We start from the raw sequence: 115,343 nt of genomic DNA on the forward strand, positions 1-115,343 counted from the left end.
TCGAACTTCGCGCCCTTGAGAGCCTTGAGTTCGTTGAGGTCTTCTTCCTGATCGCGGCTGAGCGTGGCATCCGGCGTGATCTGCGGCTGGGAGGCGCCGGCCGCTTCCTTGATCCTGGCGGTCGACTGCGTATGCGCCTCGATCATCTTTTGGGCGAACTCCTTGACCTCGGCGGATTGGGCGTTTGTGGCCGCGAGCTTTGCCGCCGCGATCTCGAAAGCGTCGCTGCGAGCGGCGGTGTTGGCGAATTCCTGTCCCGAGGGGGTGGGCGTCAGGCTTTGGGTCACGTTGTCGATGGTGTTGGTGGCGGCGTTCTCGGCCCTGTCCACCGTACCTTCGACATCCTGCTCGACATTGGAGTTGCACGCCGCGACGGCGAGAAGGGGCAATGCGAGAAGGGCTGTCCTCATAGCGATCATGATGATCTCTCCCAGGCTGCTTGTGGCGAATGAAACGTGGCGGGCTTTGCGAGGTTCCCCCGCCGCGCTTCGCCGTCACGCCGTGGCCTCGCCGGCGATCGCCCGCGGACCCGCCCGCAGAAGGGTGGGGCGAAACCAATGTTCGCCAGCGCCGTTCCCAAGAAGCCGGCCCTTTGCCGGCGGGACAACGGAGGTTGCTCATGGGACTGATTCTTTGGTTGATCGTCGGCGGCATCATCGGCTGGCTGGCGAGCATCGTCATGCGGACGGACGCTCAGCAGGGCATTTTCCTCAACATCATCGTCGGTATCGTCGGTGCATTTCTTGGCGGACTGATCTTCTCCGGCGGATCGATCAACAATGCGCCGCTCACGCTCACCAGCTTCCTGGTGTCGCTGGTCGGTGCGATCGTGCTGCTCGCGATCGTCAATCTGGTTCGGCGTGGCCGGGTTCGCTGAGCGAACGATAAATGATGGAGAAGAGCGTGCGGGGGATCGCCGCTGGCGGGAGACCGAAGGTGCTAACCCGCGTTAATATCACGCCTCTCGCGCTTTGCGGCAGAACGCCCTATGCTAACTGCCCGTACCGGGCGGAAAACAGGCCAGGGCGCCTGTCGTGAGGTGAATTGATGGGAACAAGGCAGGAGACGGTGCAGTCGCACCGGACGGCAGAAGGACTGCCGCAGGACGCTGGCGTCCTGAGCCTGCTCTACCGCTATACGGACCAGCTCTACCGGGCGAAGACGCTGGACGCGATCTATGACGCCGCCCTCTCCGCCATCTGCGACGGGCTGGAGACGGACCGCGCATCCATTCTCCGGTTCAACGACGAGGGCGTCATGCGCTTCGTCGCCAGCCGGGGGCTTTCGCAAGGCTATCGGCAGGCCGTGGATGGCCATTCCCCGTGGGAAGCGGGGGCGCGCAATGCCGAGATCATCAGCATCGAAGATATCGCGCAGTCCGGGGAATCGCCCGAGATCATTGCCGCCATCCGCAAGGAAGACATCCGGGCCCTGTGCTTCATCCCGCTGGCGCCCGACAACCGGGTGATCGGCAAGTTCATGGTCTATTACCGGGATGCGCGGACGCTCGGCCGGGACAAGTGCGAACTGGCGCTCACCATTGCCCGCCAGCTCGGGTTCGCGTTACAGAAACACGAGGCGGATCATGCCGCACGCCACCTCGCGGCGCTCGTCGACGGCTCGAACGACGCCATCATCTCCAAGACGCTCGACGGCATCATCACCAGCTGGAACGCCGGCGCGACGGGCCTCTTCGGCTACACCGCGCGCGAAGCGATCGGCAAGCCGATCCTCATGCTCATCCCGGAGGACCGCAGGACCGAGGAAGACGAGATCCTCGCGGCGATACGCGCGGGAAAGCGAGTCAGCTCCTATGAAACCGTGCGGCGCCGCAAGGACGGGCAGCTCCTCGATCTTTCCCTGACCATCTCGCCGGTGAAGGACAATGACGGGCGGATCGTGGGTGCGTCCAAGATCGCGCGCGACATTTCCGAGCGGCGACGCCATGCCGAGGCGCAGGCGCTGCTGCTCGCGGAGATGAACCATCGGGTCAAGAATGCCTATGCGCTCACCAGCAGCCTTCTCCTGCTGAGCGCACGCACGACCAAGGATGCCGATACGCTGGCGAAAATGGTCGCGGATCGCCTCGCCGCCCTCGCTCGCGCCCATAGCCTCACGCTTCCGTCCGCGGCATCCGGGGAAGGGGATAAACGCCCTGATTCGCTTCGGTCCGTCCTTGCCGCCACGCTCGCGCCGTTCGAGGGAAGCACCGATGCGGGCGCCCCGCGCCTCGTGATCTCAGGCGATGACGCGCCGGTCCCGGACAGGCTGGTGACGTCGCTTGCCCTGCTGTTCCATGAGCTGGCGACGAACGCCACGAAATATGGAAGCCTGTCCGTTCCGGGTGGCCGGGTGGAGCTTTCCGTCCGGGGCAGCGAACAGGAGACGGAGATCAGCTGGCTGGAACTGGGCGGTCCGGCCACTTCGATGCCAGCGGAAAAGGGGTTCGGCAGCCGACTCCTCGACCTTGCGGCGCGTGAACTCGGCGCGATCGAACGGCGCTGGGAAGCGGACGGACTGCACGTGATCCTGCGGATGGCCCGAACAGCAGACCCGAACCCGGGCGCTGTCGTCACCGATTCTCCAGTCGCTCCCTGACAAAGCGGCGGGCCTGCGCCACGCCTCGACCCGGAAATGCAGACAATCTAACATATGTGAATTCAACGGCAGTCGAATCAGCTAATCTCATGTTTCGGGGCGAAACAGGAATTTGTTGATGGGCAATCTTGCCATTATCGCCGACGATCATATTCAGTTCAGACCCCACCAATATCTTGCTCGCGAGGCCGACCGGCCGGAGTTCGTCTACAGGATTGAGGAGGGATGGGCGTGCCGTTTCCGTCTGTTGAATGACGGCCGACGGCAGATTACTGCGCTCTTCCTGCCGGGTGACTATTGCGAGCCGCAATGGGTCCTGGGGCATCGCCCTGCCCAGCCGATCGTGGCGCTCACCAATGTGCGCGCCTCGTGCATCCCCTGCGCGTCGATCGGCAATCGTCCGTTCGATCAGCAGCGTCGTCTCTGGAGCGCGCTGGCGCATGCGCTCGACCGGCAGTCCGACTGGCTGGTGACGCTGGGGCGCCGCACGGCGCTGGAGCGCATCGCGCATCTTCTGTGCGAGATATTCGAGCGGCTCAGTCGCAGCGGTCTCACTTATGGCCAGCAATGCGCCATGCCGCTGACGCAGATGGACATGGCCGATCTCACGGGCCTGACCCCGGTTCATGTCAATCGCACCCTTCAGTCCATGCGGTCGGCCGCGCTGATCGAATTGCAGTCCCGCTGGCTGCGCATCCCGGATCTCTCGGCGCTGCGCCAGGCTGCGTGCCTCGCACCGGCCTAGCGCCGGAAGCCGATCAGCCCGGCCTCCTTGCTGTGCTTAGCGGGGCCGCCGTTCGGGATGGAGATAGGCCGGATCGAACTCGGCGAGTGCGCGGAGCGCACCAAGGTCGCGGATCGTCACTTCCCGCTTGCGGAATTCGACGGCGCCGCTGTCCCGCAATTCCTGCAGGACCCGATTGACGTGCACGCTGGTGAGCCCGAGGCAATCGGCAAGATCGGCCTGGGTCAGCGGCAGGGGGAAGGGCGTTTCCGGCGGGGCGTGGCCGACCAGAGTCAGCCGGAAATGCAGCTCGCAGAACAGATGGGCGAGGCGCTCGATTGCCGGACGCCGTCCGAGCGAGAGAACCCATTCCCGATGGATGGCCGCGTCCAGATTGGTCGTGAACCAGAGCAGGCGCGTGAGATGGGGATGGGTTTCGGTAATCCGGAGCAGTCGCTCATGGGGGACGATGCCGATCCGGCAAGGCGTCAGAGTCGTGACGCTGTCCGACAGCTTCTTGAGCGTGAACCCATGCAGGTCCACGAAATCGCCGGGGATGTGAATTTCCGTAATCTGCCTGCGGCCTTCGCTCAGATCCTTGTGACGGCACATGAAGCCCTGGAGCAGGACGATCGCGTGACTGAGCTCCTCTCCTTCCCGGATGGTGGCATGTCCGGCGCGGACGGAGCGGATGTCGCTGATCGCCCAGCGCAGCATCGCTTCCTCGTCCGCACTCATATCGTCGTGCGTCCGCAGGCGCTCCAGAAGAGGGGCGATGGCAGCAGTCACGGCACCCAGTCCAATGCTGACGCCAGAATATCTCAAGACAGGCCTTTCGCAAGGCAATGGTGCGGACCGTCAGCCGTGCCGGTCCGCGCCCGGGCCGAACAGCATGCCATGGCCCGGCTCGCCAGCCATATCAGGGGCGGCCGGGAACAGGAGGAAAGAAGCGTCATGCGTCGGGTTCGCCGATCTCGTCTTCCTCGTCGGTGGCCAGAGCGTCTGCCTCGTCGTGATCGAGATGCCGCTCGATTTCCTCGGAGATCAGCTCGAGCTGATCGTAGCTCATGGCGAATTCGTGCGTGTCGCCGTCCTCGTCGTCAAACTGGAGCAGATAACCTTCCGTGGATCGGGCAATGGTGAAGGTGTCGAGCAACTTGGCCATATCGCATCTCCCTTGGTCTCCGCCCCAAACGCCAGATGACGCGAAATGTTTCTTCCAAATGATGCTGCGCGGCCAATGACAGAGGCGCCGCGCCGCGCCGGGCCGAGGCCCGCTCAGGCGATGATCGGGGCGATCCTCGCGCGGAGCAGGGCTGCCGCATCGCCCGGCGCCAGCCGCACCTGCAGGCCCCGCTGGCCGCCGTTGATGTAGACGAGGGGCTCGGCCATCGCGCTTTCCTCGATCACCGTGGGCACCACGCGCATCTGGCCGAACGGACTGATCCCGCCCACCTTGTATCCGGCGATGCGCTCGGCGTCGGCCGGGCTCATCATCTGCGCGGACTTGGCGCCCAGCGCGGCTGCCAGCTTCTTCATCGACGCCTCGCGATCGGAAGGCAGGATGAGGCAGGCCGGTTTTCCATCAGCCATCGCCATCAATGTCTTGAGAACGCGGCAGGGATCCTCACCCAGCGCCTGCGCGGCCTGGATACCGATGCGATCGGCCGACGGATCATAATCATAACTGTGGATCGTGAAGGGGATACCCGCCTTCTCCAGCGCCCGTGTGGCGCGCGTGGCTTTCGACATGGCTGCGCTCCGGATGCTCGACGTCCCGCCGCATAGCCCGGCGATCGCGCCAAGTGAAGGCGCTGCCCCGGCCTCCTGCGCTATGAGCAACATATTGGCAACCATTGCCCTTATCCTTTCAGTATAGAGTGGACTGGCACAATCACCGCCGGACGGGGGCAAGGGGCGGTTGATGTTGAAGCGAATAGACGTGACTGAAGTTCAGCTCGGCATGTTCATCCACAAGCTGGAAGGAAGTTGGCTCAAGCACCCGTTCTGGCGGACGAAATTTCTCCTCGATGATGAGCAGGTCCTGGCCGATCTTCGTGCCAGCGAGGTCGAGGGCGTGCTCATCGATATCGAGAAGGGCGCGGACGTCGGTGGCGCCCCGCCGCCAGCCGCCGGGCGCCGACGCCCGCTGGTCCCTGCATCCTCGTCGGCGGACCATGTGGCGGAGCGGGTGAGGCTGGAGCGGATGCAGGCGAGCCAGCAGGCCTTTCGCGCGGCATCGAACGTCATTCCCTTCGACCTGCGCTCGGCCACCGCGCTCAGCGTGGCGCGCGAGGTCGGCCATGCCCGCGCCGTGGTGGCGAAGGCCAGCCGCATCCTCTCCGGCGTGTTCGAGCAGGCGCGGCTCGGCAAGGCCCTGTCCAAAGCGCAGGTGGAACCGGTGATCGAGGATCTGTTCGCCTCGATCCAGCGCAATCCGCATGCCTTCAATGGCCTCATGCGCATCCGCCGCGAGAACAGCACGCTCTATTCCCACGGCCTTGCCGTCAGCGCGCTGATGATCGCGCTGGGCCGGCAGATGGGGCTCGACGAGCAGCGCGTGAAGGATGCCGGCATGGCGGGCCTGCTCATGGACGTCGGCATGGGGCACCTGCCCATCGATGTCTCGACGATCCTGGACGACCTGAGCAGCGCCCAGCGCAACATCGTGGAGACTCATACCACGCTTGGCTACGAATTCCTCGAGCTTGGCGGGGAATTGCCCGAGGAAGTGACGCGAGTCTGCCTCGAGCATCATGAGCGCTATGACGGCAGCGGGTATCCGCATGGGCTGGTCGGTGAGGAAATCGGCCTGTTCGGCCGCATGGCGGCGATCTGCGACGTCTATGATTCCCTCACATCGGACCGCCCGCATCGCCCGCGCGTCGATCCCAATGCCGCGCTCGGACTGATGCGCGGCATGGAAGGTCAGTTCGATGAAGCGCTGCTCGATCAGTTCATCGAGAGTGTCGGCGTGTATCCGATCGGCTCGGTGGTGCGCCTGACCAACGGGCGGCTGGCGCTCGTGGTGGATCAGAATGCCCAGGACTATACCAGCCCGCGCGTCTGGAGTTTCTATGATGTGGGGTCGCGGCGGGTCATCAAGCCCGAGGATCTCGACCTGCGATTCTGCCGGGGGCGGGTGGAAATCGTCTGCAGCGACGATGCCTCGGACTATGCCATCGAGAATCTGCCGGCTATCCGCGAAATGGTCTTCAACAGCGCCTGCAAGGCTTTGGCCTGACGAACAAATCTGCGGGTAGCGAGAGCCCGCACCGATCTCCCGGATCTTCGACGCAGCCCGTTCTGCTCAGGCGGATTCACGCCAGGCAGGGCCGGCGAGGTCGGGAGCATCTTGCAATCATATCATGATATGATATCGCCATATCATGCGATTCCTGGCCGACATTCCCGATGATGATCTCAAGTGGCTGGATCAGCGCGCCGGCGAGCAGGGCCGGTCCCGCGCCGCCATGCTCCGGGAAGCGGTGAGCGCTTACCGGGCCGAGCAGTCGCAGCAGGGAATCGAGCGTTTCTTCGGCCTCTGGTCGCGCCATGGCTCGGCGGTCGACGGGCTCGACCATGAGCGCCGCATCCGGGGCGGCAGCGACGGCACGCCCGGCGGGAAACGCGCGTGAGCGAATTCTACTTCGACACCAACATCCTGATCGATGCGCTGCATGACCGGCCGCAGGCATGGGCCGAGCTGCGCCGGGCGCGGCGGCCGTGGATCAGCCGGATCAGCTGGATCGAAGTGATGGCCGGCGCCCCGGAAAGCGCGCAGGCGGACACCGAGCGCTTCCTCGACATGTTCGCGGTAGCGGAAGTGGATGAGGAAGTGGGGCGGCGCGCGGCTTCGCTCCGCCAGCAGCGCGGATCGATGAACCTTTCCGCGGCGATCATCCTGGCGTCCGCCCAGCTCAGCGGACGCATCCTCGTGACGCGCAACAGCAAGGATTTCCCCGCCAACATGCCGGGCATCCGGATACCCTACACAATCTGAGACGACGGAAGGCTTGAGCGATGTGCGGAATCATCGGGATCGTAGGAGCGCAGGATGTCGCCGACCGGCTGCTCGACGGGCTGCGGCGCCTTGAATATCGCGGCTATGATTCGGCCGGCATCGCGACCGTCGTCGACGGCACGATCGAGCGGCGGCGCGCGGAAGGCAAGCTCGCCAATCTCGCGCGGGCGCTGGCGGACGATCCGCTGTCCGGCACCACCGGCATCGCGCATACGCGCTGGGCCACCCATGGCGCGCCGACGACCAGCAATGCCCATCCCCATGCCACCGGGGAAGTGGCAGTGGTCCACAACGGCATCATCGAGAATTTCAAGAGCTTGCGGGACGAGCTGATTGCGCGGGGGCGCGTCTTCCACAGCGAGACGGACACGGAAGTCGTCGCGCATCTGCTGAGCGAGCATGTGGAAGCCGGGGCCAGTCCGCAGGAAGCCGTGAAACGCGTGCTGCCGCGCTTGCGCGGCGCCTTCGCGCTCGCCATCCTCTTCCGCGCCCATCCCGAGCTGCTGATCGGCGCGCGCCTGGGCTCGCCGCTGGTCGTGGGCCATGGCGATGGCGAGACCTATCTGGGATCGGACGCGCTGGCGCTGGCGCCGCTGACGCAGCGGATTGCCTATCTGGACGAAGGCGACTGGGTGGTCGTCACGCGCGAGGGCGCGCAGGTGTTCGATCGCGATGACAACCCCGTCGAGCGCCCCGTCACGCTCTCCGGCGTGTCCGGCGCGATGATCGACAAGGGCAATCATCGCCACTTCATGCAGAAGGAGATTTACGAGCAGCCGATCGTCGTCGCGCAGACGCTGCGCAGCTATCTGCGCCGCATCGACGATCAGGTCTCCCTGCCCGTGCCGGATTTCGATCTCTCCGCGATCCGGCGCGTTACTATCGTAGCCTGCGGCACGAGCTTCTATGCGGGCATGGTCGCGAAATACTGGTTCGAGCAGTTCGCGCGCGTACCGGTCGACCTCGATGTCGCGAGCGAGTTCCGCTACCGCGCGCCGGTGATGGAGGATGGCGGCCTTGCGCTGTTCATCAGTCAGTCCGGCGAGACGGCCGATACGCTGGCGGCGCTGCGCCACGCCCGGGCCGAAGGGCAGAAGATCGCCGTGGTGGTCAATGTGCCGACCAGCTCGATGGCGCGCGAGGCGGACCTGCTGCTGCCCACGCATGCGGGGCCGGAAATCGGCGTCGCATCCACCAAGGCCTTCACTTGCCAGCTGGCCGTGCTCGCTGCGCTGGCGGCGAATTTCGCGCGCGCGAAGGGGCGGCTGACCCCGGAGGACGAGAAGGCGATCGTGGGCCATCTGGCGGAAGCGCCGGCCGCGATGAATCAGGCGCTCGCGCAGGACGAGGCGATCCAGGCACTGGCGCCGCTCATCGCGCCCGCGCGCGACGTGCTCTATCTCGGCCGGGGCACGGATTATCCGCTGGCGCTGGAAGGCGCGCTCAAGCTCAAGGAAATCAGCTACATCCATGCCGAGGGCTATGCCGCCGGCGAGATGAAGCATGGCCCCATCGCCCTCATCGACGAGGCCGTGCCGGTGATCGTCATCGCGCCGTCCGGCCCGCTGTTCGAGAAGACCGTTTCCAACATGCAGGAAGTGCAGGCCCGGGGCGGCAAGGTGGTGCTGATCTCGGACGAGGAAGGCATCGAGGCAGCGGGCGAGGGGTGCCTCGCAACGCTTGCCCTGCCGAAGGTCCATCCGCTGATCGCGCCGATGGTCTATGCGGTGCCGGTGCAGTTGCTGGCTTATCATGTGGCGGTGCTCAAAGGCACCGACGTCGACCAGCCCCGCAATCTGGCGAAGAGCGTGACCGTGGAATGAGGCGGGGCGGACGTGAGTAGATGATATTGTGGACCCAGGCCGGGTGGATAATTTTGAGCCAGTATCTGGCGTTCGCTATATGAACCATGCCAAGGAAGCTTTCGGCCAGTTGGTCGTAGCGAGTGGCGATGCCGCGATTGATCTTGAGATGGTCGAACATACACTCGATACGGTTGCGCTGCTTGTAGTCTAGAGTCTGTCCTGTTTAGATTGAAGCATAGCCACTATTCCTGAGGTAGTTGGCGCACTCATGGGGTGGGAAGGCATTGAGCAGTTTGCCTATCCGCTGCCATGTGGCTTCGACGGTGCGCTCGGCGGCTTTTCGCAGTAGCAGCTTGAGCTTGGCGAAGACCTGTTCGATTGGATTGAGGTCAGGGCTGTAGGGCGGCAGGAACAGGAGCTTGGCCCCTGCCGCACGGATTGCCTTGCGCACGGCCTGACCCTTGTGACTGCCGAGGTTATCCATGATGACGATGTCGCCGGGCACGAGGGTGGGCACGAGGAACTGCTCGACATAGGCGAGGAAGAGCTGGCCGTTGATCGGGCCGTCGAGGACGCAGGGCGCATCGATCCGGTCGTGACGAAGCGCCGCCACAAAGGTCAGCGTCTTCCATTTGCCGAACGGCGCCTTGGCGATCAGCTTGTCGCCGCGTTTTGCCCAGCCCCGCAACGGGGTCATGTTGGTCTTGGCCCAGGTCTCGTCGATGAAGACCAGCCTGCGAGGGTCAAGCCGGCCCTGGTACTTCTTCCACTGCGTCCGCCGCCGAGCTACCTGCGGGCGGTCCTGCTCGCTGGCGAACAGGCTTTTTTTTGAAGCTGTGGCCAGCCTTGCGCAGCAGCGACCACACCGTGTTGGGGCTGACTCGGTGACCGCGCCCGGCCAGCTCGACCGCCAGCCCGCGCACCGTCAGATGCGGACATTCCTCAAGACGAAGCAGCTGGCCTGCTGCCGGTTTGGTGGACACCGAGATAGGCTCATTTAGGCTACCCCAGCTTCTCGCTCGAAGTCGATAGGGCTGAGGTAACCCAGGGTCGAGTGACGCCGGGTCGGATTGTAGAAGCACTCGATGTAATCGAACACGTCCGCCTTCGCCTGCGCCCTCGTGCGGTAGACCTTTTTCCCGATCCGCTCGGTCTTGAGCGAGGAGAAGAAGCTTTCCATCGCGGCGTTATCCCAGACGTTGCCGGACCTGCTCATCGAACAGGTGACGCCGTTGTCGGCCATGAGCCGCTGGAACTGCTCGCTGGTATATTGGCTACCCTGGTCCGAGTGATGCAGCAGGGCATCGGGCTTTCCGCGTCGCCAGATCGCCATGATGAGCGCATCGGTAACGAGCTGGGCGGTCATCGTGTCGCTCATCGACCAGCCCACCACCCTGCGCGAGAACAGGTCGATGACGGCGGCCACGTAGAGCCATCCTTCGGCAGTCCAGACGTAGGTAAAATCTGCCACCCACTTCTGGTTGGGCCTGTCGGCCGTGAACTGGCGACCCAGAACGTTGCCGGCGATGACCGAGCGTTCGCCCTGATCCTTGGGCAGTCCACGGCGGCGTGGCCTGGCCCGCAGCCCTTGCGCTCGCATGAGCCGTTCGACCCGATGCAGACCGCAGGAGATGCCTTCGGCGAGCAGGTCGTGCCAGACACGCCGGGCGCCATAGGTGCGATAGCTGCCAACATGGCTGGCCCTGACCCTCGAGCCGATCACCTCGTCGTCGCGGGCACGCTGTGACGGCGCCCGGGTGAGCCAGGCATGGAAGCCGCTCCGCGAGACACCGAGCGCCCCGCACATCCATGCCACCGGCCAGATCCCTCGGTGCTTCGCGATGAAGGCGAACCTCATATCGAGTCCTTCGCGAAGTAGGCGGCGGCTTTTTTTAGAATGTCGCGCTCTGCCTTCAGCTTGGCCACTTCCCGGCGCAGACGGTCGATCTCCAACTGCTCCGGCTTCATCTGACCCTGCCCGGGAAAGGCATGGCCAGGATCAGCGGCCAACTCCTTTACCCATTTGCGCAGCAGGTTCTCGTGCACATCCAGATCGCGGGCCGCCTGCGCAACTGCCACACCGCGCTCACGGACCAACCTTACCGCCTCAAGCTTGAACTCGCGGCTGAACTTCCTTCGTTGCATTGTGGGCCTCCGATAGGTGAAAACACCCTATCTCGGTGTCCACCAAACCGGCAGCAGGCCACAGCATCCATTCCTGCTCCCCCGCCAATACCCGTTGCTTGTGGCCTCCCATCGGACGTGAACCGGCGTTGCCCGTATCACGCAGACGCTGCGACCACTTCACTGCGCTCGCCACGCTCACACCGAACGCACCAGCAACCTCGCGAACCGAGCGGCCCGACAAAACTGCCGCTGCAACCCGATCTCGCAAATCGTCAGAATAGGCTCGTGCCATCGCTGCTGGCCTCCTCCCCAGCAAGCAGCTTGAATCACAACAAAGCCACCTTGGGAATCCCCAAACGATTCAATCTAATCAGGACAGACTCTAGAGTGCCCGGTTGTGTTCGATCTTCACACGGCGGCTTGATTTGCCGGGGATGACGGCCTCGATTTTTCGCTCGGCGAGGTCGGCACGGATAGCATCAGCATCGTAGCCCTTGTCGGCAAGCAGGACGTCGGGCGTTCGCTCACGCAGACCTATAAGCGCGCCATACGCCTTGCAGTCTGCGGCTCCCCCGACCGTCAGTTGAAAGGCAAGCGGTGGTCCGAGAGCGTCAGCCAGGCAGTGAAGCTTACTGGTGAACCCGCCCCGGAAGCGGCCAAGAGCGCCTCGATGAGTCCTCCTTTTCCGCCCGCTGCCGAGACGTGGGCGCGGATGGTGGTGCTATCGATGCTGTAGTGGCCACTGTCCAATGATCTCGGCCAGTGTCACGCCGACGGTCTCCCAGACACCGGCTTCACTCCATCGTCGGAAGCGCCGATAAATAGTGTTCCAGCTACCATATTTGGGCGACACGTCTCGCCATGGAGCGCCACACCGGAGCCGCCAGAGGATGCCGTTGATGATCGAACGGTTCTGCTCGGGTGGCCTGCCTCGCCTACGGTTCTCCGGCTCGATCGGCAGCAAGTCCTTCAGAACGCGCCACTTCGCGTCGGTCAAATCGCCCTGGCTCAAGCCCGCCTCCAGCCCGTGCGGCAATCATTTGTCGAAAGCCCGGTTCCGTGCAAGCATGGTTACATGGAAGTGCTGACAATCCTCGTTATGATCGTCGCGGTGCTCTCGGCAGCCATAACAAACGCGATCGTGCAAAGGCGCCAGTTCGCTTCCGGGCGTGGATGGGTCCGCAGCACAGTCGTTTCCGGCTTTATGGACTTCGTTGCAGCTATTGGCATCATCGCCACCTACTTCATCATAGGCCACCTGATCTGGAAGTTGGCGCAGCAGCCACTTTGTCCACGCGCCCTAACTTTCAAAATGGACCACTTTCCGGGGCAGGCCAACATTAAAGCGGCCGAAAAGTTAGCCAACAAGTTAACCCGATCTGATCGCTGTCCTGCAGTACGTTCCTAACATATTGAATAATGGTGAGCCCTGCTGGATTCGAACCAGCGACCTACTGATTAAAAGTCAGTTGCTCTACCGACTGAGCTAAGGGCCCTCCGTGCGGGGCCCTAAAGAGCCCGGCCCTTGCGGTCAACCGGCTTGGGGCGTGAAAGGCGGGCCGCCAGCTGGGCGATGCTGCGACCGGAGCGGGGATCACGCCAATGCGGGGCTATGGCGCGCAGGGGGCGCAGCACGAAATCGCGCTGCGCGAGCGCGGCATGCGGGATGGTCAGGCGCTTGTGCCGCACCGCGCCGCCCGACCAGAGCAGCAGGTCGAGGTCCAGCGTGCGCGCGCCCCAGCGGCGCTGGCGGCGGCGGTGGAATCGGCGCTCGATTGCCTGGAGCATGTCCAGCATGGCAAGCGGTTCCAGCGGCGCCGCAACCAGCGCGGCAGCATTGGCATAAGTGCGGGCGGAGGGGCCGATCGGCCGGCTGGCGATCACGGGGGAACGGGCCACGAGGCGCAGCGGAGCGACATCCAGGGCCTCGAAAGCAGCTTCCACAATCGCGGGCGGGCCAAGCCGGGCGCGCAGCGGCCGGTTCGAACCGATGCCGATGGCATAGACATGCCCGCTCACGGGCTCCGTCCGTCTCCGAGTGCTTGCCTTGATCATGTTGCGCGGCCTATCGCGGCCGCATGTCGCTGACCAGCCCCGTCGTCAGTCCGGTGCCGCATGCCGAGCCCGGGCGCGATTGCCCGCTCTGCCCGCGCCTTGTCGCGCTCCGCCAGGTCTGCCGCGCCGAGCATCCGGACTGGTGGAACGGACCGGTGAGCGGCTATGGCGACCCGGCTGCCCGCATCGTTCTCATCGGGCTGGCACCGGGGATGCGCGGCGCCAACCGAACCGGCCGACCGTTCACGGGCGATTATGCCGGCGACCTGCTGTTCGCCACGCTGGACAAGTTCGGCCTTTCCCGCGGGCAATATGCGGCGCGGATCGATGATGGCGTGGAACTGGTCGACTGTGCGATCCTCACCAGCGTCAAGTGCCTGCCGCCCCAGAACAAGCCGATTCCGGACGAGATCCGCACCTGCCGCCAGTTCCTGCAGGCCGGTGTCGAGGGATTGCCGCGCGCGAGGATATTCATCGCGCTGGGCCGGATCGCGCATCAATCTGCTCTCAAGGTTCTGGGCGGCCGGCCGGGGCAGGCACGCTTTGGCCATCTTGCGGAACACGCCATGCCGGGCGGCCGGATCCTGCTCGATAGCTACCATTGCTCGCGCTACAACACGAACACCGGCCGGCTCACCACAGCGATGTTCGAGGCCGTTTTCGCGCGCGCCTGCACATTGCGGGATGAACTCGAACCGGCCTGACGGCTGGCTCGACCGGCGGGCATCACCGGCGGAGCTCAGGCGCCGATGTGCAGCATCTGCTCGGCGGAGCGCAGCAGTTCGCCGGCGACGAAGGGCTTGAGTACGATCCTTTCCTGCGAAAGCGCCTCGGGCAGATGGCTGGCGCCATAGCCGCTGACCATGAGGAACGGGATATTCCTGCCTCGCAGAGCTTCCGCGATGTCCTCCACCGTTTCCCCTTGCAGGTTCCCGTCCAGCAGCACGAGGTCGAGCGGGAGATGTTGGGCGCTCTCCAGCGCATCCGCCTTGTTGGTCACGGGGCCGATCACGCTTGCGCCTGCCTCACTGAGCACCGAGACGATGTCGAGTGCGACGAGGGGCTCGTCTTCCACCACCAGCACGGACTTGCCATGCATCGAGCCGCTCGCACGGGATGCGGCCTTCGCGGCGCTGGCGGGGAGTGGTGCAGCCACAGGCGCAGCGGCCGGCGCTGTCGCCGGCGCAAGGCCGGTGGAACGGCTTTCGCCCTCCTGCATGGGGCATGGCAAGGTGAGCGACCATTGCAGCCCTGCCGGGTCGTAGGTCGCCTTGGCCGTGCCGCCTTCGCTGCGCAGGCTCCGTTCGATGAGCGCGCTGCCAAAGCCGGTACGGCGGGGCGGTGCGACGGGCGGACCACCGCTCTCCTTCCATTCGAAGAACAGCTTCCCCTCCGCCAGCGACCAGTCGAGGTCGACCCGGCCGGTCGGGGTGGAGAGGGCGCCGTATTTGACCGCATTGGTCGCCAGCTCGTGGATGACCATGGCCAGATGGAGGGCGGGTTCTGGCGCAAGCTGCACGTCGGGGCCTTTGGCCGACAGCCGGTCCGGTGCGATCACGCCCATGTCCAGCTGGCCCTGCACCAGATCGCGCAGGCTCGCGCTTTTCCAGGTCGCCTCGCTGAGCAGCGAGTGCGCCTTGCTCAGCGCATGGATCCGGCCGATGAAGGTGGGGGCGAATTCCGAAGGGCCACTGGAATGGCGCAGCGTCTGGGATGCGATCGCCTGAACCGATGCGAGCGTGTTCTTGACGCGATGGTTCAGTTCTCCGACGAGTAGCCGCCGGGTATTTTCCGCGCGCTTGCGCTCGGTGACGTCGACGATCTGGATGTTGATCGAGAGGAGCTGATCGTTCTGGTCGCACAGGGCGGAGCAGTAACATTCCGTCTCCAGCGTCGCGCCGTTGCGGCGTGACAAGGCAAGTTCCAGCATGTCCCGTCGCTTGCCGCCTTCCCGCATATCGTCGATGAGCGCCTGCAGCGAAGCGAGTGCGGCGTCATCGAGCCATTCGCCGGCACTGATGGCGCGCCCCAGCATTTCCTCCTCGCGCCAGCCGAACAGGCGCTCGGCTCCCATCGACCAGGCGGTGATCTGCTGGCGGGCATCGATCTCCACGATGGCGAGCGGCGAATTGTCCCGATGTGCCTGGAGGCGACCGAGCGCGGACGCCAGTTCGTCGCGCTGGCTGGCGAGTTCCAGCCGCTGGCGGTGCAACTCCACGAAGATGTCGACCTTGCTGCGGAGCACCATGGAATCGAGGGGCTTGAGCAGATAGTCCACCGCACCCGCCTCATAACCCCGGAAGTGCCGTGTATCGTCCGTCGCGACGGCGGTCAGGAAGATGATCGGTATCCGGCGGGTTCGCTCCGTTCCCCGCATCAGCTCCGCCAGCTCGAAGCCATCCATGCCCGGCATCTGCACGTCGAGAAGCGCCAGGGCGAATTCGTCGACCAGCAGCCGCTCAAGCGCTTCGCGGCCCGAACGGGCCCGCACCACGTCCAGGTCCTCGCGCGCGAGAAGGGCCTCCAGCGCGTCGAGATTCTCCTGGACGTCGTCGACGACCAGTATGCGGACAGGACTAGGCAGCATGGCTGATCTCCGGCACTGGCACGAGGTTGCGGCGATAGATTTTTTCCCCGGGATCGAAATCGTCGAAGCAGTCCGAGGCAACGGAGAAACGCAGCGTCTCCTTGGAACCGAGGCCGAGATAACCGCCCCGCACCAGGGAGTTGCCGAACAAGCCGATCGCCCGGTCCTGCAGGACGCGGTCGAAATAGATGAGCACGTTCCGGCTGGAAATGAGATGCGCTTCCGCGAACACCTGATCGGTCACGAGGCTGTGCTCGGCAAACACCGCCCGGGCCCGCAGGGATTTGTCGAAAACGACCGATCCATAAGCGGCGGTATAATAATCGGACAGCGAAGTCCGGCCGCCGGAGAGGCGGTGGTTCTCGGTGAACCGAGCGAGGCGGCTCTGGTCGTAGACGCCCGCCTGGGCATTGCGCAGCGCGCCCGGGCTGATGTCCGTGCAATAGAAGATGGTGCGATCCTCCAGCCCCTCCTCGCGGAACAGGATCGCCAGCGAATAGAATTCCTCGCCGTTCGCGCAGCCCGCGATCCACACCTTTACCGAGGGGTAGGTGCGCAGATGAGGAATGACTTTCTCTCGCAACGAACGGAAATATTCCGGATCCCGGAACATCTCGCTGACCTGGATCGTGAGGAAACCCATGAGCTCGCCAAATGCGGCCGGGCTGCGCAGAACGAGATGCTGGATCTGCGAGAAGCTCTCGCACTCCAGCCTGTCCCGCGCGCGCATCAGTCGCCGGTACAGCGAACCGGGCGAGTAACCCCGAAAATCGTAATGATAATGACGCCAGATCGCTTCGATGAGCAGATCGGCCTCAAGGACCTCGTGGGGCTCGAGCTCGGGAGTCATCGCGGCATCCATACGCGGACGAGGGACAGGAGCTTGTCGACGTCCAGCGGCTTGGAAAGATAATCATTGGCACCGGCCGCAATGCAGTCCTGTTGATCGCGTGGCATCGCTTTCGCGGTGAGTGCGATGATCGGAAGATTGCGCCACTGGCTTTGGCCGCGGATGTGGCGCGTGGCGGTGAGGCCATCCATTTCCGGCATCATCACGTCCATCAGGACCAGATCGACCATCGGCGCTTCGCCACGCAGGGACTGGTCCAGCGCATCGAGCGCTTCCTGCCCGTTTCGCGCGATGCGAATGGTCGCGCCGTGCGGTTCGAACACGCTGGTGAGCGCATAGACGTTGCGGATGTCATCTTCCACAACAAGGATTCTCTTGCCGTCCAGCGCGGCATCCCGGTTGAGCGATCGGAACACCATCTCCTTCTGCTCTTCGGGCAGTTCCGAGACGACCTGGTGGAGAAACAGTGTCACCTCGTCGAGCAGGCGCTCGGGCGACTTCGCGCCCTTGACGATGATCGACTTGGAATATCGCCGCAGCCGCAGTTCCTCCTGCGCGGATATGTCACGCCCGGTGTAGACGATCACTGGCGGGAAGCCGATCGTCTCGTCCTCGCTGAGCCGTTCGAGCAGATCGAAGCCGGAGGTGTCCGGCAGGTTGAGATCGAGCACCATGCAGTCGAATGTCAGCTCGCTGAGCTTCTCGAGGCACTCTGCGGCGCTGTGCGCGACCACCGTCTCGACATCCTGTGATCCGAGCAGCAGCCCGATGCTCTCCGCCTGGCGGGCATCGTCCTCGACGACAAGGACGCGGCGCACGCGCTGGGCCATGCGCGTCTCCAGCGCGGCCAGCATGTCGACGAGCTGCTCGTGCTTCACGGGCTTGAGGAGATAGCCGACTGCCCCGTTGGCGAGGGCAGCCTGCGCATCCTCGCTCACCGACACGATGTGCACGGGGATGTGCCGCGTGCGCACGTCGCGCTTGATCCGGTCGAGCACCGAAAGGCCGGTATGATCGGGCAGGTTCATGTCGAGGATGATGGCGTGCGGCAGATATTGCCGGGCCAGCACCACGCCTTCATCGGCGGTGTCCGCGATGAGGCATTCGAAGCCCTGTTCATGCGCCAGGTCGCACAGCAGCCCCGCGAAGATCGCGTCGTCCTCGACGATCAGGATGACGCGTGAATTGCCGGTAAGGCTGGCGCGATCATCCTCAAGGGTCGAGTGGCGCGGCGCCGGCTGGTCGCTGCCCGTTCGAACCCGTGCCGGAAGGGACCGTGCGGTCGCCGTGCTGGCAGGCCGGGATTCGAGCGCGGAGGGTTCCAGGACGAGAGGCAGGACCAAGGTGAAGATGCTGCCTTCGCCCGGCGCGCTTTCCACCCTGACGTCGCCGCCCAGCAGGGCGGCCAGCTCCCGCGAGATGGAAAGGCCCAGACCCGTGCCCCCATATTTGCGGCTGACCGTGCCGTCGGCTTGCCGGAAGGCCTCGAAAATGACGTCCAGCTTCTCCGGGGGAATGCCGATGCCGGTGTCCCGAACGCTGAGCGCGATGCGGTTGTCCTCCGCAGCCGCTGCCCGAAGCGTGATTTCACCGTCCTCGGTGAACTTGATGGCGTTGGAGAGAAAGTTCTTCAGCACCTGTTCGGCGCGTTGCGGATCCGTCCTGATCTCGCCGGACAGGCCCGGGTCGACGCTGATCCTCAGCTTCAGGCCCTTCGCGTCCGCCGCCGCGGAGAATGTGGCGCCGAGCTTCTCGAAGAGGCTGGAGATCTTCGTGGGCCGTATATCGAGATCGATCTTCCCCGCCTCGATCTTCGAAATGTCCAGGATATCGTTGATGAGGTTGAGCAGGTCGTTGCCGGAGGTTTCGATCGTGCTGGCATGCTTGACCTGCTCCGGGCTCAGATTGCCCTTGCGGTTCTCGGCCAGCAGCCGTGCCATGATGAGCAGCGAGTTGAGCGGCGTCCGCAGCTCATGGGACATGTTCGCGAGGAATTCGGACTTGTAACGACTCGCCCGTTCCAGCTCCGCCGTCTGCTGTTCGAGTGATTTCTGGGCGCGTTCCAGCTCGTCGCGCTGCGCTTCGAGTTCCTGCGCCTGATTTTCGAGCGACGCGTTGCTTTCCTCCAGCTCGGCCTGCTGTGTCTCCAGCCGAGCCTGCGATTCCAGCAGGCGCTGGCTCTGCGCCTCCAGCTCCTCGTTGTTGGCTTGCAATTCCTCACCCTGCGCCTGCAGTTCCTCGGCCTGCTGCTGCGTTTCCTCAAGCAGGACCTGCAGGCGGTTGCGATAGGTGGCCGAGCGTATGGCGACCCCGAGCTGGCCCGCTACGCGGCTCATGAACGCTTCGGCCCGGGAGGCTTCCTCCCCGGCAAAGCCCATCTCGATCACGCCGATCACGTCGTCATCGGCGCGTGCGCCGGCGATCAACAGCTGTCGCGGCGCTGCCTGGCCGAAGCTCGATCCGAAATAGAGGTAGTTCTCGGGGACGTCGGCCAGGAGGAAATTGCGCCGGTCCTGCACGGCTTGCCCGAGCAGGCCATCGCCGGGCTTGATCTCCAGGGGGATCCGGGCGGTGTCGGGAACTCCGTAGACGGCGCGCCGCACGAAGCCCCCTTCATCGCGAATGAAGACTGCGGCTGCCTGTGCGTCCAGATACTCGGCGAGGAAGCGCAGCATGCGCTCTGCCTGTTGCTCGACCGACAGGTCGCCGGCAATCGCATTGGCGAGGCCGACCTGACCGACCTGCATCCAGTCCTGCCGCTCCAGTTCCAGCTTGTTGCGGATGAACATGATGCCGATGCCGGAGAGCAGCCAGGTCACGGAAAGTCCGATGGTGCGGTTGACGAAGGCGATGGAGGGATCGACTCCATCGCGCCCGAGGAAGAAGCCGGTCACCACGAGAATGCTGACGATGCTTCCCACGACGACGGGGGCCAGCGGCTTGCGCGACAGGAAGGAAAGCACGGTGGGGATGAGATAGAAGGCCCACACCGACGTACCCAGGGGCACCATCAGGTCGACGAGGAACGGAGCGATCAGGAGAAGAGAAAGAACGCCGTAGAGGATAGCTTCACGATTCTTAAGAGGCACTTGGTCCGCCCTATTGTTACGCAAGGACAGACAGTCCTCACCCCCGGCGCGGAACGAACGATTCCTCAGATGGTTCCTGAAAATGTTCGAAAGATGCGGTCAGCCTCCGGCGGAAGGCAGCGCCAGGGCTTTCAGTGTCTCCAGCCGGTCCGCTTCGCTCGCCGGCTTGTCCGTCCGCCAGCGCAGGATACGGGGAAAGCGGACCGCGACGCCCGATTTATGACGGCGCGAGAGATTGACCGCCTCGAACGCCAGCTCGAAGACCAGTTCCGGCTCCACGGAACGGACGGGGCCGAACCGTTCACGCGTGTGCTTGCGGACCCATTGGTCGACCTGCAGGATCTCCGCATCGGACAGGCCGGAATAGGCCTTGGCGACAGGCACCAGCGCGTCGCCATCCCACAGGCCGAAGGTATAATCCGTATGGAGCGTGCTGCGGCGGCCATGCCCTGACTGCGCATAGATCAGCACGGCGTCGATCGTCATTGGATCGACCTTCCATTTCCACCAGTCCCCACGGCGGCGGCCATGCTGATAAGGCGATGATCGGCGCTTGAGCATGAGTCCTTCCACACCGCGCTCGCGCGCCATCTCGCGCAGGGCGGCCGCGTGTGTCCAGTCGTCGGCCATGATCTCGGGCGAGAGTGCGATGCGCCGGTCGTCCAGTGTCGCGAGCAACGCCGCAAGCGCCGCGCGCCGATCCGTCAGCGGGCGATCGCGCAGGTCCGTGCCGTCCAGTTCGAGAAGATCATAGGCGAGGACGCGTGCTGGCGCCTGGGCCAGCGTGCGCGCGCCGGGCTTGAGGCGCTGGATGCGGGTCTGGAGCGCCGTGAAGGGGAGAGGGGCGTCCCCCGCGTCCCAGGCCAGCAACTCGCCGTCGATCACTGCGTGCCGGGGTAACAGCGCTGCTGCCGCCTCGATCTCTGGAAACCGTCCGTCCAGCCGCTCCTCGCCGCGAGACCACAAGGCGAGGTCGCCGGAGCGGCGGATCAGCTGAAGGCGGATGCCGTCCCATTTCCACTCGACCAGCCAGTCCTCGAGGGGTCCCAGCGCCTCGGCGAGCTGTTCGAGCGGGGAGGCGAGGAAGAAGGGGTAGGGCGAGGCCATGTCGCCCGGCTGCGGCTCGGGGGAGAGAAGGCCGGCGAGGAAGTCGGCAGACGGCGCCCATGCGCCGAGCATGCGCTGCGCGATCAGCGCGATCTCCACGCCGGAAAGTTCGGCAAGTGCCTGCTGGACCAGCCCGCGCGAGACGCCCACCCGCAATGAGCCCGTCAGCAGCTTGTTGAACAGGAAGCGCTCGCCGAAGGGCAGCGTGCGCCAGGCCCGCTCGACAACGGCTCGGCGGTCGCCCTCCGGCGCGTTGGCGACGGGCAGCAATATGTCCTCGATCCATGTCGCGAGCGGAATGTCCTCGCTGGCGTCGGCCGGATCGTCGAGCAACAGGGCCAGCGTTTCGGCCAGATCGCCGACCTGATCGTAGCTCGCGTCCACCAGCCATTCGGGCGTGTCGCTCGTTTCCGCAATCCATGCGCGCAGTTCGCGGCTGCCGGCCAGTTTCGCGCGCGGACCGCCGATCTTGTTGCCGGCAAGCAGCCACAGGGCCCATGCCGCATCTCGAGGCGGCGCATCCCGGAAATAGCGCACCAGTGCGGCGCGTTTCTCGAGCGTGCCGGTGCTCCGGTCGAGGCGCTGGAAAAGGTCGGCGAAGCGCCTCAAGTCTCTTCTCCGCCGAACTCGGTTCGGAACGCGCCGGCATTCACGCCGCGGTCCCGCAGCGTCTGCACGAGGGCCTGAGTGTCCCCATGCGTCGCGATGATGCGCCGCGCGCCGGTTTCCTCGACTGTCCGCAGCAGGTCGGGCCAGTCGGCATGATCGGAAACGACAAATCCGCGATCATAATTGCGACGGCGGCGATTGCCCCGAATGCGCATCCAGCCGGAGGCGAAGCCTTGCTGGGCGTTTCGGAAGCGCCGTAGCCAGGGCGATCCCGCGGCGGAGGGCGGGGCCAGCACCAGCCGTCCAGCCAGCCGTTCCCCCGGGGGCTCGTCGGCGACCCGGCGGGTCTCCGGCAGCGCGACGCCTGCATCGCGATAGATCTGGACGCCGGCATCCATCGCACCGTGCAGCCAGACCGGCTCCCCATCGATCAATGCGATCTCAGCCAGCAGCCGCTGCGCCTTGCCGAGCGCGTAGCAATAGAGAATTGCCGCCTCGCCGTTCGCAGCGCATTCGGCGCGCCAATCGATGATCTCTCGCGCCACGGCGGCGGTCTCTGGCCAGCGATAGATGGGCAGGCCGAACGTCGCCTCGGTGATGAAGACATCGCACGGCACGACTTCGAACGGGTCGCAACTCGGATCATGCTGGCGCTTGTAGTCGCCTGCCGCGACCCAGACCTCCCCGTCGACTTCGATCCTGACCTGCGCGGAGCCGAGCACATGCCCGGCGGAATGGAACGACACCGCGGCATTTCCCAGGCGGAAAGGTTCGCCATAGGCATGGGGGTGATAGTTCTGCGGCCCCAGCCGCCATTCCAGGATCGGCAGGCCGGGCGCTGCCACATGATATTCTCCCATGCCCATACGAGCGTGGTCACTATGGCCATGGGTGATGACGGCGCGCGCGACCGGGCGCCAGGGATCGATGTGGAAGTCGCCGGCAGGGCAATAGAGCCCCTCCGGGCGAAGCTGGACGAGATCAGCGCTCATCCGCGCGGTGCCTTCTCATCCTACCTCCTCATGCGCGATCCATCATGGCTCCAGCCGCACAATGGCGGGCGTGCCGCTTCGTTCCGGAGGGGCGGGGCGGCCCCGGCATGTGCGAGGCAACGATCGCCCGTAAGTTCATTGCCGAATGTGCGGCCCCGGCTCCAGGCCCTCCGCCGCCAGCGCGCGACGGCCCATCCTGCCCGCGATGAGGGCGCAGGCGATGAGCTGCAACTGGTGGAACAGCATGACCGGTAGCAGCACCATGCCGACCTGTGCGGCAGGGAACAGAACGCCCGCCATCGGCACGCCGGAGGCGAGGCTCTTCTTGGAGCCGCAGAACAGCAGCACGGCGGCGTCGCCGCGTGGCAGGTTGAGGACGCGGCCAAGTGCAGCCGTGAGTCCCAGCACGAGGCCCAGCAACAGCAGGCAGATCAAGGTCAGCAACAGGAGATCGTCGACGGAGACCCGGTGCCAGATGCCCTCGACCACCGCTGCGCCGAAGGCGCTGTAGACCACCAGCAGGATCGAGCCGCGATCGACCAGCGAGAGGATGCTCTTGTGGCGCGTGACGAAGCCGCCGATCCAGGGGCGCAGAAGATGACCGATGATGAAGGGTAGGAGCAGCTGCAGCACGATGGCTTCCACTGAGGCGAGCGAGATGCCGCCGGTCGTGGCGCCCATCAGCAGCGCGACCAGCAGGGGCGTCAGGAAGATGCCGACCAGATTGGAGAAGGATGCCGCGCAGACTGCCGCCGCGACATTGCCCCGCGCGATGGCGGTGAAGGCAATGGAGGACTGCACGGTCGAGGGCAGGAGGGTGAGGAACAGCAGTCCTGCCGCAAGCGGCGCGGACAGCAGGGGGAGCGCGCTGAAGCCGAGCCCGAGCAGTGGAAAGACGCCGAACGTGACGAGCAACGTGGCGATCTGCACCCGCCAGTTGCGCGCGCCTTGCCAGATGGCTTCGCGGGAGAGCTTGGCGCCGTGAAGGAAGAACAGGAGCACGATTCCCGCATCCGCCGCGCCTTCCGCAACGCCTGCCCATTGCCCGCGCGCGGGCAGCAGGCTGGCAAGCACGACAGTGCAGAGCAGCGCAATGATGAAGGGATCGAACAGGGAGCGGAGTCTGGGGATCACGGGGGACCGTTCACATAGGAGTCGAGCTGCGCCAGATGCGCCGAAACCTGCCCGTCATCAAGGAAAGAACCCAGGAAACTGTTGCGCGCGAGCGTGACGAGGTCCCGCCGGTCGAGACCGCGCGCAGCCGCGACGGCGCGATAATTATCGGCGATATAGCCGCCGAAATAGGCCGGATCGTCCGAATTAATGGTAGCCCGGAGCCCCAGCGCCAGCATGCGGTCGATGGGGTGGTCGCCCATCTCCTTCACCACGCGAAGCTTGAAGTTGGAGAGAGGGCAGACGGTGAGCGTCATGGCCTCGCGCGCCAGCCGGGCTGTCAGCAACGGGTCCTCGAGCGCGCGATTGCCATGGTCGAGCCGGTCGATCCCCAGCAGGTCGAGTGCTTCGAGGATGTAGGCAGGCGGCCCTTCCTCGCCGGCATGGGCAACCCGCCGCAGTCCTGCATCCGCCGCCGCGGCGAAGACACGGACGAAGCCGGATGGCGGATGGCCCACTTCCGAGGAATCGAGGCCGACGCCTTCGATATAGTCGAGCCAGGGCTCGGCGGCGCGGAACGTCGCCAGCGCGGCTTCCTCGTCGAGGTGGCGCAGGAAGCAGAGGATCAGTTTCGCGGTCAGGCCGTGCCGTGCGCGCGCATCCGCCATTCCCGCGAGCAGCCCGCGCATGACGACGTCGAAGGGAATGCCCCGGTCCGTGTGGGTCTGGGGATCGAAGAAGATCTCGGCATGGACCACGCCGTCAGCGGCCGCACGATCGAAATAGGCAACGGCGAGATCATGAAAATCCTCTTCCGTCCGCAGGACGTCGGCCCCCGCATAATAGATGTTCAGGAAGTCCTGGAGGTTCGAGAAGTCATAGGCGGCACGCACCTCCTCGACAGAGCGGAAGGGGATGGCGATCCTGTTGCGACGAGCGAGCGCGAACATCAGCTCCGGCTCGAGGCTGCCTTCGATGTGGAGGTGAAGCTCCGCCTTGGGCAGGCCGGTGATGAAGCGGTCGAGATCGTTCATGACATGCTCCGGATGAGACAGCGAGCGAGGCGCAGTGGCCGGCATCAATGGCGGGCCAATGACAAGCCGCGGTCCCGTGGTTCGTGTTTGGGATTCTTCTACACCGGCTTCGCGTCCATCGCCATGGATGGCCAGCGCCCGCTTTCCCGGATATTGCCGGCCCTCGTCCGGCCGGCATGCATGGCGCGGCTTTCGTCCATTCTCTTCACGCCCGGAGTCCCCGAATGACCGTCGAGAAGCGCTATCTCACAGCTGATGAACTGCTGGCGGACTCCTTTCGCCTCGCCAATCTCATTCTCGACGCCGGCTTCCGTCCCACTCACATCGTCGGCATCTGGCGCGGCGGGGCGCCCGTGGGCATCGCCGTACAGGAGCTGCTCGAATATCATGGCGTCAATGCCGACCATATCGCGATCCGCACGGCCTCCTACACCGGTATCGACCGGCAGGAGCCCGAAGTACGCGTCTATTCGCTGGGCTATCTCATCGATACGCTGGAGCCGACAGACCGCCTGCTGGTGATCGATGACGTGTTCGACAGCGGCCGCTCGATCGACGCCTTCCTGCGCGAATTGCGCGCGCGTTGTCGCCACAACACGCCCGAGACGATCCGCATCGCGACGGTCTATTACAAGCCGGCCCGCACGAAGGTGCCGCTCAAGCCGGATTTCTATGTCCACCGCACGGACGAGTGGCTGGTCTTCCCTCACGAAATCGATGGGCTGAGCCATGAGGAAATCCGCCGGCACAAGCCGGACGCGGCGCTCATCCTGCGCGAGGATTGAGGCCGGCCTCGCGACTGAAAAGGCACCGCGTGCGGAGAGCCAGTTGTCCGGAAGCGGTTTAGCTGGTTAGACCTGTCTTTCCCGAAAGCTTCTTCCAGCACTCAGATGGGATCTTGCATGATCAGAAGACTGTCCCTGTCCGCCTGCCTTCCTCTCCTGTCCCTCCTGAGCGCCGCGTCGGTACAGGCCGCGTTGCCGGAAGCAGCCGCGCCGCGAGCGACCATCGCGCGGCTCGAGGCTCTCAACGCCAGTGACAGTTTCAAGACTGCAGCCGCTCGGCTGGATGCCGATTGGGACCGCATCGTTGCCGACATCATCACGCTGACGGAGATCCCCGCGCCGCCATTTGGCGAGGCGAAACGAGCCTCCGCCTTCGCGGACATGCTGAAGGCGCACGGGCTGGAGGATGTGGAGATTGACGAGGAAGGCAACGCGATGGGGCTGCGGCGCGGCACCGGCAAGCCCGGCGGCCCGCTGCTGGTCGTCGCCGCCCACCTCGACACCGTCTTCCCCGCCGGGACGGACGTGAAGGTACGGCGCGAGGGAGACCGGCTGCTGGCGCCCGGCATCGGGGACGATACATGCAGCCTCTCGGTGCTGCTCGCCTTTATCCGCGCGATGGACGCGGCAGGCATCCGCACGACTCACGATATTCTCTTCGTCGGCAATGTCGGCGAGGAAGGCCCTGGCGATCTGCGCGGCATCCGGCATCTTTTCACCAAGAGCAAGTACAAGGATCGGGTCGCGCAGTTCGTGGCGTTTGAGCCCGGCCGCGAGGGCATCACCATCGGCGGCATTGGGTCCAAGCGCTACAAGGTCGCATTCAAGGGGCCGGGCGGCCATAGCAATGGCGACTTCGGCATGGTGAATCCCGCTTATGCCATGGCCAACGCCATCACCCGCTTCAGCCAGATGCCAGTGCCCAAGGAGCCACGCACGGTATTCAATGTCGGCATTGTCGAGGGCGGCACGTCCGTCAACTCGATCCCCTTCGAGACCGCGATCACCGTGGACATGCGCTCGGAAGGCAAGGCGGCGCTCGATGCGCAGGAGACTTATCTCCTCGGACTGCTGCAGCCCGCCGTCGACGCGGAGAATACCGCGCGCAGCACGGCCAAGGGCAAGATCAGCTATGAAGCGAAGAAAGTCGGCGACCGCCCGGTCGGCCTGACCCCGGCCAACAGCCCGATTGTCCAGGTCGCGACGGCTTCTGCGCTCGCGGCAGGCACCAAGCCGGTCTACCGCATCGGCTCGACCGATTCCAACATTCCGATGAGCCTCGGCATTCCTGCCATCACGCTGGGCTCGGGCTTCTCGACCAGCCGCAGCCATTCGCTGGAGGAATCGCTGCTGCTGGACCGACCCGGTACCGTCAAGCACATGACTGTGGGCCTCGCCACCGTCATCGCGCTGGCTGGAGGGAAATGACAGTGATGGGCGGGAGACGGCACACGACGGGGACGTCGAAGCGCTACTCCCGCTCCCCTCAGCACCCCTTCGACTGGCGTGGCGGCGACTGCGTGGGGCCAGCGACATCCGGCAGGGAAAGCTGGTCGTCGGGGAAGCGGCGGCTCGCCACGCGGTCACGGCCTGATCGCTTGGCTTCGTACAGCGCTTCGTCCGCGAGCCGGTAAAGCTGGCGGAAATCACTCGGCGTGCTGGTCGCCGCGACACCGATGCTGGCGGTGACACAGCGGTCTCCGATCGCGTCGCGATGGTCGCACGCCGCGATTTCCTGCCGCACGCTCTCGGCGAAGCGGGCGAGCGCGAAACCTTCCAGCCCCGCGATCAGCAGCGCGAATTCCTCGCCGCCCAGTCGCGCCGCCGTGCACATCGCCCCTTCCCAGCGCTCGATCCGACGGGCGATGGCCGTGAGGACCATGTCGCCGGCTTCGTGGCCGTAAACGTCGTTGATCGCCTTGAACCGGTCGATGTCGATGAGCAGCAATGCGATTGGCGTGCGCGTGGTGCCGGCATGGTCGAGCATCGGGCCGGCAGTCTCCACGAAGCCGCGCCGGTTGCGCAGGCCGGTGAGCGGGTCGCGCCGGGCAAGCTCGCCGGCCTGTGCCGCCGCCATGCGGGCACGGTCCCGCTCCAGGCGGAGCGAAGCGAGGCTGCGCGTCGTCGCGACGGAGAGCCAGATCGTCTGCCAGGCCGCGGCGAACAGCACGGGAACCTTCGATCCGCCGCCCCAGAAAGCATTCTCGACGTCCACCAGATGAATGAGCGCCAGCGTGATCATCGGCAGCGACCAGGCGAGGGCGAAGTCCCGCGCTTCCGCGCAGCCTCGCCGCCAGGCGACGCCGAGGCATATGGCCACGGCGAGCAGATCGGCAAGAGTAGCTACGCCCAGGATCGTGCCCAGTTGCTGAAGCCCGACGCCACGCATCAGGGAGGCAGGAACGCCGATGATCCCGATGCTGATGCCGAGCCCCAGCGTACCGAGGCGCAGCCAGGCCGGGAGCGTGTCGCGGCCGAGCGCAGTCACTGCGGAGATCGTCGCCAGCGCGATGGCAAGACAGGAGAGAAACGTTGCGGTCTGGGCGGAAAGCGTGCCCGCCATGCCAGGCAATACCAGCAGATGGATCTGCGACCAGACCGCCCCCCATGCGAGCATGCACATCGCCCAGCCGCCTTGCCAGGCAAGATACTGGCGGCGCAAGGCATGGGCGAGCGAGAGATTGTAAAGGCCGCTGATGAGCAGCAGCGTGAGCGCCGCGCCGATGGCAACGGCCAGTCCGGCCGATTGCATGCCGCTTTCGTCGGGACTGAGCAGTCGCATGTTCAGCAAGCCATGAGCGGCGAGCCCGTCGTAACGCATGGTGACGGCGGTCAGTCGGGCCGCGCGGCCGGGCGCTTCGAACTCGATCTGGCCGCCGGGACGCCAGTGTCCGTGAAAATCACCCCCGCGCACCTGGCGCCAGGCGACTGTGCCGTCCGAATAGGAGAAAGCGACCGCCAGCCTGTCGAAACGGGACTGATGCACCATCAGCACCACGTCCCGCGGTCCGACGGGCAACCGGTCGAGATTGACGCGTAGCCATAGGCTGCCTTGCTGATAGCCGGCGGGTGTCCCGTCGCAGGCGAAGCGGAGCGAGGCGAGGATTTCGTCCGGCTGCTGCCGGTCCGTCACCGCATGGCAAAGCGAATCGACCTGAAGACGCGTTTCGGCACGCGCAGCCACGCTCCAGAGCGTCGCGACAATCCCCAGCAGCAGGGCAAGCCAGCGACCCATGAATGGAAGAACGACACGCGAACGCTTCATGCGCGGGGCTATCGCAGGAAAGGGTTTGTAAAGCTTTACCGTTGCGATGGATCGAACATCGAAAACACGCGACAGAGCCGCCGTAAAGACAGGATACGGGACCATGAAGCCGCGATCGGGGTCAGCAACAGCGCCCGCCATCGCGTCCGCCATAACGGGCCTGTTCCCGATCGCGGAAGAAGGCGATGCGAGTCATGGGCGTCCGCTCGGGATGGTGGCTGGCCATGTGGCGCAGATACTGGTCGTAGCTCGGCTGGCCGACCATGAGCAGCGCTGTCTCGCGCAGGCGGGCGATGAGGCCGGTCATTCCGCCGCCGCCATCGCCGGCACGACTTCGCGCGCCGTCGCCACGTCGCTGCGGCGAGCGGCGATGCAGGTGCGCACCGTGAAGAAGAGCAGCGACAGCACTACGGCGAGGAACAGCGCACACAGGGCGGCATCGATCCGGTCATTGAAGATGATTCGCTGCATTTCCGCCATCGATTTGGCTGGCGCCAGCAGTTCGCCACGTCCCGCCGCATCCGAGAAGCGCCGGGCGTGGGCGAGGAAGCCCACGGCGGGGTCGGCGGAGAACAGCTTGAGCGCGCCGGCGCTCACCGTGCAGACGAGAAGCCAGGCGGTCGGCAATGCCGTGACCCAGGCGAAGCGATCCCGCTTCATGCGGAACAGCACGGCCGTCGCCAGCATGAGCGCCACGGCGGCCAGCATCTGGTTGGAAATGCCGAACACCGGCCACAGCGTGTTCACGCCGCCGAGCGGATCGGTGACGCCCTGATAAAGGAAGAATCCCCAGGCCGAGACGCACAGGCCCGTCGCGACGAGGCCGGGGAGATGAGAATTGCCGGCGCGAAAGGATGGCACCACGAGGCCGATCAGGTCCTGGAGCATGAAGCGTCCCGCGCGCGTGCCGGCATCCACGGCCGTCAGGATGAACAGCGCCTCGAACAGGATGGCGAAATGATACCAGAAGGCCTTCATCGCCGAGCCGCCGACGGCATGGCTGAAGATTTCCGCCATGGCGACCGCGAGCGTGGGTGCCCCGCCCGTGCGCGAGACAATGGTTGCTTCGCCCACGTCGCGGGCGGTCTGTTCCAGAAGCTCGGGGGCGATCGGAAAGCCCATGGCGGAAACCGCCGCCGCGGCGCTGACGGGATCACCGCCCGTGATCGCGGCCGGGCTGTTCATCGCGAAGTAGAGGCCGGGATCGAGGATGGAGGCGCCGATGAGCGCCATGATCGCCACCACGGCTTCCATCAGCATGCTGCCATAGCCGATGACCGGCGCATCGGCCTCGCTGGCGATCAGCTTGGGCGTCGTTCCGCTCGCGATCAGGGCGTGGAAACCGGAGACCGCGCCGCAGGCGATGGTGATGAACAGGAAGGGAAACAGCGCGCCCGACCAGACCGGGCCGCCGCCATCGACGAACTGCGTGAGCGCCGGCATCTTGAGCGGCGGGGCCATGATGACGATGCCGACCGCCAGCGCGGCAATGGCGCCGATCTTGAGGAAGGTGGAGAGATAGTCACGCGGCGCGAGCAGCAGCCAGACCGGCAGCACGGAAGCGACCGCGCCATAGCCGATGAGGATCCAGCAGAGCTGGACCGGCGTGAAGGTGAAGAGCGGGCCCCACACCGGCGATGCCGCGACTGACTGGCCGAAGATGATCGCGAGAATGAGCCCGACGAACCCAAGCGCGGACACCTCGCCGATCCGGCCGGGCCTGATCCAGCGCGTATAGATGCCCATGAACAGCGCGAGCGGTACGGTCGCTGCGACAGTGAACATGCCCCACGGGCTCTCCGCGAGTGCGCGCACCACGATGAGAGCCAGCACCGCGAGGATGATGACCATGATGGCGAAGGCGCCGACCAGCGCGATGGTCCCTGCGACCGGTCCCATCTCCATGCGCACCAGTTCGCCCAGCGAGCGCCCGTCCCGCCGCATGGAGATGAACAGTACCATGAAATCCTGCACCGCCCCTGCGACCACCACGCCGGCGATGATCCACAGCGTGCCGGGCAGATAGCCCATCTGCGCGGCGAGCACGGGGCCGACCAGCGGGCCGGCGCCAGCGATGGCCGCAAAATGATGACCGAAGAGGACGCGCCGGTCGGTCGCGACATAATCCAGCCCGTCCGCCCTGTAGATCGCGGGCGTCGGCCGTGCGGGATCGAGCCGCATCACATGACGGGCGATGAACAGCGCATAATAACGATAGGCGACCGCGAAAGTGCAGAGCGCCGCCGCGAGGATCCAGAGCGCATTGATCGGTTCGCCACGCGAGACCGCCAGAACGATGAGCGCCAGCGCGCCGACCGCGGCGACGATGATCCAGGGAATGTGCTTGAGCATCGCGATCTCCTGCCTGCTCGTTGCCGCACTCGGGTGCGATGGGCAATGGCTTTCGGCATGGCGCGGTCGTTCGGGAGGGGCACTTTTCCCAGCGCTCAAGGTGCGCCGTCGCTTCCCGCGCGGAGCGTCCGCAGCGCAATGTCGAGCTGGACACGCGAGATCTGGCCGACATGGCTGTGCCGGACGACGCCGTCGCCGTCCACGAACAGGGTGGTGGGCAAGGCCTTTCCACCCGTAATCTCACCGAGTCGGCTGTCGGGGTCGAGCAGCACCGGCGCCGTGCTGAGGCGCTCGGTTTCCAGGAAATGCCGCACATGCCCGGCCTCTTCGCCCTGATCGACGAGCAGGACGGGCGGCATGCCCGGTTCCGCCGCGGCTTGCACGAGCATCGGCAGTTCCCGCCGGCAGGGCGGACACCATGTCGCCCAGAGATTGAGGACTACCGGTCCGCCTCTGACATCGCCGAGCGTGAGAGAGTCGCCGTCGAGACGTTCGAAGGCGAGCGACGCCGGCAACATCAGCGGCGGATCGCGGGGCGCCAGCCGCTCGAAGCCCGCCCAGAGGAGAGTCAGCGCCGCGAGGAGGGCAAGGCCCTGCGCCGCAGGGCGAGCGCGGCGCAGGGAGAGGACAAGGACAGCCCCCGCCGCGACGACGCCGGCCGACCAGGACCAGCCGCCGAGCCAGACATGCAGCGCGGCGATCGGATCGAGCGCGAAGCTGACCCTATGTTGCCAGACATAGGCACCTCGAGCGGCGATCAGCCCGGCGGCCAGGGCGAGCAGTCCCGGCCAGAAGGCCGAGCGCCGCCCGTCCCGGCGCAGGCGCCATTCGCATGCGGTGAGGAACAGCAGCATCAGCGCGAGCGCCACGAGCCGGTCGAGCGGGACCATCACCGGGCCGATATGGAGGATATTGCTCATCGGGGTTCCCTATAGGCCCGCATGTTTCAGGCGATCAGCCCGCGCAGCTCCGCAAGAGCAGATGCCTCGCTGTCCCGGTCGCTCAGCAGTGAGCGGAAGCGCCCTTCCCGATCCATCAGGATGACGAAGGCGCTGTGATCGATCGTGTAGTCGCCGCCGTCGACGGGCACTTTCTGGAAGAAGACCCGAAAGGACTTCGCCGCCTGCGCGATCTGCGCTTCGCTGCCGGTGAGGCCGAGGATGGGCGTGCCGAACAGATCGACATAGGCGCCCACGTCGGCCGGCTTGTCATGGCCGCTGTCGACCGACACGAAGACAATGCGGAACTTCTCGCCGTCCGCGCCCATCGCCTTGCGCAAATGCGCCATGCGGGAAAGCGTCGTGGGGCACACGTCCGGGCAGCGGGTGAAGCCGAAGAAGATGGCATAGGGCGTGCCCTTCAGCGTCTCGGGCGTCACGGGCTTGCCGTTCCGGTCGACCAGCGAGAAACGGCTGCCGATGTCCGGTGGGGCCTGCGTGCCGACCGAGCCCGGGCCTGCGCCGGGCGTCCCGGTCAGCCGCATCGCAAGCAGGACGCCGCCCGCAAGCGCGACGAGGCCGATCGCCAGCCAGAGCCAGAGGCGCAGTCGGGACAAGGGCGAGCGCGTGTCAGTGCGAGTCATGGCTGTTGCCTCCGTGCGCGTCCTTGCCGGCAGTGCCGTGGGTCACCGCCTCGACCCGGAAGCGAACCGCCACGTCGCCCGCGCGAGCGAACCGCAAGGTCACGGGAAATGTCTCGCCGCGCTTGAGCGGACGCTTGAGGCCCATGAACATGATGTGGAAGCTGCCGGGCTTCAGCGCCACCGATCCGCCCGGCGGGATGGCAAGCCCGTCCCGCAACGGGCGCATGCGCATCACGCCGGCGTCCATGCTCATGGTGTGGATCTGTACTTCGGCCGCGACGGGCGTGCTGCCTCCGAGGAGTCTGTCCGGGGCTTTGCCCTTGTTGCCGATGGTGAGGAAACCGCCACCGGCGGTCTGGCCCTGCGCGGTTTCACGCGCCCAGGGGGCAGTGATCTCCAGGGCTCCGGCGGTTGCCGTCTGGGCGGACGTAGCGGTTGGGGCGAGCGTGGCGGCAAGCGCAAAAGCGGCAGGAATGAGGGTATGACGGATCATGGTCCGGTCTCCGAAAGAAAAGGATGCGGTGGGGCAGGTCGGCCGCGGGGATTGTCTGGCGACGAAAGCCGCCATCGCCATTGAAGGCGCGATGGATCAGGCGCGCGCGGGCGGACCCCGCAGCGGCGGACGCAGATGTCCGCCATGGCGGGCAAGCTGCCAGGCGGGAAGCGGCGGTACAGGCCGGGCCGCGTGCAGGTCCGGTTCCACAGTCGGAAAGGGCTCTGCCTCCGCCAGCAGTGGTGCGGCCAGTGCCGAAAAGGCGCAGGGCTGATCTCCGGCTCCGGTATCGCGATGGTCCTCCTTCCCGTCCGCGTCAGCGGGGACGGCGATTGTTATCGAGGCCGGACCGGTGCCGGTGCAGAGAGCGACGCTGAGCGACTTGTGCTCCACTGCGGTCATGTAGCCGGCGGGCATGAGCAGCTTGAACGCCAGCGCGACGCACAGCATCAATGCCGCCACGCGGCGATGAGCAAGGAGAAGGCAGCGCAAGCGATCCACGCTTCGCCAATAGGACGCAGCGCGGCCCGTGTCACGCGGGAGCCGTGGTCCGCCGGCCGGGATGGCGCGGCACGGTGAGAACGCGCCGCCGGGCCGTTCCGCTGCCGGGGCTCGGATCATTGGAAACATGCCATTTACCCGCCTGTTGCGTGCTCCCATAACGTGCGCGGGCCCCAGCTCTGGCCCGCAGCTATTCTGGAGGCAGAATATGAGCGAGACCGGCACTTATCTCGCGGTTTTCACCAGCAACAAGTCGAGCCCGCGCTGGCAGGCCTGGTATGCGATGTCCGATGAGGAGCGCCGTGCCAGGGATGAGGAAGGCCTTGCCGCGCTGAAGGCCTGGGACGAGTCTAACAGGGATTCGATCGTCTATGATGGTGGTCCGCTCGGCCCGACCAAGCGGACTTCCCCGGCTGGCGTGGCGGATGCAGTGAATGAGCTGACGGTCTTCGTGGTCGTGCGTGCCCCATCGCATGAGGCAGCCGCCAGGCTGTTCGAAGGTCATCCGCACTTCACGATCTTCCCGTGCGACTGCGTCGATGTGATGCCTCTCCTTGGTCCCGACGCATGACCCGGCATCGTATCTATTCCATGAGCTTTGCCAGCGTCTATCCGCTCTACGTTACCAAGGCGGGAAGGAAGGGGCGCAACGCCGGCGAAGTCGACGAGATCGTCCGCTGGCTGACGGGCTATGCGCAGCAGGAGATCGCGGGCCATCTGGAGAAGCAGACGAGCTTTGAGGATTTTTTCGCCCAGGCCCCCGCTCTCAATCCGGCCAGACATCTGATCAAGGGAACGATCTGCGGCGTCCGCGTGGAAGAGATCGAGGAGCCGCTGATGCGGGAAATCCTCTATCTGGACAAGCTGGTCGACGAGCTTGCGAAGGGCAAGGTCATGGAGAAGATCCTCCGGACATGAAACGGCGGGGCGGCCGGATCGCCGTCATCGCATTCAGGCGCGCACGCCCCCCCGCTCCCAGCCACCCAGCGTTACGGCCGTCCCATATTGCGCGCGGAGACGAGCGAAGAGTCCGCCTGCCGTGAGCAGCGCGATCTGGCTGGGCGCGCGCGCATCCACCTGCGCCTCATGCTGGCTGATCAGGCTTCCTTCCGCGGTCATGAAACGCAGGGTGACGACCGGGCGCGCCGGCGTGAGGCAGTCCGTACCCAGAATGTCGATGCGCAGGGCCGGGTCGGGCGCCGGCAGCGAAGCGTCGGCCGGCAGCAGGACGGGCAGCACGCCCATGGCGATGAGATTGTTGCGGTGAATGCGCTCGAAGCTGCGCGCGAGGATGGCACGGATGCCGAGCAGGGCCGTGCCCTTTGCCGCCCAGTCCCGCGCGGAGCCGGTGCCGTAATTCTCGCCCGCGATGACCACGAGCGGGATGCCCCGCGTTGCGAAGGCGGTGGCGGCATCGAAGACGGATGTGCGCTGCCCATCCGGGCCAAGGGCAAGATTGCCGGTGGCCCCGGCAAGCCGGTTGTCCAGCCGTTGATTGTCGAATGTGCCGCGAATCATGACATGGTGATTGGCGCGCCGGTCACCATAGCCACCAAGCCGCTCCGTCGACACGCCGCGCGCGCGCAGATGCAGCCCGGCAGGCGAGTCAGGGCGTATGCGGGAAATCGGCGAGATGTGATCGGTGGTCACATTGTCGCCCAGCCAGAGCAGCGCTCGCGCATCGATGATGTCACCGCGCGCGCCGGCCTGATCGGCGCCGAAGAAGGGCGGTGGCTGGATGAAAGTGGAGTCCGCGTCCCAGGGGAAGCAAGGCGCCTGCGGGGCGGGAAGCGCATCCCATGCCCTGTCCTCGGGTGGCTCGGGCGTCTCGGTGCGCAAGGCGCGCTCGGCGGCCGCCACCGTGGCGGCAATCTCTTCCGCTTCCGGCCAGATGTCCGCCAGCATGACCGGCACGCCGTCCCGATCGGTGCCGAGAGGCGCTGCGGAGAGATCGATACGGAGCGACCCGGCCAGAGCGCCCGCGACCACCAGCGGCGGCGAGGCCAGGTAGTTGGCGCGCACATCCGGATGAATCCGGTTCTCGAAGTTGCGGTTGCCCGAAAGCAGGGCTGTGAGCAGAGAGGGCGCGCCCTGCCGCCCCGACGCAATCTCCGCCTTCAGGTCGCCTGAATTGCCGACACAGGTGGTGCAGCCAAAGCCCACCAGATGGAAGCCCAGCGCATCCAGATCGTCCTGCAGACCACATAGGCGCAGCATGTGCGCGATGCGGCGCGAGCCCGGTGCCAACGAGGTCTTCACCCAGGGTGGCACGGCAAGGCCGCGCGCGCGGGCCTTGCGGGCGAGCAGCCCGGCCGCGATCATGAGATGCGGGTTGGCGGTGTTGGTGCAACTCGTGATGGCCGCGATCGCGATGGCGCCGTCCCCGCATGTGCCGGGCGCGGGCGGCGGCCCCATATCCGGAAAGCTTTCCCTCAGGCTGGCGGGAACGTCCGGCAGAGCGCGCAACTGCTGCGGGCGGCTCGGACCGGCCATGACAGGCGCCAGATCGTCAAGCGCGATGTCGATCGTGCGGCTGTAGCGCCGCTCTGGTCCAGCATCGCGCCATAGCCCCGTCGCCAGCGCATAGGTGCGGTACCGCGCAATGGCCTCGGGCGGCCTCCCATTGGCGGCCAGATAGTCGAGCGTCCGGTCGTCGACCGGGAACAGGGCAGCGGTCGCACCATATTCCGGGCACATGTTAGATATGGCGGCGCGATCCGCCAGCGCCAGATGATCGAGCGCATCGCCCGCGAACTCGACGATCTGGTCGACGACGCCAGCCGCGCGCAGTCGCGCCGTCACATGCAGCGCGATGTCCGTCGCCATGACGCCGGGACGAGGGCGCCCGGTCAGGCGAACGAGGTAGACGCGCGGTAGCGGGACGGGCAGGGGATGGCCTAGCGCCGCCATTTCCGCCTCGATGCCGCCCACGCCCCAGCCGAGAATGCCGAGCGCGTTGACCATGGTCGTGTGACTGTCCGTACCGATCACCGTCTGCGCGGCGGTCCACGCCGGTCGGTGCGGGAGCGGGCTCGCTACCTCGCTGAGCTGCTCCAGGTTGATCTGGTGGCAGATGCCATGCCCCGGCGGCACGACGCGCAGACGCGGGAAACTGCGCTGCGCCCATTTGAAGAAGCTGTAGCGCTCTGCGTTGCGTGCATATTCGAGCGCGAGGTTGCGGGCGAGGGCATCCGGCGTTCCGCTGTGATCGACGCGGACGCTGTGGTCGATCACCAGATCGATGGGGATGGCGGCATCCACGCCGCCGGGTGCCCCGCCATGCGCGACATGATGATCGCGCAGTGCGGCGAGATCGGCCAGCGCGGCGACGCCTGCCGTATCCTGCAGCAGGATGCGCGACGGCCGGAAGGGAATCTCCGCGCCATCCAGCGCGCCGTGGATCAGCCAGACGTCGAAAGAAGCCAGCCACGGCGCAGGATCGGCTTCATGCGCGAGGATATTCTCCAGAAGGATGAGCAGCGATCGCGGCAGGGCAGCGAGGCGACCGCGCTCCGCCGTCTCAAGCCGCTGCCAGGGCGTCGCGATGCCGGTTCCCCCGGCGGGCGCCGCGTTCATGCCCCAGGACGCCGGGCCCTGAGCGCCGCCAGGCTCCCGCCGGTCTTGACCTTTCCGGGCAGCGGATGCCCGACGATGTCCTCGGCCAGGATGGCGCAGTCGATCAGTTTTTCCAGATCGACGCCGGTTTCAATGCCCATTTCCTCGCACATGAACACGAAGTCCTCGGTGCAGATATTGCCGGCCGCGCCGGCATGGGCGGCGAAGGGGCAGCCGCCCAGCCCTGCGACCGCGGCATCGAAATGCGCGACTCCCATCTGGAGTCCCGCATAGGCGTTGGCGAGCCCGAGCCCACGCGTGTCATGCAGGTGAAGCGAAAGCGCCACATCGGGATTGGCATCCTGCACCGCGCCGACCACATGGCGAATGCGCTCGGGCGTGGCCCAGGCCATGGTGTCGCCAAGGCCAATGAGGCCAAGGTCCTCGCCATGGTCGCGCGCGATGGCGCGCATGTCCGCGACGAGCCCCACCACCCGATCGACCGGCACGTCTCCATCGAAATTGCAGCCGAACGCAGCGGTGACGAAGCCGGTGCGCACCGGGATGCCATGCGCCTGATACATGGCGATGAGCTCGGGCTGCGCGGCGAGTTGCTGGGCCGGATCGCGGTTCTGATTGCGCTTGAGGAAGGCATTGGAGGCATAGAGTGTCAGCTTGCCTTCCAGATGAAGTCTTCCGGTCGCGATCACGCGCTCGAGGCCGCGCTGGTTGAGCCACAGGCCGGTATACAGGACGCCGGGACGCGGTGTCAGCCCGGCCACGACTGCTTCCGCATCGGCCATGCCCGGCACTTTTTGGGGATGCACGAAGGAGGTGACCTGGATATGGTCGAGCCCGGTATCCGCCAGCGCATCGATGAGACGGATCTTCTGATCCGTGCTGATCGGCCCTTTCTCGATCTGGAAGCCCTCGCGGGGGCCTTCCTCCTTGATGTGGACACGCGTGGGCAGGCTGGTCATCATAGGGATCCCTGAGCGATGATTGGAACGCGACTTCCCGAGAAAGTCATTGACATAATGGACCGTTGTTCCGTTAAGTAGAACAATATGGACGGAGCAGTGAAGAGAGGATGGCCATGAACTCGAAGGCAGGCGTCGCGGCCGTGGACCGTGCATTCGACATTCTGCATGCCTTCAGCCGCGAGAAGCCGGTGCTCACGCTTGCCGAAATCTCCCGCAGCACTGGGCTCTACAAGAGCACGATCCTCCGGCTGATGGGGTCTCTGGAGAAATATGGCTTCGTCTGGCAGCGGGCGGATGGCAATTACCAGCTTGGGCCCGGCTTGCTCAGCCTTGCGAGCATCTTCCAGGACAGCTTCAGCCTGCGCGAATTCGTGGAGCCCGTGCTGGAGGAACTGGTGACGGCGACCAACGAGGGCGCGACTTTCTTCATTGATGACGGCAACGAGCAACTCTGCCTGTTCCGCGTCGACGGCCGCCACGCCATCCGGGATTACAACATCCGCGTGGGCGACCGGCGCCCCATGAACAATGGCGCGGCGGCGACGATCTTCCGCCGGTTCACGCAGGAGCCGGGCCTTGCGCTGACGCCCGAGACGTTCATGGCCGAATCCTTCGGTAGCGTCGAACCGGAGATGGCGGCGCTGGCGACTCCTGTGTTCGGGGTCAATAACGCGCTGATGGGCGTCCTCACCCTGTCCGGCCCGATCACGCGCTTCAATCCCGAGCATGCCGAGGGGATCAAGCCCGCGCTCGTGGAAGCGAGCATTCGGCTTTCGATCAGCCTGGGGGCATCGCCCGCGCGGTTCGCGGCGCTGCGCGGCGGCTGAGCGCGCGGCACGCGCTGTCGCAAGCATGGATCCCGCTCCCGCCCGCACGATCAGATCGCGCCTTCGGCACGCAGCTTGGCCAGTTCGTCGGTGTCGACGCCGAGCGCCGTGAATACGGCTTCATTGTCCGCGCCCAGTATGGGCGGGGCGGATCGGGCGCCCGGGCGACCGTCCCCCAATGCGAAGCCGGCGCGCACGACTTTCACGTCCTCGAGTCCGGCCTGTCCCAGCGGCAGTGCCTGCACGAGGTCGCGCGCGACGATCTGCGGATGCGCGAGTGCGCCGGGCACCGTGAGGATACGTCCGGCCGGAATGCCGGCAGCGTTGAGCAGCGTTTCCCAGTCCTGCGCGGTCCTCGCCGCCAGGGCTTCATTGAGGAGGGCATTGAGCGCCTCGCGATTGGCCTTGCGCGCTTCGCGATCGGCGAAGCGAGGGTCGCGTGCAAGGTCGGGGCGCGCGATGATGTCGCACAGCGCCTCGAACTGCTCCTGCTTGTTCGCCGCGATGTTGAGCGGACCATCGGCGGCGCGGAAGGCGCCGGAGGGCGCCGCGGTCATGTTCTGGTTGCCGATCGGCTTCGCCTCGACACCGGCGATGAGATAGTTGGAGACGGCCCAGCCCATTGCCGAGATGGTGGAATCCAGCATCGAAAGGTCGATGTAGCAGCCCTTGCCGGTGCGCTCGCGGCGGAACAGAGCGCTGGCGATGGCGAAGGCGGCGCCCATGCCGCCGAGCGTGTCGCACAGTGGATAGCCCACACGCAGCGGCGCGGATTGTGCGTCGCCGGTGATACTCATCACGCCGGAATAGCCCTGCACGATCTGGTCATAGGCCGGATTGGCGCTGAGCGGCCCGTTCTGGCCGAAGCCGGAAATGGCACAATAGACGATGCGGGGATTGATCTCCTGCACCGCGTCCCAGGAGAAGCCGAGCCGCTCCATCACCCGAGGCCGGAAATTCTCTACGATCACGTCCGCCGTGCCGAGCAGCTGGGTGAACAACGCCTTGCCGCCCGGCGTCTTGAGGTCGAGCGTCACGGACTTCTTGCCGGCATTCTGGGCAAGGAAGGACGTGCCCATCAGCGCTTCGTTGAGTGCCGGGGATGCGCCGAGCTTGCGGGCGAGGTCGCCGCCCGCCGGGTTCTCCACCTTGATGACTTCCGCGCCGAGCATGGCCATCTGGTAAGTGGCATAGGGACCGGAGAGCACATTGGTCAGATCGAGCACCCGCACGCCCTCGAGCAGGTCGGCGGGCGGCAGGTCGTTTTCCTCGGCAGCGGATCGGACACTCATGGTCAGATGTCCACGGTCTCGACATCGTAGCTGTAGAGCCAGTCATAGCGGTCGTGGATCGGCGCGCGGCTCCACTCGCTTTCCATGTAGCGCACGGCGCCCTCCTCGGTCGCAAGGGCCGCTTCATGGAAACGGGCGGTATTGTCCTTGGCGCCGCGCACCATGCGGCTGGTGCGCTCGACACGGGCCCCTTCGTAGCGACGAAGGGCTTCCTGGGGATCGTCATATTTGTCCAGGCAGCGGCCAAGGATGACGCCATCTTCGATCGACATCACCGCGCCCTGCGCCAGGAAGGGCAAGGTGGCGTGGCACGCGTCGCCAAGCAGCGTCGCGCGGCCCTTGCTCCAGACCTGCCGTGGCGTGCGCTCCATGAACGCCCATTTCATGATCGCCGGCGCGGCATGGATCAGGGTCTGCACATCTTCGTGCCAGCCCTTGAAATCATTGGCGCATTCCTCGACCGACCCCTGCGTGTACCAGCTCTCGACCTGCCAGTCGTCGCGCTCGATGGTGCCGATCATGTTCATGAGCTGGCCGCCACGCAGCGGGTAATTGACGAGATGGCCGCCGGGGCCGATCCACGTCCAGCCGACCATCTGCCGCATATGCTCGGGCAACCGCTCCATCGGGATGACGGCGCGCCAGGCGATCATGCCGGTGAAGCTGGCCTCGTCGTCGCCGAAAAGAGACTTGCGGACAGCGGACTTCACGCCATCGGCGCCGACCAGAATGTCACCGCTGACGGTGCGCCCGCCGGAGAGGTGCAGGGCTGCCCCGTCGTCCGAGACTTCCACATCCTCGACATGGCAGGATAGATGCACAGCATCCGGCTTGATGGCCTGCACCGCGTTGATCAGCGTGTTGAGAAGGTCCGGCCGGTAGACCGTCAGATAGGGGTAGCCATATTTCTCGACGGCCATCTTGCCGAGATCGAACATTTCCCAGGCGCGGCCGGTGTTCCAGAGGCGGAATTCCTTGCGACGCGGCTCGCAGGAGGCCAGGCGCAGTGTGTCGAACACGCCGAGTGCATCGAGCGCGCGCGATCCGTTGGGGCTGATCTGCACGCCGGCACCGACTTCGCCCAGCTCGGGGGCCTGCTCGTAGACGTCCACGTCATAGCCCCGGCGCAGCAGCGACAGGGCGGCGGCCATGCCGCCAATGCCACCGCCGGCGATGATGATCTTTGGCGACTTGCTCACGCGTTGCTCCAGTCTGAAAAGGGGGAAGGGAAGAAGGTCGGGAAGGTCCGGGTCATGGCAGGCGGCTCCGCAGCCAGCCGAGATTGCGCATCACCGGCTCGTCCGAGACGCGCAGGAGAACGGCGTCGTCCAGCGCGCGGAAGCTGTGCGGGCGCCAGGCCGGGACGGCGATGGTATCGCCGAACGCCCAGGCGTGATGCTCGCGATCGATTTCGGCGATTCCGCGGCCCTGGACGACCGCGAAGATGGCGTTGGCGGTGGTCTGCACGGGCGCCGTGGCCTGTCCGGCCCTGATGCGGTGCATGTGCAGCGCGATGGTGTCGAGCTGCGCCGGGCCGAGTTCGACTACGATGGGAACGTCCGGGCCCTGCCGGGCCTGTTCTGCCTCGAAAGCGGCAAGCGTCTCTTCCCAGCGGAAAGCGATGGGGGCCTGGTCGAGCCGTTCGACCTGCTTTTCGATGCCATCCGGGTGCGGCTCGTAGAACATCGGTTCGAGCAGATGGACGAGCGGCACGTCCAGAAAGTCCATCCAGTAGCATTGCGCAGCGCCGTCATTGGCGTGGGAATGCCAGGCCCAGTTGGGTGTGAGCAGCACGTCGCCGGGGCGCATCTCCACCTGCTTGCCATCCACTACGGTCGAGGTGCCGCGTCCTTCCAGGATAAGCCGCAGCGCGTTCGGCGTGTGCCGGTGGGCGCGCGCCGTCTCGCCGGGGCGGATCATCTGATAGGCAGCGACGATCGTGCGCACAGTGGAATAGACATTGCCTTCCACCGGGTTGAACATGGTGAGATTGCGCCGTTCGGCCTGCTGCGTGTCGATCAGTTCGCCGGCCCGGTCGAGGATCGGCTTCACATCCGCATAATGCCACACATGGGGCAGGAAATTGCGGCGCGGCTCGCGCCAGAGCGCCGGCAAGCGGCGATGCCATCCGCCTTCCATGTTGAGGTTGGTGAAGCTCTCATACAGGGCCGCCAGCGCCTTATCGCGATCCGCGCCCATCTCAGGCCTGCTTGATGATGGGCGGAACGTAGGGCTGCGCGAAGACCTCCGTCATGCCTTCCTTGCCCTGCACCACGTTCACGGCCATTTCGCCGACCTGGTCGATCACGATGCGGATACGATCGCCGTCCACCACCGGTCCGACGCCTTCCGGCGTACCGGTGGCGATGATATCGCCCGGCTGGAGCGTCATGACGGCCGAGGCTGTCGCGACCATGCCCGGAATGTCGAGCACGAGATCGCGCGTGTTGGCCTTCTGGCGCAGGTCGTCATTGACCCACAATTTCATGTCGAGCGTCGCGGGATCGTTCACCGCGTCGGCGGTCGTGATCCACGGGCCGACCGGGCAGAATGTGTCATAGGCCTTGCGGAAAACGCGTTCCTCGCGGCCGCGCACCACCATGTCGAGCAGGCAGGCGTAGCCGAAGACGACATCCTTCCAGTCCTCCCGCGCGACGCTCCGGCAGGTCTTGCCGATGATGATCGCCAGTTCGCTTTCGTGATGCACCTCGCGTCCCGGGACGGCGGGCAGCACGACCGGGTCGGCCGGGCCGGATAGGGCCGATCCGGGCTTCAGGAAGAAGCCCTGATTGGTTGCGCGATACTGCGCCTGCATCTCGCGACCGTGCGCGTGGTAATTGACGGGGTAGGCGATGATCTTGTTCGGCCAGGGAACCGGCGTTTCGAGGCGGACCTGCGCCAGCGGGATCCCGGCGAGTCCGGGGAGAGCGGCTTCGATCGCGCCGCGCAGCCGATCGAAATCGCGGATCAGGCGGATCATGTTCATGTCCGGCCATTGCGCCGGATTGGCTCCGGTCAGCGCCGTGATGTCCGCGATCTCGTCGCCGATCACCACACCCAGCCGTCCACCGTCAAATCGTGCCAGTCGCATCCCGACTCCTGTAAGTTCTATTAGACAGAATATTATTCTGTTTTAGCGAGGGAGGGCAGAGAGTTCAACCCCATCCGCTGGCATCGGCAAGAAGTCTGCGCGAATGCCGCTTGCCCGGAAGAGTGAAACGCATGCCCCGGGCCGGTGCGCTGCCGATCACCCCTTGGCTAAAGCCCGCTGGAAATCAGGGGGAGGAAAGGGGGCAGCCAGCAGAGAGACGGGCTGCCCCTGGGAGATCAGAACCGCACCCGGAAGCGCGCGCCGTATGTGCGCGGCGGAGCGATGTCCTGACCATTGTAATTGTTGATGAAGGGATATTGCTGCGTGCCGGTATAGACCGCCTCATTGCCGATGTTCCGTACGAAGAACTGGACGGAATAGCCATTGTCCGGCGCCCGGTAGGTGAGGCTCGCGTTGAACAAGGCATAGGCATCGGCCCGTGCGTTCTCGACGAACTCGGCGGCGAGCCAGCGCGAGGATGCAAAGCTCATGTCCGGCGAGAATTCGATCGCGGCGCCATTGGCCAGGTCGAATGTGTGCGTATAGCTGACCGTGCCGGACCATGTGGGCGTGCGCGGGAGCTGGAATCCGGTGCAGTCGATCGTCCAGAAGCCGATCTGCGTCGTGCCCCCGGCGACGGGCGTCACGTCGCACGACGTGCGTGCCGAGGGATTGGCCGCCCGATAGTTGCGATAGGAGAATTCCTTGTATTCGCTGTCGACATATTCGACGGCGACCCGGAACTGGTCGTTGCGGGTGGGGAAGAGCGTCAGGTCGATGCTCGCGCCCTTGGCCACGGCCTTGCCGGCGTTGAACAGGGAGGAAACCTGCGCGCCGCCGCGATCCAGCGACGTGAAATTCTCCTGCCGGTCGCGATAGTCCATATAGAACAGCTCAGCGTTGAACTGGACCAGCCGGTTGAAGAAGCGGTTCTTGGCGCCCAGCGTATAGGCTGTCACTTCCTCGGGCTTGTAAGGATCGATGTCCGCATTGGATTGGCCGCCGGACTTGAAGCCCGTTGCGACGCTCGCATAGAGCATGCTGTCCGGGCCGGCATCGAACTCCGCGCCCGCCTTGAAGTTGAGCTTGTTGACGCTGTAAGTGCCCTGCACGTTTGTGCCGGCCGACGTCAGGATCTCGCAGCTGTTCTGCGGTCCGGTCCCGGGCGTGGTGCAGCCTGCCGAGCCGAAGAGCGCATAGCGATGGCCGTCGACGCTTTTCTTTTCATCGGTATAGCGCAGGCCGCCCGTCACGCGCAGCGCCTCCGCCAGCGAGTAGGTGAGTTCGCCGAAAGCGGCATAAGCCTCCGTGCTCAGGTCCGCGACGAAGGCGGTATCCGAGGCGAAGCCCAGTCGCACCGAATTGTAGCTGTCCTGATCCTCGCGGAAATAATAGCCGCCCACGACCCATTTGAGCTTGTCGTTCGCATTGCCGAGACGGATTTCCAGGGTCTTGGCGTCGGAGGTGGAGGGCGCACCGGTGAACTCGTTGACCGTATTGAAGTAGAGGGCCGGCAGGACGAGGGAATCCGTTTCCACACGCTGATAGGCGGGAATGACGGTGAGCGTCGCGGGGCCGAGATTCCAGTCGAGATGGGCATTGAGGCCCCAGATCGTGATGTTCTGGTACACCTCGCTCGTATCGAGCGGATAGATGCCCGGAGGCGCGGTGACGCGGCCGATCAGCGCGTTCAGGCTTTCGTCGATGGATGTCCAGCGATCGTCGGGGATGATCGGCTGGGGATTGGTGATCCCGGGCGCGTTTGGCGCGGTGGGTTCGTAGACCACCTTGCCGGGGCCACGGCCGCCGAGATGCTGGTAGTTGAGGCCGAGGCGCAAAGTGACGTCCGCGCTCGGTTCGGTCTTGAACTGCAGGCGGAAGGAATGATGCTTGTCGTCATCCGTGCCGTCGCTGATGTAACCCTCGCGCGAGACCCCCTGGAACGAGGCGCGCAAGGCTGAGCTCGCGCCGATCGGGATGTTGATCGCACCCTCGGCATTGAAGCCGTTATAGTTCTGGAAGCCCGCGCTCACATAGCCCTCGAATGCACCGATCCGCGGCTCGACGGGAATGATGTTGATCGCGCCGCCGGTCGAGTTACGGCCATAGAGCGTGCCTTGCGGGCCTTTGAGCACTTCCACGCGCTCGAGATCGAAGAAGGTGCCGGCGACATATTGGGTGCGCGCCGCGAACACGCCGTCATAGGCCTGCGCAACGGCCGAGTTGCTGTAGCCGGTCGTGGAGAAGTCGCCCGCGCCGCGAATATAGACTTGGAGTGCCGAACCGCCCTGCGTAATCTGCACGCCCGGTGAGAGGCGGGCGATGTCGGTGGCCTGGGAAACGCCGGCCTGCTGCAGCTTGTCGGCGGACAGCACGTCGATGGAGATGGCCGTCTTCTGTGCGCTCTCGCGCCGGAACTGCGCGGTGACCACGATTTCCTCGGTGGACGCGTCGTTCGCCCCGGCAGCCTCGTCGGGCGCCTCTTGTGCATGAAGCTGCATGGGCATCATCATCGCACACAGGACTGCGCCGGCCATCAGACGGACGACGCGGGTCTGCTGTTTCATCATTCCCCTCCAGAATCAGACTAGGTCAAGCGCTTGCCCGCTCTCGAACCGCGCCGTTTATTGTTCTAACTAACAGAACGATGTTCTTTTTAAGAGATCGTCGAGCGCTTGTCAATCGAGGCTGACGGCATGTCCTGGTCTCGCGAGCGGGGCGTGATCTTCGCGTGCCTCGGGGACGCGGAGCCTTCTTGCGGGGGGAGGAGGCGGAGCCGCGCTGGCAATGACCCGGAGGCGAGAAAGCCACTGGACAAGATCACGACTCATTTTTAGAATGACGTTCTATTTTTAGAACATCGTCGCGCCTTCCGCTGCCAGCTGGCTTCAGACGGTCTGCCTTAGGAGATGCCCATGACCACCTTTCCCGACGTTCCGGCCTTCACCGGTTTCAACACGCCCTCGCGCGTCGAAGCCAATGTCGAGGATCTCAACGTGCATGGGCAGATCCCGGCGGAAATGGATGGCGCTTTCTATCGGGTGCAACCCGAGCACCAGTTCCCGCCCAAGCTGGGTAACGACATCGCGTTCAACGGGGATGGGATGATTTCCATGTTCCGGTTCAGGAACGGCAAGGTGAACTTCACCCAGCGCTGGGCGAAGACGGACAAATGGAAGCTGGAGAACGAGGCCGGGCGGGCGCTGTTCGGCGCGTATCGCAATCCGCTGACCGACGATGAGACCGTCAAGGGGAAGATCCGCGGCACGGCGAACACCAATGCCTATATCCACGGTGGCCGGCTTTATGCGCTCAAGGAGGATTCGCCGCCGCTGGTCATGGATGCGGTAACGCTGGAGACGCAGGGCTACATCGACTTCCACGGGAAGATGAAGGGCGAGACGTTCTCGGCGCATCCCAAGACCGATCCCGCGACCGGCAATCTGTGCAGCTTCGGCTATGCCTCGAAGGGCGTGCTCACCCGCGACATGACCTATTACGAGATCAGCCCGGATGGCGAGCTGCTCTACGATGTGTGGTTCGAAACGCCTTATTATTGCATGATGCACGACTTCGCGATCACGCCCGATTATGCGCTCTTCTCGGTCATGCCGATGACCAGCAGCTGGGAACGGCTGGCGGCCGGCAAGCCGCATTTCGGTTTCGATACCTCACTGCCGACCTATCTGGCGGTCATGCCGCGCAAGCCGGGGACGACGGCGGACGACATCCGCTGGTTCAAGGGCGGCAACTGCTTCACCGCGCATGTGATGAACGCTTTCCAGGAGGGCTCGAAGATCCACCTCGACCTGCCGGTGGCGGCGAACAACATGATGCCCTTCTTCCCGGACATCAACGATGCGCCGTTCGATCCGGTGGCGGGCGCGACCTATCTGACGCGCTGGACCGTCGACATGAACCAGAATGACGAGGACTATAAGTTCGTGCGGCTTTCCGAGATGATCGGCGAGTTCCCGAAGATCGACGACCGGTTCACCGGCCAGAAGAATCGCTATGGCTGGATGGTCGTGATCGATCCGTCCCAGCCGGTCGAGATGAAGGGCGGCAGCGCCGGCGGCTGGGTGATGAACACGCTCGGTTTCGTCGATCTGGAGACCGGCGCGGACCAGAAATGGTGGTGCGGCCCGGTGTCCTCCATCCAGGAGCCCTGCTTCGTGCCACGGTCACCCGACGCGCCGGAAGGCGATGGCTGGATGGTCATGGTCTGCAACCGGCTGGAAGAGCGCGGCAGCGACCTGCTGATCTTCGAGGCGACGAATATTGCCGGCGGGCCAATCGCGACGATCAACATCCCGGTCCGCCTGCGCTTCGGCCTGCACGGTAACTGGGCCGACGCGGATCGGATCCGGCCGCTCGAACGGGCGGCCTGAACGGAAGGAAAGCGACGGACCGGGCAAGGCGACGCATTGTCCGGCCGTTGCTCGCGAAGTGATCCAGCCGACGGGCGCCGTCAGCGCTCCAGGCCGCCGCTCACGAGATCGGCCAGCGTATCGCTGGCTCTGGACCAGTCCATCTTGCTGATGTCGAAATCCATGATCGCGGCCAGACGCCCGCCATGGGCCTGTGGATAGAGATAAGTGCCGAGCACGATGGTCATCATGAGGAAGAAGCGCTCCTCGTCGATATCCGGCATCGCCCGGCGCAGCAGCGCGATCAGGCGGCCGCGCACCGGCGTGACGAGGGGACGCGTGATGCTGCGCGCTTCTTCGGAAGGGTCAGTCAGTGCGCAGCAATAGACCATGTGGCTGCGCCGCGCTTCGCCTTCGCTGCCACTGCGGCTGATAGCGGATTCGAAGAAGGCCTGGACGATGTCGCGCACGCCGGGCTTGCCCAGCTGCTCGATCCGATCGAAATTCTCGTGCTGCGCCTTGTGGATGGGGTCGAAATGGCGCTGGAACACTTCCTCGAAAAGATGGCGCTTGCTCGTCCAGTTGCGGCTCAGGGAAGCGAGGCTGGTGCCCGCCTGCGCGGCGATCGCGCGGATCGTGCAGCGGTCATAGCCGTAGCGGATGAACTGTTCGTCCGCCGCGAGCAGGAAGCGGGCCTTGCTGGACTGATCGGCGCTCCCCTCCGCCACGACCTTGCCGGAGGTCGCGCGCCGGGGCGTCCTGTCGCTCATGCCCGGTCACTCATCAGCCGTCATTCCACCATAATGTCCGTCGAGATAGATCAGCGCATCGCTGGACGGATCGAGCGCGACATAATCCACCAGACCGCGAATGACCATATGACTGCCGAACGGTTCGGCCTTGTCCACCCGGCAGACCAGGCCGGCGAGCGCGGACTCCAGCAGGGGGATGCCGCTGGCATGCGTGGTCCAGTCGCCATGGCCGAAGCGCTCCGCCGCGGGTGCGGTGACGAACGCATGGCAAGGCGCCTGATGCGCCCGGGCGAGGATGCTGACGCCGAAGAGGCCGCGCGCCAGCAGCGGCTCGCACAGCGAGGCATTGCGATTGATGGCCAGCAGCAGCGAGGGTGGCTCCATGCTCAGCGACATCAGCGCCGTCATGGCGATGCCGTAGCGCGCGCCTCCGGCATCTGCTGTCGTGACGAGTGCGACGCCGCTTGCGAGGCGCCGCATCGCGTTTCGGAAATTGGCCGCCAGCGTCTCGTCGATGCGGGCGGCCTCGCTTTGCTGGGGAGGCGCGTTCACGGGCATCAGCCGGGCAGGATGCCCGACTTCTGCATGAACTCGCGCACCTGCCCCCATTCACCGTCGCGTTGCGCGGTCATGTGGTCGCCGATGCGGGCGCGGCTCTGACTGGTGAGATAGAACATCTCGTAGAGCTCGACGCGGCTACCGAGAGCCGAGCCCGCGAAATCCCAGGCCATGCGCATGATGCGGGCGCGGTCTTCCGCCGCGATGCCGTTGGAGCCGGGCAGATATTTGCGCAGCATGTCGCCGATCTCCGGATTCTCGAACAAGGCGAGCGATGGCGTGCAAAGCAGATTGTGCGAGCCGATGGCCCGGATGATCTGGTTCACCCGCGTCATCCAGCCGGGCATCACGCAGCGCAGCACGGAGAGGTCGCGGTGCGGGAAGAAGGCGCCCGCGCCCCAGTCATGCGCGCGCTCCTCGGCGGCGATGATCGCCGAGCGGGTGAGCGAGAGATAGGCGTGGATCTCGCCGAGCTGCACCGCCACGTCCGGCGCGTTCAGGCTGTTCGTCACCTTGGCGATGCTGGAGCACAGGTCATAGGCGAATTCGAGCTTCACCATGGCGCGGATGGCCGTCTGCTGAAGCGTGTTGCCTGGCGAGACACCCTGATTGAGGATGTTGTAGACGTTGAGGTCGCCTTCGCAGAACAGGCGCTCATAGGGCACTTCGACATCGTCGAAGATCACGAAGGCATCCTGCTCGTCGAAGCGCGAGGAGAAGGGGGCGTCGGCCACGCTCGCGTTCACGCCATAATGATCGCGGCAGATTTGGATCACGCCCTTGGTGTTGACCGGGATCGAGAAGATGAGGGCATAATCCTCCGCGCCCGTGGGGATCGGCGCGGACGAGTAGACATAGATTTCGTCGGCGAGCGGCCCGAGCGTGGCGAGCACCTTGCCGCCGCGCACGATGACGCCATTCTCGTTGCGACCCACGATACGCAGGGTCAGGTCCGAGTTCATGCCGGCAAGCGGCGGGGCGCCCTTGTCGATGTTGGCATGGACGATGGTATGCGTCATCGAGAGGTCGCCCTCGATCACTTCACGATGGAAATTGCGCAGGCGCTCATAGCCTTCCGGCTTGCCCTGAGCCCAGATGTCGGCGCGCGCCGTATGGCCGGAGAGAACCACGTTCACATAATCGGGGGTGCGGCCGAGCATGCCGTTCGAATAGCGGGCGAGACGCTCCAGCCCGCGATGGCGGATCATGAGATCCTCTTTTGACTTCGGCAACATCAGGCTGACGTTCATTTTCTCGCCCGGCTTCTCCGGGTCATCGACAAGGCATTCGTCCGCATAGTCGAGTTGCCAGTCGAAATAGCCGGCCATGCCGTCGATCGAACCGGCGAGGCCGGGATCAGTGGCGACATCCACCTTGCCTTCGCCCAGCCAGACGACGCGGCCGTCATCGAGTGAAGCTTTATACTGCTTGCCATTGCGAACTGCCATGTCATCTCTCCTAAAACTGAAAACGCCTGTATTCACGATTCGCATTTGATGCAATATGGAACGTAACAACGTTCTGTTTGGAAGAACGATTCGGCGAGCGGTCGCTGCCCGCGCGCAAGCCAGGAGAGGACAGAGAATGCCGAACATCGATCAGACCCGTGCGCCGCAACACCTGCCCACCAGCACCGTCGAAGCGCTGAAGCGGCTGCTTGGCAGCGACGCGGTGCTGGATGAGGGGGCCGGCCTGGCGGAGTTCCACGATCCGTTCGAGGGGCCGGGCGCGCGCGATCACCAGCCGTCAGTCGTCGTGCAGCCGTCCAGCGTGGAGGAAGTGCAGGCCGTGCTGCGCGTTGCCGGCGAGCAGCGCTTTCATATCTGGACCTCCTCCATGGGGCGGAATTATGGCTATGGCGGGTCGGCTCCGGTGGTGAATGGCGCGGTGGTGCTCAACTTCCGGCGCATGAACCGCATTCTGGAGATCGATGCCCGGCAGGGTCATGTACTGATCGAACCCGGCGTGAGCTTCCGCCAGCTCTACGACGCATTGCGGGCGGACGACGTGCCACTGATGATGTCCGTGCCGGATCTCGGCTGGGGAAGCATCATCGGCAACGCGCTGGACCATGGCTATGGCTATGGGGTGTGGGGCGACCATGCCGGCGCGCTGTGCGGGCTGGAAGTCGTGCTGCCGGGCGGGGACCTGCTGCGCACAGGGCAGGGCGCCATCCCCGGCAGCCCGCTCTGGTCCAGCCATCGGCGCGGCTTTGGCCCTTCGCTGGACGAGCTGTTCAAGCAGAGCAATTTCGGCGTGGTGACCAAGGCGGGTCTGTGGCTGATGCCCCGCCCCGAGCAGTTCGTGATCGGCACGATCCAGTGCATGAAGACGACGGACATCGTGCCGCTGATCGAGACGCTGCGCTCACTGCTGCAGGCCGGCGTGCTGCAGGGCATTCCCATGATCGTCGGCACGCCGGGGGACGACGAGGCCGTCGAGACGGGGCAAGCGCCCTTCACGCTCGCCAATATCAAGACGGTGCTGCGGCCGGGGCGCTGGAATGTCCGGCTCGGCCTTTACGGCCATGCCGGGATGATCGCGGCGCGGCGCGCGCTTCTGGAACATGCAATCGCAGCCATCCCCGGCGCGGAGCCGGAATTGCGCACATATCCCGGTACCGCCGGTCCGGACGAAGTCGAGCCGCGCGACTATATCTCCGCCGGGATCCCGAACCAGCTGCTGTTGGAGCGCTTGCGAGGCGTGTTCGGCCAGAGCTTCGGCCATATGGATTTCTCGCCCGTGCTGCCCTGCACCGGCGAAGCCGCCCTGCGGCTCGACCGTGCCGTGCGGGAGGTTTCGGCGCGTTATGGGTTAATCGGGCCGGTCGGGATGCTGCTCAACCAGCGCAGCATGGTGGCCGCCTGCATGCTGATGTTCGACGCAGGCAATCCGGCGCGGGTCGCCGCCGCGCGCACGGCCATGGCCGAGCTGTACGGGCAGGCGGCGGAATGGGGCTGCGCGCCCTATCGCGCACATGTGGCCCTCGCCGATCAGGCGCTTGGCATCTTCGGTTATAACGATCACGCGCTGGCCAGAACCTATGGTCGGATCAAGGACGCGCTCGATCCGGCGGGGCTGCTTTCGCCCGGTAATCATGGAATCTGGCCCGGGCGCCCGGCCTCATGAAACGACAGGCGCCCACAGACTTCGACCGATCGGCCGGACTGACGCGATTGACAGGCCGAAGACCGCTCAATAAAAAGAACATCGTTCTGCTAAAAAGAACGATAAGCGGCACTGCTTGTGAGAGCAGGGTTTGCGGGTCGGCCCGGCGGCCGTCCTTATCACCCGACTGGGAGAGGATTTGCGGATGAATGAGGACGGGCGCCCTTCGATCGGCACCATGCGGCGCTACGCATGGATGAACATATTCACCGGCTTCCTGGTAGGGGCGTCGCTCTGGCTGGCGTATCGATGATGATGCCCATCATGTATGGCACGATCTCGCAGGACATGGGCTGGACGATTACCCAGACGACCAGCTTCATGGCGATCAAGTCGGCGGTGTCAGGTGTCGGTGGCCTCTTTGCCGGCGGGTTGATCGTGAAGTTCGGCCTCAAGCGCGTCTTCGTGCAATCCGTGGCGGTCATCGGCATCGCGACGCTGCTCCTCTATTTCGTCGACAGCCTGCCTGTTTATTACGCGCTGGCCTCGGTCTCCGGTTTCGCCTCGATCCTCAGTCTCATCGCCATTCAGGTGACGCTGGCGAAATGGCATTCGGCCAGCATCGGGCGCATCACCGGCGTGGCGATGCTCGGTGGCGCGGCTGCCGGCACGATCGTACCTCTGGCGACGGCTTATGGACTGCAGCATTTCGGCTGGCACGCGACTGCGGCGACCGCCGGCGTTCTGGTGCTGGCCTTTGTCCTGCTCGCGGCCATCTTTCTCTTCCGCGAAGCACCGGAAGCTTATGGCTATACTGCCGACGAACTGGATCCGGGTCCGGCTGGTGGCAGGAGCAGGATGGCCGGCGCAACGCCTGCAACCGATGCGGGCCCCGAGTTCCGCTCCATCCTGAAGACGCGCCAGTTCATCCTGCTCATCGTGGCGGCAGCACTGTCCGGCGCGATCAGCAACGGGGTGAATGAGTATATCCCGCTGTTCGTTGAGCGGCAGGCCAATCTCGGCGCCTATATGGCGGCGCTCGGCTTCACGATCGTCATCGTCATCTCGGGGCTGGGCAAGATCCTGTTCGGCTGGGTGTTCGATCGTTTCTCGACCCGGGGCGTCGCGGCTTGCTGGGCGCTGTGCGGCGTGGCTGTGCTGCTGTCCTTCCCGGTCGCCGGTTTCGCGACCTTCCTTATCTTCATGCTGGTGCGCGGCGTGTCGCATGGCGGTGTGGTGGTGCAGGCGCCGGTATTGGCTCGGCATCTTTACGGCATCAGGCCGATCGCGCAGGTCATCGCCTTCCTCAATGCCGCTTTCCATCTCGGCGCGTCGCTCGGCATCTGGGCGATCGGCATCGGCGTCGATCTGACTGGCGGCTTCGGCATTCCGTTCATCGCCGTCGCGGTGGTGGCAGCCATATGCGCGCTCATCGGTCTCGGCCTCGAACCCCGTTACTGGGCCGGCTACACCGCCCGGCGCGCGCCTGCCCATGCATGAGGGGGAACGCCTGCTGATCCTGGGCGCGGCGAGCCTCGTCGCGTCCGCGATCAGCGCCTGCTTCTCGGTAGGCGGCGGTTATGTCCTCTTTGGCGCGCTGACATGGATCATGCCGCTTCCTTCGGCGATCGCTATGCAGTCGGTCCTGTCCTTCGGGTCGCTGGTCTCCCGGTCCTTCGCTTTCTGGGCCGAGATCGACTGGCCAATCGTGCGCAGCTTCACGGCCGGCTCGCTGCTCGGCGTCGGCGCGGGGCTCTGGCTCTTCGTGCGGACGCCCGAGGGCATTCTGTCGCTGCTGCTCGGCCTGCTGCTGCTGGCGCTTGCCTGGGCGCCGGGCGTCCGTTGGGGCCTGCGACAGGGCGCGTCCTATTTCGGCGTCGGCATTCTCCATGCGGTGGTGGGCACGCTCTTCGGCCTCGGTGCGGTGCTCCAGCCGGTGCTGCTCCGCTCGAGCCTCAGCCGCACCGCCATCGTCGGCACGTTCGCGACCTGCATCATCCTGCTCGAGATACTGCGGACCGCGGGCTATGCCAGCGCCGGCTTCGCTTATGCGTCCTACTGGCCGGAAATCCTCGTCGCGACGGTGACCGGACTGGCCGGCACATGGATCGGCAAGCGCATGGTGCCGAGGATCTCGGAGCGCCATTTCCGCTTTGTCCTGCGCCTTTTCATCACCGCGCTGGGGCTGCGCTTCGTTCACAAGGCGCTTGCCTGATGATCCGCGTCGCTTCGCCGCTTCATCCCGACAGGAGAATGAGATGACAGCCGTCCTTCCCGGCACGGTCAGCCCGGCCGCCTTCGCCCGGGCGCTGGCCGGATTTCGCGCCATCGTCGGTTCGCAGGCCGTTCTCGACAGCGACGAGGACCGGCAGACCTATATCGATCCCTATGCGTTGGGCGACGGGCTCGCGCATGACTGCTCGGCCATCGTGGCGCCGGCCTCCACGGAGGAAGTGCGGGCCATCATGCGCGTCGCCAACGAATTCAGGGTACCGCTCTGGCCAGTCAGCCGGGGCAAGAATCTCGGCTACGGCGCAGCCTCACCGGCGGAGCGCGGCAATGTGATCCTCGATCTCAGCGGCATGAACCGCATCATCGAGGTGAACGAGAAGCAGGCCCATTGCTTCATCGAGCCCGGCGTCAGCTTCTTCGATCTCTATCGCCATCTTGCCGAGAAGAAGATCCCGCTGTGGATGTCCACGCCCGGCAACAGCTGGGGGAGCATCATCGGCAACGCGCTGGATCGCGGCATCGGCTACACGCCCTATGGCGACCATTGCGAGCAGATCTGCGGCATGGAAGTGGTCCTGCCGGATGGCGATCTGGTGCGCACCGGCATGGGGGCGATGGCGGGCAGCGCCGGCTGGCAGCATTATAAATATGGCTATGGCCCCGGCTGGGACCAGATGTTCTTCCAGTCCAATCTCGGCGTGGTAACGGGCGCCGGCCTATGGCTACAGCCGGAACCGGAAATGACAGCCAAGGTCGAACTGGCCTTCCCGAAGTTCGACGATGCGGAATGGGCGATCGACCTGCTGGCGGACCTGCGGCGGCGCGACGTCATCCAGCACAATATCGTGTTCGGCAGCCCCGTGCGTTCGGCCTCTGTCCTGTCCCAGCGCGCGGAATGGTATGACGGCCCCGGCGCCATTCCGGACAGCGCCTGCGAGGCGATGATCCGCAAACTCGGCATTGGCTGGTGGAATGCCAAGGTCAGTCTGTTCGGCCATGCAGCGACCGTGAAGGCGCAGGTGGAGATCATCCGCAAGCTGTTCGAGCCCCGCCTCGGCAAGGAACTGAAGTTCGAGATGTGGGAGCAGGGCGATCCGCCCGAAAAGTCGGCGCGGGGCATTCCCACGACCATCGGCCTGCAGAGCGTCAACTGGTATGGCGGGCGGGGCGGGCACCTCAGCTTCGCGCCGGTGATGCCGTCGGACGGCAAGCTGATACTGGACTATGCGCGCAAGATCAAGGCCTATTACGAGCAGGTGGGGCAGGATTATTATGCCAGCTTCACCATCGGGCGGCGGCACGTCAATAATGTGAGCCTCATCCTCTACGACCGGGACGATCCCGCGATGGTGGCGCGCGTGGACAAGCTCTACCGCCATCTCGTCACCGAGGCGGCCTCGCAGGGCTTTGGCGAATATCGCGGCCACATCTCCTACATGGATCTGGTCGCCGAGACGTTCGACTTCAACGATCATGCGCTGCGCAGGCTCAACGACAAGGTCAAGGCCTGTCTCGATCCCAACAACATCATCGCGCCGGGCCGCAACGGCATCGGGACGAGGCGCGCATGAAGAGGGAGGGCAGGATGAGCGCTTTGGCAAAAGCGGCTCGCGGCGTCGCTTCACCGTTGCTGGCGGCTGGTCTGCTCCTGGCGGCGATGAGCGGCTGTTCGGAAAAAGCGGCGGAGGCGCCGGCAAAGCCGACGGGCCCCGCCATGATGCCGCAGTCGCAGGTGGTAATGTTCGGCGCCGGGTCCTCGCAGGAGGGCGAACGGCTATATGGCGAAAAATGCGCATTTTGCCATGCCGGGCGCAACACCGGGACGATCATGCTTGGCCGTCGGCTGGATCCCGCTACCGCCGAACTGCACAAGCGCACGGACCTGCAGGCCGATTATGTGAAGGCGGTCGTCCGCAACGGGCTGGTCAACATGCCGCCGCTTTCCCGCGTGGAAGTGTCGGACGAGGAGTTGGACAGGATCGCGGCCAGGTTGGCGCGAAACGGGCGGAAATGATGTGGATCGACCGACGCAGATTGTTGCAGGGGCTCGCCGTGCTGCCGGTGCTCGGCGCGCCGGCGGCGGCTCTGCTCCAACCGCGACTTCGAGACGGTGCCGCGCCGCGGTTCATTGCCGATGCGCGGATGCCGGGCGCCCGGGCGCTGGCGGCAACGGCGGGGGGGCAGGGGCTCCCCTTCGCCGATCCGCAGGGCGAGATCGTGACCTATTTTCTGGGCGAAGGGGCGGCGTGGCTGCGGACGCCCGGGCCGATCGTCGGCCTCACCAGCTATACCGACATGATGCTCATGCGCGATCTGGCGCGACAGGCGGGCAGGCCGCTGTATCACGCGGTGATCGATGACAAGGCCGGGGCTTCGGGGGGTGGGCTGGCGCCGGCTCAGGCCAGGCTGTTGGCGACATTGCGTGACGCCCCCGCCGCGCGCGGGCAGCCGCGCGCCTTCGTCTGGCTTGTCTGAGGCTTGCGATTTTCCAGGGGAGGGTAGAACAGGATGGAAGCCGGGCGTTTTGATTTCATCATCGTGGGCGCGGGATCGGCGGGCGCGGCGCTTGCCAACCGGCTATCGGCTGATCCGGCCAACCGGGTCTTGCTTCTCGAGGCCGGCGGTGAAGCGAAGCATCCCTATGTGCAAATGCCGCTCGGCTTCCTTCAGGCGCTCCGTAACCCCGACCTGACCTGGCAGTTCGCGTCCGAGCCGGAAGCGGCGGTGGACGGAAAGGTCTTTCCCCTGCCGCGAGGGCGCCTGCTGGGCGGCTCCTCGTCGATCAACGGCATGGTGCATTTCCGCGGGCATCCCGCCGATTTCGACGATTGGGCCCGGCTGGGCTGCGAGGGGTGGGGCTATGAAGATGTGCTCCCTTACTTCAAGCGCTCGGAGGATCACTGGAGCGGCGGCAACGCGTGGCGCGGCAAGGGCGGCCCGATCAGCGTTGCGCCGGTCGATACCACCCGACTGATGGCGCAGGAGATCCGCGCCGCGGCGGCGCAGTGCGGCATTGGCTACAATCCCGATTATGACGGCGCGGACCACGAAGGCTGCGCCGACGTGCAGATCGCGATCCGGGATGGGCGGCGCTGCGGATCGGCGCGGGCCTATCTGGACGACATCCGGGGCAAGCGCGCCAATCTGTCCATCGCCACGCGCGCGCATGCGCGGCGCATCCTGTTCGAGGGGCGGCGGGCCATCGGTGTGGAATATGAAGCGGGCGGCGAGATCCAGATCGCGCACGCGGGCCGCGAAGTGGTCCTGAGCGCGGGAACCTATGGCTCGCCGCATCTGCTGATGCTCTCCGGCATCGGCGATGGCGCGGACCTTCGGGCGCATGGCATTGATGTCGTGCTGTCGCTGCCCGGCGTCGGGCGCAATCTCCAGGAGCATGTCCGCCTCGCGCATCAGTATGATGCAACGCCGCCCTACAGTTTCGCGAAGGAACTGCGCTTTGACCGCGCTGCCATGTCCTTCCTGCGCTGGTATCTTTTCGGGACGGGCACCTTCGCCAATCAGATCGCCTCGGCTTGCATTCTCGCCCGCTCGCAAAAGGGGCTGGACCGGCCGGATCTGCAGATCATGGTCAGCCCGGTGCGGGTGGACGCGAATATCTGGTTTCCCGGATTCAAGGCACCCAAGAAGGACTGCTTTTACAACGGCATTTGCTTGCTGCGGCCGCAAAGCCGCGGGCAGGTGAGCTTGCGCGATGCCAGCCCTCACAGCAAGCCGCGCATCGAGCTCAATCTCCTGCAGCATCCCGACGACTGGGCAACGCTCAAGAAGGGCCTGGCGCTATCCCGCCGCATCTACGCGCAGGGCCCGATATCCCGCTATATTGATCGCGAGACGCTGCCGGGGCCGGACGTGCAGACGGAGACGCAGCTTGACGCGATGAAAGCGGAGCTGACCGGCGTGGTCCATCATCCGGTCGGCACCTGCGCGATGGGGCGCGGGCCGGACGCGGTGGTCGATCCCCGATTGCGCGTTCGCGGCATTGAGGGGCTGCGTGTCGCCGACGCCTCCATCATGCCGCTGCTTGTGGGCGCCAATACCAATGCCGCCGCCGTGATGATCGGTGAGAAGGCGGCCGATCTCATTCTTCATAAAACCGCCTGAGGACCCATCCATGGCCGACGCCGAAGCGCCCCGCGACATCCTGTTCGATCGTGCCCGCGCGCGCATTGCCGGACTGAACCGGCATTTCATCGCCGGGCACTGGCAGGCGCAGCAGGACGGCACACGCATCCCTGTCCTCAATCCCGCCGACGAGCGGCAGATCGGCGAGATCGCCGCCGGAACCGCGCATGAAGTGGATGCCGCGGTGAGCGCCGCGCGCGCGGCCTTCGATCATCCCGGCTGGCGTGCCATGTCCGCCGCCCGGCGCGAGCAGTTGCTCCTCCATCTGGCCGATCTCGTCGAGCGGCAGGCGGACGAGATCGCTGCCATGGAGACGCTCGACAATGGCATGCCCTTTGCGCACGCGCGCGGCGCGGTGGCGGGCGCCGTAAGCGCCATCCGCTACAACGCCGGCTGGGTGCGGCGGCTCGGTGGGGAGACCGTGCCCGTCTCCGTTCCGGGCGACTGGCATGGCTATACGACGCGCGATCCGCTGGGCGTCGCCGCGCTCATCGTGCCCTGGAATGCGCCGTTCGCGATCACCTGTTCGAAAGTGTCTGCCGCGCTGGCGGCCGGCTGCACCGTCGTCCTCAAGCCTGCCGAACTGGCGCCCATGACCGGACTGCGGCTTGCCGAACTGGTCGCGGAAGCAGGTTTTCCGGACGGGAGCGTCAACGTCGTCACGGGGCTTGGTTCGGTCGCGGGTGCTGCATTGGTCTCCCATCCCGATGTAGACAAGATATCCTTCACCGGATCGACCGCCACCGGTCAGGGCATCCTGCGCGCAAGCATCACGGACTTGCGGCGCGTGTCGCTGGAACTGGGGGGGAAGTCCGCCGTGCTGGTGATGGAAGACGCCGATCTCCGCAAGGCCGTGCCGGGAGTCGCCATGGGCATTTTCGGCAATAGCGGTCAGGTTTGCGCTGCAGGGTCCCGGCTGTTCGTGGCCGATGCCATCTATGAGCCCTTCATGACAGCGCTCGTCGATTTCGCGCGTGGGCTGAGGGTCGGGCCGGGTATGGCCGAGGGCGTGGCAATGGGACCGCTCATTTCAGCGCAACAGCGTGACCGGGTGCTCGGCTACATCGAGGCCGGCAAACGCGAGGGCGCCGCGTTGGCCTTGGGTGGCGACTGCCCGGACGGGCCCGGCTATTTCGTTAACCCGACCATCTTCGTGGAAGCGCGGGCCGGGCATGAGCATCGTTCGCGAGGAGATTTTCGGGCCGGTCCTGAGTGTCATGCGCTTTGGCGATGCGGACCTCGACGCGCTAGCTCGCGCCGCGAACGACAGCGTCTATGGGCTTTCCGCCTATGTCTGGACGCGCGATCTGGCGGCGACCCATGGCCTCGCGAAGCGGCTGCGTGCCGGATCGGTGAAAGTGAACGGGGCTGGGATGGAGTTCGCCTTGCCGTTCGGCGGCTTCCGCCAGTCCGGACTGGGTCGCGAAAATGGCCGCTATGGCGTGGAAGCGTTCACCGAGACCAAGGCGGTGATGATCGATTACTGAAGCGGGAGCCAAGTCTCTCTGCGTAGAACGATCGGCTCCCCAACGCCCACGGGTGAACCACACGCCTTGCCGCCTGCGATAATCGCCGGGCCTGTTGCTCAATGACGCCGGAGGCTGTAGGGCCCGGGCAAGGCGTGTTCGCCTCCCCACGCTGCCAAACGCCTGAACAAGGCGAGGTGACAGGGTTCGACGCGCCGTTTCCGGGGTCGATGAGCCGCCCATTGGCGGATGATGGCAAGTCATCGGATCGGAGAGGTGTTCACGAAGGTCGGCGGGCCGCTGCAAGCGAGCTCGTATCCAGGGTGAAACGCCACTGACTGTCAGTGAGTTTTTTGACGTCGTCGACCCGGGTTATCATGTATCAAGGAGAGGGCGTTGCGCCGGCGAGGTTCATTCAGGGCCTAGCAGGATGCAGCGATCGGCGCACCGTATATGGCGGGCAGGACATCCCGAGGGGAGCCTGCGGAACGATAAGCCATGCGGTGCGTATGTTGCGGTGCGGTGGGTCGCATCACTGATCCGCAAAATTGGATCATATCGTGCTGCTTATGGAGTAAGAAGTTGATATATTTCGTTTTTCTGTGTTACAGTTTAGCCAAAAGTGTAACAGGCAACAAGACGGAATTGCTCCAGATTGCTCTCTATGCCTGATCGCCGTTGCGAATTTGCCTGATCCGCTCGGCGGGCAGGCCAGTTCACTGGTCGACCCCTTGCCCCCAACGCATGAACCAACATCCTGATAAGGCATGAGGAAATGGGGCGTAAGGCGCACGCTCGCCGGAGTCTCAATACCCGCTGGCGTTGCTTGCACCGTACCCCGTATTACCGACCGTTTCGGACCAGATTGTCCATGCCTGACGCCGCGTTCTGACCGCCCCGACCACAAACGGGAGGCCAGTTCACGCTCTTCCGGGCCCGTGGCGTTGGTATAGATCGCAGTGGTCTTGATATCGGCGTGACCCAGCCAGCGTTGTACAAGATTCAATGGAACGTCCGACTGGATGGCGCGAACCGCGAAACCATGACGAAGGCCCTTGGGTGTCGCGAAACTCCCGGCAATACCGGCTTCCCGCATGATTTGGCAGACATGGCGATACGCCGTCATTCGCGACCAGGGCCAAAGTCTTGGACGTTCCAGGACACCCTGTTTCATCCAGTTGTTCAGACTGACAAGCAATTCCGTCGGCAGGGGAATGGCCCTGTAAACGCGCTTCTGCCTCTTCTTGAGGCAGCGGATGATGACTTGCTTGGATTCGAAGTCAATGCTTTGATCTGTAAGGGAAAGCGCTTCAGATATTCGGCAACCGGTGATCGCCAGTATCCAGCAGAAAGCATATGTAGACGCGGAATGTCTTTTAGCCGACCTCAAAAATGCCTTTATCTCGTTATGTGTTAAATATTTTCTCTGACCATCATTGCTATAAACTGTCCAAGACATACCCGAAAACCTTTTCCTATTAATTCTGCGACGCCGAAATTTTGGCGAGTTATGAAGGTTTGTCGGGAAGTGATGTTACACTTTTGGCTAAACTGTAACAGACTCATCAATGGAGATGGATCGAATCTGGAGGCAATTGATGCCCGGTGCGATCAGGAGATATGGCGAGCCCGGACTGGATAATGTCCGTCTTCTTCGCCGTGGCACGGTGTGTAGCGATAAAGAGGTGGCACGTTTCACGTTGCGGGCCGACAATTTCACCCAGGTCCGGCTTGCTTATGGTGAGGAAGCGGCGGCTCTAGCACTGGACGAGCTTGCGGGGCGCGTGAACCGGCTGCTGCGGGGGAGCGGCAGCGCGACGCCGGAACTTGACGGGCGGGTCGATTGCCGGCTCTCCAGCCTTGCGGCGATGGAAGATGCCGCGTCTGCGGACGCGTGCCGGTCCTGGCTCTGGTCCCTCTGCGCCGCCATGTCATGCCTGCCCGTGGAGGCGGGTGAGGGCAGCGTCCTCCTGTTGCTCTCGGGCGCCTGGGACCTGCCACCGCCTTCCGTCGCGCCGGAGGAGCTACGCGGCATCGCTCCCTGGCAGCATGAAACCGTCGCAGGCGATGCCGATCGCGCGCCGGGTTCCCGGGCCGAGCGCTACCGCGCGGACATGGCGCTCGCGGCGGACTTGATGAGTGCGATTTCGCCCGATGCGGCGGCCCGGCCGGACGCGGACCGTCTCCTGCTGCTTTGGCAGCCGGTCCGCGACGCGCGGGAGCCGGAGGACAGTCTCTATTATGAAGCGCTGTTGCGCGTCGTCGACCGGGATGGCGAGAGGTTGTCGCCCCAGTCGACCCTTGGCGCTTTCGAGCGGCTGGGCCTCTCGCGGGTCCTGGATCATCACATTGTCTCCCGCGTGCTCACCGAGCTGGAGCTGGATCCCGACGTCCGTCTCGGGGTGAACATCTCCGCCTACAGCGCGCGCCGTGACCCCTGGTGGGACGACGTGGCACGGCGGCTGCGGGCGATGCCCTCCGTGGCGCGGCGACTTACCATAGAGATCACCGAGACAGCGGCCCTGCCGGATATTTCGGCTGCGGTGCGCTTCGTCACGTGCATGAAGCGGCTCGGCTGCCATATCGCGCTCGACGATTTCGGCGCGGGCTATGCGTCGATCCGGCATCTGCTCGCGCTCGCGCCGGATGTCGTGAAGATCGACCGGGCATTCCTGCAAAGGGCGACCCTCGATGATCGGGGACGGGGCGTCTTCACGCATCTTGCCGGTCTTGCCGCGTCCCTCGCACCGACCGTCATCGCCGAGGGTGTGGAAACGGAGGATCAGGCGGCGTTGTGCCGGTCCCTGGGCATCGACTGGCAGCAGGGTTATCTCTGGGGTCGGCCGAGCGCGGGGCGCGTCTGGCGGGTTGCGGGCGACTGGAGAAGTGCTGCGGTGCTCGCGCGCCCCAATGCTGCTCACTTCTCCGTAGCGCCTCCCGCGATGCTGCCGGGCGCGTCGCCTGTTTCGGCGGCCTTCATCGGCCCTGCCGGAGCGGGCGCGTGAAGATGGGGCCGCAGGGCATTGGCGCGCCGGTCGCGCCGGCGGCGGCGTCCCCAGCGGGTGACGAGCTTGCGGAAGACTGGCCGGATGGCGCCGGCTTCTTTCGCGGTTTCATTCTGGCCTTGCCGCCGGCTGGCCTGCTCTGGTGGGGTATCATGAAGCTGATTGCACCGTGAAGGATCGGGTGGGGCCGATCATCGCAGGCGCACCGAGACCGAGGGTTCAGGCCCGGGTGGGGAAGGCTGCGCAGCGTGAAAATAAAGGGCATGCAGCCATGCAGCCCATGGAAATTCGATGTTCCTTCGGGGCGCCCCGAAGGCAACGGGGAAGCGGCGATCACCCAACCTCCCACTTGGGCCGCCGCTTCCCATCCCTTGCGCGCTCCGGTGTCCCGCCGGGATGCGTATCCGCGCGTCCGGTCGGCCATCGGCGCCCTTCGGAGGCGACGACCCGGGGGGACAGAGGCGTGATGCTCCTATCTCCAGCCCAATCAACGGGTGCATCACGTCTCGCCTCCGCGGTCGGCGGGGGCAGCGGGAATTGGTCCAAACTGGCGCGGTCTGCGGCCGTGGCCACCCATCGATCTGGTACAGCGCTGTCCGATCCCGGGAATTTCGGAGGGGGATAGTGTTTTTCCACATCATCGGTTCAAAGCGCCTGTCGACTTTCGGTCAGGCGGAGGCGGGAACTTATCTCTGCCGGATCGGCGCGATGGCCCGGCCCGCGCTGGCAGGCCTGGTACTGGCGGCTTGTCCGGCCTTTGCCCAGCAGAGTCCGGCGCCGCCACCCGTGCCCTCCACGCTGGATCCGAACCGGATCCGCGAGAACATCGAGCCGCTGCCGGAGCTGCCGCGCACGCCCCCGCCCTTGCCGGGGCCGGCGAGCGAGCAGCAGGCACCGGAGGCCGCCGCAGCCACGCGGTTCGTCTGGCGGACCATCCGGATCGAGGGGGCGCAGGCGCTGCCGCTCGATCGGCTCATGGCGGAGTGGGGCCATGCCCCAGGCGCCGAGGTGTCCGTGGAAGACGTGTTCCGCTTCGCCAACGCGATCACGCGCCTATATGCGCGGGAAGGCTATCTGCTTTCCTTCGCCGTAGTTCCCCAGCAGCGGATCGAGGAGGGGGATGTGACGATCCGCGTGGTCGAGGGCTTCGTCGAGGCGATCCGCTTCACGGGCGATCCGCTGCCGGGCGGGCCCGGCGGGCCGGTGGCAGCCCTGGCCCACCGCATCATGCGCGCCCGTCCCCTGACCAATGCGGATTTCGAGCGCTATCTGCTGCTCATCAACGATATTCCCGGCGTTCGCGTCGCTGCCACCGTTTCTGCCTCACCTGGGACGCCGGGCGGTTCGGTCGTCACGCTCAACATCAGCCGGGACAAGGCCGCGGCCGAGGTCGGTTACAACAGCTACCTGCCTTCTTCGCTCGACACGCATGTGATCGGCGGGTCGCTCAGCCTGTATGGCACGGTGGCGGCGCGCGACCGCATCCGGATCGACGGATGGAAGAGCGCGCTTGGCGATGCTCATTGGAGCCTCGGTGGCGAATATGCGACGTTCATCGGTACGGACGGGCTCGCGGTCTCGCTATCCGGCTTCTACTCGAACACCGATCCCGTCGCGCCCCTGCTCGAGCTGCTCGATTATCAGGGCAAGGCAATCAATGTGCGGTTGGCGGCTCGCTATCCGCTGATCCGCTCGCGCGTGCGCAATCTGGATGTCGAGTTCGCCGCGAGCCTCGCGAACAGCGAGTCCGATATCCTCGACGTCGCCGAGATGCGGGATCGGCTGCGGACGGTGTCGCTGGGCGTTTCGTACAGCTTCTCCTCGGGCGACCAGTCCTCCACGGCGATCCGGCTGGGGACCGAGCATGGCCTGCGGGTGCTGGATGCGCGCGGCAACAGCCGGGCCAACGGCGTGCCCGATTACATGGTGCTGACCATGGAGGCGCAGCGGCTCCAGCCGATCGGCCGGGCGCTGGGCGGGCAAGTATCTCTCCTGATGGCTGCGCAGGGACAATATGCGAACCGGGGGCCGCTGCTGAGCGCGGCGGAATGCAGTCTTGGCGGTCGGAGGTTCGGGCGGCGCTTCGATTCCGGCGAGGTGACGGGCGATCATTGCCTGCTTGGCAGCATGGAGTTGCGCTGGAGCCTGCCGGTCCGACTGGGCGGCGACGCCCCGGGCGGGCTGCAGCTTTATGGCTTTCTGGACGGCGGCACGCTGCGGCAGAAGGGGGCGCTGCTGCCTGGAGAACGCCGGCAACGCGGCGCCATGTCCGCTGGTGGCGGCGTCCGGATCGAGACGAGCCGGTACATTTCTGGATCATTCGAAGTGAGCCGCGCGCTCACCGCTCCCACCGGTTCGCCGCTGGAGCGGAGCGTGCGCGCGATGGGAAGCGTCTGGCTTCGGTTCTGAGCCGCGCCGGAAGGCAAAGGGCAGTGAGGTGTTCATGGGTGGGGTCGCGATGATGGGCAAGAGGCAGGGCCGCAGCAGCCGCTGGTATCGGGAAGCGAGCATCCTGGCTGCCATCGCGGCGGCAGGCGTGCTGGTCGGGCCGAAGACAGCGCTGGCCGATCCCAGGGGCGGGGCAGTGGTCGCGGGACAGGCGAGCATCGCCGGGGAAGGCAGCGGCCGCCTGCTCGTCACCCAAACGACCGACCGCGCCATCGTGAACTGGGACAGCTTCTCGATCGGTGCTGGCGAGAGCGCCATCTTCCGGCAGCCGGGCGCGCGATCGGTCATCGCCAACCGGGTAACCGGTGCCGATCCCTCGCAGATCCTCGGCTCGATCCAGGCGGACGGGCAGGTCGTGCTCATCAACCGCAACGGCATCCTGTTCGGCAAGACGTCCTCGGTGGATGCGGCCCGGGCTCGTCGCGACAACGCATGACATGAATGACGCTGCCTTCATGGCGGGCGGATCGGTGCTGCGCTTCGAGAATGGCGGGCGATCCGACGCGGAGATCGTCGTCGAAGGCCGGATCAGCGTGCGCGATGCCGGGCTTGCTGCGCTGGTGGCGCCGCATGTGCGCAACAGCGGGCTCATCACTGCCGATCTTGGCCGCGTGGCAATCGGTGCCGCGAAGGGCTTCAGCGTCGATCTGTTCGGGGACGGCCTCATCAGCTTCGCGCCCGGAGACGCGCTTTCCCAAAGCCTGACCGACGCGTCCGGCAATCCCATCGGCGCCCTCATTGAGCAGCAAGGCACTATCACCGCCGCCGGCGGTCGTGTCCTGCTGACCACGAGCGCGGCTCGGGAAATCATCAACGCGTCGGTCAACGTGACCGGAATCGTGCGTGCGGACAGCATCCGCAGCGAAGGCGGCACCATCATTCTCTCCGGCGCCGGCGGCGTCACTGCCAATGGCCTGCTGTCCGCCAGCAGTACCGAAGGGCGCGGCGGCACGATCGCGATCGAGGGTCAGTCAGTGACCCTCGGCGGCGCGATCAATGCATCGGGCGTCTCCGGCGGCGCGGTTACGGTGAGAGCGGAAGGCCTGCTCTCGCTGGCAGACACGGTGCTGGCGACCGGCACGCGCGGCGACGGCGGCATGATCGATTATCGGGCGGCTCGCATCCTGGAGACCGCAACCGGCCGGAGCGATGCATCCGGCCTGGTCGGCGGCGGGACGATCAGCGCGATTGCGAGCGGGAGCCTCGTCACGTCCGGCAGCTATCGGGCCGAGGGCCTCTATGGTGCGGGCGGGCGCATCGACCTGACAGCCAGCGAGGTCACGCTGCTCTCCGCGGGACTCGATGCGCGTGGGCGAACGGTCGGCGGGCTGGTGCGCGTGGGCGGCGCATTTCAGGGTGGCAAGGCACCCGACGCCTCCAAGTCCTATTTCGCCAGCCTGCTGGGGCGCTGGGGCGACCTGCCTGCCCTTGCCAGTGCCGGCAGCCTGCTCGTCGGCAGTGGCAGCACGATCGATGTTTCCTCCGCGCGCGGCGCGGGTGGCACGGCCATCCTCTGGTCGCAGGACCGCACCACGTTCCTGGGCGGCATCGATGCGCGCGGCGCGTCCGGCGGATCGGTCGAGATATCCTCGGCGGGCGATCTGCGCCAGGCGGCGCTCGATGGCGTTCAAACCGGGGCGGGCGGTCACCTGCTGCTCGATCCCAAAAACATCGTGATCGGCACGGTCGACGATGTGGAGAGCTGGCAATATGCCGGTGTGCTCGGTGCCGTCTATTCCGGGAGCAGCAACCCACCGGAACTGGCCGATAGCGTTCCGGCAGCGCTGGATACGTTCGATTCCTTTGGCGAGGCGGTGGCGCTCAACGACGATGGAACGCGCATGGCGGTCGGCGCCAGCGGCGATGATGGTGCGGCCAACCAGTTGACCGGTTCCGGCGCCGTCTATCTGTTCAGCTTTGCCGATGGCAACTTCTCGAACGGCACGCTCAGCGGCATCATCGGCAAGGGCTACAGCGGTGGCAAGAATGTCGATGTCGCTTTGCTCGCGGGATCGGATGCCTTCGGCAATTCGGTGGCCCTGAACGCAGCTGGAGATCGGCTGGCAGTCGGCGCAACTGGGGACGATGGGCTTGCGGAGGATGCCAGTGGCTCCGGAGCGGTCCATCTGTTCAGCTTCGCCGATACCAGCTTTTCGGGCGGCGCGTTGATCGGTACGATCGGCCGGGGCTATGCCGGCGCGGGCAATATCAACATCGCCGCGGAGGCAGGTGACGGCTTTGGCCGATCTGTCGCGTTGAACGGCGCCGGTGACCTGCTCGCCGTAGGCGCCTGGAATGACAGCGGCGCAGGCAACGTCGCCAATAAGTCCGGCGCGGTCTATCTCTTCACGTTCGACGATACGAGTTTCGGCGGCGGCGCTCACAGCGGGACCATCGGCTATGGCTATGCAGGCTCCGGCGATCTGGCTCTCACGCTCGACATCGGCGATTATCTCGGTGTCTCCGTCGCGCTGAACGATGCGGGCGACCGCCTCGCCGTGGGCGCGCATGGCGATGCGGGCTTTGGCAACAGCGCCGCCACCAGCGGCGCGGTCCATGTCATCGGCTTTTCTGACACGAGTTTTGGCGGCGCTACTCATCTTGGCACCATCGGCAAGGGTTATGTGGGCGCTGGCGATACTGATGCCACCGTCGTCGCCGGGGGCGACCAGTTCGGCTATTCGGTCGCGCTGAGCGCGGACGGTACGCGCCTCGCGGTGGGCGCGGTGACCGATAACGGCAGCACGAACAACATGGCGTCCGCGGGAGCAGTGCACCTCTTCACTTTCGCCAACGGCAACATGGCGAATGGCACGCATGCCGGCCTCATCGGCAAGGGCTATACCGGCGGCAAGAATATCGATGTCGCGGAGATCGAGGCGAGCGACTTGTTGGGCTTTGGTGTCGCGCTGAACGGCGCTGGCGATCGTCTGGCGGTCGGCAGCTATGGCGATGATGGCGGCACCAACGCCGCGAGCGGGGCGGGCGCTGTCTATCTCTTCGGCTTTTCGGACACGGCCTTCTCGGGCGGCGCTGTCCGGGGCGTGCTGGGCCGGGATGTCTGGCGGACCGGTGACATCAACGTCTCGGCGCTCGGCAGTGCGGACAGCTTCGGCGTCACAGCTGCGCTGAACGGCGTGGGGGACCGGATGGTGATCGGCGCCTGGGCGGACCGAGGAGCGGACGATCTGACGTCCGGTGCCGGCGCGGCCTATCTGTTCAGCTTCACGGACGGAAATTTCTCGGGCGGAACGCTCACCGGCATCATCGGCAAGGGCTATTCGGGCGGCAAGAATGTCGATGTGCCGGGGCTGGAGCTCAATGACTGGTTCGGCAGCGGCGTTGCGCTCAACGATGCCGGTGATCGCCTGGCTGTCGGTGCACTGGGAGACGATGGCGGCAGCACCTCGAACAGTGGCGCAGTCTATCTGTTCACTTTCTCCGATGGCGATTTCTCGGGTGGGACGCATGTCGCCACTGCGGGCAAGGGCTATGGGATCGACCTGCCGGATCTCGCCATGAGCGACCAGCTCGGCGTTTCCGTGGCGCTGAATGCGGCCGGCGACCTTCTGGCCGCCGGTGCGATCGGGGACAGGGGCGCAACTGACAGCCTATCCGGCGCCGGCGCCGTCTACCTCATCAGTTTCGCCGATACGGATTTTCAGGGCGGTGCTCTCGCCGGTGTGGTGGGGGCTGGCTATGCAGGGGGCGGCAACGTGGCTGCGCCGCTGGCCTCGTCCGATCAGTTCGGCGTCTCCGTGGCCTTGAACGGCGCGGGCGATCGTCTCGCTGTCGGCGCTATCGGCGATGGCGGCAACGGGGAAATCGCCGGGGCCTCCGGCGCTGTGCATCTGTTCAGCTTCACCGGCCCGGGCTTCTCGGGCGGGAGCCACACCGGCACGGTCGGCAAGGGCTATACCGGCACGGGCAACGTGAACGTCAGCGCGCTGGATGCCAGCGACCAGTTCGGGCGCGGCGTGGCCCTCAACAACATCGGGGATCGGCTCGCCATTGGTTCCGTGGGTGACGGGGGCAGCGGCAACACTGCCGCCAGTTCGGGTGCCGTCTATCTGCTGAGCTTTGCCGACGGCAACTTCTCCACAGGCTCGGTCTCGGGCACGATCGGCAAGGGCTATACGGGCGGCAACAGCCTGTCCCTTGCCCAGCTGGGCGCCAGCGACCTGTTCGGCACGTCGGTCGCCATGAATGCAGCCGGTGACAGGCTGGTGGTGGGGGCGACCAATGACGCCGGCTATAGCAATCGCGCGTCCGCCACGGGCGCGGCTTATCTGTTCCGCTTTGCCGATACCGATTTCTACGGCGGCCGCCTGGTGGGCACCGTGGGCAAAGGCTACACCCAAACGGCCGATGTCGCACTGAACACGACGCCGGATGCCGCCGAGCAGTTCGGGATTTCGGTGGCCCTGAACGGCGCTGGCGATCGGCTCGCTGTCGGGGCTTTCGCCGATACCGGCGCGGCGGGCGGGATGAGCACTGTCGGCGCGGTCTATCTGTTCAGCTTCAGCGACGACCAGTTCTCGAACGGCGTTCTCGAAGGCCTGATCGGCAAGGGCTACACAGGCGGCAAGAATCTGAACGTCTCGGCGCTGGAAAGTGGCGATGGCTTCGGTTTCTCGGTGGCCCTGAACGATGCCGGCGACCGACTGGCAGTAGGCGCCTGGGGCGACGATGGGTTCGCCAACGGCAATGCGGGTTCGGGCGCGACCTATCTGTTCGGGTTCGCCGATTATGCCTTCAGTGGAGGGACGCGTCTCGGGACGATCGGCTCGGGCTATGTCGGGGCGGGCGATTACAACCTGACGCTGGGCGGCTCTGACGCCTTCGGGAGTTCCATCGCACTGAACGGCTCGGGGAATCGCCTGGCCGTTGGCGCCTATCAGGATGACGGGGCCACCAACACGGTCGCTGATGCCGGGGCGGTCTATCTCTTCACCTTCGCTGACCAGGATTTCGGCGGGGCGGTGCATGCCGCGACGGTCGGGAGCGGCTATAGCGGTGCGAGCGGCGGTCCCACGCTGGAAGCGAGTGATTATTTCGGCATCTCGGTTGCCCTGAATGGTGCCGGTGACCGGCTTGCGGTCGGCGCCACCGGAGACGACGGCGCTGGCAATGCGGCGGATGGCTCCGGCGCCGTCCATCTGTTCACCTTCACCAGCAATGCCTTCACCGGAGGCGCCTATGCCGGGGCGATCGGCAGCGGCTACAATGGTGGCAGGAGCATCGGCCTCGCCTCTCTCGAAGCGGGCGACCAGTTCGGCCGCTCGGTCGCGCTGGATGGCAACGGCGACTATCTGGCGGCCGGCGCCAATCGGGATGATGGCGCCGGCAATATCGTCAGCAACGCCGGGGCGGTGTATCTGCTCAATTTCGCGGATACGAGCTTCACCGGCGGGGCGCACAAGGGCACCATCGGCGTCGGCTATACCGGCCTGTGGGACCAGGCGGTTGCCCTTGATGCTGACGACAATCTCGGCGTCTCGGTCGCCCTGAGCGCCAACGGCCTGCGCATGGCGGCCGGCGCCAACGGGGACGATGGCGGCAGCAACGCGAGCAGCAACAGCGGCGCGGTCCATCTGTTCTCGACGGAACTCGTATCGGGCTGGACTTACGCCGACTATCCCGGCGCCACGGTGAATATCTCCGCCACGTCGCTCGCGGCCCTGCTGGCGACCGGCACCAACCTGACGCTCCAGGCCTCGAACGACATCAGCTTGACTGCGGCGCTCTCGGTGAACAATCCGCTGGGCGATGGCGGCGACCTCACGCTGCAAGCCGGCCGCAGCATCCTTCTCAACGCCAGCATCACGACGGATAATGGCGACTTGTCGCTCATCGGGAACGACCGGCTCGCGAACGGCGTCGTCGATGCCTATCGGGACAGCGGCAATGCCGTCATCACGATGGCAAGCGGCGTCTCGATCAACGCAGGAAGCGGCGCGGTATCGATCGACCTGCGGGACGGCGCAGGCAAGTCGAACAGCGGCAGCGGCGACATCACGCTGCGCGCGATCACCGCCGGCTCGCTGGACGTGACCAACAGCGGCAGTGCCGGAGACATACTGCTGCAGGGCAATATCGCCACGAGCGGCGCGCAGGACTATCTGTCCGAGCGCGATCTGAAGCTGGCGAGCAGCGTGAGCCTGACGGTGACCGGGGCTGCCACGCTCAGCATCGATGCCGCGCGGCAAGTGCTGTTGCAGACGGGCTCGAAGATCGAGAACAGCTTCAGCGGCAATCTCACGCCGTTCGATGCCGTGGCCATCTCGTCGAACCGCCGCAGCGTGCAGGCGGCTGGCGCGCTCGCCGGAATCCAGCTTGAGGGTGGCGCCATCATCAGGACCGCCGCCGGCGGCGCGGGGGCCATCGACATCTCCGCCCGGGGCGGGACGGACGACAGCCGCGGCATCAATCTGATCGGCGGCTCGAAGATCGAAGCGCTCGGTGCGGGTGCGATCACGCTGCATGGCACGGGCGGCTCCGGGGCGGGCACCACCAACTACGGCGTCTTCCTCACGCAATCCTCCGAGATCACGGCGGCGAATGGGGATATCGACGTCACGGGCGAGGCTGTGGGAACAGGGCCGGCACCGGGGCTATTCGTCTTCAACGGGTCGCTCCTGCGCACGACCGGCACCGGGAACATCGATCTCACCGGCAGCGCGTCGGGGGCCGGAGCGGGCGTCTGGATCTCCTCCAGTTCCGCGAGTGTTCGCGCCGCGTCCGGCGCCATCATCATCACGGCGAGCAGTGCGCCGGGCGGCGCCTCGGACTTCGAGATCGTTTCGGGCGGGCTGCTCGGCGTCGCCGGCACCACCGACATCACGATCAATGCAGACACGGTTTCGTTCGCCGGTGCGGTGTCCGGCAGTGGTGTCCTGACCATCCAGCCCCGCACCTCGGGCCGCACCATCGGCCTCGGCGCCGGGGCGGGCGACCTGTCGCTGAGTGCTGCCTCGCTCGCCAATATCCAGAACGGCTTTACCGGCATCCTGATCGGCAAAGCGGATGCCGGGGCGATGACAGTCGGCACTGGCCTCTCCGCGTTCAGCGACAATCTTCATCTGCTGAGCGCCGGCGCGCTCGCCATCAACGGCGCGCTCAGCGTCGGCAGCAACCGCCTCACGCTGGAGACGGCCGGAGGGGGCACGCAATCCGAAGCGATCACCGCCGGGCAGCTTCTGTTGCTGGGGACGGGCGCCGACTACACGCTCGGATATGGCGGCAATGCCGTGGGCACGCTGGCGGCCAATCTCGGCACGGGGGATGCCGTGGTCACCAGCGGCGCGGCTGCCAATCTGGTCGTCGGGACTGTCGGCAGCACCACCGGCGTCACGGCCGCATCGCTCGTGCTCACCACCACCAACGCGGCAGCGGACATCGCAATCAACAATGCCGTCACGACCAGCGGCGCGCAGGACTATGTCTCCGAGCGCGATGTCCAGCTGGCTGCGGGGACGGCGCTGACGGTTTCAGGCGCCGCCACGCTCAGCATCGATGCCGCGCGGCAAGTGAGCCTCGGCGCCGCCTCGACGATCGAGAACAGCTATGCGAGCGATCTCACATCATTCGACGCCATATCGATCATGGGCAACCGGCGCACGATCGCGGACGCGGGCAATCTTTCCGGCGTGGAGATGGCTGCCGGATCGGTCGTCCGGACGGCTGCGGGCGGCGCCGGCAACATCGTCCTCTCAGGCCGTGGCGGCGCGGTTCTCGGCCACGGCATCGCCATGGCCACCACGGCCACGGTCCAGTCCCTCGGCGCGGGGAATGTCACGCTCACCGGAGAAGCGGTGAACAGCACGAGCAACTATTCGGGCGTTTATCTGAGCGGCGGCAGCGGCATTTCGTCCAATCTGGGGGACATAGAGGTCACGGCGCTGGCCTCAGGCGCCGCCGGCAATTTCCCGGCGCTCTATCTTTTGGGCGGCGTCGGAGCCTCCATCCAGTCTTCCGGCGGCGACATCACGCTCCAGGGGACACGGCAGACCGGCGACGGCGAAGGGGTCTGGATCGGGCTCACGGGCGCGCTGGTCCAGACAAGCACGGGCGATATCAGCATCATCGGTGCGTCCGCCAACGCGGCTCGCGACGCGGTGCGCATCGCGGGGGCAGGGCAGGTCCTGACCTCGGCCGGTGGCGACATCGCCATAACGGGAACGGCGGCGGGCGGCGGCGCCGGGCGGGACATCGGCACGCTCTCTACCTCCCTGCTCGGTGGGGCCGGCACTGGCGACATCACCCTGAATGCCGACACCATCGGTCTTGCGGGCACAACGACGGGCGCCGGCATCCTCACCTTCCAGCCGCGCACCGGCGGGCGCCTGATCGGCATCGGCGCCACCGGGAGCGAACTGGTGATCTCCGCGGCGACGCTCGCGACAGTGACGGACGGCTTTGCAGAGATCGTGATCGGCAACAGCACCGCCGGGGCGATCAGCGTCGGCAGTGGCCTTGCGACGTTCCAGGATCATCTGCGGCTTGTCGGGAGCGGCGGGCTTGCCGTCGGCAGCGCGCTGAACGTCGGTACAAACCGGCTGACGCTGGATGTCGCGGGTGCGACGAGCCAGAGCGCCGCGATCACCGCAGCCCAGCTCCTGCTGCTGAATGCGACGGGCGCCTACACCCTCACAAATGCCGGCAACGCCATCGGCACGCTGGCGGCCGACACCGGCACGATCGCCCTGACCCATGGCGGCGCGGGCGATCTCATCGTGGGCACCGTCGGCATGCAGGCCGGCATCGCCGCCACAAGTGCCGCGCTCACCACGACTGCGGCAAGCGCCACGCTGCAGATCGAGGAGGACGTCACGACCAGCGGCGCGCAGAGCTACACCGCCACGCTAGGCGACATCAGCGCGGCGAGCGGGGTCCATCTGCTGGTCAGCGGCAAGGCCGCCCTCACCATGACGGCGGGGACACAGATCACGCTGACCGGCGCCACGATCGACAACAGCTATGCCGGCGACGCGGATTCCTTCGACGCTATCGTCCTGCGGGCCAATGACGATGGCACGTCCTTCTCTGCCGCGGGCAGCAACCATGGCGTCCTGCTCGACGCAGGCGCGCTGGTCAGGACGGCCGCAGGGGGCGGCGGCACTATCGATATCTTCGGGCGCGCCGGAGAAGGCAGCGCCACGGCCATCGGCGTGCAGATCAACTTCAGCGTGGTGGAGTCCCTCGGCGCGGGCACGCTCACGATCGAGGGACATGGCGGCGCCGGCACCGCAGGCAGCAGCCGGCATGGCGTCCTGATCCATGACGCGCCGACCGGAGCGAATGGCGGCTCGCGGATCGAGAGCCATCTCGGCGATATCCTCATCACTGGCACCGGCGGCGCCGCGACCAGCGGAGCCAGCAATTACGGCGTCGCGATCGTCCATAATTCGAAGATTCTGTCCACCGGGACGGGCGCGGATGCCGCGCGGATAACGATCTCCGGCACGGGCGGCGGCACCGGCGCCTCTTATGACAATGTCGGCGTACGGATATCGTCGGCCGCGACCCGCATCGAAAGCATCGATGGCGATATCGAGATCACCGGTCGGGGCGGTGTGAATGCCGAGGGTACGACGAGCGGCAACCAGGGCATCCTGATGGCCGGCGGCGCGGTCATCCAGTCGACCGGCCTCGGCGCCAATGCCGCGGCGATCAGCCTGGATGGCCTGGGCGGCGGCAAGGGCGCGTCGGGCGCCAATGCAGGCGTGCTGGTGACCGGGGCCAACACCGCGATCCTCTCCGCTGATGGCGCTATCGATCTCCTCGGCACCGGCGGGGCGAGCGCGGAGGGGAGCGAGAACCATGGCATTGCCTTGTCCGCCGCGGCCTATGTCGCATCCTCGGGCACCGCTGCCGTCACGCTCACGGGGCAGGGCGGCGGCAAGGCCACATCCGCTTCGGCCACCAATATCGGCATCTATCTCTCCAGTGCCGGCACCTACGTGGAGAGCGAGCGCGGCGATATCGCGCTGACCGGGACGGGCGGCGCGGGCGCCGATGGCATCGATGCGAGCCATTACGGCATCCAGATCGGCAGCGGCACGCAGGTGCGCTCAACCGGGACCGGGGCAGACGCGGCGGCGATCCTCCTGACCGGCACGGGCGGCTCGGGCACCGGCAACAAGCGGATCGGCGTCTATCTCAATGCGGAACAGGCCGTGCTCAGCGATGCCGGCGCCGCGACGATCATCGCCCGGGGCGGCAGCGGAACCGAAGGCACCGGCAATGATGGTCTCTATGTATCCGGCACCGGCCCGAAAATCGCGAGTGGCGGCGGGGAGATCGTGGTCGATGCGGCCAAAGGCGGCGCCGCCGGCAAGGACTTCAACAATCTCACCGGCAGCCTGGCCGTGGAGACCGCGTCCGGCCGCTGGATCTTCTATCTGGGCGATCCCGCCGACAGCAGCTTCAGCGGCCTTGCCAGCGGCAGTCTACCGGTCTGGGGCGCCAACCGGCTCACCTTGGCGCCGGCCTCCGTCCCTGCGGGCAATCGCTACGTGTTCGTGCACCAGCCTACGCTCTCCGTGGCGAGCGCTTTCAGCGACACCAAGACCTATGGCGATGTCTACACATTCCCGACCGCCGTGCTGGATACGCATTACACGCTGTCGGGGCTGGTCGCTGCCTCCGGCTATGGCAATGTGTGGCTGCAGGAGACGACGGCGAATATCGGCCTCTCCGGCGCGCCGCTGCTCTCTTCCGCCGGAAGCGTCGCGGATGCTGATGTCGCGGGCTCGCCTTATGATGTGGACTTTGCGATCGGGACCCTTGCCAACACCGCAGGCTATCTCTTCGCGACGCCAACCTCATCCGGTACGCTCACCCTGGCTGCCAAGCTGCTGAGCCTGACCGGGGTGGTTGCGGCGGACAGGGCCTATGATGGTGGGACGGTGGCCGACCTGTCTGGTGGGGCTCTGGTGGGTGTCGTCAACAGCGATGATGTGAGCTTCACCGCGGGGACTGGTGCCTTCGCGGACAAGGACGTCGGCACCTGGCCGGTGACGGCCAGCGGCTATGGCTTGGCCGGTGCCGACGCCGGCAACTATACGCTCGCACAGCCGAGCATCACCGATGCTTCGATCTCGGCCAGGCTCCTCAGCTTGACCGGCGTAGTCGCGGCGGATCGTGACTATGACGGCAGCACGCTGGCTGACCTCTCCGGCGGGACTTTGGTCGGGGTAGTGAACAGCGAGGATGTGAGCTTCACCGCTGGCACGGGCAGCTTCGCGGACAAGGACGTCGGCACCTGGGCGGTGACGGCCAGCGGCTATGGCCTGGCCGGTGCCGATGCGGGCAACTACACGCTGGCGCAACCGGTGGTGGCCGATGCCAGCATCTCGGCGAAGCTGCTGAGCCTGACTGGGGTGGTCGCAGCCGACCGCGCCTATGACGGTAGCACCGTGGCCGACCTCTCGGGCGGCACGCTGGTCGGGGTGGTGAACAGCGAGGATGTGAGCTTCACGGCCGGCACCGGTAGCTTCGCGGACAAGGACGTCGGGACGTGGGCGGTGACCGCCAGCGGCTATAGTCTCGCCGGGGCCGATGCGGGCAACTACACGCTGGCCCAGCCGAGCATCGCCGATGCTTCGATCTCGGCGAAGCTGCTGAGCCTGACTGGGGTGGTCGCAGCCGACCGGGCTTATGACGGCAGCACGCTGGCTGACCTGTCCGGCGGCACGCTGGTTGGTGTCGTGAACAGTGAGGCTGTGAGCTTCACAGCGGGGACTGGCGCCTTCGCGGACAAGGACGTCGGCACCTGGGCCGTGACGGCCAGCGGCTATGGCCTCGCTGGTGCCGATGCGGGCAACTACACGCTGGCGCAGCCGGTGGTGGCCGATGCCAGCATCTCGGCGAAGCTGCTGAGCCTGACTGGGGTGGTCGCAGCCGACCGCGCCTATGACGGCAGCACGCTGGCTGACCTCTCCGGCGGTACGCTGGTCGGGGTGGTGAACAGCGAGGATGTGAGCTTCACGGCCGGCACCGGTGCCTTCGCGGACAAGGACGTCGGCACCTGGGCCGTGACAGCGAGCGGCTATGGCCTCGCGGGCAGCGAAGCCGGGAACTACACACTGGCGCAACCGGTGGTGGCGGACGCCATCATCTCGGCGAAGCTGCTGAGCTTGACCGGCGTCGTCGCGGCGGACCGGGCTTATGACGGCAGCACCGTGGCTGACCTTACGGGCGGCACTTTGGTCGGTGTGGTGAACAGCGAGGATGTGAGCTTCACGGCCGGCACCGGTAGCTTCGCGGATAAGGACGTCGGCACCTGGGCAGTGACTGCCAGCGGCTATGGCTTGGCCGGTGCCGATGCGGGCAACTATACGCTGGCGCAGCCGGTGGTGGCGAACGCGTCGATCAGCGCCAAGCTGCTGAGCCTGACTGGGGTGGTCGCAGCCGACCGGGCCTATGACGGCAGCACGCTGGCTGACCTCTCCGGCGGCACTTTGGTTGGTGTCGTGAACAGTGAGGATGTGAGCTTCACAGCGGGGACTGGCGCCTTCGCGGACAAGGACGTCGGCACCTGGGCCGTGACAGCGAGCGGCTATGGCCTCGCTGGCGCCGATGCCGGGAACTATACGTTGGCCCAGCCGAGCATCGCCGATGCTTCGATCTCGGCCAAGCTGCTGAGCCTGACCGGGGTAGTCGCAGCCGACCGGGCCTATGATGGCAGCACGTTGGCCGATCTCTCCGGCGGCACTTTGGTCGGTGTCGTGAACAGCGAGGATGTGAGCTTCACCGCCGGGACCGGCGCCTTCGCGGACAAGGATGTCGGCACATGGGCGGTGACAGCGAGCGGCTACGGCCTCGCGGGCACCGATGCCGGCAACTATACGCTGGCGCAGCCGGTGGTGGCCGATGCTAGCATCTCGGTCAAGCTGCTGAGCCTGACCGGGGTAGTCGCAGCCGACCGCGCCTATGACGGCAGCACCGTGGCGGACCTGTCCGGCGGTACGCTGGTTGGCGTGGTCGGCAGCGAGGATGTGAGCTTCACCGCCGGCACGGGCAGCTTTGCGGACAAGGACGTCGGCACTTGGGCGGTGACGGCGAGCGGCTATGGGCTCGGGGGGAGCGATGCGGGCAACTACACCCTGGCGCAGCCTCTTGTGGCGAACGCGTCGATCAGCGCCAAGCTGCTGAGCTTGACCGGCGTGGTCGCGGCGGATCGTGCTTATGACGGCAGCACCGTGGCTGACCTTACGGGCGGCACTTTGGTCGGTGTGGTGAACAGCGAGGATGTGAGCTTCACGGCCGGCACGGGCAGCTTTGCGGACAAGGATGTCGGGACCTGGACGGTGACGGCGAGCGGCTATGGCCTCGCCGGGGCCGATGCCGGGAACTACACGCTGGCACAGCCGGCGGTGGCGGATGCTTCGATCTCGGCCAAGCTCCTCAGCCTCACCGGGGTGGTGGCGGCGGATCGGGATTATGATGGTAGCACATTGGCGGCGCTCTCCGGCGGCACGCTGGTCGGCGTGGTCGGCAGCGAGGATGTGAACTTCACGGCCGGCACCGGTAGCTTTGCGGACAAGGACGTCGGCACCTGGGCGGTGACGGCGAGCGGCTACGGGCTCACCGGTGCCGATGCGGGCAACTACACGCTGGCGCAACCGGTGGTGGCGGATGCCAGCATCTCGGCCAAGCTGCTGAGCCTGACCGGTGTGGTCGCAGCGGACCGCGACTATGACGGCAGCACGCTGGCTGACCTCTCTGGCGGCACGCTGGTCGGTGTCGTGAACAGTGAGGATGTGAACTTCACGGCCGGCACGGGCAGCTTTGCGGACAAGGACGTCGGCACCTGGGCCGTGACGGCCAGCGGCTATGGCCTGGCCGGTGCCGATGCGGGCAACTACACGCTGGCGCAACCGGTGGTGGCCGATGCCAGCATCTCGGCGAAGCTGCTGAGCCTGACTGGGGTGGTCGCAGCCGACCGCGCCTATGACGGCAGCACGCTGGCTGACCTCTCCGGCGGTACGCTGGTCGGGGTGGTGAACAGCGAGGATGTGAGCTTCACGGCCGGCACCGGTAGCTTCGCGGACAAGGACGTCGGGACGTGGGCGGTGACCGCCAGCGGCTATAGTCTCGCGGGGGCCGATGCGGGCAACTACACGCTGGCCCAGCCGAGCATCGCCGATGCTTCGATCTCGGCGAAGCTGCTGAGCCTGACCGGTGTGGTCGCAGCCGACCGGGCCTATGACGGCAGCACGCTGGCCGATCTCTTCGGCGGCACGCTGGTTGGTGTCGTGAACAGTGAGGATGTGAGCTTCACAGCGGGGACTGGCGCCTTCGCGGACAAGGACGTCGGCACCTGGGCCGTGACAGCGAGCGGCTATGGCCTCGCTGGTGCCGATGCGGGCAACTACACGCTGGCGCAACCGAGCGTGGTCAACCTTGCGACGATCCATCGCCTTGCCCAGGTCGTCTGGACCGGGGGCGGGGACGGGATCAACTGGTTCGATGCCGCGAACTGGAGCGGGGGCGCGGTGCCGGACGGGGCGAATGTCGCCCGGGTCGTCCTGCCTGCCAATGTGAGCGTGACGTTCGATCCGGGGCGGACGAGCGGCGGTGCCCATGGCGGGCCGGTCTCGATCGACTGGCTGGATACCAGCCCCGATGCCGACAGCGTTCCAAGCGCGACGGATACGACCTTCTCGATGCTGGGGGGGAGCCTGAGCGTCGCCCGCGGTCTGACGGTGGACACATTAGGACAGTATGGCGGCGCCATCCTGGGCACGGGCGCGATCACGGTGCTCGACAGTTTCGCGCAGAGTGCCGGGTCGATCTCGGTCGGTGGTGATGTCTCGATTAATCAAGGGCTTGGCGATCTTTCCTTCGTGTCTATCTCCGGCAGAAATCTCGATCTTCGCGCTGCCGGTTCGGTGCTTGCGGGCGCGCTGACGTCGATCGGTGACACGACAGTTAGCGCGGGCTCCAGAGTGGCGCTCGGCGGACCGACGATCGTGGGCGGAACGCTGACCATCCATGCCGGTCCCGGCGCGTTCGACGGCATTTCGCAGGGCCTGCCCGTGACGGTTGGCGGCGATCTGCTGATCTCCGGCAATGGGCCCATCACGCTCGACAATCCGGCCAATCATGTCGGCGGCATCATTCGCTGCGCGTCGAACGGCGGGTGGCCGCGGATCGGCGGGGTCTGCGGCGCCGGCGGCGGGGCAGGGGCGTCCGGGCGGCAGGCCGATGATCTGGTCAGCCGCTCGCTGTCCGTCGGGACGGCGGGCGACGGCGTCTTCGCCGATGGGGGCGGGCAGGGGGCAGGTCCGGCCTTCGCGCCGTGGCGCGGCGGATCAGGCGCGGCTTCACGCGGGGGCGGCGGCTCGGCCGGTCTCATGGCCGGGGCGCAGGCCGGCGGTCTGGAGACTGTCGCGGCATCCTTCGTGCTGGAAGGCGGTGCTCGTCTGGTGCTGCGCAACCTGCTGGGCGCGGCCGGACGGGGCGGATCGCTTTATGTCACGGCGGATCTGGATGGCGACGATGAGGACACGCCGCATCGCTATCGGCGCATCGTCCCGCGCACCAACCCCGGCCCGGAGGTCTATTATGTCGGCAATTGATCGCGCGCGCCGGGGGAGGGGTGGGATGCCTGGGGATTCGAGCCGTCGCGCGGCATGCGGCGCCGCTGCACCCGGCAGGAGGCTCTTGCAGCCCGCGCTCGCGCTTCTTGCGTTCGGGTTGCTCCTTGCCCGACCGGTGCCGGCCCTCGCAGCGGACGCCCCTACCGTCGTGGCGGCCGTCCACGGTGACTGGTCGGTCCTCTGCTTCGCCGACCCCCGGGTCGTCCCGGCCTGCGAGATCGCACAGCTCGCGCGGAACCGTGGGGCCTCCGGCACTTATGTCGCTCAGTTCAGCCTCTCGTGCATGGGGGCGCACGGGCCGTGCGGCGTGCAGCTGCTTTTGCCGCCTGATGTCGATCCGGCGGAAAAGGTGCTGGTCGTCCTCAAGGAAGAAGGGCAGCCGCTCCTTGTCCCGGTCTCGGATTGCACGGCTGCGTCCTGCATGGCTGCCGGCTCGCTCCCTGCCGCCGTGCTCGATGGACTGGAAGCGTCGGCAGCCTGCCGGTTCGAATATCGGGACCGGCGCGGCAGCGCGCAGGCCATTCCGGTCAGCCTGAAGGGCTTCGAGGCGGCAATGGCCGAGATGCTGCTTCGCAATGGCGCGGGTGATGGCGTCAGTGATGCCGATGCCGATCAGCCTCTGGAGAAGAACCCATGAATCGATATTCTTCCATGTCCCTCGTCATGGCCGCAGCGATCCTGCTCCTTGCACCGGCGCAAGCCGCCGAGCCCGCGGAAAGCCGCGCGCAGCATGGCGACTGGACTCTCCTATGTTCGCCGCGGGACGGGTTGCCGCCTTGCGAGCTGGCGCAGGCAGTCACCGATCGGGCAGGGGGCAAGCCGGTCATGCGCCTGTCGATCGCTTATGGCGGCAGGGACGATCGCTATGGCGTCCAGTTCGAGGTGCCGACCGGCATCTTCGTGCAAGGCGACGTGCCGGTGCGTCTGGGCGAGGGGCAGCCTTTGCCCGGCTTCCGCGTCACCCGGTGCGAGGCGACGGGCTGCTTCATCGACCGGATCATGGCGCGAAAGGAGCTCGATCCTTTCTACGGCAGCGAGAAAGGCGCGATCGCGTTGAGGACCAGCGCTGGCGAACCGATGGTGATCCCGCTGTCCTTCAAGGGCTTCGCTGACGGGATGCGGGCGATGGAGGAGCGCAACCGGACCTGGGCGAAAGGCAAGGGTGGCAAGGCCGATGCCGCGCCGTCCCGGCCGTGATGCGCTTCCGTCCATCGGGAGGCGGGCCATGAGCGAGGAGATGACGCTGGAGGAAGAACTGCGCTATCATCAACTCGCCGAGCTGCTGCGTTGCGCGGCGGAGGCGGTTTCCACTGCGCGCAGTCTCCTCGAGCAGACCCGCTATGCGATCTCGCCTTTCGCCCTGGATGCCTTCGCGGCGACGGCCCCGCTGGAATCCTTCTCGACATTCCTCAAGCGGCAGCAGGAGGCGGCGGGCGCAGCACCGCCCGCCGGCCTGCCGCCTGCCATCCCGCCCCGGCCGAACGGAGCGTGGCGGGATGTGCTGTGGCACGGCCATGTGCCCGAGCGAATCTGCGAATGCCTGCCGCCCGTCGGCCTTGCCTGCGCGCGCGTGCTGCTCCGGCTGATGGAGGAACCGGGGCGCCCGGTGCCGGTCCGGGAGCTTGGCGCCGCCGCCGGAACGCGGTCGAGCTCCACGAGCGTCGTCAAGGTCTATATCTGCCGCCTTCGCAGCGCCCTGGCGCGGCAGGGCATTTCTCCAGCCGTGATCGAGACGGTCTCGCGCAGCTACAGGCTGCGGCCGGACGGGCTGGTGTCGCTCAGTCAGCTGCTCGCGGTGCGACGGCCGGCCGCCTGATCCGCGCCGGGCAGGCGCCGCTGGCGCCCCCGGCCCCGGAGAGCGATCGACGCGCCTCTGTCATCGTTCCGTCACGAAAATGGCGCGAGAGTGTAAAGAAGCCCTCCTAACGGCGCTCCCGAGAAGAAAATCCCAGGGGGCAGATTATGAAGACTCGGGTTGCAATGAAATTGGTGGCGGGCCTGCTGGCCGCGGCTTCGACCACCACCGTGGCACGCGCGGGCGAACTGGCCGGGCAGGTGCTGGATGCATCGGGCACGCGGGCGCTCCAGTCGGCGCGCGTTGTGATCGCCGAGATCAACCGGACGGTGGAGACGGCGCGTGACGGCAGTTTCCTCATTCCCGATCTGCCGGCCGGCACCTACACGGTGCAGGTCAGCTATGTCGGCGCGGAGACGAAGAGCGAGACGGTGACGGTGCCCGCGCAGGGGCGCGTGACGCTCAACTTCGGCCTGAGCGGCTATGGCCCGGATGACATCCTCGTGGTGGGGCAGGCGGCGAACCTCTCCAGCTCGCTTTCGCGCCAGCGCGCCGCCGATGGCGTCGAGAATGTGCTGACGCGCGACTCGATCGGCCAGTTCCCGGACCAGAATGTGGCGGAATCGCTGCGTCGCCTGCCGGGCCTCAATATCCTGAACGATCAGGGCGAGGGGCGGTTCGTCTCGGTGCGCGGGCTCGATCCGGAGCTGAACGCCGCGTCGATCAACGGCACGCGCGTCCCCGCGCCGGAGAGCGACGTGCGCTCGGTGGCGCTGGACGTCATCCCGAGCGAGCTGATCGAATCGATCGAGGTCAAGAAGACCCTGACGCCGGACATGGATGCTGACACCATCGGCGCGTCCATCGAGATCAACACGACCAGCGCTTTCGACCGCAAGAAGGACCTCTTCTCGGTGAAGCTGGAAGGCAGCTACAATGACTATGCCGACGCGCTGACGCCCAAGAGCAGCTTCGATTTCTCCAAGCGCCTCGGCGACAATTTCGGCATTGCCGGCGGCTTCAGCTACTACAAGCGCAAGTTCGAGACGGACAATATCGAGGCGGCGGACTGGACGGAGTCCGATGCCGGCGTCTATTATGCCGAGGAAGTCCAGTATCGCGATTATGACGTGGAGCGCGAGCGCATCGGCGGCTCGCTGAACCTGGACTGGCGCGTGAGCGACAGCACCAAGCTTTACGCGCGCGGCCTCTACAGCGAGTTCTCGGATCAGGAATATCGCGGCGACATCATCCTCATCATGGACGAGGAGCCGCGCGCCGGCACCGCGACGAGCGCGTCCTTCTCGGACGAGGACGGCCGCATCGAGGTCCGCCGCCGGATGAAGGATCGCTTCGAGAAGCAGCGCATCAAGTCGCTGACCATCGGCGGCGAGACCGAGGCCGGCCCGTGGAAGGCGGTCTATGCAGGGTCCTGGTCGGAGGCGTCGGAGCGGGAGAACGGGTCCGTCGATCCGACGCGGTTCCGCGCGCGCTTCGACGGCGACGGGGTGGGCGTGGATTTCGATTATTCCAACCCGCGCCGCCCGCTGTTCACGATCACCGGGGACACGGACCTCTTCAACGATCCCGAGGAATATGGCTTCAACGAGCTGGAGCACACGGTGCTCTCGGACTCGAAGGACCGCGAATATATGCTGAAGGGCGACCTTTCGCGCGTGTTCGCCTCGGCCGCCGGCTCGTTCACGGTACAGGGCGGCGTCAAGGCGCGCTGGCGCGAGAAGTCCTACGCCCTCCAGTCGGACGTCTATGACGATTATGACGGCGACTATACGCTGGCGGACGTTCTGGGGCGGCAGAGCTATCGCATTGCCGATCTGGGACCGCTCCCCAGCCACACCGGCCCGACCGATTTCTTCAATCGCAACCGCGCGAACTTCGAGCTGAACCAGGTCGATACCGACGTCGCGTCGAACGCGTCCGACTATTCGGTGAAGGAGGATGTCCTTGCCGCTTATCTTCTGGGTCGGTGGGACAGCGAGAAAGTGCGGGTGATCGGCGGCGTGCGCATGGAGCGCACATGGAACGACATCCGCGCCAAGCGCACGCAGATCGTGGCGGAAGGCGACGAATATGAGGGCGTGGAAGTCGAGGAAGACACGGTCTTCGTCACGCCCAACCGGTTCGAGCGCAGCTATACCGACTGGCTGCCCAGCCTGGCGCTGCGTTACGAGCCCTCGGACGGGCTGGTGCTGCGCCTGGGCGGCTACAAGAGCCTCGTGCGCCCCAAGCTCTCCAACCTCGCGCCCCGCATGGAGATCAATGAGGACCGCGAAGTGACCGTGGGCAATCCCGATCTGGCACCCTATCGCGCATGGAATATCGATGCCTCGGCGGAATGGTATTTCAGCAAGAATGCGGCGCTCACCGGCGGCTTCTTCTGGAAGTCGATCGACAATTTCGTGGTGGAGCAGCGCATCACCACGCCGGGGACCATCGATGGCGTGGCCTATACGGAACTGACGACCTACATCAATGGCGACACCGCCAAGGTGAAGGGTGTCGAGCTCTCCTACAACCAGCTCTTCACCTTCCTGCCCGCGCCGTTCGACGGCCTGCTGCTCAACCTCAATTACACCTATACCGACGCGACCGGCACGGTGCTGACCGATGGCGACATCGCCGATCCGCGCAACATTCCGCTGGCCGCCTCGGCACAGAACACGTTCAACATCGTGCTCGGCTACGAGAAGGGGCCGCTCTCGCTGCGTGCGGCGGGCACCTATCGCGACAAATATCTGGACGAACTGGGCGGCGAGGCGGAGCAGGATCGCTATGTCGACGAGCATTTCCAGCTCGACTTTTCCGCCAAGTATCGGCTCACGAAGAATGTCCGTCTGTTCGCGGAATGGATCAACGTGACCGACGCGCCCTATTTCGCCTATCAGAATTACGGCAATGCCAAGCGCATCCTGCAGTATGAGGCGTATAACTGGACCGCCAAGTTCGGCCTTACCGCCAGCTTCTGATCGCGCGAGAGACTGGCCGGCCGCGTCCCTTGCGCGGCCGGCAGTTCATTTTGGGAGGATGCCGATGTCACGATCCGGTCTTTCGTTCAGGCGGGTGTTTCTGCCGGCGCTGCTGCTGGGCGCATCCTTCGCGGCGCAGGCCGAAGCGCCGCTTCCCCGGTCCGCCGGCACGCCCTATGCGCCGCGCACCCTGCCGGACCGGATCGTGCTGACGCCGGGCGCGGACCCCAGCCGGGAAATGGCGGTCGCTTTCCGCACGGACCTGCTGCAGGGCACGGCCGAAGCCGAGATCGGGCCGGCCGTGGATGGCCCGACGCTGGGCGAAAAGGCCGTGCGCCTGACCGGCACCAGCCGCCGGATCGAGAGCAGCAATGGCCCCGCGCTTTATCATCAGCTGCGCTTCACGGGCCTGACACCGGACACCGCTTATGCCTATCGGGTGAAGGGCAGCGCGGGATGGAGCGAGTGGCTGCAATTCCACACCGCCGCGCAGGAGCCCCGGCCCTTCCGCTTCATGTATCTGGGCGATATCCAGAACGGCATCCTCACTTATGCTTCGCGCGTCATCCGGCAGGGCTTCCATGCGAATGGCGGCATCGCGCTGGTGCTTCATGCCGGCGATCTCGTCGCCCAGCGCGACGACCTCGATCATGACGATGAGTGGGGCGAGTGGAATCAGGCGGGCGGCTATAATTATGCCATCGTCCCGCAGGTGCCGGCCACCGGCAATCACGAATATGTCGACGTCCCGGCTGCCGAGGGCAAGGAAAGCCGCGCGCTCGGTCCTTACTGGCCGGTGCAGTTCGCGCTGCCGGGCAATGGCGCGGCGGGCGTGAAGGCGACCACCTATTTCATCGATTATCAGGGCGTGCGCTTCATCGTGCTGGATGGCACCTCGGCGATCGACCTTGGGACGATGGCGGCACAGACCCGCTGGCTGGATGAGACGCTCGCCAGCAGCAAGGCGCGCTGGAACGTGGTGCTGTTCCACCAGCCGGTGTTCACATGCGCGCGGCCGAACGACACGGCGCAGATCAAGGCCGCCTGGAAGCCGGTGTTCGATGCCCGCAAGGTGGATCTGGTCCTGCAGGGCCATGACCATTGCTACAGCCGGCTGACCAACGAGGCCGGCAGCGCTGCTGGCATCGCGGCACGCGCGGGCGGCGCGGTGCAGGGGCCGGTCTATCTGGTCTCGGTGACGGGCTCGAAAATGTACGGCCTCAACGATCGGGCAGCGACGCAGCCGGACAAGGTGGCCGAGGCGACCGAGCTCTACCAGATCGTGGATGTGGCCGGCGATCGCCTCAAATTCCGCACCTTCACGGCCTCGGGCAAGCTCTACGACGGGTTCGATCTGGAGCGCCGGGCCGATGGCAATCATCTGGTCGAGACCGACGAGCCGACGATCGCGCGGCGCACCTGCACCGGCAATGTCGGCCCGGACGGCGGCGCCTGCGTGGCGCGATCCAAATGAGGGACCATGACATGGGACGAGCTGCGCGCATGAGATACGGGGCCGGGATCGGCGGGGCGCTGCTGGCATCGCTGCTGACGCTTTCCGCCTGCGCGGAGCGGGAAATGCCGCTGGCGGCGCGCATCGCCAATGCGCTGCCTGCTGCCTCCGTCACCGCGCGCGGCGAGACCGAGCCGGTCGGCACCGCGAATGCCGATGCGGCGGACGATCCCGCGATCTGGCGCAATGCTGCCGATCCGGCCGCCAGCCTCATCGTCGGCACGGACAAGAAGGCCGGCCTCTATGTCTATGGGCTGGATGGCAAGCGCCGCGACTTTCTCGACGCAGGGCGCGTCAACAATGTCGACCTCAAGGACGGCGTCATGATCCGCGGCGCGCCCGGCGTGCTGGTGGTGGCGAGCGACCGCAACGACCCCGCGCAGGCGAAGCTGGCGCTGTTCCGGCTCGATACCGCGGCGGCGAAGCTGATCGCGCTCGGCACGCTCGATGGCGGCGCGGGCGAAGCCTATGGCATCTGCCTCGGGCGCGATGCCGCCGGTCTATCCGCCTTCATCGTGCTCAAGGACGGCACGATCAATCAGGTGATGATCGATGCCGCCGGTGCCGCGCCCACGGGGCGGATCGTGCGCACGATGAAGCTCGGCAGTCAGGCGGAAGGCTGCGCGGTCGATGATCGCACGGGCCGGCTCTATGTCGCGGAGGAGGATGTGGGGCTCTGGCGCTTCGGCGCGTCCCCCACGGCCCCCGTGGAGCCGGTGAAAGTCGCGGCGGCCGATGGCCGGCAGATCGTGGCGGATGCCGAAGGCGTCGCGCTTGTGCCGGAGGGGGATGAGGGCGGCTATGTCATCGTCTCCAGCCAGGGCGACAATGCCTATACGCTCTACAGCCTGCCGGACGAGCGCTATGTCGGCCGCTTCCGGATCGTGGACGGCACGGTTGGCGGCGCGCAGGAAACGGACGGCATCGAGTTCATGGCGGGCGATTTCGGCCCGGAATTTCCCGGCGGGCTGTTCATTGCGCAGGATGGCCCGAATGGCGCGCAGGCGCAGAATTTCAAGCTGGTGGCCTGGGCCGACATCGTGGCTGCGTTGGGGCTGGAATAGACGCGCCCACGGACCAGCCTCCGCACGGCATTCCCCGGGCCAGTTGCGCGCGCCGCTTGTGGTCCCCGGAAGCCTCATCCATCGCCGGAGGGAACGCGATTGCGCGGGCTCTGTCGCCTGCTAGGGTGGGCCGATGTCCAGATCGCTCCGCTGCCTCGCCACTCTCTCGCTTGCCGCCACGCTGTGCGTGCAGGCCGCCGCGCAGACCCCGGCGCCGGCGCAGGACCGCTTCCTTGCGTCCCTCGCGGCGCTGTGCGGCCATGCCTATGAGGGCAAAGTGACGAGCAGCGATGCGGCGGACGCGGACATGGCGGGCAGCAGGCTGGTCATGCATGTGCGCTCATGCACGGCCGACGAGGTGCGCGTGCCGTTCCATGTGGGCGAAGACCGCTCGCGGACCTGGGTGGTCAGCCGGACGCCCGCCGGGCTGCGGCTCAAGCACGATCATCGCCATGAGGACGGCAGCGAGGACAAGCTCACGCAATATGGCGGGGACACGGTGGCCCCGGGCACGGCGGAACGGCAGGAATTCCCCGCCGACGCCTATTCGCGCGCCGTGTTCATCGCTCAGGAGATTCCCCGCTCCGCCACCAATGTCTGGGCGATGGAGATCGCGCCCGGGCAGAGCTTCGTCTATGAACTGCGCCGTCCCGGGCGGCATTTCCGGGTCGAGTTCGACCTCACCCGGCCGGTCGCGCCGCCGCCGCCGCCGCCCTGGGGCGCGGAATAGACCGGCAGGGCGGACGTTTGATCAGCCCGGAATGTTAATCAATCCCGGCCCGGCGGTAGCGCGTCCTAGGGCACGTGGGCAAATTCCAGCCCGAATGAACGTCGGTTTTCAGAAGCCCTCGATGCGGAGCGAGCGGCAGGAATGGAGTGGGAAGCGGACATTTCCACTTTTCGTCATTCCCGCGCACGCGGGAATCCAGTTACACCCCGGCGCTCGTACGCGATGTCTCAGCTGGATTCCCGCGTGCGCGGGAATGACGATTTAAGGGCGAGGTGATGTCTCCTTTGTCCTTGTGTCCGAACTGTCAGCTATCGGGCCACCTTGCCAGCATCGCGGTGTCGGGGGGTGGTTACTTGACTCGATTGCCTCATCCTACTACTGGGCCGTTTATGAACAGCATCTCAAACCGCGCATATTATTATCCCGTCATTTGATGGGGTGTTTGCGTGCGCCCCGTTGTCGGGGTGATTGAGCGGTTTTCCTAAATGCCAGCCAGCTATCCTGACAAGCAACGCATGCGTTGCATTGGGAGGGTAAAGCCAATGGTTTTGGCAGCCGGTCTGTAAGACCGGTCCTTTGGGGAGTGGATCGTAACCACACCCTCCCACCAATTTATAACTGCGCACCCTCAATAGCTGACTTGGATAAACCACAGCGAGTCCGCAATGGCGTCGCATCCGGAAGATCTGATACGCGCTTGAATGCCCAGAGAGCGGGCGTCTTTATCGACTTCGGAATTTGTCCACGCGGCCTCAGCCTTTGGGTGTCAGCTTGAGCATCTTGCCGTTGGGGCCGTCCTGCAGCAGCCACAGCGCGCCGTCCGGCCCCACGCGCACATTGCGCAGGCGCATGCCCATCTTCCAGTGATCGGCCTTGGTCGCCTTCTCGCCATCGAGCGAGATGCGGGCCAGCGCCATGCCGGAGAGGCCGGTGATGAAGAGCGAGTTCTTCCAGGCGGGGAACAGGTCCGCGTCATAATAGGCCATGGACGCCGGCGCGAGCGACGGGTTCCAGTAGAGCTTGGGCTTCACGAAGCCGTCATCCTCGGTGTGATCGGGGATCGGGCGCTTGTCATAATGGTCGCCATAAGAGCGGACCGGCCAGCCATAATTGGCGCCCGGCTTCACCAGATTGAGCTCGTCGCCGCCGAGCGGGCCCATCTCGACTTCCCAGAGCCGCCCGTCGCGATCGAACGCGATGCCGGTGAGGTTGCGCTGGCCATAGGACCAGATCGCGGGATGGAAGCCCTTGTCCGCCAGCGGGTTGCCTGCCGCGGGCGTCCCATCCAGGTTGAGGCGCAGCACCTTGCCGAGCGTGGACTTGGGGTCCTGCGAGGGATCGAACTTCGCGCGCTCGCCATTGGTGAAGAACAGATATTTCCGGTCCGGCGAGAAGGCGATGCGGCCCGACCAGTGGGCGCCGCTCTCGATATAGGGCTCCGCGCGGAAGATCACTTTCATGTCCTTCAGCGCGGCCCCGGCCTCGTCCAGCGTCGCGGTGGCGAGCGCCGCGCCGTTGGTCTTGCCTTCGCCTGCCTCGGAATAGCTGAAGTAGATCTTGCGGCTGGTTGCGAAGTCGGGGGCCAGCACGATGTCCATCATCGCACCCTGACCGGCGCTGACCACCGGGGGCGTGCCGGACAGCGTCCGCTTGGCGCCGCTCGCCGGATCGAACAATATGATCGCGCCCTGCTTCTGCGTCACCAGGATCTTGCCGTCGGGCAGGAACGCCATCGACCAGGGCGAATCGAACGTGCCGACCTCCGTGATGGTGAAGGGCTGTTCGGTCTCTTTTCCGGCTGCCCCGTCGCCGGACGGCATGGCGTTCGTCTGCGCGTCGCCGGGGGTGGAGACGCCCGAGCAGGCAAGCAGCATGAGCGAGAAAGTGCAGGCGAGGCCGACGGTCTTGCGGGCATTCATGGCATCTGGTCTCCGAGCGATCGCGTTCTTGTTGGCCGGGACATAATCGCAAAGTCGGTGGCAGGGTAGGGTGCGAGCCGGAATTTCGGCTTGGCTGAGCTGGCACTTTGCCGGCCGCGTTGTCCAAAACCGCCGGGGAAATAATTTGTCACACAGCGGCGGAGATCGGGAAACAAACAAAGGGCACTCGCAGGGGATTAATTTTCCCGGAGGTATGCATGGTTTTCAGGTTCTGGCACGTCGCGCTGCTCGCCATCGCGCCCGCGTCTCTCGTTCCCGCGGCCCTCTCCGCGCAGCCCATCTCCTCGACGCGCGACAAGGTCTCCTTCCCCGCCAAGGCATCGGCCGAGCGTCCGTCGCGCGACAGCGATGGGTCTGCGGTCGCGAAGTGCCATCCCGATGCCACCAAGGCGCTGATGTGCAAGGCCGCTGCGCGGCTGAAGAAGGCGCAGGCCGCCCAGGACGCAGCGAGCCGGGACAGCCTCTGACCATCGCCCGGCCGGTCGCATCCGGCCGGCGAAAACCGACTGGTGCATGATTGCATCAGTGCCCGGCCCGATGACGCCGGCAATATTTTGTCACGATCTGGCAAACTATCGGACAGGTCGCCGATCTAATTTTCAGGCTCTCTGCAGTGACGGAGCACCGGCCCGCTTTCCGTAGCGTCCGAGATGCGAAGCCTGCAGGGCGCAGGATGGAACAGACACATCTTTCAAAGGGGTTTGTTCCATGAAAAAATATATGTTCGCCGTAGCGTTCGTCGCGACGAGCATGTCGCCCGCTTATGCGCAGGAAGAGCCGGAGGTTTCGGTTTCGGGTTCCGTCGCGCTGGTGAGCGATTACCGGTTCCGGGGCGTTTCGCAGACAGACGAAGGCATGGCCATTCAGGGTGGCTTCACCGTGTCTCACGCCAGCGGCGCCTATATCGGCACCTGGGGTTCGAACCTGGCGGGCTGGGGCACGTTCGGCGGGTCCAGCATGGAGCTGGACATCTATGCCGGCTATGCTTTCCCCGTCGGTGCGGCGACCATCGACGTCGGCGGCACCTGGTTCATGTATCCCAGCGGCGCTGACACCACCGACTTCTTCGAAGGCTATGTGAAGGTGAGCGGCGATCTCGGCCCGGTCTCCGGTCTGGTGGGCGTGGCTTATGCGCCTTCCCAGGAAGCGCTCGGCAACTGGTCGAACACGCCGCAGAGCGTCGTCGGCGACAAGGAGGACAATCTCTATCTGTGGGGCGACGTCTCGGCCGGCATCCCGCAGACTCCGCTGACGCTCAAGGCGCATCTCGGCTATTCGGACGGCAATCCCGGCCTTGGCCCGAACGGTACGAGCATCGCGCCGACCGGCACCTACTGGGACTGGATGCTCGGTGCTGACGTGGCGCTGGGCCCGGTGACGGTCGGCATCGCCTATATCGATACCAGCATCACCAACTCGGACCGGCAGTATATCCTCCCCGGCTTCGCCAATACGCGCGACGGCACGAACATCGCCGCCGGCAAGGTGATCGGCTCGATCAGCGTATCCTTCTGAAAAACAACGGAGCGCGGCGGCCTGCCTGCCGCGCTCCTCTTCCCGGGCGGGGCCGTCATGTCCCGGTGCCGCAAAAGCCCTCGCCGGCGACGCGACGGCTTGCCTTCCGGGGCGACTCCGCCTATATGCGCTCTGCTTTCCTGACATCGTCAAGAGGTTGGGGCCGGCTCCGCGAGGAACCGGCGACGAAGCTGCTTGGTTTTTTCGCCCGATCGCGGGCAGCGGAGCATGAATGTCGGACGTCGACCAGACTGTCGAAGCGCAGATCGCGCAGATCGTGGAGCCGGAGGCAAAGGCCCTCGGTTTCGATCTCGTGCGCGTGCTGCTGTTCGGCAAGGGCGACGATCGCACGCTCCAGATCATGGCCGAGCGGCCGGACACGCGCCAGCTCACCATCGATGATTGCGCCGACCTTTCCCGCCGCGTCTCGGACCGGCTGGACGCGCTGGAAGAAGAAGGGCGCGACCCGATCGAGGGCGGCTATCGGCTGGAAGTCAGTTCGCCGGGCATCGACCGTCCGCTCACGCGGCTGAAGGATTATGTCGACTGGGCGGGCCATGAGGCGCGCGCCCATTTCGTCGAGCCGATCGAGGGCGGGCGCAAGCAGGTCAAGGCGGTGATCGCGGGCGTGGACGGGGAAACCGTCCTGTTCGACGATCCCAAGTCCGGGCGCATCGCCATCCCCTTTTCCATCATCGCGAGCGCCAAGCTGATACTGACGGACGCGCTGATTTCTGCTACTGTGCCGCTCTCGACCGAGGGGGCGGACGACATCGTTACCCAGGAACAGGAAGACTGACCCCATGGCCAACGTTATCTCCGCCAACAAGGCCGAACTGATCGCCATCGCCAATTCCGTGGCGAGCGAGAAGATGATCGACAAGGCGATCGTCATCGAGGCCATGGAGGACGCGATCCAGCGCTCGGCGCGGGCACGCTACGGCGCGGAGAACGACATCCGCGCCAAGCTCGATCCCGAGACCGGCGACCTGCGCCTGTGGCGCGTCGTCGAGGTGGTCGAGGCGGTGGACGACTATTTCAAGCAGGTCGATCTCAAGGCTGCGCAGAAGCTGCAGCCGGGCGCCGTGGTGGGTGACTTCATCGTCGATCCGCTTCCGCCGGTCGACCTCGGGCGCATCGACGCGCAGAGCGCCAAGCAGGTGATCTTCCAGAAGGTCCGCGATGCCGAGCGCGAGCGCCAGTATAACGAGTTCAAGGACCGCGCCGGCGAGATCATCACCGGCGTCGTCAAGTCCGTCGAGTTCGGCCATGTGGTGGTCAATCTCGGCCGTGCCGAGGGCGTCATCCGCCGCGACCAGCAGATCCCGCGCGAAGTCGTCCGCGTCGGCGATCGCGTGCGCGCGCTGATCCTCAGCGTCCGCCGCGAGAATCGCGGGCCGCAGATCTTCCTCAGCCGCGCGCATCCCGACTTCATGAAGAAGCTGTTCGCGCAGGAAGTGCCCGAAATCTACGACGGCATCATCGAGATCAAGGCCGCCGCCCGCGATCCGGGCTCGCGCGCCAAGATCGGCGTCATCAGCCATGACGGCTCCATCGATCCGGTCGGCGCCTGCGTCGGCATGAAGGGCAGCCGCGTGCAGGCCGTCGTGCAGGAAATGCAGGGCGAGAAGATCGACATCATCCCCTGGAGCGAGGACACGGCGACCTTCGTCGTCAATGCGCTGCAGCCCGCCACCGTCAGCCGCGTCGTCATCGACGAGGACGAGGAGCGGATCGAGGTCGTGGTGCCGGACGATCAGCTCAGCCTCGCCATCGGCCGTCGCGGCCAGAATGTCCGTCTCGCCAGCCAGCTCACCGCCAAGGCGATCGACATCATGACCGAGGCGGACGCGAGCGAGAAACGCCAGCGCGAGTTCATCCAGCGGTCCGAGATGTTCCAGAACGAGCTGGACGTGGACGAGACCCTGTCCCAGCTGCTGGTGGCCGAAGGCTTCACCGAGCTGGAGGAAGTCGCTTATGTCGGCCTCGACGAGCTGGCCTCGATCGAGGGCTTCGACGACGAGCTGGCCGAGGAGCTGCAGAGCCGCGCGCAGGAAGCGCTCGAGCGCCGCGAAGCCGCTGCCCGCGAGGAGCGCCGCGCGCTCGGCGTGGAGGATGCGCTGGCCGAGATCCCGCACCTCACCGAGGCCATGCTGGTGACGCTCGGCAAGGCCGGGATCAAGACGCTCGACGATCTCGCCGACCTGGCGACCGACGAGCTCGTGACAAAGAAGCGCGTCGATCCGCGCCGTCGTCGCGACAACAACGACGACAAGGGCGGCGTGCTCGCCGAATATGGCCTGTCCGAAGAGCAGGGCAACGAGATCATCATGGCCGCGCGCGCGCACTGGTTCACCGATGAAGAGCCCGCCGCCGAGGAAAGCGCCGATCAGACAGGGGGTGATTGATGCCCTATGTGAAGATCGAAGTCATCGAAGGCATCAGCCGGGAGCAGAAAGCAGGGCTCGTCGCGGATGTGACGCGCTCGCTCGTCGACCGTCTCGGCAAGCGGCCCGAGCAGGTCTTCGTCGTCATTCAGGAAGTGTCGGCGGACGACTGGGGCTATGCCGGTGCGCTGATCTCCGAGCGGACGACACCGCGAAGGGAGGACGCCAGTGCTGCGGTTCCCTCCCAATGAGAGGCTAGCTCTCCCAATCAGTGCCAGGGTTTCCGCGCTCGCCATGTGCGTGCGCGACTCCGCGTCGCCCGCGAGTCTCCGGGCTGGCGCCCTTGCGCCTGTCGCTGCCGGGCCGGCCGAAGTCGGGGAGGCGCGCGCATGAGCGAGCGGCGTTGCATTCTCTCGGGCGATCATGCCGAGCCCGCCCTGCTGATCCGGCTGGCGATCTCGCCGGACGGATTCGTGCTGCCGGACGTGCGCGCCCGTGCCCCCGGGCGCGGTGCGTGGATCGGCGTGACTCGCACGCAACTGGAAGAGGCCATGGCCAAGGGGCGGCTGCGCGGCGCGCTGGCCCGCGCCTTCAAGGGCGCGGCGCTGGAGATCCCGGCGGACCTGCCCGCACGGATCGACGATGCCCTGCGCGCGGAGCTTCTCGCGCGGCTGGGACTGGAGGCGCGGGCCTCCAACCTGTTGACCGGCTTCGAGAAGATCGACGTCGCGGCGCGACGCGGGCAGGTGCGGATGCTGTTCCATGCCGCCGATGCGGGCGGCGATGGCGCGCGCAAGCTGGACCAGGCCTGGCGTGTGGGCGAGGAGCGGGAAGGCGAGCTTTTCGCCGGAGAGCGCTTGCCGGTGGACCGCGAGGCCCTATCTATGGCATTGGGGCGTCACAATGTCGTACATGTCGCAGTGACGAACGCGACCGCAGCAGATCGTATCGGCGGCCTGCTCGGCCGCTGGCAAAGCTATCTGGGATACGCTAACGCGGCGCCGGACTCCGGTTCGGCTGACCGCGCTCATATGGATCATGGGCCGCAGAGCGGCGTGAAGACGAACGATGCGGACGGCGCCGCTGCGCCGGGCCGGACGGACAATGAAGGGTTAGATTGCGTCGATGAGTGACAATAGGGAAGACAAGCCGACCTTGGGCCGCAAGCCGCTTGGGCTGAAGCGGACGGTCGAGGCCGGTCAGGTTCAGCAGAGCTTCAGCCATGGCCGCAAGAACACGGTCGTGGTCGAGGTGAAGCGCCGTCGCGTCATCGGCAAGCCCGGTGAGGCGGAAGGCGCGCGCCCTGCGCCTGCGCCCGAGCCGGCCGCGGCACCCCCGCCGCCGCCCCGCCCGCAGGCACCTCGTCCCGCCGCGCCGCCGCCGCCGCGGCAGTCCAGCACCGACAGCCTGCTGACCCGTCAGGAGATGCAGGCCAAGCTGCTCCGCGAGGCCGAGGAAGCGCGCATGACCGCGCTCGAGGAAGCGCGTCGCCGCGAGGAAGCCGAGCGGCTGGCCGCCAGCGAGGAAGAGAAGCGCCGCGCCGAGGAAAATCGCCGCGCCGAGGAAGAAGCCGAGCGTGCGCGCCAGGCGGCTGCCGAGAGCAAGGCGGCCGAGCCCGAGACGCCGGCGACTCCCGCCGACGCGCCGGCAGCGGCGACGACACCGGCAGCGGCCTCCGCGCCCGACCAGCAGGCGCCTGCCGCGAGTGGCACGGCTCAGCAGGAAGAGCGCCCCGCCGCGCGGCGTTTCACGCCCGTGGCCGCGCCCAAGCGCCCCGAGCCGCCCAAGCAGGACCGCAACAAGCGTGGCGACGATCGTCGTCAGGCCGGCAAGCTCACTGTCAATCGCGCGCTGGCCGATGACGACAGCGCGCGGGCCCGCAGCCTGGCCGCGCTCCGCCGCGCCCGCGAGAAGGAACGCCGCGCCCACACGCCCGGCAATTCCCAGCCGCGCGAGAAGCAGAGCCGCGACGTGATCGTCCCCGAGGCGATCACCGTGCAGGAACTGGCGAACCGCATGGCCGAGAAGGGCGCGGACCTCGTCAAGTCCCTGTTCAAGCTGGGCATGATGGTCACGGTCAACCAGACCATCGATCAGGATACCGCCGAACTGCTGGTCGAGGAATTCGGCCACCGCATCCAGCGCGTGTCCGACTCCGACATCGAGATCGATACGGCAGGCGATATCGATGCGCCCGAGACGCTCCAGCCGCGTCCGCCCGTGGTCACGATCATGGGCCATGTCGACCACGGCAAGACCAGCCTGCTCGATGCGCTGCGCGGCACGGATGTGGTCGCTGGCGAAGCCGGCGGCATCACGCAGCATATCGGCGCCTATCAGGTGAAGACCAAGGGCGGCGACATCATCACCTTCCTGGATACGCCCGGCCACGAGGCGTTCACGGAAATGCGCGCACGCGGTGCCAATGTGACGGATATCGTCATCCTGGTCGTCGCGGCCGATGACGGGCTGATGCCGCAGACCATCGAGGCGATCAACCACACCAAGGCGGCCGGCGTGCCGATGATCGTCGCGATCAACAAGGTCGACAAGCATGATGCCAATCCGCAGCGCATTCGCGAACGCCTGCTGGAGCATGAAGTCATCGTCGAGGAAATGGGCGGCGACACGCAGGACGTGGAAGTCTCCGCGCTCAAGAAGACCGGCCTCGATGACCTGATCGACAAGATCATGCTGCAGGCCGAGCTGCTCGAGCTCAAGGCCAACCCGGACCGGCCCGCCGAGGGCACGGTCGTCGAGGCGCAGCTCGACAAGGGCCGCGGCCCGGTCGCGACGATCCTGGTCGGCCGCGGCACGCTCAAGGTCGGCGACATCTTCGTCGTCGGCGAGCAGAGCGGCAAGGTCCGCGCGATGGTGAACGACAAGGGCCAGCAGGTGAAGGAAGCCGGGCCGTCCAGCCCTGTCGAGGTGCTGGGCCTCTCCGGCGTCCCGATGGCGGGCGACCAGCTCTCCGTCGTGGAGAATGAGGCGCGTGCCCGCGAAGTGGCGGCCTATCGTCAGGAGCTTGCCCTGCGCAAGCGCACGACGGCGGCGCCGACCAGCTTCGAGCACATGTTCTCGGCGCTCAACACGCAGGTCATCGAATATCCCGTGGTGGTGAAGGGTGACGTGCAGGGCACGGTCGAGGCGATCATCAGCGCGCTCAACCGCGCGTCGACCGACGAGATCAAGGTGCGCGTCCTGCATTCGGGCGTCGGCGCGATCACGGAAAGCGACGTGACGCTGGCGGCGGCCTCCAGGGCGCCACTGATCGGCTTCAACGTCCGCCCCAATGCCAAGGCGCGCACGCTCGCCGAGCGGGACAAGGTGTCGCTGCGCTATTATGACGTGATTTACGACCTCATCGAGGAAGTGAAGAGCGAGATGTCCGGCCAGCTCGCGCCGGAGCGCATCGAGACGGTCATCGGCAAGGCCGAGGTCCTGCAGGTCTTCCCGGCCGGCAAGAAGGACAAGGCAGCCGGCCTGCTCGTTCTGGACGGCGTCATCCGCAAGGGCATCAATGCCCGCCTCACGCGCGACGACGTCATCGTCTCGGCCACGACCATCGCGTCGCTCCGCCGGTTCAAGGACGATGTGTCGGAAGTGCGCGCGGGCATGGAGTGCGGCGCCGTGCTGCACGACACGAACGACATCAAGGCCGGCGACATGCTGGAGCTGTTCGAGGTCGAGGAGCGCGCGCGCGTCCTTTGAGCTTGTCGCTCCGGCCAGTGGGGACGGGCAGCGCGATTCGCGCCCGCCTGTCCCCGGGCAGGTGCATGCGGCGCTTCGCCGTCGCGGGTTGAAGTCGTCCGGCGCGATCGCGCCTTGAGGGAGTCTATGCGATGAGCGGTTCGGGTGAACCCTCCGTCCGTCTGCTGCGAGTGGGCGAACAGGTGCGTCATGTGCTGGCGGATATCCTCCAGCGCGGCGACGTGCATGACGATGTGCTCGCGAGCCATGTGGTGAGCGTGACGGAAGTGCGCATGTCGCCGGACCTGCGCCATGCCACCGTGTTCGTGAAGCCGCTGCTGGGCCGGGACGAGGAGGTGGTGCTGAAGGCGCTGCGCACCAACACCGCCTTTTTCCAGCGGGAAGTCGCCAAGCGCGTGAAGACCAAATTCGCCGCGAAGCTGAAATTCCTCAGCGACGAGAGCTTCGAGGAAGGCAGTCACATCGACGCCATCCTGCGCTCCCCCGCCGTCGCGCGCGATCTCGACGAGGACTGAGAGCGGCGACCTCCCCTCTCCCAACCCTCTCCCCTGAAGGGGAGAGGGCTACGGCCCCTCCCCACAACAATTCAGCCATGGCGCTCGCTATCAAGACGACTTCGGTAGCGGACTCCTGGCCAAGCCGGAATGTGTCCGCGCCGCCTGGGCGGTCGGGCGCCGGGGTCAGGATGACGCTGCGCTCACGCCGGGGTACGGCCATGCCGGCAATCGCCAGAAGAGTTTTGCGGGGAAAGCCCTCGGGCTTTTCGATCTGACCGGGCGCTGCGTGGGATTGCGCTGGCGTCGTGCGCAGGCGCGGATATAGCGGGCAGTCATGGCCAAGCTCTACTTTTACTACGCCTCCATGAATGCCGGAAAATCGACCACGCTGCTGCAGGCCGATTTCAATTATCGCGAGCGGGGCATGGCCACGATGCTGTGGACCGCGAAGGTCGACACGCGGGATCGGGCGGGCTGGATCACCTCGCGGATCGGGCTGGCCGAGCGGGCGCGCATCTTTGATGTCTGGACCGATCTTCTGGCGGAGATTTCCGCGCGGATGGCGGAAGGCCCGCTCGCCTGCGTCCTCGTCGATGAAGCGCAGTTCCTGACGCGCGGGCAGGTGCTGGCCCTTGCGCGGGTGTGCGACGAACTGGGCGTGCCGGTGCTGTGCTATGGGCTGCGCACCGATTTCCAGGGCGAATTGTTCGAGGGGTCTGCCGCCTTGCTCGGCCTTGCGGACACGCTGGTGGAGCTCAAGGCGGTCTGCGAGTGCGGCGCGAAGGCGACGATGAACCTGCGGATCGACGCGGCGGGCCAGCCGGTGAGCGAAGGCGCGCAGACGGCGATCGGCGGCAACGAGCGCTATCTCGCGCTGTGCCGCAAGCATTTCATGGCGCGGCTTGGCGGATGAGCGCGTCCGTGCGGTTCATGGTTGCTTCAGGCAGCGCATGGCACGAGTGGTCGCTGAAGATGCGCACCGTGGCAGGAAGAGGAAAGCGGGAATGGCCCTGACCAATCGATACAGCTTTGCCTTCGCCCTTGCGACGCTCGGTTTCGTGGCGAGCGGCGGCGTGCAGGGGCTCGCGCAGGTGGCTGCCTCGCAGGAGAGCGCGAAGAGCGCGGAAGTCTCCATTCCCTTCATCAACCATGGCGGCGTGCGGGACTGGCAGGCGGTGGGCGACGACAAGCTCTATATTCAGGACAGCGGCGGCAAATGGTATCTCGCCACGCTGGCAGCGCCATCGCCTGACCTTGCGTTCGCGACGGCCATCGGTTTCGAGACCAAGGGCGCAGACCGGCTCGACAGGTTCGGCACGCTGGTGATCGCGGGCAACCGCTATCCGCTGGCCTCGCTGGTGGCGAGTTCGCCCCCGCCGCCCCGCAAGAAATAGTCCGCCGCCCGCCTTCGGGCAGGGCGTGAACCGTCCGCGTCCTCAGCGGCCCGGCGCGCTCTCCCAGTCTTCCCGCAGCAGCGAGAACAGCATCGTGTCGCGCACATGGCCGGTCCAGGTGATGCGTTCCGCGCGCAGCATGCCTTCCGGCTGCGCGCCGATCTTGCGCACGGCGGCCTGGCTGCGCGTGTTGCGCGCGTCGATCCGGAACTCGATGCGCCGGATCCCGCTGGCAAAGGCATGGTCGATCATCAGCCGCTTCATCGTCCCGTTGAGGGCGGTGCCGCGCTCCTCGGGCATGATGTAGCTGTTGCCGATCTCGAGCGTCTGGGCGCTTTCCTCGATGCGCAGATAGGCCGTCATGCCGACCAGGCTCTCCTCCCGGAGCACCGCGAAGGGCAGGCGGCTGCGATTGGCCATCAGCGCATCGAAGCTCGTATCGAACGCGGCGGGGCCATAATTGGTCGGGTAGATCTGCCAGATCTCGCTGTCGGCGGCGCAGGCGGCGCGCAGCGCATCGCGATGGGCCGGCGTCAGCGGCGTGAGCGTGACCGCGCCCGCGTGGAGCGGCACCAGCAGCCGGTCGCGCAGGGGAAGAGGGTTCGTCGTCATCATCGTCGCTCTTTCAGGCCAGGGCAGGGCGCGAGGGCGCGCGGAACAGGGGCAAAGGCGCGAAGCCGGCCAGACCTGCCAGCCCGAGCCGGCGCGCCACCAGATCGGCGAGCAGGGGCAGGGCGATGGCGGCGGCAAGGCTGATCGTCACGGCGATGGGCACCGGCAGTCCCGGCGCGGCATGGCCGAGCAGGATGCGCGTGCCTGCGCCCGCGATTACATGAAGCAGGTAGATCGGGAGGCTGTGCCGGCCGAGCATCGCCAGCAGGGCGCCCACGCCGCCCGATCGCGCGGCGAGGCTACCACCGACATAGGCCGCATAGCATCCCGCCAGCATCAGCGGAAAAGCGCTGGCATAGCCGAGCTGCCGTCCGTTCACCGTCGCTGTCCATGCGCCAACGCCGATGGCGAGCAGGCAGAGCGCGCCCGCGATCAGGTTCGACGGCGGGTGCTGGCCGCTCTGCCGCAGCCAGGCGCCGATGAAGATGAAGGGGAAATAAGAGAGGAAATAGCCGCCCACGCCGGTGCCGTGGAGGCCGAGGCACAAGGCGGTCGCGCCCAGCAGCAGGGCCGGCGTCCGCAGCAGGCCGATGAGCGCGGTGCCCGCCATCAGCGCGAGCAGGAACCAGAAATGCTGGATGGGCTCGACCGGGATCCGCATCAGCGCCTGCCAGTCCATGGCGCTGTTCACTTGTCCGGCAAAAGCGGTGGAAAGCAGCCAGCTCACCACCGACCAGAGCAGATAGGCATGATAGAGCGAGGCCTGCCGCCGCAGCTGGAAGCGCCATCCGTCCGCGCGCGGGAAGGAGAGATAGCCCGCGATCAGGAAGAAGCTCTGCACATGGAAGCCATAAGCCAGCGTGTCGGCGAAGCGCAGCGGGACAGTCTCGGTCAGCAGCCCCGCCGAGGAATAGCCGCGCGTGACATGGAACAGCACCACCGCGAGAATGGCGATCCCTTTCGTGCAGTCGAGCGCGATATCCCGCTTCTGGTCCATGGCGAGCCCTGTTTCCCGTGTTTTCCGGGGCTTGGACGAGGGGGCGGCGGCTTGGCAAGCCCCTTTCACCCAAGGCTGATCGCCATCCAGCGCTGGCGGTCTGCAAATGGCGCTTTCCCGGGCTTCCGGTGCTCACGTACCTTGAGTACGCTGCGCTCCGGGTCCCGAGAAATCACCATTTTCGCCACGCCATCATCTGAATGTCGATCAACCTTGGCCCGGCAAAACGGGGGAGCGCGTGGCGGCGGCCCTCTCTCGTGCAGGAACGTCGCAAGATGTCGCGTACGCTTCCCAAAGTGTCGCTGGCCCTTGCGGCGCGTGGTTCCGCGCCTGATCTCGCTGGTCCGGAATCGGAAAGCATGATCCCGGCACAGGAGAAAGGCCATGAAGTTCGCTCAGTCTCTCGCGCCGCTTGCCGTGCTGGCACTGACGGCATCCCCGGCGCTCGCCACCACCAGCCCCGCGCCCGCGCCCGCGCGCAGCGCGTCCATCCCGTTCGCCAACATCAATGGCGTGCGCAACTGGGTGGCCCAGGGCAACCAGACGATCTATTTCCAGAACAATGGACGCCGCTGGTATCGCGCCGTCCTGTTCGCGCCCTCGACCGACCTGCCGTTCGCGACGCGGATCGGCATCGACTCCCGTCCGCTCGGCACGCTCGACAAGTGGGGCGCGGTCATCGTCCATGGGCAGCGCTATCCGTTCCAGTCCTTCGAGCAGGTCGACGGCCCGCCCGCGAAGGCGTCCGGCAAGAAGGGATAGGCCGCGCGGAGGGAAGGGGCGTCGGCACGACAGCGCCCGTCCAACATGGGCCGGCCTTAAAGACGACAAAGGCTACCGCACGACCGTGTCATCCTTCCCTTCTTCCCGCCGTCGTTCCCGCGCTGCAAGCGAACCCGAACCGGGAAGAGCTTGCCATCCGCCTTGGTTCTGCGTCGCGAGGGTGACTGGATTCCGGCGTGCGCCGGAATGACGAGGAATGGGGGGCAGGGTGCGCGCCTCCCGATAATTCAGCCATGGCGTTGGCGGCGCACCATATCGTCATTTCACGATGTCATCCCGGACTTGCTCCGGGATCCCGCTTCTTCCGGTTTCTCAAGCCGTCTGAACTCGGCGAGGCTCAAGGTGGCGGGATCCCGGATCGAGTCCGGGATGACAAAGGAAAGGACCGAAAAGCACGCTTCTGGTTCCCTCAAAGTTCGGGCATTTGCCCCGGCCGCCTCGCAACGAGACCTGATATCGGCACTGACAGGACGGGCAGGGCGGGCTATGGGGCGCCATGATCGCTCCTGCTTCCGACCCCGCGCCGCTCCATGGCTGGCTCATCCTGGACAAGCCCGTCGGCATGGGCTCCACCCAGGCAGTGAGCGCGGTCAAGCGGATGCTGCGCGAGGCCGGCCTGCCGCGGGGGAAGATCGGCCATGGCGGCACGCTCGATCCGCTGGCCGAGGGCGTGCTGCCCGTGGCGATCGGCGAAGCGACCAAGCTCGCCGGGCGGATGCTGGACAGCGACAAGATCTATGATTTCACCGTGCGCTTCGGCGCGCAGACCGACACGCTCGATCTGGAGGGCGCGGTGATCGAGACCAGTGCGCAGCGGCCCACGCTCGCGCAGGTCGAGGCGGTGCTGCCGGGCTTCACCGGGCCGATCGAGCAGGCGCCGCCCGCCTACAGCGCGATCAAGATCGAGGGGCGGCGGGCCTATGATCTGGCGCGCGCCGGCGAGCAGGTGGAGATGAAGCTGCGCGCCGTGACGGTGCACGCGCTTGCGCTTGCCGATGCCGTGCCGGAAGAGGCGGCCGAGGGCGCGCCGGACGGGGGGCTTGCGTCGGTCACGCTCACCGCCCATGTATCGAAAGGCACCTATATCCGCAGCCTTGCCCGCGACATCGCGCGGGCGCTTGGGACCGTGGGTCATGTGACCATGTTGCGGCGGCGCAAGGCGGGGCCGTTCGGGCTGGATCAGGCGATTTCGCTGGACATTCTGAACGATGCTGCTAAGGCGCGCGCCATTGCGCAGCATATGCTGCCATTGACGGCAGGGCTGGACGACATCCCGGCTCTTCCCGTCACCTCCGAGCAGGCCATGGCCCTCAGACAGGGCCGGACGCTCGCCGGGGATCCTCGTACGCAGGGGCTCATGCTGGCGACCGAGGGCGAAACGCCCGTGGCGCTGGTGGAGGCTTTGGGGCCGGACATCCGGGTCGTGCGGGGCTTCAATCTCTAGAACGAAAGGAATGGACGATGTCGATTACGGCCGAGCGCAAGGAAGCGCTGATCAAGGACAACGCCCAGCATGAGGGCGACACCGGTTCGCCGGAGGTTCAGGTTGCGATCCTCACGGAGCGCATTTCCAACCTCACCGAGCACTTCAAGGCTCACCACAAGGACAATCACAGCCGTCGGGGCCTGCTGATGCTGGTCAACAAGCGCCGCTCGCTCCTCGACTATCTGAAGAAGAAGGACGGGGGGCGTTATACGGCCCTCATCGCGAAGCTCGGTCTTCGCAAGTAATCAAGAGCGCGGCCCGCTTCGGCGGGCCGTTTGCATATGGCGCCATCCCCGCGAGAGCGGGGGGCTGCGGCAAGCGACGGGCGCAAGAGCGCATCCGATGCCGCAACGATGCTCCCGCCTTCGCGGGAGCGACAAGGAGAGGGCGGCAATCCGGCCAACCTCCCGGGGACGAACGAACGTCCCGAACCGCAGGGGCCGGACAGCCCCGAAAGCAAGCCCCGCCGCGCAATAGGGCCGGCGGACGGAAGGAAACCCAATGTTCAATGTAAAGACTGTCGAAATCGAGTGGGGCGGAAAAACCCTCAAGCTCGAAACGGGGCGCGTTGCCCGTCAGGCCGATGGCGCGGTGCTCGCGACCTATGGCGAAACTGTCGTGCTGTGCGCTGTCACGGCCGCCAAATCCGTGAAGGACGGGCAGGACTTCTTCCCGCTCACCGTCCATTATCAGGAGAAATTCTCGGCTGCCGGGCGCATCCCGGGCGGCTTCTTCAAGCGCGAGCGTGGCGCGACCGAGAAGGAGACGCTCGTCTCCCGCCTCATCGACCGCCCCGTGCGCCCGCTGTTCCCGGAAGGTTTCTATAACGAAATCAACGTGATCGCGCAGGTCCTCTCGTTCGACGGCGAGACCGAGCCCGACATTCTGGCGATGATCGCAGCGTCGGCCGCGCTCACCATCTCGGGCGTGCCGTTCATGGGCCCGATCGGCGCGGTCCGCGTCGGCTACAAGGATGGCGAATATCAGCTCAATCCCAGCCTCGATGAGGTGAAGAGCGGCGAGCTGGACCTCGTCGTCGCCGCGACCGACGCGGCGGTGATGATGGTCGAGTCCGAGGCCAAGGAGCTTTCCGAAGAGGTCATGCTCGGCGCCGTCATGTTCGCGCATGAAGAGAGCCGCAAGGTCATCGGCGCGATCATCCAGCTGGCCGAGAAGGCCGCCAAGGAGCCCTGGGAACTGAACCTGGGCGACGGCAATGCCGAGCTCAAGGCGAAGCTCAAGGAGCTGATCGGCGCGGACATCGCGGCAGCCTACAAGCTGACCAACAAGTCCGAGCGCTCCAACGCCCTCAATTCCGCGCGCGACAAGGCCAAGGAATATTTCGCGGCCCAGGGTCTCGACGCCCAGAGCGTGATGGCCGGCATCAAGCTGGTCAAGAAGATCGAGGCAGACATCGTGCGCACCGCCATCCTCAAGGAAGGCCAGCGCATCGACGGTCGGACCACGACGCAGATCCGTCCGATCGAGGCGATGGTGGGCTTCCTGCCGCGCACGCACGGCTCGGCGCTGTTCACGCGCGGTGAGACGCAGGCCATCTGCACGACCACGCTGGGCACCAAGGATGCCGAGCAGATGATCGACGGCCTGACCGGGCTCTCCTACGAGAGCTTCATGCTGCACTACAACTTCCCGCCTTATTCGGTCGGCGAAGTGGGCCGCTTCGGCGCGCCGGGTCGCCGCGAGGTCGGTCACGGCAAGCTCGCCTGGCGCGCGCTGCACCCGGTGCTGCCCGCCAAGGAGGACTTCCCCTACACGATCCGCGTGCTCTCGGACATCACCGAGTCCAACGGTTCCTCCTCGATGGCGACCGTCTGCGGCGGCTCGCTCTCGATGATGGACGCCGGCGTGCCCCTGAAGCGCCCGGTCTCCGGCATCGCCATGGGCCTGATCCTGGAAGGTGAGGACTTCACCGTCCTCAGCGACATCCTGGGCGACGAGGATCACCTCGGCGACATGGACTTCAAGGTCGCCGGCACCTCCGAAGGCATCACCACGATGCAGATGGACATCAAGGTCGCCGGCATCACCAAGGAGATCTTCGAGGCTGCGCTGCACCAGGCCAAGGAAGGCCGTGCGCACATCCTGGGCGAGATGAACAAGGCGCTGGACAGCACCCGTTCGGAACTCTCGGCCCATGCTCCGCGCATCGAGACGATCCAGATCGACAAGTCCAAGATCCGCGACGTCATCGGCACGGGCGGCAAGGTCATTCGCGAGATCGTCGCGGAGACCGGCGCCAAGGTCGACATCGACGACGAGGGCGTCATCAAGATCAGCTCGTCCGATATCGCGCAGATCGAGGCGGCCAAGGCCTGGATCCTCGGCATCGTCGAGGAAGCGGAAGTCGGCAAGATCTACAACGGCAAGGTCGTCAACCTGGTCGACTTTGGCGCGTTCGTGAACTTCATGGGCGGCAAGGACGGTCTCGTCCATGTCTCCGAGATCCGCAACGAGCGGGTCGAGAAGGTGGCGGACGTCCTGAAGGAAGGCCAGGAAGTCAAGGTCAAGGTCCTCGAGATCGATCCGCGCGGCAAGGTTCGCCTGTCCATGCGGGTCGTCGACCAGGAGACGGGCGAGGAGCTGGAGGACACCCGTCCTGCCCGCGAACCGCGCGGCGACCGGGGCGACCGTGGTCCGCGTCGCGAAGGCGGCGATCGGGGTGATCGCGGCGGCCGTGGCGGCGACCGTGATCGCGGCCCGCGCCGTGACCGTGGCGACCGGGGCGGAGAGCGCGGCGAGCGCGGTCCGCGCCGCGAGCGCAACGACGATGACGGCCCGGCGCCTGAATTCGCCCCCGCGTTCCTGAAGCGCGACGACGACTGAGCCCTTCGCTCATCGACAGAACAGGGAAGCCCCGCAGCGATGCGGGGCTTTTCCTTTTTCGGCCTGTCCTTTGCTGCCCGCGCGGCGAGGTGATGCGGCCGGGCGGGGGGGCGCGCGCGACATCTCCCCGGATGATTCATTCCGGCACAAAGTGTCTTGAAAAGAACCGGCGCGCGCGGCGGGTTTCCGCGCCATTTTCGATTGACTTGCCGTCCCCCGTGCAGGCACAAGAAGATCGTCCGGGTAAAACAAAATTGCTTGAGAAAGCCACAAAGGCTTCGAAGCTTATACGGGGTCGCACATATGTCGGGCATTTGCGGGACATGACGGTCGGGTCAGGTAGATATATTGGCGTGCCTGCGAGCAGTGGGTAGCGCGCGATGGCGCGTGACCTCTCATCAGCCAATATGATCTTTCATCCGGGAAATCTAAATTGACTTTCGCAGCGAATGAACGCGTTCGCGCGCTCGGCGACGAGCTTGCTCGCGAATGCACGCCGCCCGCCGCCCTTGCGCTGGCCGCGAAGGCCCAGCGCCTTTATGACCTGTTGCGTCACCGTGAGCGCCACTTCCTGCGGCCGGTCATGGCGGATCGGGCCATGGCCGCCATGCTCTCGCTCTTTCTGGCGGAACTCAAGGGCGTGACACTCACGCCCGAGAATCTGTCCCTCATCAATCTGTTCAACGACGACGAGAAACGTGGCGTCGTCGATTCCCTCATCCTTGCGGGACTGGTCGCCCGAACCGGGGAAAACCCGGAACGGCGCACAGTCGGGCTAACGCCCCTCGGGTCCGCGCGGATGCGAAGCTTCATCAGCGACTACCCGGATATCTGATGAGCTTCGCGGGTCAGCGCGCCGGGGTGAAGTCGGCCGGTCTTCGGAAATCCCACGCGAAGACCGCCCCGGCTCCCGGCGCGCTGGCCCACCCGTAACGGAAGGGGCATGATGCTGATGAGGTCGTCCAGGCAGAAATTCACATGTGTGAAGCAGCTTGTCCGGCATTTACGGGACATGAAAGGGCGGGAGACGCCCGTTATAGTGCCCGGGAACGGAAAATCGGGACGCGATGCATGCGGAAGCGGGGCTTCCGCGGCCGGCATCGCCATTTGTGGTTGCATCTGAGGTTTTTTGACGTGGCGGATTTCGGGCATCGTGGCTTACCTTCGGGAGCCGTTCAGGGCGCCGATCGCCGGGTGGATGTGACTCTCGAGGCGAAGGCGACGCGCATGCACATGCTCGGCCGCCTGCGCACCAAGCATTTCTACGCACCGGTCATGGCGGATACCGCCATGGACGTGATGCTCAGCCTTTACGTCGGTGAATTGCAGTCCGGGACTGTGAGCGACACGGCCCTGGCCGTCGCGAACATGCTCAGCAGGAACGAGACGGACGCGATCATCGACAAACTGGTCCAAGCGGAACTGGCCGTCACAACGGGACAAGAGCCCGAAGGACGGACAGTCGGGCTGACGCCCCTCGGGTCCGCGCGGATGCGAAGCTTCGTCAACGACTACCCGGAAGTTTGACGATTTTCGCAGGTCGGCGCGTCGTTCGATCCCCGTGAAGCCATCCCCCCACGCTGGCTCTCACATTGCGGGATCGGGCGGTGCGCCGACCGTTGCTTCGCACCTGAAGGCTGTGTTGCCGTCTCCGTCCCTCCCCCCCCCCCACAGGAGCGGCAACACAGCCTGATGGCGGCGTTCAGGCTGCGTTCAAGCGCAAATCCCTGTTTCGCAGCCATGTCGGTTCCTACTTTCGAGGCGCATGGCGCACCCCGCATCAATCGCTTGGCGACCCCAATTCGCCGCGCTAAGAGGCTGCGCATGACTGCTTCCCCCATGCGCCGTGTCGCTCTGCTGGCCGCCGTGCTCCTGCCCGCCATTCTCGTCGCGGGCTGCGCGCGCAACCAGAACCGCGCCGACACCCAATATGTCGCCCGCGACGTCAGCACGCTCTACATGGCGGGCAAGCAGCGCCTCGATCGCGGCCGTTTCGCGGAAGCGGCAATCCTGTTCGACGAGGTCGAGCGGCAGCATCCCTATTCGCCCTGGGCGCGCCGGGCGCAGCTCATGAGCGCGTTCAGCTATTATGCAGCGCGTGACTACACCAAGTCGATACAGTCGGCGCAGCGCTTCCTGTCGATCCACCCCGGCAACCGCGACGCGCCTTATGCTTATTATCTGATCGCGCTCTGTTATTACGAGCAGATCAGCGACGTGACGCGCGACCAGAAGATCACGCTGCAGGCCAATGACGCGCTGGGCGAGCTGATCCGCCGCTTCCCCGATTCGCGCTACGCGGCCGATGCCCGCCTGAAGCTCGATCTCGTTGCCGACCATCTGGCCGGCAAGGAAATGGAGATCGGCCGTTTCTACCAGCGCCGTCGCGAGTGGATCGCGGCCACGATGCGCTTCCGCAAGGTCATCGATACCTATCAGGCGACGAGCCACACGCCCGAGGCGCTGCACCGGCTTGTCGAGAGCTATCTCGCGCTCGGCATGCCGGAAGAGGCCAAGCGCGCTGCCGCCGTGCTGGGCAAGAATTATCCCGACTCGACCTGGTATGAGCGCTCCTATCGCCTGATGCAGCAATATGCGCCCAACGCCTGACCGGACGCGCCTGCCGGCTGGCGGGTGAGTTTCGGACCGGGGCGGCGGGCACTGGCCACCACCATCATCGCGGACCGGCGCAATCGCGCGTGACAGGCACGGGCGCAATCGACTAACTCTCTGCCGGCCATGCTCACCGGGCTCTCCATCCGCAACATCGTGCTCATCGAAGCGCTCGATCTCGCTTTCGACGGCGGGCTGACCGTGCTCACCGGCGAGACGGGCGCGGGCAAGTCCATCCTGCTCGATGCGCTGGGCCTCGCGCTCGGCATGCGCGCGGACAGCGGGCTCGTGCGGGCGGGCACGGCGCAGGCGAGCGTCACCGCCAGCTTCGAGCCGCCGCTGCCCGGCACCGCGCTGGCCGCGCTGCTCGCGGAGAACGAGATCGCGCAGGAGCCCGGCGAGCCGCTGCTCATCCGCCGTACCCTGAAGGCGGATGGCGGGAGCCGCGCGTTCCTCAACGATCAGCCCTGCTCGGCGGCGCTGCTGAAGGATGTCGGCGCGCTGCTGGTGGAAATCCATGGCCAGCATGACGAGCGAGGCCTGCTCAACCCGCGCGGCCACATGGACCTGCTCGATGCCTATGGCGGGATGGACAGTGGCGCGGTGCGTGCCGCCCATGGCGCCTGGCAGACGGCGCAGGGTCGACTGGAGGCCGCGCGCGAGGCGCTGGACAGCGCGGCGAAAGAGCGGGACTATCTCGCCCATGCCGTGGAAGAGCTCAGCCGCTTCGCCCCCGAGCCGGGCGAGGAGGAGGCGCTGGCAAGCGAGCGCGCGGCGATGCAGAAGGGCGCCCGGCTGACCGAGGACCTCGCCACGCTGGAAACGCTGCTCGGCGGATCGGACGGCGCGCTCTCGGGGCTGCGTCAGGCGGCGCGGCGGCTGGACCGGATCGCGCCCGAGCATGATCTGCTGGCCGCGGCGCTGGCATCGCTGGATCGCGCCGTGATCGAGGCCGCCGAGGCCGAGGACCAGCTGGCCCGCGCAAGCGAGGCGCTCGCTGCCGACCCCGCCCGGCTGGACGCGATCGAGACGCGGCTGTTCGATCTGCGCGCGCTCGCCCGCAAGCATCAGGTCGCGCCGGACGATCTGGCCGACCTCTCGGCGCGCATGGCGACCCAGCTCGCCCGGATCGACGCGGGCGAGGCGGGGCTGGCCGAACTCGAGGACGAAGTGGCGCAGGCCCGCGCGGCTTATGAAGCCGCCGCGCAGGCGCTGAGCGAGGCCCGCCGCGCGGCCGCAAAGCGGCTCGATGCGGCAATGGCCGGCGAGCTGGCGCCGCTCAAGCTGGATGCCGCGCGCTTCCGCACCGATGTCGAGCCGCTGCCGGAAGGGCAATGGCGCGCCTCCGGGCGGGATCGCGTGGAGTTCATGATCTCGACCAATCCCGGCGCGCCCTTCGCGCCGCTGACGAAGATCGCGAGCGGCGGCGAGCTGTCCCGCTTCATCCTCGCGCTCAAGGTGGCGCTGGCGGCGCAGGGCGCGGCGGGGACGATGATCTTCGACGAGATCGACCGGGGCGTGGGCGGCGCGGTGGCAGGCGCCATCGGCGAGCGGCTCTCCCGGCTGGCGGGCGGCGCGCAGGTCATCGTGGTGACGCACAGCCCGCAAGTCGCGGCGCGCGGGGCGGGACATCTGCTCATCGCCAAGTCCTCGGAAGGCACGATCACCCGCACCGGCGTCCACCCGCTCGACGAGGCCGAGCGGCGCGAGGAAATCGCCCGCATGCTCTCCGGCGCTGCCGTCACCGACGAGGCGCGGGCGCAGGCGGACCGGCTGCTGGAGGGCGTGTGAGTGTTGCGGGAGAAGGGCGGCACCACCCCGGCCCCGCCTCTGAAGAGGAGGGGAGCAAAATGATGCAGCGGTTCGCCTCGCGAAGGTCGAGCCTAAGGACGAGGATCCCTGCTGAGGACGCGCTTCGCCAGTCCGACAACGCCGACGCCGAGCACAGCGATACCAAGCAAGCCGGTCAGCAGCAGAGCCGTTGTCAGCCCGTTCGCGCCCGATCTGGGAGCCGCGAACACGTTGAACCCAACGACCGCTATAATCGCGATGAGCAAAAGCGCCGCGTAAGAGCGTACTTTCCTGAAGTCGTCTGCCACAACTATACTCCCTTTGGACGAGTTATTGTATCACGGCCACCGGGCGTCCTGCCAGAGTGTTTGCAATCGCCTCTTCAGAGGCGTGTTCCGGAGTGGCGGATCAACGATCGTTGCTATCGCGCCTCGGCTTTGCCACCTTGCGCTTCCTGAACAGCGAGGTGATGGACAATCTCGACGGCGTGCTAGAGACATTGCGCTCGACGCTCGCGATCCTGCTCGATCGATGGGCGGGAAGCACCACCCCCAGCCCCTCCTCTGAATAGGAGGGGAGCAAGATATGATCCTTCGACGATGACTGACCTGCTGAACCTCTCCGAAGCCGAAGCCGCCAATCGCCTCATGCGGCTCGCCCGCGAGATCGCGAAGCATAACCGGCTCTATCATGCCAACGACGCGCCGGAGATCAGCGACGCTACGTTCGACGCGCTCGTGCGCGAGAATAATGCGCTCGAGGCGGCGTTTCCGCATCTCGTGCGGGCGGACAGCCCGAACCGGCAGGTCGGTGCGTCCGTCGCGGCTTCCGCGCTTGCCAAGGTGCGGCACGAGAAGCGCATGATGAGCCTCGACAATGCCTTTGCAGACGAGGACGTCGAGGAGTTCGTGGCGCGCGTGCGCCGCTATCTCGCCCTGCCCGAGGACGAGCCGGTGATGATGACGGCGGAGGACAAGATCGATGGTCTCTCGCTCTCGATCCGCTACGAGGACCGCAAGCTGGTCCGCGCCGCGACCCGGGGCGATGGCGAGGTGGGCGAGGATGTCACTCCCAATGTCAGGCACATAGACGACATTCCGCAGACCTTGCCGCAGGACGCGCCGGACGTCATGGAGGTCCGCGGCGAAGTCTATATGGAGAAGGCCGCTTTCCTCGCGCTCAACAAGCGGCTGATGGATGAGGCACGCGCGGCGGCGGATACGCGCGGCGAGACGTTCGATCCCGAAGGGGTGCGCCAGTTCGCCAATCCGCGCAATGCCGCTGCCGGATCGCTGCGCCAGAAGGATGCGAGCGTGACGGCGAGCCGGCCGCTGCGCTTCCTCGCCCATGGCTGGGGGGTGGTGAGCGGCGGCGGGCTGCCGGCGGACACGCAGTTCGGCGTCATGAAGGCACTGGAGCGCTGGAAGATCCCCGTCTCGCCGCATCTGGTGCTGTGCGAGAGCAGCGCCGCGATGCTCGCGCAATATCGCGCCATCCAGCACCAGCGGGCGGACCTGCCTTATGATATCGACGGCGTGGTCTACAAGGTCGACCGGCTGGACTGGCAGGAGCGGCTCGGCTTCGTCGCCAAGGCGCCGCGCTGGGCGATCGCGCACAAATTCCCGGCCGAGCAGGCCGAGACCACGCTGGAGGCGATCGACATCCAGGTCGGGCGCACCGGCAAGCTGACGCCTGTGGGGCGGCTGAAGCCGGTGACGGTGGGCGGCGTGGTCGTCTCCAACGTCACGCTGCACAATCGCGACGAGATCGCGCGGCTGGGCGTGCGGCCGGGGGACCGCATCATCGTCCAGCGCGCGGGCGATGTCATTCCACAAGTGGTCGACAATCTGACGCGGGACGAGGCGCGCGCGCCTTATGTCTTTCCCGATCATTGCCCGGAATGCGGCAGCGAGGCCGTGGCCGAGGAAGGGGAAGTCGACGTGCGCTGCACGGCGGGGCTGATCTGCCCGGCGCAGCGGATCGAGCGGCTCAACCATTTCGTCAGCCGCGCCGCGATGGATATCGACGGGCTGGGCGACAAGACCGTGCGGGAATTCTTCGCGCTCGGCTGGCTGGAGCAGGGGCCGGCGGACATCTTCCGGCTGAAGCGCCATCGCGAGGCCTTGCTGGGCCGTGAAGGCTGGAAGGAAAAGTCGGTCGACAACCTCCTGAAAGCCATAGAGGATCGCCGCGAGCCCGATGCCGCGCGGCTGCTCTTCGGGCTCGGTATCCGCCATGTCGGCGCAGTGACGGCGCGCGATCTCATGAAGGCCTTCGCCACCTTGCCGGCCCTGCGCGAGACAGCCGAGGCGGCGCACGCCGGCGATGCGGCGGCGCGCGCGCGGCTGCTCGCCATCGACGGCATCGGCGAAGTGGTGGTGGAAGCGCTGGGCGACTTCTTCCACGAGGATCACAACAAGGCGATCTGGGACGATCTGCTGGGCGAAGTCTCGCCGCCGCCTTATGTCGTCGACGTCAAGGCCAGCGCGGTCTCCGGCAAGACCATCGTCTTCACCGGCAAGCTGGAAACGATGAGCCGGGACGAGGCGAAGGCGCAGGCCGAGGCGCTCGGGGCACGGGCGGCGGGCTCCGTCAGTGCCGCGACCGATCTCGTCGTGGCCGGGCCGGGCGCGGGCTCCAAGCTCAAGAAGGCAGCGGAGCTCGGCATCGAGGTGATCGACGAGGCGGCCTGGGCGGAGATCGTGCGCAGCGCGGGCTGAGCGTCCGGCGGGGGGGCGTGGGCAAATTCCGGTGCATGGTGGGCGCACCCTGTTACGTCATTCACGATGTCATCCCGGACTTGATCCGGGATCCCGCTGCCTTGATCCTCGCCAGGCCGGGCCGGTTTGAGAAAAAGAAAGAAGCTGGATCCCGGATCGAGTCCGGGATGACGACGTAAATAACTGAAAAGGCGCGCTTTCGGTTTTTCAAGTCCGCGAGCCTGCCTATGCCGCCCGGTGCCACCGTTCAGGCTCGGCTCAGCCGGCACCTGTCAGGAACGCCGCCTTTGCGGATGATCCGGCACGGGAGGCGGCCATGCATCACAAGCGCGGACGGGCGCGCAATCGGCGCGCGGGCTGCAAGCTGTGCAAGCCCTGGAAAGCGAACGGCGTGCGCACCGAGCGGCCGGATGGCGAGCGCTTCAGCGATCATCGGCGCCGGTTCGCGGACGGGTTCGGCGCGGCTTGAAGGTCGCGGCCGTCCTGCTTCAGGGGCGCAGGAAGAGATTGGCGGTAGCCTCGACGATGGCGTCTGAGCCGAGGCGGTAAACGGCGTAGAGATCGGGCAGGTCGCCGGTCTGGCCGAACCGGTCGAGGCCGAGCGGGCTGACTCGCATGCCGCGCACGGCGCCCAGCCAGGACAGGGTTGAGGGCGAGCCGTCCACGACCGTCACCAGCCCGGCGCGTGGATCGAGCGCGTCGAGAAGCCTGTCGACATGGCTCGGCGTCGCGGGCGCGCCTGACCAGCGCTCGGCGCGGGACTCGGACCAGCCGCGGTGCAGCAGGTCCGGGGATGTCACGTTGAGCAGGCCGACGCCGGGAAGATCCTCGACG

The 115,343-nt window shown here is 66.1% G+C and carries 94 protein-coding genes, 1 tRNA gene and 3 pseudogenes (2 of these 98 cut by a window edge); 57 read left to right on the plus strand and 41 right to left on the minus strand.

Annotation, left to right across the window (positions count from 1 at the left end; all coding sequences use genetic code 11):
* Nucleotides 1-419 carry the 5' portion of a DUF4142 domain-containing protein gene (locus tag HNP60_RS04960; protein WP_184150915.1) on the minus strand. 166 nt of this gene lie to the left of the window's left edge, so 419 of the gene's 585 nt are visible here — the first part of the coding sequence; its start codon is at nucleotides 417-419; the stop codon falls past the left edge of the window.
* A gap of 200 nt (nucleotides 420-619) precedes the next feature.
* Here HNP60_RS04960 and HNP60_RS04965 point away from each other — a divergent pair, with 200 nt between their 5' ends.
* The 3 genes from HNP60_RS04965 (at nucleotide 620) to HNP60_RS04975 (ending at nucleotide 3,343) form a co-directional block, all read left to right on the plus strand.
* A complete protein-coding gene (locus tag HNP60_RS04965; RefSeq protein ID WP_184050270.1) occupies nucleotides 620-877 on the plus strand; it encodes a GlsB/YeaQ/YmgE family stress response membrane protein in 258 nt (85 codons plus the stop codon).
* Nucleotides 878-1,047: 170 nt separating this feature from the next.
* A complete protein-coding gene (locus HNP60_RS04970; RefSeq protein WP_184150918.1) occupies nucleotides 1,048-2,598 on the plus strand; it encodes a PAS domain S-box protein in 1,551 nt (516 codons plus the stop codon).
* Between the two features lie 118 nt (nucleotides 2,599-2,716).
* A complete protein-coding gene (locus tag HNP60_RS04975; protein ID WP_184050266.1) occupies nucleotides 2,717-3,343 on the plus strand; it encodes a Crp/Fnr family transcriptional regulator in 627 nt (208 codons plus the stop codon).
* A gap of 36 nt (nucleotides 3,344-3,379) precedes the next feature.
* Here the strand turns inward: HNP60_RS04975 and HNP60_RS04980 are convergent, their stop codons facing one another.
* The 3 genes from HNP60_RS04980 to ybaK all read right to left on the minus strand — a co-directional run bounded on the left by HNP60_RS04980 (nucleotide 3,380) and on the right by ybaK (nucleotide 5,074).
* Nucleotides 3,380-4,111 (minus strand): helix-turn-helix domain-containing protein, encoded by a 732-nt coding sequence (locus HNP60_RS04980; protein ID WP_184150921.1) that lies wholly within the window; start codon nucleotides 4,109-4,111, stop codon nucleotides 3,380-3,382.
* Nucleotides 4,112-4,274: 163 nt separating this feature from the next.
* On the minus strand, nucleotides 4,275-4,487 hold the full coding sequence (locus HNP60_RS04985; RefSeq protein ID WP_014075374.1) for a hypothetical protein: 213 nt from the start codon (nucleotides 4,485-4,487) through the stop codon (nucleotides 4,275-4,277).
* Between the two features lie 113 nt (nucleotides 4,488-4,600).
* Nucleotides 4,601-5,074 carry a Cys-tRNA(Pro) deacylase gene (gene ybaK / locus HNP60_RS04990; protein WP_184150936.1) on the minus strand — a complete coding sequence of 158 codons (474 nt, stop codon included), beginning with the start codon at nucleotides 5,072-5,074 and terminating at the stop codon, nucleotides 4,601-4,603.
* A 172-nt stretch (nucleotides 5,075-5,246) separates the two neighbouring features.
* Here ybaK and HNP60_RS04995 point away from each other — a divergent pair, with 172 nt between their 5' ends.
* The 4 genes from HNP60_RS04995 to glmS all read left to right on the plus strand — a co-directional run bounded on the left by HNP60_RS04995 (nucleotide 5,247) and on the right by glmS (nucleotide 9,169).
* Nucleotides 5,247-6,566, plus strand: a complete 1,320-nt coding sequence (locus HNP60_RS04995) for an HD-GYP domain-containing protein (protein ID WP_260394662.1) — start codon at nucleotides 5,247-5,249, stop codon at nucleotides 6,564-6,566.
* 145 nt (nucleotides 6,567-6,711) lie between these two features.
* Nucleotides 6,712-6,960, plus strand: coding sequence for a ribbon-helix-helix protein, CopG family (locus HNP60_RS05000; protein WP_184050256.1), 249 nt, complete (start codon nucleotides 6,712-6,714; stop codon nucleotides 6,958-6,960).
* Entirely contained in the window at nucleotides 6,957-7,325 is a 369-nt protein-coding gene (locus HNP60_RS05005) for a type II toxin-antitoxin system VapC family toxin (protein WP_014075378.1), read from the plus strand. Before HNP60_RS05000 ends, HNP60_RS05005 begins: the two co-directional genes overlap by 4 nt.
* Nucleotides 7,326-7,345: 20 nt before the next feature.
* Nucleotides 7,346-9,169, plus strand: coding sequence for a glutamine--fructose-6-phosphate transaminase (isomerizing) (gene glmS, locus HNP60_RS05010; RefSeq protein ID WP_184150942.1), 1,824 nt, complete (start codon nucleotides 7,346-7,348; stop codon nucleotides 9,167-9,169).
* Here glmS and HNP60_RS20170 read toward each other — a convergent pair.
* From HNP60_RS20170 to HNP60_RS19735, 6 genes and pseudogenes are all read right to left on the minus strand, one after another.
* Nucleotides 9,111-9,299: a hypothetical protein gene (locus HNP60_RS20170; RefSeq protein ID WP_338056753.1), complete on the minus strand. Its 189-nt coding sequence runs from the start codon at nucleotides 9,297-9,299 to the stop codon at nucleotides 9,111-9,113. The genes glmS and HNP60_RS20170 overlap by 59 nt on opposite strands.
* Before the next feature lie 75 nt (nucleotides 9,300-9,374).
* Nucleotides 9,375-10,086 (minus strand): annotated as a pseudogene (locus HNP60_RS05020) (IS630 family transposase); the annotation flags it as partial.
* Between the two features lie 62 nt (nucleotides 10,087-10,148).
* Nucleotides 10,149-11,296 (minus strand): IS3 family transposase gene (locus HNP60_RS05025; RefSeq protein WP_184150945.1). Its coding sequence is split into 2 segments (ribosomal slippage): nucleotides 10,149-11,038 and nucleotides 11,038-11,296, totalling 1,149 coding nucleotides; the frame shifts between segments, so codons are not numbered across the junction.
* Nucleotides 11,259-11,570: a transposase gene (locus HNP60_RS20280; RefSeq protein ID WP_184150948.1), complete on the minus strand. Its 312-nt coding sequence runs from the start codon at nucleotides 11,568-11,570 to the stop codon at nucleotides 11,259-11,261. Before HNP60_RS20280 ends, HNP60_RS05025 begins: the two co-directional genes overlap by 38 nt.
* A gap of 90 nt (nucleotides 11,571-11,660) precedes the next feature.
* A pseudogene (locus HNP60_RS20285) lies at nucleotides 11,661-11,924 on the minus strand (transposase); the annotation flags it as partial.
* 75 nt (nucleotides 11,925-11,999) lie between these two features.
* A complete protein-coding gene (locus tag HNP60_RS19735) occupies nucleotides 12,000-12,290 on the minus strand; it encodes a transposase (protein WP_221414636.1) in 291 nt (96 codons plus the stop codon).
* Nucleotides 12,291-12,353: 63 nt separating this feature from the next.
* Here HNP60_RS19735 and HNP60_RS05040 point away from each other — a divergent pair, with 63 nt between their 5' ends.
* On the plus strand, nucleotides 12,354-12,686 hold the full coding sequence (locus HNP60_RS05040) for a hypothetical protein (protein WP_041391748.1): 333 nt from the start codon (nucleotides 12,354-12,356) through the stop codon (nucleotides 12,684-12,686).
* A gap of 12 nt (nucleotides 12,687-12,698) precedes the next feature.
* Here the strand turns inward: HNP60_RS05040 and HNP60_RS05045 are convergent.
* Together HNP60_RS05045 and folK are read right to left on the minus strand one after the other, a co-directional pair.
* Nucleotides 12,699-12,774: transfer RNA gene (locus HNP60_RS05045), tRNA-Lys, on the minus strand.
* A gap of 13 nt (nucleotides 12,775-12,787) precedes the next feature.
* Complete coding sequence (gene folK / locus HNP60_RS05050; RefSeq protein WP_184150950.1) at nucleotides 12,788-13,333, minus strand: 2-amino-4-hydroxy-6-hydroxymethyldihydropteridine diphosphokinase; 546 nt, start codon at nucleotides 13,331-13,333, stop codon at nucleotides 12,788-12,790.
* Nucleotides 13,334-13,356: 23 nt separating this feature from the next.
* On the opposite strand from folK, the gene HNP60_RS05055 reads away from it, so the two are divergent.
* Nucleotides 13,357-14,037 carry a uracil-DNA glycosylase gene (locus HNP60_RS05055; protein WP_184150953.1) on the plus strand — a complete coding sequence of 227 codons (681 nt, stop codon included), beginning with the start codon at nucleotides 13,357-13,359 and terminating at the stop codon, nucleotides 14,035-14,037.
* A gap of 35 nt (nucleotides 14,038-14,072) precedes the next feature.
* On the opposite strand, the gene HNP60_RS05060 is transcribed toward HNP60_RS05055, so the two are convergent.
* The 7 genes from HNP60_RS05060 to HNP60_RS05090 all read right to left on the minus strand — a co-directional run bounded on the left by HNP60_RS05060 (nucleotide 14,073) and on the right by HNP60_RS05090 (nucleotide 24,714).
* Nucleotides 14,073-15,920 (minus strand): response regulator, encoded by a 1,848-nt coding sequence (locus tag HNP60_RS05060; protein WP_184150956.1) that lies wholly within the window; start codon nucleotides 15,918-15,920, stop codon nucleotides 14,073-14,075.
* Nucleotides 15,910-16,782: a CheR family methyltransferase gene (locus tag HNP60_RS05065; RefSeq protein ID WP_184150959.1), complete on the minus strand. Its 873-nt coding sequence runs from the start codon at nucleotides 16,780-16,782 to the stop codon at nucleotides 15,910-15,912. Before HNP60_RS05065 ends, HNP60_RS05060 begins: the two co-directional genes overlap by 11 nt.
* Nucleotides 16,767-19,781 (minus strand): response regulator, encoded by a 3,015-nt coding sequence (locus tag HNP60_RS05070; protein WP_260395009.1) that lies wholly within the window; start codon nucleotides 19,779-19,781, stop codon nucleotides 16,767-16,769. Before HNP60_RS05070 ends, HNP60_RS05065 begins: the two co-directional genes overlap by 16 nt.
* A 177-nt stretch (nucleotides 19,782-19,958) precedes the next feature.
* Entirely contained in the window at nucleotides 19,959-21,575 is a 1,617-nt protein-coding gene (locus HNP60_RS05075) for an ATP-dependent DNA ligase (RefSeq protein ID WP_184150965.1), read from the minus strand.
* On the minus strand, nucleotides 21,572-22,567 hold the full coding sequence (locus HNP60_RS05080) for a ligase-associated DNA damage response exonuclease (protein WP_184150968.1): 996 nt from the start codon (nucleotides 22,565-22,567) through the stop codon (nucleotides 21,572-21,574). Before HNP60_RS05080 ends, HNP60_RS05075 begins: the two co-directional genes overlap by 4 nt.
* Nucleotides 22,568-22,702: 135 nt before the next feature.
* Nucleotides 22,703-23,698, minus strand: coding sequence for a bile acid:sodium symporter (locus HNP60_RS05085; RefSeq protein WP_184156876.1), 996 nt, complete (start codon nucleotides 23,696-23,698; stop codon nucleotides 22,703-22,705).
* Complete coding sequence (locus HNP60_RS05090) at nucleotides 23,698-24,714, minus strand: adenosine deaminase (protein WP_184150970.1); 1,017 nt, start codon at nucleotides 24,712-24,714, stop codon at nucleotides 23,698-23,700. The genes HNP60_RS05085 and HNP60_RS05090 overlap by 1 nt, the downstream gene beginning before the upstream one ends.
* A gap of 224 nt (nucleotides 24,715-24,938) precedes the next feature.
* Here HNP60_RS05090 and HNP60_RS05095 point away from each other — a divergent pair, with 224 nt between their 5' ends.
* Nucleotides 24,939-25,499, plus strand: coding sequence for a phosphoribosyltransferase (locus HNP60_RS05095; protein ID WP_184150973.1), 561 nt, complete (start codon nucleotides 24,939-24,941; stop codon nucleotides 25,497-25,499).
* Nucleotides 25,500-25,616: 117 nt separating this feature from the next.
* Nucleotides 25,617-26,927: a M20/M25/M40 family metallo-hydrolase gene (locus tag HNP60_RS05100; RefSeq protein ID WP_260394670.1), complete on the plus strand. Its 1,311-nt coding sequence runs from the start codon at nucleotides 25,617-25,619 to the stop codon at nucleotides 26,925-26,927.
* A gap of 58 nt (nucleotides 26,928-26,985) precedes the next feature.
* Here the strand turns inward: HNP60_RS05100 and HNP60_RS05105 are convergent, their stop codons facing one another.
* The 7 genes from HNP60_RS05105 to HNP60_RS05135 form a co-directional block, all read right to left on the minus strand.
* Nucleotides 26,986-28,764 (minus strand): GGDEF domain-containing protein, encoded by a 1,779-nt coding sequence (locus HNP60_RS05105; RefSeq protein WP_260394671.1) that lies wholly within the window; start codon nucleotides 28,762-28,764, stop codon nucleotides 26,986-26,988.
* A 121-nt stretch (nucleotides 28,765-28,885) separates the two neighbouring features.
* The gene (locus HNP60_RS05110; RefSeq protein ID WP_184150979.1) at nucleotides 28,886-29,071 is read right to left on the minus strand and encodes a YbdD/YjiX family protein; all 186 of its coding nucleotides are present in this window, start codon (nucleotides 29,069-29,071) and stop codon (nucleotides 28,886-28,888) included.
* Nucleotides 29,068-31,116 (minus strand): carbon starvation CstA family protein, encoded by a 2,049-nt coding sequence (locus HNP60_RS05115; RefSeq protein ID WP_184150982.1) that lies wholly within the window; start codon nucleotides 31,114-31,116, stop codon nucleotides 29,068-29,070. The genes HNP60_RS05110 and HNP60_RS05115 overlap by 4 nt, the downstream gene beginning before the upstream one ends.
* A gap of 95 nt (nucleotides 31,117-31,211) precedes the next feature.
* The gene (locus tag HNP60_RS05120; protein ID WP_184150984.1) at nucleotides 31,212-32,036 is read right to left on the minus strand and encodes a TlpA family protein disulfide reductase; all 825 of its coding nucleotides are present in this window, start codon (nucleotides 32,034-32,036) and stop codon (nucleotides 31,212-31,214) included.
* A 26-nt stretch (nucleotides 32,037-32,062) separates the two neighbouring features.
* On the minus strand, nucleotides 32,063-32,698 hold the full coding sequence (locus HNP60_RS05125) for an SCO family protein (RefSeq protein WP_184150987.1): 636 nt from the start codon (nucleotides 32,696-32,698) through the stop codon (nucleotides 32,063-32,065).
* The gene (locus HNP60_RS05130; protein ID WP_260394673.1) at nucleotides 32,685-33,191 is read right to left on the minus strand and encodes a copper chaperone PCu(A)C; all 507 of its coding nucleotides are present in this window, start codon (nucleotides 33,189-33,191) and stop codon (nucleotides 32,685-32,687) included. Before HNP60_RS05130 ends, HNP60_RS05125 begins: the two co-directional genes overlap by 14 nt.
* Nucleotides 33,192-33,287: 96 nt before the next feature.
* Nucleotides 33,288-33,653, minus strand: coding sequence for a hypothetical protein (locus HNP60_RS05135; protein WP_184150993.1), 366 nt, complete (start codon nucleotides 33,651-33,653; stop codon nucleotides 33,288-33,290).
* A 247-nt stretch (nucleotides 33,654-33,900) separates the two neighbouring features.
* Between HNP60_RS05135 and HNP60_RS05140 the strand changes: the two genes are divergently transcribed.
* A complete protein-coding gene (locus HNP60_RS05140; protein WP_184150996.1) occupies nucleotides 33,901-34,263 on the plus strand; it encodes a hypothetical protein in 363 nt (120 codons plus the stop codon).
* Entirely contained in the window at nucleotides 34,260-34,610 is a 351-nt protein-coding gene (locus HNP60_RS05145) for a DUF2200 domain-containing protein (RefSeq protein WP_184150999.1), read from the plus strand. Before HNP60_RS05140 ends, HNP60_RS05145 begins: the two co-directional genes overlap by 4 nt.
* Before the next feature lie 33 nt (nucleotides 34,611-34,643).
* On the opposite strand, the gene acnA is transcribed toward HNP60_RS05145, so the two are convergent.
* Together acnA and HNP60_RS05155 are read right to left on the minus strand one after the other, a co-directional pair.
* A complete protein-coding gene (gene acnA, locus HNP60_RS05150; protein ID WP_184151002.1) occupies nucleotides 34,644-37,268 on the minus strand; it encodes an aconitate hydratase in 2,625 nt (874 codons plus the stop codon).
* Nucleotides 37,265-38,227, minus strand: a complete 963-nt coding sequence (locus tag HNP60_RS05155) for a hydroxymethylglutaryl-CoA lyase (protein ID WP_260394675.1) — start codon at nucleotides 38,225-38,227, stop codon at nucleotides 37,265-37,267. The genes acnA and HNP60_RS05155 overlap by 4 nt, the downstream gene beginning before the upstream one ends.
* Nucleotides 38,228-38,343: 116 nt before the next feature.
* On the opposite strand from HNP60_RS05155, the gene HNP60_RS05160 reads away from it, so the two are divergent.
* Nucleotides 38,344-39,057 carry an IclR family transcriptional regulator gene (locus HNP60_RS05160; RefSeq protein WP_184151008.1) on the plus strand — a complete coding sequence of 238 codons (714 nt, stop codon included), beginning with the start codon at nucleotides 38,344-38,346 and terminating at the stop codon, nucleotides 39,055-39,057.
* Nucleotides 39,058-39,107: 50 nt separating this feature from the next.
* On the opposite strand, the gene HNP60_RS05165 is transcribed toward HNP60_RS05160, so the two are convergent.
* From HNP60_RS05165 to HNP60_RS05185, 5 genes are all read right to left on the minus strand, one after another.
* A complete protein-coding gene (locus HNP60_RS05165; protein WP_184151011.1) occupies nucleotides 39,108-40,349 on the minus strand; it encodes a CaiB/BaiF CoA transferase family protein in 1,242 nt (413 codons plus the stop codon).
* Nucleotides 40,350-40,351: 2 nt separating this feature from the next.
* A complete protein-coding gene (locus HNP60_RS05170) occupies nucleotides 40,352-41,548 on the minus strand; it encodes an FAD-dependent monooxygenase (RefSeq protein WP_184151014.1) in 1,197 nt (398 codons plus the stop codon).
* Nucleotides 41,549-41,600: 52 nt separating this feature from the next.
* Entirely contained in the window at nucleotides 41,601-42,548 is a 948-nt protein-coding gene (locus HNP60_RS05175; RefSeq protein ID WP_184151018.1) for a cupin domain-containing protein, read from the minus strand.
* 1 nt (nucleotide 42,549) lies between these two features.
* Nucleotides 42,550-43,440, minus strand: coding sequence for a fumarylacetoacetate hydrolase family protein (locus HNP60_RS05180; protein WP_184151022.1), 891 nt, complete (start codon nucleotides 43,438-43,440; stop codon nucleotides 42,550-42,552).
* 236 nt (nucleotides 43,441-43,676) lie between these two features.
* Complete coding sequence (locus tag HNP60_RS05185) at nucleotides 43,677-46,007, minus strand: TonB-dependent receptor (RefSeq protein WP_184151025.1); 2,331 nt, start codon at nucleotides 46,005-46,007, stop codon at nucleotides 43,677-43,679.
* A gap of 348 nt (nucleotides 46,008-46,355) precedes the next feature.
* On the opposite strand from HNP60_RS05185, the gene HNP60_RS05190 reads away from it, so the two are divergent.
* On the plus strand, nucleotides 46,356-47,831 hold the full coding sequence (locus tag HNP60_RS05190) for a lignostilbene-alpha,beta-dioxygenase (protein ID WP_184151028.1): 1,476 nt from the start codon (nucleotides 46,356-46,358) through the stop codon (nucleotides 47,829-47,831).
* Nucleotides 47,832-47,911: 80 nt separating this feature from the next.
* Here HNP60_RS05190 and HNP60_RS05195 read toward each other — a convergent pair whose 3' ends face one another.
* Genes HNP60_RS05195 through HNP60_RS05205 form a run of 3 tightly spaced genes read right to left on the minus strand, consistent with a single transcriptional unit; the run spans nucleotide 47,912 to nucleotide 50,568 of the window.
* On the minus strand, nucleotides 47,912-48,580 hold the full coding sequence (locus tag HNP60_RS05195; protein ID WP_184151031.1) for a TetR/AcrR family transcriptional regulator: 669 nt from the start codon (nucleotides 48,578-48,580) through the stop codon (nucleotides 47,912-47,914).
* A gap of 6 nt (nucleotides 48,581-48,586) precedes the next feature.
* A complete protein-coding gene (locus HNP60_RS05200; RefSeq protein WP_184151034.1) occupies nucleotides 48,587-49,114 on the minus strand; it encodes a flavin reductase in 528 nt (175 codons plus the stop codon).
* Nucleotides 49,115-49,119: 5 nt separating this feature from the next.
* The gene (locus HNP60_RS05205; RefSeq protein WP_014075459.1) at nucleotides 49,120-50,568 is read right to left on the minus strand and encodes a 4-hydroxyphenylacetate 3-hydroxylase N-terminal domain-containing protein; all 1,449 of its coding nucleotides are present in this window, start codon (nucleotides 50,566-50,568) and stop codon (nucleotides 49,120-49,122) included.
* A 136-nt stretch (nucleotides 50,569-50,704) separates the two neighbouring features.
* Here HNP60_RS05205 and HNP60_RS05210 point away from each other — a divergent pair, with 136 nt between their 5' ends.
* The 9 genes and pseudogenes from HNP60_RS05210 (at nucleotide 50,705) to HNP60_RS19880 (ending at nucleotide 60,090) form a co-directional block, all read left to right on the plus strand.
* The gene (locus HNP60_RS05210; protein WP_184151037.1) at nucleotides 50,705-52,249 is read left to right on the plus strand and encodes an FAD-binding oxidoreductase; all 1,545 of its coding nucleotides are present in this window, start codon (nucleotides 50,705-50,707) and stop codon (nucleotides 52,247-52,249) included.
* A gap of 231 nt (nucleotides 52,250-52,480) precedes the next feature.
* Complete coding sequence (locus HNP60_RS05215) at nucleotides 52,481-53,728, plus strand: MFS transporter (RefSeq protein ID WP_260394684.1); 1,248 nt, start codon at nucleotides 52,481-52,483, stop codon at nucleotides 53,726-53,728.
* Nucleotides 53,721-54,443 carry a sulfite exporter TauE/SafE family protein gene (locus HNP60_RS05220; protein WP_184151043.1) on the plus strand — a complete coding sequence of 241 codons (723 nt, stop codon included), beginning with the start codon at nucleotides 53,721-53,723 and terminating at the stop codon, nucleotides 54,441-54,443. The genes HNP60_RS05215 and HNP60_RS05220 overlap by 8 nt, the downstream gene beginning before the upstream one ends.
* 43 nt (nucleotides 54,444-54,486) lie before the next feature.
* A complete protein-coding gene (locus HNP60_RS05225) occupies nucleotides 54,487-56,031 on the plus strand; it encodes an FAD-binding oxidoreductase (protein WP_184151046.1) in 1,545 nt (514 codons plus the stop codon).
* Nucleotides 56,032-56,045: 14 nt separating this feature from the next.
* Nucleotides 56,046-56,474 carry a c-type cytochrome gene (locus HNP60_RS05230; protein WP_184151049.1) on the plus strand — a complete coding sequence of 143 codons (429 nt, stop codon included), beginning with the start codon at nucleotides 56,046-56,048 and terminating at the stop codon, nucleotides 56,472-56,474.
* Nucleotides 56,471-56,935 carry a hypothetical protein gene (locus tag HNP60_RS05235; RefSeq protein WP_184151052.1) on the plus strand — a complete coding sequence of 155 codons (465 nt, stop codon included), beginning with the start codon at nucleotides 56,471-56,473 and terminating at the stop codon, nucleotides 56,933-56,935. Before HNP60_RS05230 ends, HNP60_RS05235 begins: the two co-directional genes overlap by 4 nt.
* Before the next feature lie 33 nt (nucleotides 56,936-56,968).
* Nucleotides 56,969-58,582: a GMC family oxidoreductase gene (locus HNP60_RS05240; protein WP_184151055.1), complete on the plus strand. Its 1,614-nt coding sequence runs from the start codon at nucleotides 56,969-56,971 to the stop codon at nucleotides 58,580-58,582.
* Between the two features lie 10 nt (nucleotides 58,583-58,592).
* Nucleotides 58,593-59,708: pseudogene (locus HNP60_RS05245) on the plus strand (aldehyde dehydrogenase family protein); the annotation flags it as partial.
* A 112-nt stretch (nucleotides 59,709-59,820) separates the two neighbouring features.
* Entirely contained in the window at nucleotides 59,821-60,090 is a 270-nt protein-coding gene (locus HNP60_RS19880; RefSeq protein ID WP_260395012.1) for an aldehyde dehydrogenase family protein, read from the plus strand.
* Nucleotides 60,091-60,622: 532 nt separating this feature from the next.
* On the opposite strand, the gene HNP60_RS05250 is transcribed toward HNP60_RS19880, so the two are convergent.
* Complete coding sequence (locus tag HNP60_RS05250; RefSeq protein WP_184151058.1) at nucleotides 60,623-61,528, minus strand: tyrosine-type recombinase/integrase; 906 nt, start codon at nucleotides 61,526-61,528, stop codon at nucleotides 60,623-60,625.
* A 226-nt stretch (nucleotides 61,529-61,754) separates the two neighbouring features.
* Here HNP60_RS05250 and HNP60_RS05255 point away from each other — a divergent pair, with 226 nt between their 5' ends.
* From HNP60_RS05255 to HNP60_RS05310, 12 genes are all read left to right on the plus strand, one after another.
* Nucleotides 61,755-63,074 carry an EAL domain-containing protein gene (locus HNP60_RS05255; protein WP_184151061.1) on the plus strand — a complete coding sequence of 440 codons (1,320 nt, stop codon included), beginning with the start codon at nucleotides 61,755-61,757 and terminating at the stop codon, nucleotides 63,072-63,074.
* Complete coding sequence (locus HNP60_RS05260; RefSeq protein ID WP_184151064.1) at nucleotides 63,071-63,247, plus strand: hypothetical protein; 177 nt, start codon at nucleotides 63,071-63,073, stop codon at nucleotides 63,245-63,247. Before HNP60_RS05255 ends, HNP60_RS05260 begins: the two co-directional genes overlap by 4 nt.
* Before the next feature lie 451 nt (nucleotides 63,248-63,698).
* Nucleotides 63,699-65,483: a ShlB/FhaC/HecB family hemolysin secretion/activation protein gene (locus tag HNP60_RS05265; RefSeq protein ID WP_184151067.1), complete on the plus strand. Its 1,785-nt coding sequence runs from the start codon at nucleotides 63,699-63,701 to the stop codon at nucleotides 65,481-65,483.
* Between the two features lie 34 nt (nucleotides 65,484-65,517).
* Complete coding sequence (locus HNP60_RS05270) at nucleotides 65,518-65,958, plus strand: two-partner secretion domain-containing protein (RefSeq protein WP_184151070.1); 441 nt, start codon at nucleotides 65,518-65,520, stop codon at nucleotides 65,956-65,958.
* Nucleotide 65,959: 1 nt separating this feature from the next.
* Nucleotides 65,960-81,109, plus strand: a complete 15,150-nt coding sequence (locus HNP60_RS05275) for a beta strand repeat-containing protein (protein ID WP_184151073.1) — start codon at nucleotides 65,960-65,962, stop codon at nucleotides 81,107-81,109.
* An 85-nt stretch (nucleotides 81,110-81,194) separates the two neighbouring features.
* A complete protein-coding gene (locus tag HNP60_RS05280; protein ID WP_184151076.1) occupies nucleotides 81,195-81,767 on the plus strand; it encodes an invasion associated locus B family protein in 573 nt (190 codons plus the stop codon).
* Nucleotides 81,764-82,327 (plus strand): invasion associated locus B family protein, encoded by a 564-nt coding sequence (locus HNP60_RS05285; protein ID WP_184151079.1) that lies wholly within the window; start codon nucleotides 81,764-81,766, stop codon nucleotides 82,325-82,327. Before HNP60_RS05280 ends, HNP60_RS05285 begins: the two co-directional genes overlap by 4 nt.
* A 28-nt stretch (nucleotides 82,328-82,355) precedes the next feature.
* Nucleotides 82,356-82,946 carry a winged helix-turn-helix domain-containing protein gene (locus tag HNP60_RS05290; RefSeq protein WP_184151082.1) on the plus strand — a complete coding sequence of 197 codons (591 nt, stop codon included), beginning with the start codon at nucleotides 82,356-82,358 and terminating at the stop codon, nucleotides 82,944-82,946.
* 146 nt (nucleotides 82,947-83,092) lie between these two features.
* Nucleotides 83,093-85,912, plus strand: a complete 2,820-nt coding sequence (locus HNP60_RS05295) for a TonB-dependent receptor (RefSeq protein ID WP_184151085.1) — start codon at nucleotides 83,093-83,095, stop codon at nucleotides 85,910-85,912.
* Between the two features lie 64 nt (nucleotides 85,913-85,976).
* Nucleotides 85,977-87,386 (plus strand): purple acid phosphatase family protein, encoded by a 1,410-nt coding sequence (locus HNP60_RS05300; RefSeq protein WP_184151088.1) that lies wholly within the window; start codon nucleotides 85,977-85,979, stop codon nucleotides 87,384-87,386.
* A gap of 29 nt (nucleotides 87,387-87,415) precedes the next feature.
* Nucleotides 87,416-88,489, plus strand: coding sequence for a phytase (locus tag HNP60_RS05305; protein WP_184151091.1), 1,074 nt, complete (start codon nucleotides 87,416-87,418; stop codon nucleotides 88,487-88,489).
* Nucleotides 88,490-88,622: 133 nt separating this feature from the next.
* Nucleotides 88,623-89,219, plus strand: a complete 597-nt coding sequence (locus HNP60_RS05310; protein ID WP_184151094.1) for a hypothetical protein — start codon at nucleotides 88,623-88,625, stop codon at nucleotides 89,217-89,219.
* Nucleotides 89,220-89,971: 752 nt separating this feature from the next.
* Here the strand turns inward: HNP60_RS05310 and HNP60_RS05315 are convergent.
* A complete protein-coding gene (locus tag HNP60_RS05315; RefSeq protein ID WP_184151097.1) occupies nucleotides 89,972-91,138 on the minus strand; it encodes a PQQ-dependent sugar dehydrogenase in 1,167 nt (388 codons plus the stop codon).
* Between the two features lie 218 nt (nucleotides 91,139-91,356).
* Between HNP60_RS05315 and HNP60_RS05320 the strand changes: the two genes are divergently transcribed.
* From HNP60_RS05320 to HNP60_RS05365, 10 genes are all read left to right on the plus strand, one after another.
* Nucleotides 91,357-91,626: a hypothetical protein gene (locus HNP60_RS05320; RefSeq protein ID WP_014075482.1), complete on the plus strand. Its 270-nt coding sequence runs from the start codon at nucleotides 91,357-91,359 to the stop codon at nucleotides 91,624-91,626.
* A 241-nt stretch (nucleotides 91,627-91,867) separates the two neighbouring features.
* Nucleotides 91,868-92,674, plus strand: coding sequence for a TorF family putative porin (locus tag HNP60_RS05325; protein ID WP_184050165.1), 807 nt, complete (start codon nucleotides 91,868-91,870; stop codon nucleotides 92,672-92,674).
* Nucleotides 92,675-92,906: 232 nt separating this feature from the next.
* Nucleotides 92,907-93,473, plus strand: a complete 567-nt coding sequence (rimP, locus tag HNP60_RS05330; RefSeq protein WP_184151100.1) for a ribosome maturation protein RimP — start codon at nucleotides 92,907-92,909, stop codon at nucleotides 93,471-93,473.
* Nucleotides 93,474-93,477: 4 nt separating this feature from the next.
* Nucleotides 93,478-95,082 (plus strand): transcription termination factor NusA, encoded by a 1,605-nt coding sequence (gene nusA, locus HNP60_RS05335; RefSeq protein ID WP_014075485.1) that lies wholly within the window; start codon nucleotides 93,478-93,480, stop codon nucleotides 95,080-95,082.
* Nucleotides 95,082-95,312 carry a tautomerase family protein gene (locus HNP60_RS05340; RefSeq protein WP_014075486.1) on the plus strand — a complete coding sequence of 77 codons (231 nt, stop codon included), beginning with the start codon at nucleotides 95,082-95,084 and terminating at the stop codon, nucleotides 95,310-95,312. Before nusA ends, HNP60_RS05340 begins: the two co-directional genes overlap by 1 nt.
* Before the next feature lie 138 nt (nucleotides 95,313-95,450).
* Entirely contained in the window at nucleotides 95,451-96,194 is a 744-nt protein-coding gene (locus HNP60_RS05345; protein ID WP_184151102.1) for a DUF448 domain-containing protein, read from the plus strand.
* A complete protein-coding gene (gene infB / locus HNP60_RS05350; RefSeq protein WP_184151105.1) occupies nucleotides 96,187-98,772 on the plus strand; it encodes a translation initiation factor IF-2 in 2,586 nt (861 codons plus the stop codon). Before HNP60_RS05345 ends, infB begins: the two co-directional genes overlap by 8 nt.
* A gap of 131 nt (nucleotides 98,773-98,903) precedes the next feature.
* Nucleotides 98,904-99,287: a 30S ribosome-binding factor RbfA gene (gene rbfA, locus HNP60_RS05355; RefSeq protein ID WP_184050153.1), complete on the plus strand. Its 384-nt coding sequence runs from the start codon at nucleotides 98,904-98,906 to the stop codon at nucleotides 99,285-99,287.
* A 316-nt stretch (nucleotides 99,288-99,603) separates the two neighbouring features.
* The gene (locus HNP60_RS05360) at nucleotides 99,604-100,182 is read left to right on the plus strand and encodes a thymidine kinase (protein ID WP_184151107.1); all 579 of its coding nucleotides are present in this window, start codon (nucleotides 99,604-99,606) and stop codon (nucleotides 100,180-100,182) included.
* Nucleotides 100,183-100,273: 91 nt separating this feature from the next.
* Nucleotides 100,274-100,663: a DUF6491 family protein gene (locus tag HNP60_RS05365; protein ID WP_184151110.1), complete on the plus strand. Its 390-nt coding sequence runs from the start codon at nucleotides 100,274-100,276 to the stop codon at nucleotides 100,661-100,663.
* Between the two features lie 42 nt (nucleotides 100,664-100,705).
* On the opposite strand, the gene HNP60_RS05370 is transcribed toward HNP60_RS05365, so the two are convergent.
* Nucleotides 100,706-101,278 (minus strand): GNAT family N-acetyltransferase, encoded by a 573-nt coding sequence (locus HNP60_RS05370; RefSeq protein WP_184151113.1) that lies wholly within the window; start codon nucleotides 101,276-101,278, stop codon nucleotides 100,706-100,708.
* Nucleotides 101,279-101,288: 10 nt separating this feature from the next.
* Nucleotides 101,289-102,272 (minus strand): acyltransferase family protein, encoded by a 984-nt coding sequence (locus HNP60_RS05375; protein ID WP_184151117.1) that lies wholly within the window; start codon nucleotides 102,270-102,272, stop codon nucleotides 101,289-101,291.
* A gap of 384 nt (nucleotides 102,273-102,656) precedes the next feature.
* On the opposite strand from HNP60_RS05375, the gene HNP60_RS05380 reads away from it, so the two are divergent.
* The 11 genes from HNP60_RS05380 (at nucleotide 102,657) to HNP60_RS05430 (ending at nucleotide 114,978) form a co-directional block, all read left to right on the plus strand.
* Nucleotides 102,657-103,034 (plus strand): DUF6491 family protein, encoded by a 378-nt coding sequence (locus tag HNP60_RS05380; protein ID WP_184151121.1) that lies wholly within the window; start codon nucleotides 102,657-102,659, stop codon nucleotides 103,032-103,034.
* A 517-nt stretch (nucleotides 103,035-103,551) separates the two neighbouring features.
* Nucleotides 103,552-104,499, plus strand: coding sequence for a tRNA pseudouridine(55) synthase TruB (gene truB / locus HNP60_RS05385; protein WP_184151123.1), 948 nt, complete (start codon nucleotides 103,552-103,554; stop codon nucleotides 104,497-104,499).
* Nucleotides 104,500-104,516: 17 nt separating this feature from the next.
* A complete protein-coding gene (gene rpsO, locus HNP60_RS05390) occupies nucleotides 104,517-104,786 on the plus strand; it encodes a 30S ribosomal protein S15 (RefSeq protein WP_014075496.1) in 270 nt (89 codons plus the stop codon).
* A 256-nt stretch (nucleotides 104,787-105,042) separates the two neighbouring features.
* Nucleotides 105,043-107,385 carry a polyribonucleotide nucleotidyltransferase gene (pnp, locus tag HNP60_RS05395; RefSeq protein WP_184151126.1) on the plus strand — a complete coding sequence of 781 codons (2,343 nt, stop codon included), beginning with the start codon at nucleotides 105,043-105,045 and terminating at the stop codon, nucleotides 107,383-107,385.
* A 433-nt stretch (nucleotides 107,386-107,818) separates the two neighbouring features.
* Nucleotides 107,819-108,220 carry a hypothetical protein gene (locus HNP60_RS05400; protein WP_184151129.1) on the plus strand — a complete coding sequence of 134 codons (402 nt, stop codon included), beginning with the start codon at nucleotides 107,819-107,821 and terminating at the stop codon, nucleotides 108,218-108,220.
* A gap of 236 nt (nucleotides 108,221-108,456) precedes the next feature.
* Entirely contained in the window at nucleotides 108,457-108,912 is a 456-nt protein-coding gene (locus HNP60_RS05405) for a hypothetical protein (RefSeq protein WP_260394695.1), read from the plus strand.
* 297 nt (nucleotides 108,913-109,209) lie between these two features.
* Nucleotides 109,210-109,995 (plus strand): outer membrane protein assembly factor BamD, encoded by a 786-nt coding sequence (locus HNP60_RS05410; RefSeq protein WP_260394697.1) that lies wholly within the window; start codon nucleotides 109,210-109,212, stop codon nucleotides 109,993-109,995.
* 129 nt (nucleotides 109,996-110,124) lie between these two features.
* The gene (gene recN, locus HNP60_RS05415) at nucleotides 110,125-111,789 is read left to right on the plus strand and encodes a DNA repair protein RecN (RefSeq protein ID WP_184151132.1); all 1,665 of its coding nucleotides are present in this window, start codon (nucleotides 110,125-110,127) and stop codon (nucleotides 111,787-111,789) included.
* Nucleotides 111,790-112,207: 418 nt separating this feature from the next.
* The gene (locus HNP60_RS05420) at nucleotides 112,208-112,360 is read left to right on the plus strand and encodes a DUF559 domain-containing protein (protein WP_184151135.1); all 153 of its coding nucleotides are present in this window, start codon (nucleotides 112,208-112,210) and stop codon (nucleotides 112,358-112,360) included.
* Nucleotides 112,361-112,388: 28 nt separating this feature from the next.
* Nucleotides 112,389-114,509, plus strand: a complete 2,121-nt coding sequence (gene ligA, locus HNP60_RS05425; RefSeq protein ID WP_184151138.1) for an NAD-dependent DNA ligase LigA — start codon at nucleotides 112,389-112,391, stop codon at nucleotides 114,507-114,509.
* 316 nt (nucleotides 114,510-114,825) lie between these two features.
* On the plus strand, nucleotides 114,826-114,978 hold the full coding sequence (locus HNP60_RS05430) for a hypothetical protein (RefSeq protein WP_184050117.1): 153 nt from the start codon (nucleotides 114,826-114,828) through the stop codon (nucleotides 114,976-114,978).
* A 19-nt stretch (nucleotides 114,979-114,997) separates the two neighbouring features.
* On the opposite strand, the gene HNP60_RS05435 is transcribed toward HNP60_RS05430, so the two are convergent.
* Nucleotides 114,998-115,343, minus strand: the 3' portion of a protein-coding gene (locus HNP60_RS05435; protein WP_184151141.1) for a transketolase. It continues 2,003 nt past the right edge of the window; the window shows 346 of its 2,349 coding nt (coding positions 2,004-2,349); the start codon falls outside the window, past its right edge; it ends in the stop codon at nucleotides 114,998-115,000.

Origin of the sequence: Sphingobium lignivorans (assembly GCF_014203955.1) — a bacterium.
Lineage (GTDB): Bacteria > Pseudomonadota > Alphaproteobacteria > Sphingomonadales > Sphingomonadaceae > Sphingobium > Sphingobium lignivorans.

Coding starts and splice junctions, on each gene's coding strand:
- infB (WP_184151105.1), top strand. CDS start 96,187: ATGAGTGACAATAGGGAAGACAAGCCGACCTTGGGCCGCAAGCCGCTT.
- HNP60_RS05065 (WP_184150959.1), bottom strand. CDS start 16,782: ATGGATGCCGCGATGACTCCCGAGCTCGAGCCCCACGAGGTCCTTGAG.
- HNP60_RS05095 (WP_184150973.1), top strand. CDS start 24,939: ATGACCGTCGAGAAGCGCTATCTCACAGCTGATGAACTGCTGGCGGAC.
- HNP60_RS04985 (WP_014075374.1), bottom strand. CDS start 4,487: ATGGCCAAGTTGCTCGACACCTTCACCATTGCCCGATCCACGGAAGGT.
- glmS (WP_184150942.1), top strand. CDS start 7,346: ATGTGCGGAATCATCGGGATCGTAGGAGCGCAGGATGTCGCCGACCGG.
- pnp (WP_184151126.1), top strand. CDS start 105,043: ATGTTCAATGTAAAGACTGTCGAAATCGAGTGGGGCGGAAAAACCCTC.
- HNP60_RS05140 (WP_184150996.1), top strand. CDS start 33,901: ATGAGCGAGACCGGCACTTATCTCGCGGTTTTCACCAGCAACAAGTCG.
- HNP60_RS05320 (WP_014075482.1), top strand. CDS start 91,357: ATGGTTTTCAGGTTCTGGCACGTCGCGCTGCTCGCCATCGCGCCCGCG.
- HNP60_RS05180 (WP_184151022.1), bottom strand. CDS start 43,440: ATGCGACTGGCACGATTTGACGGTGGACGGCTGGGTGTGGTGATCGGC.
- HNP60_RS05240 (WP_184151055.1), top strand. CDS start 56,969: ATGGAAGCCGGGCGTTTTGATTTCATCATCGTGGGCGCGGGATCGGCG.
- HNP60_RS05160 (WP_184151008.1), top strand. CDS start 38,344: ATGAACTCGAAGGCAGGCGTCGCGGCCGTGGACCGTGCATTCGACATT.
- HNP60_RS05290 (WP_184151082.1), top strand. CDS start 82,356: ATGAGCGAGGAGATGACGCTGGAGGAAGAACTGCGCTATCATCAACTC.
- HNP60_RS05145 (WP_184150999.1), top strand. CDS start 34,260: ATGACCCGGCATCGTATCTATTCCATGAGCTTTGCCAGCGTCTATCCG.
- HNP60_RS05090 (WP_184150970.1), bottom strand. CDS start 24,714: ATGAACGATCTCGACCGCTTCATCACCGGCCTGCCCAAGGCGGAGCTT.
- acnA (WP_184151002.1), bottom strand. CDS start 37,268: ATGAACGCGGCGCCCGCCGGGGGAACCGGCATCGCGACGCCCTGGCAG.
- HNP60_RS05325 (WP_184050165.1), top strand. CDS start 91,868: ATGAAAAAATATATGTTCGCCGTAGCGTTCGTCGCGACGAGCATGTCG.
- HNP60_RS05100 (WP_260394670.1), top strand. CDS start 25,617: ATGATCAGAAGACTGTCCCTGTCCGCCTGCCTTCCTCTCCTGTCCCTC.
- truB (WP_184151123.1), top strand. CDS start 103,552: ATGATCGCTCCTGCTTCCGACCCCGCGCCGCTCCATGGCTGGCTCATC.
- HNP60_RS05165 (WP_184151011.1), bottom strand. CDS start 40,349: ATGAGTGTCCGATCCGCTGCCGAGGAAAACGACCTGCCGCCCGCCGAC.
- HNP60_RS05315 (WP_184151097.1), bottom strand. CDS start 91,138: ATGAATGCCCGCAAGACCGTCGGCCTCGCCTGCACTTTCTCGCTCATG.
- HNP60_RS05040 (WP_041391748.1), top strand. CDS start 12,354: ATGGAAGTGCTGACAATCCTCGTTATGATCGTCGCGGTGCTCTCGGCA.
- HNP60_RS05365 (WP_184151110.1), top strand. CDS start 100,274: ATGGCCCTGACCAATCGATACAGCTTTGCCTTCGCCCTTGCGACGCTC.
- HNP60_RS05080 (WP_184150968.1), bottom strand. CDS start 22,567: ATGAGCGCTGATCTCGTCCAGCTTCGCCCGGAGGGGCTCTATTGCCCT.
- HNP60_RS05430 (WP_184050117.1), top strand. CDS start 114,826: ATGCATCACAAGCGCGGACGGGCGCGCAATCGGCGCGCGGGCTGCAAG.
- HNP60_RS05380 (WP_184151121.1), top strand. CDS start 102,657: ATGAAGTTCGCTCAGTCTCTCGCGCCGCTTGCCGTGCTGGCACTGACG.
- HNP60_RS05405 (WP_260394695.1), top strand. CDS start 108,457: ATGCGGAAGCGGGGCTTCCGCGGCCGGCATCGCCATTTGTGGTTGCAT.
- HNP60_RS05130 (WP_260394673.1), bottom strand. CDS start 33,191: ATGATCCGTCATACCCTCATTCCTGCCGCTTTTGCGCTTGCCGCCACG.
- rimP (WP_184151100.1), top strand. CDS start 92,907: ATGTCGGACGTCGACCAGACTGTCGAAGCGCAGATCGCGCAGATCGTG.
- folK (WP_184150950.1), bottom strand. CDS start 13,333: ATGATCAAGGCAAGCACTCGGAGACGGACGGAGCCCGTGAGCGGGCAT.
- HNP60_RS19880 (WP_260395012.1), top strand. CDS start 59,821: ATGCGCTTTGGCGATGCGGACCTCGACGCGCTAGCTCGCGCCGCGAAC.
- HNP60_RS05270 (WP_184151070.1), top strand. CDS start 65,518: ATGGGTGGGGTCGCGATGATGGGCAAGAGGCAGGGCCGCAGCAGCCGC.
- HNP60_RS05070 (WP_260395009.1), bottom strand. CDS start 19,781: ATGGTGCCCCTGGGTACGTCGGTGTGGGCCTTCTATCTCATCCCCACC.
- HNP60_RS05410 (WP_260394697.1), top strand. CDS start 109,210: ATGACTGCTTCCCCCATGCGCCGTGTCGCTCTGCTGGCCGCCGTGCTC.
- HNP60_RS05205 (WP_014075459.1), bottom strand. CDS start 50,568: ATGGCAGTTCGCAATGGCAAGCAGTATAAAGCTTCACTCGATGACGGC.
- HNP60_RS05185 (WP_184151025.1), bottom strand. CDS start 46,007: ATGAAACAGCAGACCCGCGTCGTCCGTCTGATGGCCGGCGCAGTCCTG.
- HNP60_RS05155 (WP_260394675.1), bottom strand. CDS start 38,227: ATGACCAGCCTGCCCACGCGTGTCCACATCAAGGAGGAAGGCCCCCGC.
- HNP60_RS05000 (WP_184050256.1), top strand. CDS start 6,712: ATGCGATTCCTGGCCGACATTCCCGATGATGATCTCAAGTGGCTGGAT.
- HNP60_RS05225 (WP_184151046.1), top strand. CDS start 54,487: ATGACAGCCGTCCTTCCCGGCACGGTCAGCCCGGCCGCCTTCGCCCGG.
- nusA (WP_014075485.1), top strand. CDS start 93,478: ATGGCCAACGTTATCTCCGCCAACAAGGCCGAACTGATCGCCATCGCC.
- HNP60_RS05175 (WP_184151018.1), bottom strand. CDS start 42,548: ATGGGCGCGGATCGCGATAAGGCGCTGGCGGCCCTGTATGAGAGCTTC.
- ybaK (WP_184150936.1), bottom strand. CDS start 5,074: ATGTCGAAAGCCACGCGCGCCACACGGGCGCTGGAGAAGGCGGGTATC.
- HNP60_RS04970 (WP_184150918.1), top strand. CDS start 1,048: ATGGGAACAAGGCAGGAGACGGTGCAGTCGCACCGGACGGCAGAAGGA.
- HNP60_RS04975 (WP_184050266.1), top strand. CDS start 2,717: ATGGGCAATCTTGCCATTATCGCCGACGATCATATTCAGTTCAGACCC.
- HNP60_RS05300 (WP_184151088.1), top strand. CDS start 85,977: ATGTCACGATCCGGTCTTTCGTTCAGGCGGGTGTTTCTGCCGGCGCTG.
- HNP60_RS05375 (WP_184151117.1), bottom strand. CDS start 102,272: ATGGACCAGAAGCGGGATATCGCGCTCGACTGCACGAAAGGGATCGCC.
- HNP60_RS05220 (WP_184151043.1), top strand. CDS start 53,721: ATGCATGAGGGGGAACGCCTGCTGATCCTGGGCGCGGCGAGCCTCGTC.
- HNP60_RS05125 (WP_184150987.1), bottom strand. CDS start 32,698: ATGACTCGCACTGACACGCGCTCGCCCTTGTCCCGACTGCGCCTCTGG.
- HNP60_RS20280 (WP_184150948.1), bottom strand. CDS start 11,570: ATGGCACGAGCCTATTCTGACGATTTGCGAGATCGGGTTGCAGCGGCA.
- HNP60_RS05370 (WP_184151113.1), bottom strand. CDS start 101,278: ATGATGACGACGAACCCTCTTCCCCTGCGCGACCGGCTGCTGGTGCCG.
- HNP60_RS04965 (WP_184050270.1), top strand. CDS start 620: ATGGGACTGATTCTTTGGTTGATCGTCGGCGGCATCATCGGCTGGCTG.
- HNP60_RS05295 (WP_184151085.1), top strand. CDS start 83,093: ATGAAGACTCGGGTTGCAATGAAATTGGTGGCGGGCCTGCTGGCCGCG.
- HNP60_RS05360 (WP_184151107.1), top strand. CDS start 99,604: ATGGCCAAGCTCTACTTTTACTACGCCTCCATGAATGCCGGAAAATCG.
- rbfA (WP_184050153.1), top strand. CDS start 98,904: ATGAGCGGTTCGGGTGAACCCTCCGTCCGTCTGCTGCGAGTGGGCGAA.
- HNP60_RS05215 (WP_260394684.1), top strand. CDS start 52,481: ATGGATGAACATATTCACCGGCTTCCTGGTAGGGGCGTCGCTCTGGCT.
- HNP60_RS05310 (WP_184151094.1), top strand. CDS start 88,623: ATGTCCAGATCGCTCCGCTGCCTCGCCACTCTCTCGCTTGCCGCCACG.
- recN (WP_184151132.1), top strand. CDS start 110,125: ATGCTCACCGGGCTCTCCATCCGCAACATCGTGCTCATCGAAGCGCTC.
- HNP60_RS05305 (WP_184151091.1), top strand. CDS start 87,416: ATGAGATACGGGGCCGGGATCGGCGGGGCGCTGCTGGCATCGCTGCTG.
- HNP60_RS05060 (WP_184150956.1), bottom strand. CDS start 15,920: ATGCTGCCTAGTCCTGTCCGCATACTGGTCGTCGACGACGTCCAGGAG.
- HNP60_RS05235 (WP_184151052.1), top strand. CDS start 56,471: ATGATGTGGATCGACCGACGCAGATTGTTGCAGGGGCTCGCCGTGCTG.
- HNP60_RS05250 (WP_184151058.1), bottom strand. CDS start 61,528: ATGTCTTGGACAGTTTATAGCAATGATGGTCAGAGAAAATATTTAACA.
- HNP60_RS04995 (WP_260394662.1), top strand. CDS start 5,247: ATGTTGAAGCGAATAGACGTGACTGAAGTTCAGCTCGGCATGTTCATC.
- HNP60_RS05230 (WP_184151049.1), top strand. CDS start 56,046: ATGAGCGCTTTGGCAAAAGCGGCTCGCGGCGTCGCTTCACCGTTGCTG.
- HNP60_RS05190 (WP_184151028.1), top strand. CDS start 46,356: ATGACCACCTTTCCCGACGTTCCGGCCTTCACCGGTTTCAACACGCCC.
- HNP60_RS05105 (WP_260394671.1), bottom strand. CDS start 28,764: ATGAAGCGTTCGCGTGTCGTTCTTCCATTCATGGGTCGCTGGCTTGCC.
- ligA (WP_184151138.1), top strand. CDS start 112,389: ATGACTGACCTGCTGAACCTCTCCGAAGCCGAAGCCGCCAATCGCCTC.
- HNP60_RS05285 (WP_184151079.1), top strand. CDS start 81,764: ATGAATCGATATTCTTCCATGTCCCTCGTCATGGCCGCAGCGATCCTG.
- HNP60_RS05210 (WP_184151037.1), top strand. CDS start 50,705: ATGCCGAACATCGATCAGACCCGTGCGCCGCAACACCTGCCCACCAGC.
- HNP60_RS05110 (WP_184150979.1), bottom strand. CDS start 29,071: ATGACCGGCCTCATCGCCCGCCTGCGCGAGACAGCGCTGCTCATGGTC.
- HNP60_RS05345 (WP_184151102.1), top strand. CDS start 95,451: ATGAGCGAGCGGCGTTGCATTCTCTCGGGCGATCATGCCGAGCCCGCC.
- HNP60_RS05120 (WP_184150984.1), bottom strand. CDS start 32,036: ATGAGCAATATCCTCCATATCGGCCCGGTGATGGTCCCGCTCGACCGG.
- HNP60_RS05275 (WP_184151073.1), top strand. CDS start 65,960: ATGAATGACGCTGCCTTCATGGCGGGCGGATCGGTGCTGCGCTTCGAG.
- rpsO (WP_014075496.1), top strand. CDS start 104,517: ATGTCGATTACGGCCGAGCGCAAGGAAGCGCTGATCAAGGACAACGCC.
- HNP60_RS05195 (WP_184151031.1), bottom strand. CDS start 48,580: ATGAGCGACAGGACGCCCCGGCGCGCGACCTCCGGCAAGGTCGTGGCG.
- HNP60_RS05340 (WP_014075486.1), top strand. CDS start 95,082: ATGCCCTATGTGAAGATCGAAGTCATCGAAGGCATCAGCCGGGAGCAG.
- HNP60_RS05115 (WP_184150982.1), bottom strand. CDS start 31,116: ATGCTCAAGCACATTCCCTGGATCATCGTCGCCGCGGTCGGCGCGCTG.
- HNP60_RS05055 (WP_184150953.1), top strand. CDS start 13,357: ATGTCGCTGACCAGCCCCGTCGTCAGTCCGGTGCCGCATGCCGAGCCC.